This window comes from Streptomyces sp. WI03-4A (assembly GCF_033792105.1).
GTDB classification, from domain to species: Bacteria; Actinomycetota; Actinomycetes; order Streptomycetales; family Streptomycetaceae; genus Streptomyces; species Streptomyces collinus_A.
Map to the genome: position 1 here is coordinate 1 of NZ_JARAUO010000013.1, position 110,441 is coordinate 110,441.

Annotated in this window: 110 protein-coding genes, 1 tRNA gene and 5 pseudogenes (1 of these 116 running past the window's edge); 52 read left to right on the forward strand and 64 right to left on the reverse strand. The window is 72.3% G+C overall.

All coding sequences use genetic code 11. From position 1 onward, the window contains the following. The first annotated feature begins 415 nt into the window (after positions 1–415). Positions 416–841: a DUF6003 family protein gene (locus PV343_RS15870; protein WP_319147549.1), complete on the forward strand. Its 426-nt coding sequence runs from the start codon at positions 416–418 to the stop codon at positions 839–841. 61 nt (positions 842–902) lie between these two features. On the opposite strand, the gene PV343_RS15875 is transcribed toward PV343_RS15870, so the two are convergent. Both PV343_RS15875 and PV343_RS15880 read right to left on the reverse strand, forming a co-directional pair. Continuing rightward, entirely contained in the window at positions 903–1,295 is a 393-nt protein-coding gene (locus PV343_RS15875) for a DUF2267 domain-containing protein (RefSeq protein WP_319147550.1), read from the reverse strand. Positions 1,296–1,375: 80 nt separating this feature from the next. Continuing rightward, on the reverse strand, positions 1,376–1,873 hold the full coding sequence (locus PV343_RS15880) for a hemerythrin domain-containing protein (RefSeq protein ID WP_319147551.1): 498 nt from the start codon (positions 1,871–1,873) through the stop codon (positions 1,376–1,378). A gap of 260 nt (positions 1,874–2,133) precedes the next feature. On the opposite strand from PV343_RS15880, the gene PV343_RS15885 reads away from it, so the two are divergent. Together PV343_RS15885 and PV343_RS15890 are read left to right on the forward strand one after the other, a co-directional pair. After that, complete coding sequence (locus PV343_RS15885) at positions 2,134–2,379, forward strand: DUF5133 domain-containing protein (RefSeq protein WP_319147552.1); 246 nt, start codon at positions 2,134–2,136, stop codon at positions 2,377–2,379. A gap of 241 nt (positions 2,380–2,620) precedes the next feature. Beyond that, positions 2,621–3,088 carry a tectonin domain-containing protein gene (locus PV343_RS15890; RefSeq protein ID WP_319147553.1) on the forward strand — a complete coding sequence of 156 codons (468 nt, stop codon included), beginning with the start codon at positions 2,621–2,623 and terminating at the stop codon, positions 3,086–3,088. Between the two features lie 148 nt (positions 3,089–3,236). Here PV343_RS15890 and PV343_RS15895 read toward each other — a convergent pair whose 3' ends face one another. From PV343_RS15895 to PV343_RS15920, 6 genes are all read right to left on the reverse strand, one after another. Next, a complete protein-coding gene (locus PV343_RS15895; protein ID WP_319147554.1) occupies positions 3,237–3,638 on the reverse strand; it encodes a PPOX class F420-dependent oxidoreductase in 402 nt (133 codons plus the stop codon). Between the two features lie 153 nt (positions 3,639–3,791). Then, positions 3,792–4,538 carry an alpha/beta hydrolase gene (locus tag PV343_RS15900; RefSeq protein WP_319147555.1) on the reverse strand — a complete coding sequence of 249 codons (747 nt, stop codon included), beginning with the start codon at positions 4,536–4,538 and terminating at the stop codon, positions 3,792–3,794. A gap of 115 nt (positions 4,539–4,653) precedes the next feature. Beyond that, positions 4,654–5,067 carry a cytidine deaminase gene (locus PV343_RS15905; RefSeq protein ID WP_319147556.1) on the reverse strand — a complete coding sequence of 138 codons (414 nt, stop codon included), beginning with the start codon at positions 5,065–5,067 and terminating at the stop codon, positions 4,654–4,656. 158 nt (positions 5,068–5,225) lie between these two features. Next, positions 5,226–6,869: a M4 family metallopeptidase gene (locus PV343_RS15910; RefSeq protein WP_319147557.1), complete on the reverse strand. Its 1,644-nt coding sequence runs from the start codon at positions 6,867–6,869 to the stop codon at positions 5,226–5,228. Between the two features lie 584 nt (positions 6,870–7,453). Next, a complete protein-coding gene (locus PV343_RS15915; protein ID WP_319147558.1) occupies positions 7,454–8,224 on the reverse strand; it encodes a L,D-transpeptidase family protein in 771 nt (256 codons plus the stop codon). A 222-nt stretch (positions 8,225–8,446) separates the two neighbouring features. Beyond that, positions 8,447–9,187 carry a VOC family protein gene (locus tag PV343_RS15920; protein ID WP_319147559.1) on the reverse strand — a complete coding sequence of 247 codons (741 nt, stop codon included), beginning with the start codon at positions 9,185–9,187 and terminating at the stop codon, positions 8,447–8,449. Positions 9,188–9,304: 117 nt separating this feature from the next. On the opposite strand from PV343_RS15920, the gene PV343_RS15925 reads away from it, so the two are divergent. The 4 genes from PV343_RS15925 (at position 9,305) to PV343_RS15940 (ending at position 12,436) form a co-directional block, all read left to right on the forward strand. Continuing rightward, a complete protein-coding gene (locus PV343_RS15925) occupies positions 9,305–10,210 on the forward strand; it encodes an arginase family protein (RefSeq protein ID WP_319147560.1) in 906 nt (301 codons plus the stop codon). A 297-nt stretch (positions 10,211–10,507) separates the two neighbouring features. Next, on the forward strand, positions 10,508–10,945 hold the full coding sequence (locus PV343_RS15930) for a subtilase-type protease inhibitor (protein ID WP_319147561.1): 438 nt from the start codon (positions 10,508–10,510) through the stop codon (positions 10,943–10,945). A gap of 153 nt (positions 10,946–11,098) precedes the next feature. Then, on the forward strand, positions 11,099–11,743 hold the full coding sequence (locus tag PV343_RS15935; protein WP_319147687.1) for a TetR/AcrR family transcriptional regulator: 645 nt from the start codon (positions 11,099–11,101) through the stop codon (positions 11,741–11,743). 75 nt (positions 11,744–11,818) lie between these two features. Next, complete coding sequence (locus tag PV343_RS15940) at positions 11,819–12,436, forward strand: TIGR03086 family metal-binding protein (RefSeq protein WP_319147562.1); 618 nt, start codon at positions 11,819–11,821, stop codon at positions 12,434–12,436. Positions 12,437–12,658: 222 nt separating this feature from the next. Here the strand turns inward: PV343_RS15940 and PV343_RS15945 are convergent, their stop codons facing one another. After that, entirely contained in the window at positions 12,659–14,965 is a 2,307-nt protein-coding gene (locus PV343_RS15945; RefSeq protein WP_319147563.1) for a helix-turn-helix domain-containing protein, read from the reverse strand. 356 nt (positions 14,966–15,321) lie between these two features. On the opposite strand from PV343_RS15945, the gene PV343_RS15950 reads away from it, so the two are divergent. Next, positions 15,322–16,014, forward strand: a complete 693-nt coding sequence (locus PV343_RS15950; protein ID WP_319147564.1) for a DUF4232 domain-containing protein — start codon at positions 15,322–15,324, stop codon at positions 16,012–16,014. A gap of 31 nt (positions 16,015–16,045) precedes the next feature. Here PV343_RS15950 and PV343_RS15955 read toward each other — a convergent pair whose 3' ends face one another. Next, complete coding sequence (locus PV343_RS15955) at positions 16,046–17,293, reverse strand: MFS transporter (RefSeq protein WP_319147565.1); 1,248 nt, start codon at positions 17,291–17,293, stop codon at positions 16,046–16,048. A 100-nt stretch (positions 17,294–17,393) separates the two neighbouring features. On the opposite strand from PV343_RS15955, the gene PV343_RS15960 reads away from it, so the two are divergent. Further along, positions 17,394–18,479 carry a helix-turn-helix domain-containing protein gene (locus PV343_RS15960; RefSeq protein WP_319147566.1) on the forward strand — a complete coding sequence of 362 codons (1,086 nt, stop codon included), beginning with the start codon at positions 17,394–17,396 and terminating at the stop codon, positions 18,477–18,479. Between the two features lie 54 nt (positions 18,480–18,533). On the opposite strand, the gene PV343_RS15965 is transcribed toward PV343_RS15960, so the two are convergent. Beyond that, positions 18,534–18,608, reverse strand: a tRNA-Trp gene (locus tag PV343_RS15965). A 103-nt stretch (positions 18,609–18,711) separates the two neighbouring features. Here PV343_RS15965 and PV343_RS15970 point away from each other — a divergent pair. Continuing rightward, entirely contained in the window at positions 18,712–19,260 is a 549-nt protein-coding gene (locus PV343_RS15970) for a putative immunity protein (RefSeq protein WP_319147567.1), read from the forward strand. A gap of 128 nt (positions 19,261–19,388) precedes the next feature. After that, positions 19,389–21,488 (forward strand): HelD family protein, encoded by a 2,100-nt coding sequence (locus PV343_RS15975; RefSeq protein WP_319147568.1) that lies wholly within the window; start codon positions 19,389–19,391, stop codon positions 21,486–21,488. A gap of 30 nt (positions 21,489–21,518) precedes the next feature. On the opposite strand, the gene PV343_RS15980 is transcribed toward PV343_RS15975, so the two are convergent. From PV343_RS15980 to PV343_RS15990, 3 genes are read right to left on the reverse strand one after another with little or no spacing between them, the layout of a single operon-like run. Further along, on the reverse strand, positions 21,519–22,439 hold the full coding sequence (locus tag PV343_RS15980) for an aminoglycoside phosphotransferase family protein (RefSeq protein ID WP_319147569.1): 921 nt from the start codon (positions 22,437–22,439) through the stop codon (positions 21,519–21,521). Positions 22,440–22,449: 10 nt separating this feature from the next. Further along, positions 22,450–23,571, reverse strand: a complete 1,122-nt coding sequence (locus PV343_RS15985; protein WP_319147570.1) for a MerR family transcriptional regulator — start codon at positions 23,569–23,571, stop codon at positions 22,450–22,452. Next, positions 23,565–24,308, reverse strand: a complete 744-nt coding sequence (locus PV343_RS15990; RefSeq protein ID WP_319147688.1) for a HEAT repeat domain-containing protein — start codon at positions 24,306–24,308, stop codon at positions 23,565–23,567. Before PV343_RS15990 ends, PV343_RS15985 begins: the two co-directional genes overlap by 7 nt. Before the next feature lie 195 nt (positions 24,309–24,503). On the opposite strand from PV343_RS15990, the gene PV343_RS15995 reads away from it, so the two are divergent. Further along, the gene (locus PV343_RS15995; protein ID WP_319147571.1) at positions 24,504–26,672 is read left to right on the forward strand and encodes a SpoIIE family protein phosphatase; all 2,169 of its coding nucleotides are present in this window, start codon (positions 24,504–24,506) and stop codon (positions 26,670–26,672) included. 33 nt (positions 26,673–26,705) lie between these two features. Here the strand turns inward: PV343_RS15995 and PV343_RS16000 are convergent, their stop codons facing one another. Next, a complete protein-coding gene (locus tag PV343_RS16000) occupies positions 26,706–27,890 on the reverse strand; it encodes a type III polyketide synthase (RefSeq protein ID WP_319147572.1) in 1,185 nt (394 codons plus the stop codon). 432 nt (positions 27,891–28,322) lie between these two features. Here PV343_RS16000 and PV343_RS16005 point away from each other — a divergent pair, with 432 nt between their 5' ends. Both PV343_RS16005 and PV343_RS16010 read left to right on the forward strand, forming a co-directional pair. Further along, positions 28,323–28,898, forward strand: coding sequence for a TetR/AcrR family transcriptional regulator (locus PV343_RS16005; RefSeq protein WP_319147573.1), 576 nt, complete (start codon positions 28,323–28,325; stop codon positions 28,896–28,898). 92 nt (positions 28,899–28,990) lie between these two features. After that, the gene (locus PV343_RS16010) at positions 28,991–29,785 is read left to right on the forward strand and encodes an oxidoreductase (RefSeq protein WP_319147574.1); all 795 of its coding nucleotides are present in this window, start codon (positions 28,991–28,993) and stop codon (positions 29,783–29,785) included. A 66-nt stretch (positions 29,786–29,851) separates the two neighbouring features. Here the strand turns inward: PV343_RS16010 and PV343_RS16015 are convergent, their stop codons facing one another. From PV343_RS16015 to PV343_RS16030, 4 genes are all read right to left on the reverse strand, one after another. Then, positions 29,852–30,022, reverse strand: coding sequence for a hypothetical protein (locus PV343_RS16015; RefSeq protein ID WP_319147575.1), 171 nt, complete (start codon positions 30,020–30,022; stop codon positions 29,852–29,854). A gap of 80 nt (positions 30,023–30,102) precedes the next feature. Beyond that, complete coding sequence (locus PV343_RS16020) at positions 30,103–31,095, reverse strand: LLM class flavin-dependent oxidoreductase (RefSeq protein WP_319147576.1); 993 nt, start codon at positions 31,093–31,095, stop codon at positions 30,103–30,105. Positions 31,096–31,214: 119 nt separating this feature from the next. Next, the gene (locus PV343_RS16025; protein WP_319147577.1) at positions 31,215–32,432 is read right to left on the reverse strand and encodes an MFS transporter; all 1,218 of its coding nucleotides are present in this window, start codon (positions 32,430–32,432) and stop codon (positions 31,215–31,217) included. Positions 32,433–32,577: 145 nt separating this feature from the next. Next, the gene (locus tag PV343_RS16030) at positions 32,578–33,714 is read right to left on the reverse strand and encodes a S8 family peptidase (RefSeq protein ID WP_319147578.1); all 1,137 of its coding nucleotides are present in this window, start codon (positions 33,712–33,714) and stop codon (positions 32,578–32,580) included. A gap of 234 nt (positions 33,715–33,948) precedes the next feature. Here PV343_RS16030 and PV343_RS16035 point away from each other — a divergent pair, with 234 nt between their 5' ends. The 3 genes from PV343_RS16035 (at position 33,949) to PV343_RS16045 (ending at position 36,046) form a co-directional block, all read left to right on the forward strand. Then, positions 33,949–34,581 (forward strand): RNA polymerase sigma factor, encoded by a 633-nt coding sequence (locus tag PV343_RS16035; protein ID WP_319147579.1) that lies wholly within the window; start codon positions 33,949–33,951, stop codon positions 34,579–34,581. Next, positions 34,578–35,708: a CU044_5270 family protein gene (locus PV343_RS16040; protein ID WP_319147580.1), complete on the forward strand. Its 1,131-nt coding sequence runs from the start codon at positions 34,578–34,580 to the stop codon at positions 35,706–35,708. The genes PV343_RS16035 and PV343_RS16040 overlap by 4 nt, the downstream gene beginning before the upstream one ends. Positions 35,709–35,836: 128 nt before the next feature. Further along, positions 35,837–36,046, forward strand: coding sequence for a hypothetical protein (locus PV343_RS16045; RefSeq protein ID WP_319147581.1), 210 nt, complete (start codon positions 35,837–35,839; stop codon positions 36,044–36,046). A 49-nt stretch (positions 36,047–36,095) separates the two neighbouring features. Here the strand turns inward: PV343_RS16045 and PV343_RS16050 are convergent, their stop codons facing one another. The 5 genes from PV343_RS16050 to PV343_RS16070 form a co-directional block, all read right to left on the reverse strand. After that, complete coding sequence (locus PV343_RS16050) at positions 36,096–36,335, reverse strand: hypothetical protein (protein ID WP_319147582.1); 240 nt, start codon at positions 36,333–36,335, stop codon at positions 36,096–36,098. A 57-nt stretch (positions 36,336–36,392) separates the two neighbouring features. Continuing rightward, a complete protein-coding gene (locus tag PV343_RS16055; RefSeq protein WP_319147583.1) occupies positions 36,393–37,484 on the reverse strand; it encodes a Ku protein in 1,092 nt (363 codons plus the stop codon). Between the two features lie 166 nt (positions 37,485–37,650). Beyond that, a complete protein-coding gene (locus PV343_RS16060) occupies positions 37,651–38,550 on the reverse strand; it encodes a hypothetical protein (RefSeq protein WP_319147584.1) in 900 nt (299 codons plus the stop codon). A 35-nt stretch (positions 38,551–38,585) separates the two neighbouring features. Beyond that, positions 38,586–40,352 carry a RecQ family ATP-dependent DNA helicase gene (locus PV343_RS16065; RefSeq protein ID WP_319147585.1) on the reverse strand — a complete coding sequence of 589 codons (1,767 nt, stop codon included), beginning with the start codon at positions 40,350–40,352 and terminating at the stop codon, positions 38,586–38,588. A gap of 142 nt (positions 40,353–40,494) precedes the next feature. Next, the gene (locus PV343_RS16070) at positions 40,495–40,617 is read right to left on the reverse strand and encodes a hypothetical protein (protein WP_319147586.1); all 123 of its coding nucleotides are present in this window, start codon (positions 40,615–40,617) and stop codon (positions 40,495–40,497) included. Between the two features lie 275 nt (positions 40,618–40,892). Between PV343_RS16070 and PV343_RS16075 the strand changes: the two genes are divergently transcribed. The 6 genes and pseudogenes from PV343_RS16075 (at position 40,893) to PV343_RS16100 (ending at position 46,409) form a co-directional block, all read left to right on the forward strand. Beyond that, positions 40,893–42,854, forward strand: a complete 1,962-nt coding sequence (locus PV343_RS16075; protein ID WP_365019023.1) for an ABC transporter ATP-binding protein — start codon at positions 40,893–40,895, stop codon at positions 42,852–42,854. A 33-nt stretch (positions 42,855–42,887) separates the two neighbouring features. After that, positions 42,888–43,466, forward strand: a complete 579-nt coding sequence (locus PV343_RS16080) for a class I SAM-dependent methyltransferase (protein ID WP_319147588.1) — start codon at positions 42,888–42,890, stop codon at positions 43,464–43,466. Positions 43,467–43,521: 55 nt separating this feature from the next. Continuing rightward, positions 43,522–43,772: pseudogene (locus tag PV343_RS16085) on the forward strand (NUDIX hydrolase); the annotation flags it as partial. 102 nt (positions 43,773–43,874) lie between these two features. Then, positions 43,875–44,797, forward strand: a pseudogene (locus PV343_RS16090) (LLM class F420-dependent oxidoreductase). A gap of 55 nt (positions 44,798–44,852) precedes the next feature. Beyond that, complete coding sequence (locus tag PV343_RS16095; protein ID WP_319147589.1) at positions 44,853–45,677, forward strand: DUF1684 domain-containing protein; 825 nt, start codon at positions 44,853–44,855, stop codon at positions 45,675–45,677. A gap of 345 nt (positions 45,678–46,022) precedes the next feature. Next, positions 46,023–46,409: a hypothetical protein gene (locus PV343_RS16100; RefSeq protein ID WP_319147590.1), complete on the forward strand. Its 387-nt coding sequence runs from the start codon at positions 46,023–46,025 to the stop codon at positions 46,407–46,409. Between the two features lie 106 nt (positions 46,410–46,515). On the opposite strand, the gene PV343_RS16105 is transcribed toward PV343_RS16100, so the two are convergent. The 6 genes from PV343_RS16105 to PV343_RS16130 form a co-directional block, all read right to left on the reverse strand. Continuing rightward, positions 46,516–46,707 (reverse strand): hypothetical protein, encoded by a 192-nt coding sequence (locus tag PV343_RS16105; RefSeq protein ID WP_319147591.1) that lies wholly within the window; start codon positions 46,705–46,707, stop codon positions 46,516–46,518. A gap of 155 nt (positions 46,708–46,862) precedes the next feature. Further along, a complete protein-coding gene (locus tag PV343_RS16110) occupies positions 46,863–47,990 on the reverse strand; it encodes an MsnO8 family LLM class oxidoreductase (protein ID WP_319147592.1) in 1,128 nt (375 codons plus the stop codon). A 47-nt stretch (positions 47,991–48,037) separates the two neighbouring features. Then, positions 48,038–48,184, reverse strand: a complete 147-nt coding sequence (locus PV343_RS16115; protein WP_319147593.1) for a hypothetical protein — start codon at positions 48,182–48,184, stop codon at positions 48,038–48,040. Then, positions 48,181–49,560: an NtaA/DmoA family FMN-dependent monooxygenase gene (locus tag PV343_RS16120; protein WP_319147689.1), complete on the reverse strand. Its 1,380-nt coding sequence runs from the start codon at positions 49,558–49,560 to the stop codon at positions 48,181–48,183. The genes PV343_RS16115 and PV343_RS16120 overlap by 4 nt, the downstream gene beginning before the upstream one ends. Positions 49,561–49,697: 137 nt before the next feature. Then, positions 49,698–50,900 (reverse strand): LLM class flavin-dependent oxidoreductase, encoded by a 1,203-nt coding sequence (locus tag PV343_RS16125; RefSeq protein WP_319147594.1) that lies wholly within the window; start codon positions 50,898–50,900, stop codon positions 49,698–49,700. Positions 50,901–51,018: 118 nt separating this feature from the next. Then, positions 51,019–51,216 carry a putative leader peptide gene (locus tag PV343_RS16130; RefSeq protein WP_319147595.1) on the reverse strand — a complete coding sequence of 66 codons (198 nt, stop codon included), beginning with the start codon at positions 51,214–51,216 and terminating at the stop codon, positions 51,019–51,021. Between the two features lie 218 nt (positions 51,217–51,434). Between PV343_RS16130 and PV343_RS16135 the strand changes: the two genes are divergently transcribed. The 6 genes from PV343_RS16135 (at position 51,435) to PV343_RS16160 (ending at position 58,286) form a co-directional block, all read left to right on the forward strand. Then, positions 51,435–52,226 carry a GntR family transcriptional regulator gene (locus tag PV343_RS16135; RefSeq protein ID WP_319147596.1) on the forward strand — a complete coding sequence of 264 codons (792 nt, stop codon included), beginning with the start codon at positions 51,435–51,437 and terminating at the stop codon, positions 52,224–52,226. Between the two features lie 61 nt (positions 52,227–52,287). Beyond that, on the forward strand, positions 52,288–52,515 hold the full coding sequence (locus PV343_RS16140) for a ferredoxin family protein (protein WP_055491243.1): 228 nt from the start codon (positions 52,288–52,290) through the stop codon (positions 52,513–52,515). A gap of 15 nt (positions 52,516–52,530) precedes the next feature. Continuing rightward, on the forward strand, positions 52,531–53,874 hold the full coding sequence (locus PV343_RS16145; protein ID WP_319147597.1) for an ABC transporter substrate-binding protein: 1,344 nt from the start codon (positions 52,531–52,533) through the stop codon (positions 53,872–53,874). Beyond that, positions 53,871–54,758, forward strand: coding sequence for an ABC transporter permease (locus PV343_RS16150; protein ID WP_319147598.1), 888 nt, complete (start codon positions 53,871–53,873; stop codon positions 54,756–54,758). Before PV343_RS16145 ends, PV343_RS16150 begins: the two co-directional genes overlap by 4 nt. Continuing rightward, positions 54,742–55,530, forward strand: coding sequence for an ABC transporter ATP-binding protein (locus tag PV343_RS16155; RefSeq protein ID WP_319147599.1), 789 nt, complete (start codon positions 54,742–54,744; stop codon positions 55,528–55,530). Before PV343_RS16150 ends, PV343_RS16155 begins: the two co-directional genes overlap by 17 nt. Before the next feature lie 11 nt (positions 55,531–55,541). Beyond that, complete coding sequence (locus PV343_RS16160; protein WP_388241161.1) at positions 55,542–58,286, forward strand: fumarate reductase/succinate dehydrogenase flavoprotein subunit; 2,745 nt, start codon at positions 55,542–55,544, stop codon at positions 58,284–58,286. A 73-nt stretch (positions 58,287–58,359) separates the two neighbouring features. On the opposite strand, the gene ssuE is transcribed toward PV343_RS16160, so the two are convergent. From ssuE to PV343_RS16195, 7 genes are all read right to left on the reverse strand, one after another. Further along, positions 58,360–58,920: an NADPH-dependent FMN reductase gene (gene ssuE, locus PV343_RS16165; protein WP_319147600.1), complete on the reverse strand. Its 561-nt coding sequence runs from the start codon at positions 58,918–58,920 to the stop codon at positions 58,360–58,362. An 89-nt stretch (positions 58,921–59,009) separates the two neighbouring features. Continuing rightward, positions 59,010–60,032 (reverse strand): ABC transporter substrate-binding protein, encoded by a 1,023-nt coding sequence (locus PV343_RS16170; RefSeq protein WP_319147601.1) that lies wholly within the window; start codon positions 60,030–60,032, stop codon positions 59,010–59,012. An 88-nt stretch (positions 60,033–60,120) separates the two neighbouring features. After that, positions 60,121–60,888, reverse strand: coding sequence for an amino acid ABC transporter ATP-binding protein (locus PV343_RS16175; protein WP_319147602.1), 768 nt, complete (start codon positions 60,886–60,888; stop codon positions 60,121–60,123). After that, positions 60,885–61,952: an amino acid ABC transporter permease gene (locus tag PV343_RS16180; RefSeq protein WP_319147603.1), complete on the reverse strand. Its 1,068-nt coding sequence runs from the start codon at positions 61,950–61,952 to the stop codon at positions 60,885–60,887. Before PV343_RS16180 ends, PV343_RS16175 begins: the two co-directional genes overlap by 4 nt. A 24-nt stretch (positions 61,953–61,976) precedes the next feature. Next, the gene (locus PV343_RS16185; protein WP_319147604.1) at positions 61,977–62,933 is read right to left on the reverse strand and encodes an ABC transporter substrate-binding protein; all 957 of its coding nucleotides are present in this window, start codon (positions 62,931–62,933) and stop codon (positions 61,977–61,979) included. Further along, positions 62,930–63,475 carry a GNAT family N-acetyltransferase gene (locus tag PV343_RS16190; RefSeq protein ID WP_319147605.1) on the reverse strand — a complete coding sequence of 182 codons (546 nt, stop codon included), beginning with the start codon at positions 63,473–63,475 and terminating at the stop codon, positions 62,930–62,932. The genes PV343_RS16185 and PV343_RS16190 overlap by 4 nt, the downstream gene beginning before the upstream one ends. Further along, positions 63,472–64,614 (reverse strand): LLM class flavin-dependent oxidoreductase, encoded by a 1,143-nt coding sequence (locus PV343_RS16195; protein WP_319147606.1) that lies wholly within the window; start codon positions 64,612–64,614, stop codon positions 63,472–63,474. Before PV343_RS16195 ends, PV343_RS16190 begins: the two co-directional genes overlap by 4 nt. 808 nt (positions 64,615–65,422) lie before the next feature. Here PV343_RS16195 and PV343_RS16200 point away from each other — a divergent pair. From PV343_RS16200 to PV343_RS16215, 5 genes are all read left to right on the forward strand, one after another. Then, positions 65,423–66,454 carry an amino acid ABC transporter permease gene (locus tag PV343_RS16200; protein WP_319147607.1) on the forward strand — a complete coding sequence of 344 codons (1,032 nt, stop codon included), beginning with the start codon at positions 65,423–65,425 and terminating at the stop codon, positions 66,452–66,454. A gap of 292 nt (positions 66,455–66,746) precedes the next feature. Further along, positions 66,747–67,334 carry a winged helix-turn-helix domain-containing protein gene (locus PV343_RS16205; RefSeq protein ID WP_319147608.1) on the forward strand — a complete coding sequence of 196 codons (588 nt, stop codon included), beginning with the start codon at positions 66,747–66,749 and terminating at the stop codon, positions 67,332–67,334. Positions 67,335–67,353: 19 nt separating this feature from the next. Next, the gene (locus PV343_RS16210; protein ID WP_319147609.1) at positions 67,354–68,583 is read left to right on the forward strand and encodes an acyl-CoA dehydrogenase family protein; all 1,230 of its coding nucleotides are present in this window, start codon (positions 67,354–67,356) and stop codon (positions 68,581–68,583) included. A 163-nt stretch (positions 68,584–68,746) separates the two neighbouring features. Beyond that, complete coding sequence (locus PV343_RS40415) at positions 68,747–68,851, forward strand: putative leader peptide (RefSeq protein WP_388241620.1); 105 nt, start codon at positions 68,747–68,749, stop codon at positions 68,849–68,851. A 304-nt stretch (positions 68,852–69,155) separates the two neighbouring features. Further along, complete coding sequence (locus tag PV343_RS16215; RefSeq protein ID WP_319147610.1) at positions 69,156–70,262, forward strand: aliphatic sulfonate ABC transporter substrate-binding protein; 1,107 nt, start codon at positions 69,156–69,158, stop codon at positions 70,260–70,262. Positions 70,263–70,334: 72 nt separating this feature from the next. On the opposite strand, the gene PV343_RS16220 is transcribed toward PV343_RS16215, so the two are convergent. From PV343_RS16220 to PV343_RS16230, 3 genes are all read right to left on the reverse strand, one after another. Then, complete coding sequence (locus PV343_RS16220; protein ID WP_319147611.1) at positions 70,335–71,411, reverse strand: fatty acid desaturase family protein; 1,077 nt, start codon at positions 71,409–71,411, stop codon at positions 70,335–70,337. 132 nt (positions 71,412–71,543) lie between these two features. Further along, the gene (locus PV343_RS16225; RefSeq protein ID WP_319147612.1) at positions 71,544–71,945 is read right to left on the reverse strand and encodes a DUF6234 family protein; all 402 of its coding nucleotides are present in this window, start codon (positions 71,943–71,945) and stop codon (positions 71,544–71,546) included. Positions 71,946–72,033: 88 nt separating this feature from the next. Beyond that, entirely contained in the window at positions 72,034–72,303 is a 270-nt protein-coding gene (locus PV343_RS16230) for an alpha-amylase (protein ID WP_319147613.1), read from the reverse strand. 448 nt (positions 72,304–72,751) lie between these two features. Between PV343_RS16230 and PV343_RS16235 the strand changes: the two genes are divergently transcribed. After that, entirely contained in the window at positions 72,752–74,410 is a 1,659-nt protein-coding gene (locus PV343_RS16235; protein ID WP_319147614.1) for a penicillin-binding transpeptidase domain-containing protein, read from the forward strand. A gap of 68 nt (positions 74,411–74,478) precedes the next feature. Here PV343_RS16235 and PV343_RS16240 read toward each other — a convergent pair whose 3' ends face one another. From PV343_RS16240 to PV343_RS16255, 4 genes are all read right to left on the reverse strand, one after another. Then, positions 74,479–74,808, reverse strand: coding sequence for an ANTAR domain-containing protein (locus PV343_RS16240; RefSeq protein ID WP_319147615.1), 330 nt, complete (start codon positions 74,806–74,808; stop codon positions 74,479–74,481). 144 nt (positions 74,809–74,952) lie between these two features. Then, on the reverse strand, positions 74,953–75,726 hold the full coding sequence (locus tag PV343_RS16245) for a phosphatase PAP2 family protein (RefSeq protein WP_319147616.1): 774 nt from the start codon (positions 75,724–75,726) through the stop codon (positions 74,953–74,955). Continuing rightward, positions 75,727–76,680, reverse strand: a complete 954-nt coding sequence (locus PV343_RS16250; protein ID WP_319147617.1) for a YihY/virulence factor BrkB family protein — start codon at positions 76,678–76,680, stop codon at positions 75,727–75,729. Further along, entirely contained in the window at positions 76,681–78,456 is a 1,776-nt protein-coding gene (locus PV343_RS16255; protein ID WP_319147618.1) for a diacylglycerol kinase family protein, read from the reverse strand. Positions 78,457–78,732: 276 nt separating this feature from the next. On the opposite strand from PV343_RS16255, the gene PV343_RS16260 reads away from it, so the two are divergent. Beyond that, positions 78,733–79,941, forward strand: a complete 1,209-nt coding sequence (locus PV343_RS16260; RefSeq protein WP_319147619.1) for a phospholipase D-like domain-containing protein — start codon at positions 78,733–78,735, stop codon at positions 79,939–79,941. A gap of 10 nt (positions 79,942–79,951) precedes the next feature. Here PV343_RS16260 and PV343_RS16265 read toward each other — a convergent pair. Continuing rightward, a pseudogene (locus PV343_RS16265) lies at positions 79,952–80,177 on the reverse strand (hypothetical protein); the annotation flags it as partial. Between the two features lie 110 nt (positions 80,178–80,287). Between PV343_RS16265 and PV343_RS16270 the strand changes: the two are divergent. From PV343_RS16270 to PV343_RS16290, 5 genes are all read left to right on the forward strand, one after another. After that, the gene (locus PV343_RS16270) at positions 80,288–80,626 is read left to right on the forward strand and encodes an ANTAR domain-containing protein (RefSeq protein WP_319147620.1); all 339 of its coding nucleotides are present in this window, start codon (positions 80,288–80,290) and stop codon (positions 80,624–80,626) included. A gap of 146 nt (positions 80,627–80,772) precedes the next feature. Continuing rightward, a complete protein-coding gene (locus PV343_RS16275; protein WP_319147621.1) occupies positions 80,773–81,438 on the forward strand; it encodes a hypothetical protein in 666 nt (221 codons plus the stop codon). Positions 81,439–81,732: 294 nt separating this feature from the next. Beyond that, the gene (locus tag PV343_RS16280) at positions 81,733–83,130 is read left to right on the forward strand and encodes a phosphatase PAP2 family protein (RefSeq protein WP_415923495.1); all 1,398 of its coding nucleotides are present in this window, start codon (positions 81,733–81,735) and stop codon (positions 83,128–83,130) included. A gap of 112 nt (positions 83,131–83,242) precedes the next feature. Beyond that, complete coding sequence (gene fabV, locus PV343_RS16285; protein ID WP_319147622.1) at positions 83,243–84,442, forward strand: enoyl-[acyl-carrier-protein] reductase FabV; 1,200 nt, start codon at positions 83,243–83,245, stop codon at positions 84,440–84,442. Positions 84,443–84,610: 168 nt separating this feature from the next. Next, a complete protein-coding gene (locus tag PV343_RS16290) occupies positions 84,611–85,141 on the forward strand; it encodes a MarR family winged helix-turn-helix transcriptional regulator (protein ID WP_319147623.1) in 531 nt (176 codons plus the stop codon). A gap of 34 nt (positions 85,142–85,175) precedes the next feature. Here PV343_RS16290 and PV343_RS16295 read toward each other — a convergent pair whose 3' ends face one another. The 7 genes from PV343_RS16295 to PV343_RS16325 form a co-directional block, all read right to left on the reverse strand. After that, a complete protein-coding gene (locus PV343_RS16295) occupies positions 85,176–86,363 on the reverse strand; it encodes a PP2C family protein-serine/threonine phosphatase (RefSeq protein WP_319147624.1) in 1,188 nt (395 codons plus the stop codon). A gap of 34 nt (positions 86,364–86,397) precedes the next feature. Further along, entirely contained in the window at positions 86,398–88,146 is a 1,749-nt protein-coding gene (locus PV343_RS16300; protein ID WP_319147625.1) for a PP2C family protein-serine/threonine phosphatase, read from the reverse strand. Next, positions 88,143–88,457 (reverse strand): hypothetical protein, encoded by a 315-nt coding sequence (locus PV343_RS16305; RefSeq protein ID WP_319147626.1) that lies wholly within the window; start codon positions 88,455–88,457, stop codon positions 88,143–88,145. The genes PV343_RS16300 and PV343_RS16305 overlap by 4 nt, the downstream gene beginning before the upstream one ends. Further along, positions 88,454–88,915 carry an anti-sigma regulatory factor gene (locus PV343_RS16310; RefSeq protein WP_319147627.1) on the reverse strand — a complete coding sequence of 154 codons (462 nt, stop codon included), beginning with the start codon at positions 88,913–88,915 and terminating at the stop codon, positions 88,454–88,456. Before PV343_RS16310 ends, PV343_RS16305 begins: the two co-directional genes overlap by 4 nt. Further along, positions 88,912–89,322 (reverse strand): STAS domain-containing protein, encoded by a 411-nt coding sequence (locus PV343_RS16315; RefSeq protein ID WP_319147628.1) that lies wholly within the window; start codon positions 89,320–89,322, stop codon positions 88,912–88,914. Before PV343_RS16315 ends, PV343_RS16310 begins: the two co-directional genes overlap by 4 nt. Beyond that, the gene (locus tag PV343_RS16320) at positions 89,319–90,212 is read right to left on the reverse strand and encodes an STAS domain-containing protein (RefSeq protein ID WP_319147629.1); all 894 of its coding nucleotides are present in this window, start codon (positions 90,210–90,212) and stop codon (positions 89,319–89,321) included. The genes PV343_RS16315 and PV343_RS16320 overlap by 4 nt, the downstream gene beginning before the upstream one ends. Positions 90,213–90,347: 135 nt before the next feature. Next, the gene (locus PV343_RS16325; RefSeq protein WP_319147692.1) at positions 90,348–91,478 is read right to left on the reverse strand and encodes a PP2C family protein-serine/threonine phosphatase; all 1,131 of its coding nucleotides are present in this window, start codon (positions 91,476–91,478) and stop codon (positions 90,348–90,350) included. Positions 91,479–91,657: 179 nt separating this feature from the next. On the opposite strand from PV343_RS16325, the gene PV343_RS16330 reads away from it, so the two are divergent. Continuing rightward, positions 91,658–92,143: a MarR family winged helix-turn-helix transcriptional regulator gene (locus PV343_RS16330; RefSeq protein ID WP_319147630.1), complete on the forward strand. Its 486-nt coding sequence runs from the start codon at positions 91,658–91,660 to the stop codon at positions 92,141–92,143. A 494-nt stretch (positions 92,144–92,637) separates the two neighbouring features. Beyond that, the gene (locus tag PV343_RS16335) at positions 92,638–93,759 is read left to right on the forward strand and encodes a hypothetical protein (RefSeq protein ID WP_319147631.1); all 1,122 of its coding nucleotides are present in this window, start codon (positions 92,638–92,640) and stop codon (positions 93,757–93,759) included. A 160-nt stretch (positions 93,760–93,919) separates the two neighbouring features. Here the strand turns inward: PV343_RS16335 and PV343_RS16340 are convergent, their stop codons facing one another. Further along, entirely contained in the window at positions 93,920–94,519 is a 600-nt protein-coding gene (locus PV343_RS16340) for a lytic transglycosylase domain-containing protein (protein WP_319147632.1), read from the reverse strand. A gap of 162 nt (positions 94,520–94,681) precedes the next feature. Between PV343_RS16340 and PV343_RS16345 the strand changes: the two genes are divergently transcribed. Then, positions 94,682–94,984 (forward strand): hypothetical protein, encoded by a 303-nt coding sequence (locus tag PV343_RS16345; protein WP_319147633.1) that lies wholly within the window; start codon positions 94,682–94,684, stop codon positions 94,982–94,984. A gap of 222 nt (positions 94,985–95,206) precedes the next feature. After that, positions 95,207–96,163 (forward strand): NAD-dependent protein deacetylase, encoded by a 957-nt coding sequence (locus PV343_RS16350; RefSeq protein WP_319147634.1) that lies wholly within the window; start codon positions 95,207–95,209, stop codon positions 96,161–96,163. A gap of 114 nt (positions 96,164–96,277) precedes the next feature. Here PV343_RS16350 and PV343_RS16355 read toward each other — a convergent pair whose 3' ends face one another. From PV343_RS16355 to PV343_RS16370, 4 genes and pseudogenes are all read right to left on the reverse strand, one after another. Continuing rightward, the gene (locus PV343_RS16355) at positions 96,278–96,835 is read right to left on the reverse strand and encodes a dihydrofolate reductase family protein (protein ID WP_319147635.1); all 558 of its coding nucleotides are present in this window, start codon (positions 96,833–96,835) and stop codon (positions 96,278–96,280) included. A 59-nt stretch (positions 96,836–96,894) separates the two neighbouring features. Beyond that, positions 96,895–97,839, reverse strand: a pseudogene (locus PV343_RS16360) (sigma-70 family RNA polymerase sigma factor); the annotation flags it as partial. Between the two features lie 109 nt (positions 97,840–97,948). Next, entirely contained in the window at positions 97,949–99,691 is a 1,743-nt protein-coding gene (locus PV343_RS16365; protein ID WP_319147636.1) for a glycoside hydrolase family 15 protein, read from the reverse strand. Positions 99,692–99,801: 110 nt separating this feature from the next. Further along, a pseudogene (locus PV343_RS16370) lies at positions 99,802–99,970 on the reverse strand (GNAT family N-acetyltransferase); the annotation flags it as partial. Between the two features lie 141 nt (positions 99,971–100,111). Here PV343_RS16370 and PV343_RS16375 point away from each other — a divergent pair. Continuing rightward, the gene (locus PV343_RS16375) at positions 100,112–100,354 is read left to right on the forward strand and encodes a hypothetical protein (RefSeq protein WP_319147637.1); all 243 of its coding nucleotides are present in this window, start codon (positions 100,112–100,114) and stop codon (positions 100,352–100,354) included. 65 nt (positions 100,355–100,419) lie between these two features. On the opposite strand, the gene PV343_RS16380 is transcribed toward PV343_RS16375, so the two are convergent. Both PV343_RS16380 and PV343_RS16385 read right to left on the reverse strand, forming a co-directional pair. Continuing rightward, complete coding sequence (locus PV343_RS16380) at positions 100,420–100,929, reverse strand: transglycosylase SLT domain-containing protein (RefSeq protein WP_319147638.1); 510 nt, start codon at positions 100,927–100,929, stop codon at positions 100,420–100,422. A 476-nt stretch (positions 100,930–101,405) separates the two neighbouring features. After that, positions 101,406–101,576, reverse strand: a complete 171-nt coding sequence (locus tag PV343_RS16385) for a DUF5670 family protein (RefSeq protein ID WP_086727732.1) — start codon at positions 101,574–101,576, stop codon at positions 101,406–101,408. Positions 101,577–101,779: 203 nt separating this feature from the next. Here PV343_RS16385 and PV343_RS16390 point away from each other — a divergent pair, with 203 nt between their 5' ends. Together PV343_RS16390 and PV343_RS16395 are read left to right on the forward strand one after the other, a co-directional pair. After that, entirely contained in the window at positions 101,780–101,953 is a 174-nt protein-coding gene (locus PV343_RS16390; protein ID WP_319147639.1) for a CsbD family protein, read from the forward strand. Positions 101,954–102,265: 312 nt separating this feature from the next. Further along, positions 102,266–102,718, forward strand: a complete 453-nt coding sequence (locus PV343_RS16395) for an ATP-binding protein (RefSeq protein WP_319147640.1) — start codon at positions 102,266–102,268, stop codon at positions 102,716–102,718. Positions 102,719–102,822: 104 nt separating this feature from the next. Here PV343_RS16395 and PV343_RS16400 read toward each other — a convergent pair whose 3' ends face one another. The 4 genes from PV343_RS16400 to PV343_RS16415 all read right to left on the reverse strand — a co-directional run bounded on the left by PV343_RS16400 (position 102,823) and on the right by PV343_RS16415 (position 106,147). Beyond that, positions 102,823–103,668, reverse strand: coding sequence for an RNA polymerase sigma factor SigF (locus PV343_RS16400; protein ID WP_319147641.1), 846 nt, complete (start codon positions 103,666–103,668; stop codon positions 102,823–102,825). Between the two features lie 133 nt (positions 103,669–103,801). After that, on the reverse strand, positions 103,802–104,947 hold the full coding sequence (locus PV343_RS16405; protein ID WP_319147642.1) for an RNA polymerase sigma factor: 1,146 nt from the start codon (positions 104,945–104,947) through the stop codon (positions 103,802–103,804). After that, complete coding sequence (locus PV343_RS16410) at positions 104,944–105,363, reverse strand: YciI family protein (RefSeq protein WP_319147643.1); 420 nt, start codon at positions 105,361–105,363, stop codon at positions 104,944–104,946. The genes PV343_RS16405 and PV343_RS16410 overlap by 4 nt, the downstream gene beginning before the upstream one ends. Before the next feature lie 142 nt (positions 105,364–105,505). Next, positions 105,506–106,147 carry a hypothetical protein gene (locus PV343_RS16415; RefSeq protein ID WP_319147644.1) on the reverse strand — a complete coding sequence of 214 codons (642 nt, stop codon included), beginning with the start codon at positions 106,145–106,147 and terminating at the stop codon, positions 105,506–105,508. A 274-nt stretch (positions 106,148–106,421) separates the two neighbouring features. Between PV343_RS16415 and PV343_RS16420 the strand changes: the two genes are divergently transcribed. The 3 genes from PV343_RS16420 to PV343_RS16430 all read left to right on the forward strand — a co-directional run bounded on the left by PV343_RS16420 (position 106,422) and on the right by PV343_RS16430 (position 109,071). Continuing rightward, a complete protein-coding gene (locus PV343_RS16420) occupies positions 106,422–107,591 on the forward strand; it encodes a sensor histidine kinase (protein ID WP_319147645.1) in 1,170 nt (389 codons plus the stop codon). A gap of 138 nt (positions 107,592–107,729) precedes the next feature. Then, on the forward strand, positions 107,730–108,350 hold the full coding sequence (locus PV343_RS16425) for a response regulator transcription factor (RefSeq protein ID WP_319147646.1): 621 nt from the start codon (positions 107,730–107,732) through the stop codon (positions 108,348–108,350). Positions 108,351–108,354: 4 nt separating this feature from the next. After that, positions 108,355–109,071: a YoaK family protein gene (locus PV343_RS16430; RefSeq protein ID WP_319147647.1), complete on the forward strand. Its 717-nt coding sequence runs from the start codon at positions 108,355–108,357 to the stop codon at positions 109,069–109,071. A gap of 3 nt (positions 109,072–109,074) precedes the next feature. Here PV343_RS16430 and PV343_RS16435 read toward each other — a convergent pair whose 3' ends face one another. Beyond that, complete coding sequence (locus tag PV343_RS16435; protein WP_319147648.1) at positions 109,075–109,884, reverse strand: YoaK family protein; 810 nt, start codon at positions 109,882–109,884, stop codon at positions 109,075–109,077. Positions 109,885–110,064: 180 nt separating this feature from the next. Here PV343_RS16435 and PV343_RS16440 point away from each other — a divergent pair, with 180 nt between their 5' ends. Then, on the forward strand, positions 110,065–110,441 hold the 5' portion of the coding sequence (locus tag PV343_RS16440; protein WP_319147649.1) for a universal stress protein. The gene runs 118 nt beyond the window's last position; only the first 377 of its 495 coding nucleotides appear in the window; it begins with the start codon at positions 110,065–110,067; the stop codon falls past the right edge of the window.

The window sequence follows — 110,441 nt, forward strand, 5'->3', positions numbered from 1 at the left end:
AACAAGGACGGCCCCGGCGATCCCGCCCGGCCCGACCCGCTGCTTGCGGCGACGAGAGACATGGTTAGCGACCGCGGAAACCCCACGCAAGAATGTGACCTACTACCCAAGGGCGTAGAAATGGCCTAAATCGGTCATTCCGTGGCTTTCTCGTGCGCCGACCCGCCATGCCGCTCTACGATCCCGCTTAGGACGTGACCTGCCTCTCGTGGGTGGCGTCACGCGGAGAGCCGGAAATCCTCCCGGCCGGGCTTGCTCCACCGGGATCGGGGCAGAGTGCAGCTCGGAAACGCGTACACGCGATCGATCCAGCCCTCTCCGGGGTGACTGCGAGATGCTGATGCGGGCTCGGCGAGCCCGGAGGCGGTAGTCATGGGACCCCTGTCCGGCTTTGTGAGAAAGGGGTGTCCTGGCGATGGCCGACGACGCCTTGTTGTTCGTGCTCCCCGAGCGCCATCCGCTGCTCGGCGCGGCACTGTCCGCGGTCGGCGAGCTGGAGTGCGCCGAGAGCCCCGCGGTGCTGGGCTGGCTCCACGCCCACGGCATCCCCAGCTCTTCCGAGCGGGTCAGGATCGTCCCCGCCGGCGCCGAGGTGCTCGTCCCCGAGGAGGCCGAACGACTGCCGGTACCGCTCAGCGAGGAGGAGACACTGCGGGTGCAGCGCGCCTGCGCGCCCAGGTCGGTGACCGACATGGAGGCCGAGCTGATCAGCTTCCGGGACACCACCCAGGACTGGCAGTCGCTGGTCCACCGTGCGCTGACCGCCGGCATCCCCGCACCGCGGATCGCGCAGCTCACCGGCCTCGACCCGCTGGACATCGTCCAGGCCGTCGGCGACTGACGGCCGGAGCCCCACGCCGGCCGCACGGCGTGGGGCTCCGGTTCCGTGCACCCCTCCGCCGTCACCCGGGGTCGGTGCAGCCGAACAGACCGGCGTGCCCGGGCGGCAGCTGGGTGAGCAGACGGCGCAGCAGTGCGTCGTCGGCGGCCTTGGCGAGCGTGGGGAGTACGGCGTCGATCTCGCGCCTGGCCTCGACGAGGTCGGTGTCGCTGCGGTCGGCCACGGCCTCGACGAACATGGCGGGCGTCAGCGGTTCACTGGCCGGCCTGGCCGCCGTCAGCAGGACCTTGCACCCGTCGGGCAGCAGCGCGGCCAGGTCCGTGCGGTCGTCGCCCACCAGGTGGGCGCCGAGGACTTCCAGCACGTCCCGCACGGCTCTGGCTCCTTGTTGCGGTCTGTCGTAGCCCGCGCGTTCGGTGACCTGGGTGAGGAAGGTGCCCAGACTCCAGTCCATGACAGCTCCTAGTCGTCGGATCTCGCTTCTGCGGTGGCCCGTTCGGCCGCGTTCCGGGGATATCGCGGTGGACGCGGGCGTCACACGGGTGCGGCGGCGCACACCAGGCGGTGCACGTTGGCGAGGCTGCCGCACCGTGCCGCGAGCAGGTCGGCCCTCGTCCTGACGTAACCGGCGCCGAGTTCCTCCCGGCAGGGCCGACTGAGGCTCTCCCGCACGCGGTTGACGAGGGTGCGCTCCTCCTCGTCGGTGTGGCGGCCGGTGACGCCGGCCAACTGCTGGAGCCTCCACTCCCATTCGACGGAGCTGACCTCGCGCACCTGGAGGAGCGCGAAGAGGACCTTGACGGCCTCCTGGTGCGCGGCCTCGATGTGTTCGACGGTGTCGGCGTTCCCGAAGGAGGTGAGGACCGGGTGCACCGAGGCCCGTTCGGCCTCGCCGTGGGCGATCATCAGGTGCGCGAAGTCGTGGAGCGCGCCCGGACGGTCGGCGTCCGTGCTGCGCATCAGGCGGAGCAGTTCCTCCATCGTCCGGTGGTCCTCCAGGATCACCTCGACGACATCCTGGGTCGGTGTCATGGATGCGCCTCCCTACGTGAGTGGGTTTCACCTCCGCTACCCACACTCCTGTCACAAATTCCCAACTATGCCCCTTTTGCCTAGCCTTCCCTGGTCACAGGGGCGTCGCGGATGCGATGCATAGGGTGATCCAACGGGGGCACATGGTCCAGCGGAGCACGCGCTTGCTCCGCTTCAACCGTGGTGCCGCCTTGGAGGCGTGCGCTCCGGGGAGATCACGGGCCTGACATCGCGGCCCGCCGCACGAGAGGGGTTTCGCCGTGTTGCTGCCGGCGGAGAAGGAACTGCGCGCAGTGCTGGCCCGCTTCGCGGAGGCCCGCTTCCGGCACGACCTGCAGCCCACCGGCCGGTCGAGCCGGGACCTCGAGGAAACCTCCACCCGGCTGTGCACCATGACCGGCACCGAGTCGGTGGACCAGGCCCTCGCCGCGGCCGACGACCTTCTGGAACGGCTCCGGGCGGACCGCGGCGCGGACATCAAGGCGTCCCGGGTCCTGGCGGCGTGACCCGTCGGGCGGACGCCCGTCAACATGCCACCGCCGGGAGAGCCGTGTAGGTGACAGCGATTCACGCCTGGTTGATGATGCGTCCTCTCGCCACGCCCCCATCGGCGAGCGCCGACAGCCTGCGCAAACGTGAGCTTTTAGGACAAACCGTCCGGTCGACCGCCTTGCTGGTCGACGAATCATTCATTCCGCCCGGGGATCGTTCCCTCGCACGATCCTCTGAGCGGAAGGAACGAACGGCATGGCCGACTGGAAGCAGATCAGCGGCGGACTGACGCGCATCGCGGTGGGGTCCAGGACCAACGTCTGGGGCGTCAACTCCGCGGGCAACATCTACCGCTACACCAACAACGACGCCAACCCGTGGGTCCAGATCCCCGGCGGACTGACCGACATCGGCGCCGGCGCCGACGGCACCGTCTGGGGCGTCAACTCCGCGGGCAACATCTACCGCTACACCGGCGACCAGGAAAGCGGCCACTGGAAGCAGATCAACGGCGGCCTCAAGTCGATCGCGGCGGGCTCCCGCACCACGGTGTGGGGCACGAACGCGGGTGGGAACGTCTACCACTACACCAACAACGACGCGAGTCCCTGGATCCAGATCCCCGGCGGACTGACCGACATCGGCGCCGGCGCCGACGGCACCGTCTGGGGCGTCAACGCCAACGGCAACATCTACCGCTACACCGGCGACTTCCCCGGCTGACCTGCTCACCCACGCAGCGCCTGGTGCGCCGCGGCGACGTCCCGGACGTCGTCGCGGTGCACCGCGCTGCGAGACACGGGGCTCCTACCGGAACGGGCCGAGGGCGCGGCCGAAGCACCCCGCTGCCCTGCCCTGCCCTGCCGAACGACTATCCACGCGGGCTGCTGATCCGGTCCGGTTCGATCACGTAGATGACGCGGACCTGGTCCCGGCCGCCGAACCACGGGTACGGGCGACCGAGATACCTCTGGGAGAGCGACTCGATGTGCTCGACGGCCCCCTCCGTCCGCACCTCGACCACCCGGCCCCGGATCTGGACGTACGACGCCGGTTCCGCGGGATCCGCCACGGCCACCGCGATCCGCGGATCACGGGCGAGGTTCCTGGTCTTCTGGTTCCCGTCGACACTGTTGATCAGCACATGCCGCCCGTCGGTGTCCACCCACGTCTGCGTGACCTGAGGCGAACCGTCCGGCATGACGGTGGCGACGTAACAGGTGGCCGGACGGCGCAACAGCGCCACGAGATCCTCACCGAGCAGCACGGTCACAGGTTCCTCCGTCGCACGATCACCCAACCGGGCTGCCACGGTAGCCCGCAGGCCACGCCCGGGGAGGCGTGCCACGCCCCGGGGGGAGCGCCGGACCGCTCGCCGACAGCGGGGCCACGATCCGAGTGACGGTCTAGCCCCCGCACCGGCGGCCTACCGTGCAGGCCGGATTCCAGCGGCAGCAGCCAGTGCAAGGGCAGTTCTCTTTCCGGCCGCGACGGCGTGGTTGGCGGTGCTGGGCAGGCAGCGGTCCTGCTCGGGGACGAACTCCGTCATGATGACGCCGGCGTGATCGGTCGCGACCTCGTCGAGCGAGACCGGCCAGTTCTCCTTCTCCAGAGCCGTGCGCAACTCGCGTGAGCGCTCGACGTCCACCACTGGATCGGCAGTGCCGTGCACCAGCCACACCGGTGCTGGTGGCGCCTGGCTGCGACTCCGCCGGAGGTCGTCGAGCGGGGCGGTACCGGTGCTCGGCGCCACCGTTCCGTACGCGCCGGCGATGCCCACGACGGCTCGCGGCCTCCAGTCGTCGAACGCGGCAGGATTCGCGGCGACGCCCACCGCGGCCTTGCCGCCCAGTGACCAACCGGCGAGCACGATCCGCTCGGGGTCACCGCCGAAGTCGTCCGCGTGCTGCCGCGCGAAGAGCGCCGAGTCCAGCAGGTGCGTTCGTCCGCCGTCCGCGGCGTCGGGTCGCCAGTCGGGCACCAGGGCGATGACGCCGAGCTCCGCGGTGGCGCGGGCGACCGGCGCGAGGACATCCCGTTCGTCAGGGCCCCGGCCGTGCCAGAGCAGCACCGTCGGGGACGGCCCCGAAGCACCCGCAGGTCGATACACGTCCATGAGTTTGCCGCCAGACCCGTACGTGAGCCCCGTCCTGACGACGACTTCTGTGGTCATGACGACTCCCCCGACTCGTATGGCACGAACGGTGTCACCCTATCCGCGCGCGTTCACCGGCCTGGCACGGCGCCAGGGAGTCCGCCCGCGAGCCGATCCGGGCCCGCAAAAGCCGTTACTCGGCGTCGAGTTGGTGGTCGGCCCAGACGTAGCTCTCCGGTAGCAGGTCGGTGATCGGGACGGTTCGGAGGCGGTCGCCGTGGCCGACGATGACGTCGAGGGTGGGGAAGTAGTCGAGGAGGACCTGGCGGCATCGGCCGCACGGGGGGACGACGCCCCGGTCTCGGTCGCCGACGGCGACGATCGTGTGGAGGTCGTAGGCACCCTGCGCGGCCGCCGCGCCGATGACGACCAGTTCGGCGCAGGGACCGCCGGTGAAGTGGTAGGCGTTGACCGCGGTGACGATCCGGCCGTCCCGGGCGCGGGCCGCGGCGGCCATGGTGTGGTTGTCGCCCCGGCAGCGCGTGCGGGCGACGTGCGCCGCGGCCGCGATGAGTTCGTGGTCGACGGGGGTTGGCTGCGTGGTCATCGTCTCCGCCTTCGTCAGGTGTCAGGTGACGTTGGCCCGCGTGCCGAGGGGTGTGCAAGCGAATATCGGTGCCACCGCTGCGAAGACACACGTGCCGAGGGCGGCAGCAGGGGGTCGTTCGTCCCTGGTGCCGCCCTCGGCGTCATGCGGGTGCGGGCTCAGCTGACGTTGACCGCGGTCCAGGCCGCGGCGACCGTCTTCGCCTCGGTGCTGTCGGCGCCGTACAGGTCCGTCGCCGCCTTGACGGTGCCTTCGCGGGCCGCCTTGTAGTTGGTCGTCGAGGTGAAGTACGTGGTCAGCGCCTTGTACCAGATCTGCAGCGCCTTGTCGCGCCCGATCCCGGTGACCTTGGAGCCGTCCTGGGTGGGCGAGTCGTAGTTCACACCGTTGATCGTCTTCGCGCCGCTGCCCTCGGACAGCAGGTAGAAGAAGTGGTTCGCGACGCCGGACGAGTAGTGCACGTCCTTGTTGCCCACGTCGGCGGACCAGTAGTCGGCGGACCCGCCGTCCTTGCTGGGCTTGTCCATGTAGCGCAGCGGGGTGCCGTCCCCGTTGATGTCGATCTTCTCGCCGATGAGGTAGTCGCCGACGTCGGTGGAGTTGTTCGCGTAGAACTCCACGCCGGTGCCGAAGATGTCGGACGTGGCCTCGTTCAGGCCGCCGGACTCACCGGAGTACTCCAGCCCCGCGGTGTTGGACGTGACGCCGTGGCTCATCTCGTGGCCCGCGACGTCCAGCGAGGTCAGGGGGTCGGCGTCCTTGGCGCCGTCGCCGTACGTCATGCAGAAGCAGCTGTCGTCCCAGAAGGCGTTCACGTAGGCGTTGCCGTAGTGCACGCGCGAGTAGGCGCCGACACCGTCGTTCTTGATGCCGCTGCGGCTGAAGGTCTTCTTGTAGAAGTCCCAGGTCTCCTGCGCGCCGTAGGCGGCGTCGGCCGCGGCGGTGCCCGCGTTGGAGACCTTTCCGTCGCCCCAGGTGTCGTTGTCCTGGGTGAACAGCTTGCCGGTGCCGTCCGAGCCGTGGTCGAGGTTGTAGGTCTTGTGGCCGCCGCGAGTGCCGTCGGTGAGGGTGTACGACGACCCGGACTGGGTGCTCGTCAGGTCCACCTTGCCGCTGTACTGGGTGTTGCCGACGCCGGTCTCGATGCCCTGGTACTGGAAGAGCTTCTTGCCGGTAGCCGCGTCGGTGATGACGTGCAGCTGGTTGGGCGTGCCGTCGTCCTGGAGACCGCCGACGACCGTCTCGTAGGCGAGCACGGGCTTGCCGGAGCCGGCCCAGATCACCTTGCGCGCGCCGTCCGCCGAGGACTTGGCCGAGCCGAGGGTCTTCGCCGCGGACACCGCCTGCTCCTCCGCATGGGCGGCGGAGACGCGCGGCGAGAGCGAGGTCACCTTGATGGCCGACTTGTTCGCCCGGGTGACGCCCTCGGTCTTGCCCGACTCAGCGGTGTGCACGATCAGGTCACCGCCGAGTACGGGCAGACCCGCGTAAGTGCGCTCGTAGCGGGTGTGCACGGTGCCGTCGGCGTCCTTCACGACGTCCTTGACGACCAGCTTCTCCTCGGCACCGAGACCTATTCGCCGCGCGGTGGCGGCGGCGCCGTCCCGCGCCTGCCGGACCAGCGTGGTGCGGGCGGCGGCCGACAGCGTGACCGGGGCCGCGAGCGGCTTCGAGGACGCGGAACCGGCCGGGATCTGCGCCGAGGCGGTGGTGGCCAGACCGGTGGACAGGAGAGCTCCGGCCGCCACCGCGGTAGCGATGGCCAGAGTGCTGCGCTTGTGGCGCGTGTTGAGGAAGCTCACGAGAAGGGGCTCCTTGCTGTGGGGGGAACGCCGCCCGCCCGGGATGGGGCCGGCCGGAACGGCTGGTGGGAACAGGTCGTGCTCGTGCAGCGGGTGAACAGAGACTGACATCTATGTCGTGTACATGTCACTACCCGCCGAGTGATGTTGGTCGAGAATCGGCCGACCGCCCTGAACTGGGAAAACGGCACGTCGAGTCGCCGCCACGCGCATCGAGGGCGCGTTCGGCAGCGGTCGGCTCTCGGTGGGCCGGTCGGAGGGCTCAGCTCATACGGGTGACGAGCGAGGCCAGCCACCGATCGGGCGTGAAACGGTCGCGGGCAGGCCGAGAACGGCGCGGCGCATGAAGTCTCCAAATGCTGTGGGGGGTTGGAGAGGTGCACACGAGAAAACCGCAGCCGTTGCGTCTCCGCTATGCGCGACGATCAAATACGACAACTCCCCCACGTGACCTTCACTGGGCGGTCATCGCCGCCACACACTCCGCCCGGGGGCATACGGCGGCCCGGGTGCCGGTGACAGCACCCGGGCCGCATGCGAAGACCGGACGTCCCGCACAGGGGCGGCGGGCGGTCCTGCGGTGGTCAGGAGGCGAGGCGGTCGCGGTCCCCCATGACCACGACGGGGTGCTGCGCGGGGTCCAGGGTGTGCAGGAGCGTCTTCATCCCGGACTCGGGGACGGTGACACATGCCGAGGTGCCGTCACCGTGGTCCATGTGCAGCCAGATCCCGCCGCCCTTCTCCACACCGTCGGGTCGGCTCCAGTCGAACGGCGGGGCGTCCCTGAGCCGGTTGTAGTCGATGGCGATGACGTAGTCGAAGTCGTGAAGGTGGGCCGGCTCGGGGTTCAGCATGGTCGCGTAGGCGTTGTCGTCGTACCAGTACCTGAGCCGGCTCCCGGGGTCGGCGAGCGAGCCTCCCGCGTCGGTGAGCGTGAAGACACCGACAGGACTGTGCTCGTCGTCGATGTGGTGGTCCGTCGTCCAGCCCTGCTTGCCGTTGTGGCCGGACCAGCTGTCCGTCCGGTGCCAGGTCGAGTCCCGCTTCTGGTACAGGACGACGAGACTGTCGGCCGAGTCGCGACCCTCGCCGTAGACGACCACGACCTGTCCGGTGTCGGCCGGGACCTGACTCCACATCCGGTCGCCGACACCCGGAAGACGCGTGCCCACGCCCTGGCCGGGACGGGCCGAGGCGCCGCCGCGCGCGCCGGGGGTCGTCCGGTCGGTCTCCTGACCGCACGCCGTGGCACCGGCCAGCAGGACGCCACAGGCGACGGCGACGGATATGGCATGGCGCGCACCGCCGCGTCGCACCGGCCGACGACAGGACGGGGTCACCTCGAAGTTCCGCATGGTCCAGATCCTGCGGCGACGCGGACGCGAGGCGCATCCGGACGCGGCATCCGGCCCAACTGCTCCTTTCGGCGCAGGCGCCTGCGCGGTGGGAGCACCCCTCTCGGGCCGGTGACCCGCGGCGGTGAACGACTCTCGGCCGGTTGGTCGAGGGCGGGCGGGTGAGGGCCGGGAGGGTGGCGGCCGGGAGGGTGAGGCCTGGCCGGCCCTCGTGGCTCCGTGTCAGGACGGGGCGAGGACGCAGAACTCGTGCCCCTCCGGATCGGTCAGACACGTCCACGGGACGTCGCCCTGGCCGACGTCCAGGTCGGTGGCGCCGAGCGCCCGCAGCCGCTCCACCTCCGCCGCCTTGTCGTCCCCGGCATACGGCAGCAGGTCGAGATGGACGCGGTCCGGCACGGTCTTCCCGCCGGGCGTACGGAGGAACTCCAGATACGGGCCGACGTCCTGGGCCGAGCGCAGCACCGCGTGGTCGTCGGACACCTCGCGCAGGGTCCAGTCCAGGGCTTCACCCCAGAAGCGGGCCATGAGCCGTGGGTCCACACAGTCGACCACCAGCGCGGCGATCGGGCCGGTGTCCCGGTAGACCTCCCGGGGCTCCAGCACGCAGAACTCGTTGCCCTCCGGGTCGGCGAGGACCGTCCAGGGCACCTCGCCCTGGCCCACGTCGGCGGGCCTCGCGCCGAGGGCCTGGAGCCGTGCGACCAACTCCGCCTGGTGGTCGGCGGAGGTGGTGGCGAGATCGAGGTGCACGCGGTTCTTCGCCGGTGTCTTCGGATCCGGGACGGGCACGACGTCGACGCCGACGGCGACCGGGTGCGGCCAGACCAGGCCGCCGTGGGGTCCGACGTACGTGGTCAGGCCGGGGCTGTAAGCACTCCAGCCGAGCGCCTCGGCCCAGAACCGGCCGACCGCCGAGGCGTCGAGCGCCTTCATGATCACGTGAACGGGTCGCAGCGCCATGCGGTGATCCTATGCACGCCGGGTCACACGGCGCGCCGACCACAGGCTCCGGCCCGCCAACTGCGCTCAGCACATGATCCGTTGCCCGGGAGCCGGGGCCCGGCGAGGATGATCCGTATGCGGAACATCGTGATCATCGACGCCCCCTCCAACCTCGGCCTGAGGCCACCCGTCCCCGGCACCGTGCCCGGCTGCCACAAACTCGCCGGGGCGCTGCGCGAGAACGGGATCGCCCGGCGCCTGGGCGCGGTGGAGGGCGGTGTCGTCGTACCACCCCGCTACGACCGGGGCGACTGGCGGGAGGGCGACGGTGTCTTCAACGCAGCCGCCATCGCCGCCTACACGGTCCGGCTCGCCGACCGTGTCGAACGGCATGTGTCGGCCGGGGACTTCGCGCTCGTCCTCGGCGGCGACTGCTCCATCCAGCTGGGCGCCTCCCTGGCACTTCGCCGCCTGGGCCGCTACGGACTCGTGTCGATCGACGCCTCCCCCGACTTCCGCAGCCCGGACAACTCCGACCGGATCGGCGCCGCGGGTGGCGAGGAACTCGCCCTGGCCACCGGGCGCGGCCAGTCCGACCTGACCGACCTCGAAGGGCGCCGGCCCTACCTGAGGGACGAGGACATCCGCGCCTTCGGTATCCGGGACGCCTACGCGGACGACCTGGAGATCCGTCAACTGCGCGCGCTGGAGGTCCCCGTGCTGACCGTCTCGGAGCTGCGGCGGTCGGACCCCGGCGGAGTCGGTACGGCGACCGCGCACAGCCTGGAGAACACGGAACTCGACGGCTTCTGGGTCCACCTGGACGCCGACGTACTGGATCCGACCGTCATGCCGGCGGTCGACAGCCCCGACCCGGACGGTCTGCTGCCGGAGGAGGTGGCCGTCCTGCTGCGCCCCCTGGTCCGCTCCCCGCGCTGCGTCGGACTCAACGTCACCATCTACGACCCCGACCTCGACCCGGACGGGACCGCCGGCGCGCTCCTCACCGACCTCGTCGTAGCGGCTTTCGAGGAGGACTGACGGGCGGCTCGCGTTGGGCGCGGAGGGTAGGCAGGTCGTCACTTCCAGCCATTCTGCGCGTGTGATGACCATGGCGACCTGGGCTTTTCCCCTACCAAGACTAGTCAGATTCACACCTATCCGAACTGAATAATGACTTACGCGGTGTCCACCGCGCCCGTGACCAGCCCACACGGCATTCACATCTCGCGCACAGGTGCGGCACGTCTCAAACACGGTTGGTCAACTGGCCTTGCCCCGTTGCTCAGGCGAAGCTGCTCCCGGCCCACAAGGCCCCGACCCTCAGAAGGAGCATTCATGCGCACGAACCTGCGCTTCGCCGTCACCGCCGCAGCCGCCACCGCACTGATCGGTGGAGCGCTCGCCGTCACCTCGGCCACCGCCACCGCGGCACCGGCAAGCCTGTACGCGCCCTCGGCACTGGTCCTCACCGTGTCCTACCCCGGCGGGACGACCGACACCGCAGCTCGCGCAGTCACCCTGAGCTGTATGCCCGGCGCGAGCGGCACCCATCCCGACCCCGCCGGGGCGTGCGCGGACCTGCGCTCCGCCGACGGCAAGCTCGACTCGCTGCTGTCCACGGCGCCCGGCCAGGCCTGCACGCGACTGTGGTCCCCGGTCACCGTCACCGTCGACGGTGTCTGGCAGGGCACGCGCACCTCCTGGAAACACACCTTTGCGAACTCCTGCGAAATGGCCAACGCCGTCCAGCAGAACAGTCTCCTCAACTTCTGACCCCGCCGACGGTCGACGGGTCCGGCCTACGGCCGTCAGGGGCGGGGGACCCGCGCCCGTGACCCGACCCCGGCCGCCGCGGGCGTGAGCCCACGCCGACGAGACGAACCTTGCCTGCCACGCGCTACTGTTCCCAGCGTGGCAGGCAAGGGCATATCCACGACTCGGCCGGACGGGCGAGTCGAGCGGGGGAACCGGACACGGCAGCTCGTGCTGGGCCGGACCGTCGAGATCGCGTCCATCGAGGGCCTCGACGCCCTCTCCGTCGGCCGGCTGGCGACGGAACTCGGGCTCAGCAAGAGCGGGGTGTTCGCGCTCTTCGGCTCCAAGGAGGGACTGCAGCTCGCCACCGTGCGCGAAGCGGGACGCGTCTTCGCCGAGCGGGTGCTGCGTCCGGTGACGGCCCAGCCCGCCGGGGTCCTGCGGGTGTGGCGGCTGTGCGAGGCATGGCTGGAGTACTCACGGACCCGCGTCTTCCCCGGCGGCTGCTTCTTCTACGAGATCATCGCCGAGTTCGACGCCCGCTCGGGGCCTGTGCACGACGCCGTGGTCCGTGCCCAGCGCGACTGGTCGGCCCATGTGGAGGAGATTGTCGCCGAGGCGCGTGACGCGGGCGAACTGCACTCCGACATCGATGTCTCGCAGCTCGTCTTCGAGTTGCTGGCGCTGATGGAGACGGCCAACGGCATAGCGGTCCTGCACGGCGAGGAGACGGCCTACCGGCGGGCCCGCACGGGGATCGCCGCACGCCTGGGGGCGGCCGCGGTCGACCCGCACCTGGTGCCCCAAGTCGACTGAACCCGGGCTGGGTTGCTTCGGGTCTCGCCTGAAAAACAAGTAGCACGACCGTTCGCACAGTTCTAGCCTCGGTCCATGACACCCAGTGAAGCGGACCTCGTCGAGTTGGACCGGATCGCCGTGCGCGAGGCGGTCCGTGTGGTGGACCTGGCCGGGGAGGGCGACTGGGAGCGCGACTCCCCCTGCGCGGGGTGGACGCTGCGCCGGCTCGTGGCGCACATGACGGCTCAGCACCACGGTTTCGCGGCCGCCGCGCGGGGCGAGGGGCGGGACGCCGCCCACTGGCGGGAGCCGCGTGACATGAGCGAACCGGCGAAGACCCACCGCGCGGCCGCCGCGGCCGTACTCGACGCGTTCGCCGAACCGGGCGTGTCGGAAAAGGAGTTCGCACTGCCCGAGGTGGGCGGCGGCTTCGCCGGCCGCAGAGCCGTCGGCTTCCATCTCGTCGACTACGTGACGCATGCGTGGGACGTCGCCGCCACCCTCGGTCTGCGCGTGCGGCTGCCGGAAGACGTGCTCGGCGCCGCACTCGCCGTCGCCCGGCGCGTCCCCGCCGACCCGGCGCTGCGGGGCCCCGGCTTCGCCTTCGCCCCGGTGGTGCGGGCGCCCGAGGAGGCCGCGGGGTCCGGGCCACTGGAGGAGACGCTGCGACTGCTCGGGCGGCGGCCGGAGCGGTGGCCGGTACGGGAGTGAGTACGGTGCCGGGTCTCGCACGCACGTGAGCACAGCGCTGGGGTCCGACGCGCCCGAGGGCGGCGCCGAGGCCCGCACGCACGTGAGTGGGAGCCGGGACCCGCACGCGCGTGAGCCCGGTGGGTGCTGGGCCGCCGCAGGCCAGGTCGGCTCACCGGAGTTCGCCAGCCCGTACCGGCGGGCGGCCGGGTCGCGGAGGTCCGGGCGGAGTTCGCGGGACGGTCACATGCCCGCGGGATCCTGGTCGAGTGCGGCGAGTGCGGTGGCGGCCTCGTCCTGTCGTGGGCTTCTCAGCCCGGCGAGGGCGTCGCGGGCGGCGACCAGTGTCTCCCTGGCCTCGGGGTGGCGCAGGGCGCCGAGCACCTGGCCGAGGTCGAGCCGGGCCTGTTCGGCCCAGGCCGGCATCTGCGCGGTCTCGAATGCTTCGAGCGCCTGCCGGAGCGGCGGCTCCGCCTCCTGCCAGCGTTCAAGGGCCGCCAGGTCGTTGCCGATCTGCTGCCGGGCGACCGCGTGGTACAACGCGATCAGTTCATCCGTACGGCCCGGGACGCCCGCCCGGCAGATCTGCTCGCTGCGGCGGTGGATGTCCAGGGCCTCCGTCGCCCGGCCGATCTGGCGCAGCAGGGTGCCGAGGGTGTTGAGGATCGTCAGTTCGGCCAGCCTCGCCTGGGGTGAGCTCTGCGAGGAGAGACAGTGGGCCGCTTCGCGGAGTCGCGTCTGGGCCTCGTCGGTGCGGTCCAGTCGGTGCAGGGCTCCCGCGGCGTAGCCGAGTGCCCAGCCTTCCTGGAGTCCGTCACCGCTGTCGCGGGCCGCCACGATCGCGGCGTCGGCGGCCACCAGGGCCGACCTGGGGTCGTGGACGCAGAGGTTGTGGGCCCAGGCGAGGTAGTTGAGATGGGCCGCCTCCTCGCGCCTGCTGCCCAGTGCGCGGGCGGAGTCGGAGGAGCGCTGGAAGACCTCGACCCACTGCTCCCAGTGCTGGTTGAGGTCGGAGAACCAGTGCATCGCCTCCGCCGTGTCCAGCACCTGCCGGTGCCGCCCGGTGTCGTGGGCGCGGCGCAGTGCGGCGAGCCACTGGGCCCGCTCGGCCTCCAGCCAGGCCCGCGCCTCCTCCCGGCCGGTGGGCGCCCCCTCCGGGTCCGGGTCGGCGGACGGCGTCGTGTGGTCGTGGTCGACGTCGAAGCGCAGCGCGGCGGCGGTGGCCCGGGACAGCATCCACTGAGTGGTGCGGTCGAGGGCCGCGTCGCGCACGGCGGGGCCGTCCTCGGCCTCGACCTGCTCGGCCGCGTAGAGCCTGAGGAGGTCGTGGAACCGGTAACGCTCGGCGACGGGATCGCTCTGGAGGAGTCCGGCGTCGGTGAGTTCCTCGGCGCAGGCGACCGCTTCGTCGTAGGGCAGCCCGGCCAGGAGCGCGCCGGTCTCCGGGCTGAAGTCCGCGCCCGCGGCCAGTGCGGCGCGGCGCAGGAACGTCCGTGACTCCTCGCGCAGTTGGCGGTAGGAGAGCGCGAAGGCGGCGCGCACCCGCAGGCTGCCGGCCTGGAGGCCGTCCAGTCGTCGGCCCTCGGCGGCGAGTCGGGCGACGAGCTTGCCCAGGCGTTCGTGGGGGCGGCTCAGGAGGCGCTGTCCGGCGATCCGGACGGCGAGGGGCAGGTGCCCGCACAGATCGGCGAGGTCGCGCGCGGCCTGCGCTTCGGCCCGCACCCGTTCGGGGCCGACGATACGGCTCAGCAGTTCCACCGCTTCCTCGCGCCGCAGCAGGGCCAGGTCGCAGCGGTGGACGGAGGTCAGGCCCGCCAGGGCCTGACGGCTGGTGACGAGGGTCAGTGACGGGCCGGTGCCAGGCAGCAGCGGGCTGACCTGGGCCTCGTCGGTGGCGTTGTCCAGCAGCAGGAGCAGCCGGCGCTCGGCGGCCAGGGAGCGCCACAGGCTCGCGCGCTCGTCGGTGCCGGCCGGCATCGCGGCGTCGGCGATGCCCATGGCGCCGAGCAGCCGGGCCAGCGCGTCACGGGGAGTGGTCGGCTCCGCGTCCATGCCGTGCAGGTCCAGGGCGAGTTGCCCGTCGGGGAAGTGCGGGGCGAGACGGTGGGCGGCGTGCACGGCGAACGCGGTCTTGCCCAGTCCCGGCTGTCCGGCGGCCACGGCGACCAGCGGCCGGTCCGGGCCGGCGTGCTGCGCCAGGTCCCGCAGGCGGGCGAGGGCCGCGTCGCGTGCGGTGAAGTCCTGGATGTCGCGCGGCAGGGCCAACGTGACGGGCGCGGCCGGGCCTTCGGCCGTCCGAGGGCGTGGGCGCCCCAGCGCGGCGGACGCCTCCAGGCCCGCCGCCTCGTCGTCGTCCAGTCCCAGTGCTTCGGCCAGCGCCTGGACCGTACGGCGCTGCGGCCCTCGGGTGCGGCCGCGCTCCATGTCGGCCAGAGCCCTGACGCTCACCCCGGCGGAGTGCGACAGCGCCTCCTGGCTCATTCCGGCACGAGTCCGCAGCAGGCGCAGCCGCTGCCCGAAGTCCTCGGTGGAAGGCGTGCCACCACGCACGTCGATGTCCCCCAATCATCCGGCTCGTCCGGACGCGAGCCCCCCGGCAGAAGTATGACGGACGGTAGTTCTGCTGGTGGAACCGCCTGGGACGCGAATCCGGCCGGTGGTCGACTGAGGGCAGGCGCGGGACCTCTCCTCCCGGACGGACGGAGCCCGGACGACCGGTCCGCCACGGACGGTGCCGCCGGACCGGACCTCGTCCGGACCGGGGACGGGCACCGACCGGCTCGCCGCCCGTCGACCACCGCGTACGCGCGACGGGCGCGAAACGGGGAGACACCGCACCACCCAGTCAGAACGATCCCGGCCGCCGGCACCAGCCGCGGCCCCGCACCACTCACGGGGAACTTTCCATGAACCTTCCGCGTCACCACTCCATGCTGCTCGCCACGGCCGGCGCGGCCCTCGCGCTGACCCTCACCGCCTGCCAGAGCGACGCATCCACCAAGTCGGCTCCCGCGGCGACCTCTTCGACGGCCGGGAAGGCGGCCGGCGGCGAACAGAGCGGCGCGTCCGGCACGAAGGACTCGACCGGTCAGGCGCAGGCGACGGCGTCACAGGGCTCGACGGACCGCGCCGACGAGGGCGGCTCCACGGGCTCGACCGGTGAGCCGGCGTCCGCCGCCACCCGGGTCTGCACCGCGCGGGACGTCAGGGTCACCGCCGCCACCCAGGGCGGCCCGCCCACCACGCACATCGTCCTCACGGCGAAGAACACCTCCGGCCACTCCTGCCGGCTGGCGGGCGCGCCGCACATCCAGTTCCTGGAGAGCCACAAGCAGGACGTCCCGGCCGTCGCCAAGAGCAAGCCGGCCTCGCCGGTCGTGCTCACCGCGGGGGCTCCCGCCTACGCCCTGGTGAAGCTGTCGGACGGCGGCGTCGACGAGGACGACGAGCCCGTGTCGGCGTTCTCCGTCGTGCTGGAGGGCGACTCCACCGTCATCGCTGTCAACGCACCCGGCAGTGGCGGTGTCGCCGTCGACCCGGCCAAGGCGCTCACCGGCTACTGGACCCCCGAACTCCGCAACGGCGCCGACGACTTCTGAGCCGCGCGCTTGCGTGTGGAGCGGCCCTGCGTCACGAGCACTCCGGTCCGGGCACAGGCCCGGGCCGGGGTGCTCGCGGCTGCCGGGCCCCTTCGTCCGTGGCGACGACGGAGGCGGACAGGAGTGTCGCGGCGGCGAGGCTGCCCCACAGGGCGGCCGGGCCGTGGGGCGCGAGGGCGGTGATGACCGCCGGGGAGACCGCCAGGCCGAAGCCGGTGGAGAGCTCGAGGCGGGCGAGGGTGCGCCCCAGGGCATGGGCGGGGGCGAGACGGGTGACCAGCGCGGTGGCGCTGCCCGCGTAGACGATCTCGCCGAGGGTGCACACCACGGACACGACGGCGACGGCCGGTGCACCCCAGCCCCGGCCCAGTGAGGTGGCCACCAGGAAGCCGAGGTAGGAGGCGGTGAGTACCACCCCGGCCAGCGCGAGCGCCGTACCCCGGGAGAACCGGGACATCAGGATGGTGACCGGCACCTGCAACGTGACCACCAGCACCGTGTTGGCCACGAAGATCGCCGCCGACCACACCGGGGAGGCGTGCAGCTGGACGACCAGGACGAGGGGCAGCGCGATCTCGGGGACGTTGAGGCAGAAGACGTAGACGACGTTGGCGGCGAGCAGGGCGCGCAGCCGGGGCGCGGGCCCTGCGCCGGACTCCCTGCCCGGGGTTGCGGCCGGGCGCGCGTGCAGGTGGACCGACCAGGCCAGGGCCGCGGCGGCGAGGTACGCGAGTCCGGTGACGGCGGCCAGCGCCCGCAGCGCGGTGGTGCCGCCCGTCAGGGTCACGGTGGCGATGAGCGCGCCGACGCCCAGAGCGGCGTTGCGCAGGGCACGGCCCGCGGCGAGCGCCGTGTCGCGTTCCCGGCCGTGGGCGACCGTGGCGACGAGCGCCGCGTGGGCGACCGGCCAGGACTGGTTGCCGATGCCGAGGAAGAGCGCCGCCGCGGCGAACGGCCACACGTGCCCCGCGGGGGTGGCCAGCAGCAGCGCCACGCCGAGCACCCGTACCAGCATCGACGCCGCCACGACCGTGCTGCGTGCGCCCCGGTCGAGCCATCGGCCCACGGCGGGTACGCACACGAGACCCGCGACGACGCCTGCCGTCATGGCGGCCCCGGTGACCGGCGCGGACAGTCCCAGTACCGTCACCCCGTACAGGAGCAGGAACGGCCGCAGCAGTCCGGTGCCGAGCGCGTCCACGGCCAGGGCGACGGCGTAGCGGGGGCCTCCGGAGGCGCGGACGAGATTGCGGGGCCTGATCTTGGTGGTGGTTGCCATGACGTCAGACGGTGCGGGCGCCTGATCGGCCGGGCACGTGGGTTGACGGGAACCGTCAACCCACCTCGCCGACGGCTGTCGAGGCGGTGATGATGGCGGGATGACGTTGAGGATCGACATCGGCGGTCAGCCGGCCGACGGGGTGCGGTTCGCTGCCTCGCCGCTGGCCGAGCTGACCGCGATGCTGCATGTCCTGGCCGAACCCGGTCACCATCCGCAGCTCGCCGGGTGGGCCGCGGACGTCTGGGCCGGGCTGTCGCCGGAGCTGGCCGAGCGGCTCAGGGAGGCGGAGTTCCTCTGGCGGTCCTCGCAGGCCGACTTCATGATCCCCGGCCGGCCCCGGCCGACCCTCGCCGAGGAACTGGACGACGTGGACCGGATCGAGGACGAGCGGTACGTGACCGCCGCGCTCGTCACCACGTGCGGCAGCAACCGGGTCCACTTCGCCGGGAGGTCGCCGCTGACCGACGCGACGGCCCGCGAGCGCGCCCTGGACGTGGCCCAGGCGCGCGGCGCGCTGCAGGAGGCCTTCGCGGAGCGGTTGCTGGCCGACCCGGCAGCGGTGCGGGCGCGGGTACGGGACACCCTGGAGCGGTGCGCCGCCGCGTTCTTCGACACCGCCTGGACGGGCGTCGCCGTCCGGCTCGCCACCGATCTCCGCCTGAAGAAGGACCTGTTGAGGCGTCAGGGCATCGGCGCGGCGCTCGCCTCGGTCTCCGGCGCGGTCACCCTGGCACCGGACGGCGACTGCATCGTCGTCGACAAGGTGCAGGACAAGGCGACCAGCGCCCGCGAGAGCGGGGTCACCTTCATCCCGAGCGTCTACGGCCGCCCGCACCTGGTGGCCGTCCACGCGCCGGGGTGGCATCCGGTCGTGCAGTACCCCGTGGCCGAGCCGACTCCGTCGGAGCCGGTACCGCTGGAGACGGTGACGCTGCGCCTCGACGCGCTCGCGCATCCCGTACGGCTGCGGCTGCTGCGCACCCTGGCTCGCGGCCCCCACACCACCGGCGAGCTGGCGCACGCCTGGGAGCTCTCGGCGCCGGAGGTCTCCCGCCATCTGGCCGTCCTGCGCCGCGCGGGCCTGCTCACGGCCCGCCGAGAGGGCCGCTACGTCCGCCACAGCCTCAACGTGCCGGACCTGACGGCACTCGGCACGGACCTGCTGGCGGCCGTACTGCGCTGAGCCGAATCATCGCCGGTGTGCCGCCGTGTGCGCGTCTCACACGGCTGAAGTGGGCGGAGCCGGCCGGAATCGAACCGGCGTCCTCGCGATTTTGGAGACCGCGCGCGACGACCTCTGCGCTACGACTCCGCTTGCCTCGCATCGTATGCGTTCCGACGGCCGAAGGGCGCCGGTCCGGAACATCGCGATCGGGGGAAGCGAACCCACGACAACGAACCCTGACAATGGACCCATGACAGAGGGCGCGGGCGAGATCGTTCTGAGCAAGCGGGACCTTCGGGAGGTCGCGGCGTTCGCCGCCGCGTGCGCGGAGACGGTGCTCGACGTGTTCGAGGCCGACCGACCGGACGACGCGCGGCCCCGGGAGGCCGTCGATGCCGCGTGGGAGTTCGCCCGGGGCGGCGAACGCGGGAAGGCGCTGCGCGACACGGCGTCGGCGGCCCTCAAGGCGGCCAGGAGCGCGGGGACCCCGGCTGCGCGGGAGGCCGCGTGGGCGGCGATGTCGGCGGCGGGCTCCGCCTACCTGCATCCGCTGGCCAAGCCCACCCAGGTCAAGCACATCCTCGGAGCCGGCGCGTACGCGGCCAGGGCCGCCGAACTCGTCGCCGGCGACGAACGGGACGTCGGCGCCGCGAGCCTCGAGCGGACGGTGCGCCGCGCGACACCGGTCGTCGTCGACGTGCTCAAGCGGTTCCCGGCGGCGCCGGGCGGCGGCGGACGGGTCGGTGAGCTGATCCGCGTCCTCGACGGCGAGCTCCGTTCGCTGACCCCCGGTACCTGAACCGCCTGCGGGCGCGCTACCGCGCCGGAGGACACGTTCCACCCGGTTTGGTCAATATTTACTTTCCCGGAAAGCCTCTGCATAGTGGCGCCTCGACAGATGGCCGGTCGAGCCGAGAGGGCTTTTTCTTGACTCAGATCAACGACGTCACCGCGCGCGAGGTGGAGCTCGAGCGGGCTCAAGTCTCGTTCATCGGCGAGCTGTTCGACGAGCGGCTGACCGGGACGCGGGAGGAGCTGGCGGCCGTGCTCGCGTCGCCGGCCGACGGCGCGGGGGAGGTGTACGAGCGGGAGGTGGCGGCCGGGCGGCTGGCGCGAGAGGTACGCCGTCTTGAGGGGGCCGAGGAGGGGCTGGTCTTCGGCCGGATCGACCGGGCGGACGGAACCGTCCTGCGGATCGGGCGGCTGGGACTGTACAGGGAGTCGGACGAGCTGCCCGTCCTGGTGGACTGGCGGGCGGAGGCCGCGCGGCCCTTCTACGAGGCCACGCCGGTGCACCCCATGGAGCTGCGGCGGCGCCGCCATCTGCGCCTGGCGGGCCGCTCGGTGGTGGGTGTGAGCGACGAGCTGCTCGACGGCTCGGCGCCGACCGGGCAGGACGTGGTCGGCGACGACCCGTTGACGGCGGCGCTCCAGGAGCGGCGAACGGGCCGTATGGGTACGGCCGTCGCCACGCTCCAGGCCGAGCAGGACGCCATCGTGCGCTCGCCGCACCGCGGGGTGACGGTGGTGCAGGGCGGTCCGGGCACCGGCAAGACGGTGGTGGCGCTGCACCGTGCCGCGTACGTGCTGTACGCGTTCCCGAAGGCGTCCGAGCGCGGCGTGCTGGTGCTGGGCCCGAACGCACGGTTCCTCGAATACATCGGCCAGGTCCTGCCCTCGCTCGGCGAGAACGACGTCGTCCTGGCGACCTGCGAGGAACTGGCCGGCGTCACGCCGAGCGCCTCGGACCCCGTCGAGGTGGCCCGCCTGAAGGGCGGTGCAGCGCTGGCCGACGGGCTGGCTGCCGCGCTCCGCTCGCGGCAGGCCCCGGGCGGCCGCTTCGAGATCGCGGTCGGACAGGAGTGGATCCGCCTGCCGGACCGGGACGTCGTCCACGCGCGGGAGTCGGCGCGGACCAGCGGTCTCGCGCACAACCGGGCCCGTCGGCACTTCAAGGAGCTGTTGGTCGACGCCCTCGTCCGGGAGCTCGCCCGCAGCGGCGCCGAGGCGCTCGAACGCATCGACGCCGAGGTGGCCCAGCTGACCGGCCTCGACCTCGACCGGGCCGCGGCAACGGACCTGCGCAGCCTCGGCATCGAGGACGCGCCCTCCACCGGTGCCGACGAGTTCGACGCCGACACCGTGCGCGCCGACCTGCTGGACGACGCCCTGCTCGATCGGGCCGTCGAGGACCTGTGGCCGCGGCTGACGCCCGCCGGCGTGGTCGAGGCCCTGCTGACGGATGCCGACGCGCTGGCCGCCTTCCTGCCGCGGCTCACCGCCGGCGAGCGGGCGCTGCTGCGGCGTGCACCCGGAGCGCCCTGGACGGACGCCGACGTGGCGCTCCTGGACGAGGCGGCGAGCCTGGTGGACGGCCCGCCCGAGCACGTCTTCGGCCACGTCGTCGTCGACGAGGCCCAGGAACTCACCGTCATGCAGTGGCGGATGATCGTGCGGCGTTGCCCGGGCAGGTCGATGACGCTGGTCGGGGACTTCGCCCAGGCGGGACCGACGACGGTGGCCCGCGACTGGAAGGAGGCGCTGGGCCCGGAGCTCGGTCGCCGCTTCGACCTGCGCACCCTGACCGTCAGCTACCGGACCACGCAGGAAATCCTCGCCGTCACAGACGAGTTGCTCGCCCGCATCGCCCCCGGCCGGCCCACGATCCGGTCGATCCGGCACGGCGAGGTGCCCCGGAACCTCGCCACCACCCCGGACGCACTCGTCACCGCGCTCCTGCGCGAGCTGCGGGACCAAGCCGCCGCGCACCCGGGCGAGTTGGCCGGGGTGATCTGCGCCGACGAGAGAACGGAGCAGCTCATGGCCGCCGGCATCGAGCACCACGCCCGACTGGTGCCGGCCTCCCAGGCCCGGGGCCTGGAGTTCGACGCCACCGTGGTGGTCGACCCGGACGGGATCACCGCCGCCCGCCCGGGAGGCGAGCGCGACCTCTACGTCGCCCTCACCCGCGCCACCAAGCGCCTGTGCACCCTCACCGTCACGCCTGCCGGGAAAGCGACGAGCTGAGACCGGTCCCCCAGCGGTGTCGCCCCCGTCTCAGCCGAGGCGGGCCGCCTCGGTGAGGCGTCGCATGGCGATGCGGGCGGGTGGCCCCCAGGTGGGCTTCCCGCCCGGGCCGCCGTGGACGCCCGCCTCGCCGATGAGGAGGCCGCCCAGGGCGCGCAGTACCGCCCAGCCTCGGGCGCGGCGCAGGGTCGCGGCGTCCGGGGCCGGCCGGTACGCGGCGTGGAAGCGGTCGGTGGCGCCGTCCGGCAGCAGGATCCAGGCGGCGGCGAGGTCACAGGCCGGATCACCGGCGCAGAGGTCGCCGAAGTCGATCACACCGCAGAAAGTGCCGTCCAGGGTCAGGATGTTGGCCGGGTGGAGGTCGCCGTGGAGCCACACGGCGGGGCCCGTCCAGCACGGCGCGGCGACGGCGTCCTCCCAGACCGCGCGGACGGCGTCCGGGTCGGGGACCAGCCGCAGTTCGGTGGCCGAGGCGAGCCCGCCCGCGAAGTGCCCGGCGAGGTCGGCCAACGGCCCCCCGCGGTCACGGCCGAGGGGCGCCCCGTCGGGCGCCGGCCGGTGGAGGGCCGTCAGGAAGGCGGCCAGGCTGTCGGCCGCGTCCGCGGCGCGTGTGGCGGGGGCGCGGTCGGCCGGTTCGCCCGGAACCCACGTGGTCACGGTCCAAGGCCGCGGGAACCGGGCGGAGGGCTCCCCGAGCCGCTGCGGGACGGGAACCGGCAGCGGAAGGCGCGGCGCGAGGCCGGGCAGCCACGCGTGCTCCTTGCGCAGCAGCTCATCGGCGTCCTGTGTCGCCCAGGGCAGCCGTACGGCCAAGTCGTCGCCGAGGCGCCACAGTTGGTTGTCCCAGCCCCGCGCGCCGAGCTCCAGGGGGCGGTCGGCCAGGTCGGGGTGCTGCTCGCGGAGGATGTCCCGGACCAGCTCCGCCGTGATCTCGATCTCCGTGCGGGTCATGCGGAGCAACCTAGGCTCCGGGGCCACCTCGTGTCTCCTGAGGCACCCGCTCGTCGAGGACTGCGGAGAAGGCCGAGGCGATGAGGGCGACAGCGGGGTCGTCGTCGCGGGCCAGGTGGGCCAGGGTGTCCCGCGCGGTGGTTCCCGGCAGTTCGAGCAGTGCCTGAGTGAGGCGGATACGGGTCGCGGAGTCCGCTGTGGGGCGGGCGAGTTCGTCGGCCAGCGCGGTCAGGATCCGGTCCGCCCGCGCCGGGGCCCGGCCGTGGTCCTGGTCGTGGTCGCCGTCGCTCTGCTCCTGGCCCGGGTCCTGGTCCTGATCACCGTCCTGGCCCTGGTCCTGGGCCAGCGTTCCCAGGACCTCCGCCGCGTCGACGTCGTTCCGCCCCTCGACCACCATGCGGACGAGTGCCGGCACGGCCGCGTGCACGCCGCGCCTGCCCAGTGCAAGAGCGGCGTGCCCACGCACCGTCGCGTCCGGGTCCCCGAGCGCGCCCGTGAGCGCGGCGGCCGCCCCCGGTGCCTCGGGCATCGCCGCGACGGCCTGCACCGCGCGCCGACGCACCGCGACGTCCTCCGCGCGCACGCCCGCTGTCAGTGTCGCCACGGCGCCGGCTCCCGACCGGGCGAGCGCCCAGCGCAGGGCGCCGGCGACGACGGGGTCCGGTTCGCTGAGGACCGCGCCGGCCAGCAGCTCGGCGGGGACCGCTCCGGCGTCCGGCCCGGCCAGGACCGTCTGCTGCCTGCGCGCGGCACTGGCCGAGTCGAGCCCCTGCATGAGTTCGACGACGCGCAGGACGTCCTGCCAGCCGGCGGGTGCCGACGCGTCGATCGCGCGGAGCCGCTCGAGCAGCTCGCGTTCCCGCTCCAGGCGGTCCTCCGTCCACCGGATCAGGTCGCTCACGAGGGCGGACGGTGTGAAGACCGGGTCCTGAAGCGCGCGCCCGATCTGTTTGAGCGAGAGCCCGAGGGACCGCAGGCTCTCCACGTGGAAGATCCTGCGGACGTCCTCGGCGGAGTACTCGCGGTAGCCGCCGGTGGTGCGGCCGGTCGGGCGCACCAGCCCCAGGGCGTCGTAGTGCCGGAGCATCCTCGCGCTCACCCCGGAGTGGCGGGCCACTTCACCGATCAGCACCGCACGGTCTCCCCGGGTTCCCCGGCGCTCGGGATCCCGGCGGTCCCCGACGCGACCGTGTCGGCCGCGGCCGCTCGCTCCGGGCCGAGCATGACGACGCGCATCGCCTCGTCGCGACCGGCCTCCGGGTTGCGCCGGAGCCAGGCGGTGGCGCGGGCGTGCGCGGCCACCGCGGCGTCGGGATGCTCGGCGGCCTTCGCGAGGACCGCCTCGGTCTCGTGTCCCAGGTCGACGAGGGCGCGGCTCAGGCTCAGCCGCACGCCGCGGTCACCGCGGCCGAGCTGGGTGACGAGTTCGGCGGCCAGGTCCTTCTTCTCATCCTGGGGCACGAGGGCGACCGCGACGCGCCACGCCGTCCGTGCGACCTCCTCGTCCGCGTCGTGCAGCGTGTCACGCGTGATCCAGGGCCACGCGCTCCCGTCGCCGATCTTGGAGAGGGTGTGCAGGGCCTGGCTGCGGGCCTGGGCGTGCTCGGAGTCGAGCTCCTGGCGGATCCGGGGCAGGGCGAACTCCGGTGGGAGCCGGGTCAGTGCCCAGGACAGCATGTCGCGCACGAAGAAGTCGGGCTCGGTCGCGCACCGCTCGACGAGCGGTTCCAGGAAGCCGGGATCGGCGGACGAGCCGGCGGCCAGGGCTGCCCGGAGCCGGACCGACGCGTTGTCGGCGCTCAGTGCGTCGGCGACGCGGGTGTGCTGCGGTGTTCCGTTGGTCACGTTGATCGGGACCACCTCCTGCAGCCAGGGCACACCTTACCAACGTGTCAAGGTCAAGCCCGGTCCCTCACTGTGCGCGGTCGGCGCGTGATCCGCTGGTGTGGGCGAAGCGACTTCCGGTGTTATTCAATGAGGTGTGCGGTCAGGGATCTCGGGGCTCCGGTCGCACGGGTCCGAGTACGGTCCCGGCGTAGCGCCGGGGATTGCCGAGAGAGCCGCATGGACTCCACACCCTCCCCTTCGTCTTCGTCCTCTTCGCCGTTCGGCCTGGTCAGCAGTGCCCTGAGCCGCTACATCCCGGGTGGCGGGGCGGCGGCGGAGGGCGGTCCCGCCGACGCGCAGGGTGAGCGCGCCACCGGGGGGCGCGCACCGGACAACGGGACGGCCGGCCGTCAGGACCAGATTCTCGGCGCGATCAATCTCGACCGGGACCTGCGGATCACCCGCTGCAACCTGGACGCCCCCGTGTTCGCGGGCGTCGACGCCGTGACCGGGAGTCCCTTCGTCGATCTGCTGCCGCCGGGGGACGTACCGACGGTCACCCGGCGGCTGCGGCAGGTCCTGGAGACCGGTGAGGCGCATGTCGCGCGGATCCAGCGGCTGCGGCGTGCCGACGGCTCGGAGCTGGTGGTGTCGCTGAGCATCCTGCCCGCCGCGCTGCCTGAGGAGAGCCTGACCGTCTCCGTCATCGCCATGGCCAGGAGGCTGCACCTGTACGCCGCCGAGACCGCGATCGGTACCTCGCTGGACATCGGCGAGACCGCGCAGTCGCTGGCTCAGTCGCTGCTGGCCTGGGGAGACGTGGCGGCCATCGACCTCGATTTCGCGGTGTGGACGGGCGAGGGGGTCTCCGAGAAGACGCGGGGGCGCATCCGGCTGCGGCGGGCGGCCCTGGTGCCGGACCGGGCGTGGCCCGAGGGTTACGTGACTCCGGGCGACGACCTTCCGAGCGACGCGAGCCGAATGCTGGCGCAGGCGGTGCAGCGGGACGACGCGCCGCAGGCCATCGTCATTCCCGACCGGGAGGCCGTCGAGCGGGTGCTGGGCAGTCCGCGCGTGATGCGTGCGCTGGTGCCCGGTGACCGGTCGGCCGGTGTGGCGTGCATCCCGCTGGTCCTGGACGGCGAGCCGCCGGTCGTGCTGGGCGTGGCGGAGGTGTGGCGGCGGGCCGACCGCCCCTTCCGCGACAGCGAGCTGTTCGAACTGCAGGAACTGGTGGCCAGGACCGCCCATCACGTGGATCTGGCCCGCCAGCACCAGCGCGAGCACACGCAGGTGCTGGCGTTGCAGCGCCGGCTGCTGCCCCGGACCGGCGGCGACACGGTCGAGATCGCGAGCGTCTACCAGCCGGCCACCCCCGACAGCGCGGGCGTCGGCGGCGACTGGGTGAACAGCTTCCCGCTGCCGGACGGCCGTACCGCGCTGGTGGTCGGTGACGTCGTCGGGCACGGTCTGGGCGCCGCGGCGACCATGGGCCAGCTGAGCATGGAGGCCCGCGCGCTGCTGTCGGCGGGACTGGCGCCCGACGAGGTGCTGGAGCACCTGGACAAGACCGTGACGATGCTGGACGACGCGGAGTCCGGTCTTGCGGCCGGCTACAGCGCGCTCGGGTCGACGTGCTGCATCGCCCTCTACGACCCGGTCAGCCGCCGTGTGTCGCTGTCCAGCGCCGGGCACCTGCCCCCGGTCCTGGTGACGCCGGACGGGCACGCGGGTCCGCTCGCGGTCCGTCCTCATCCCGGCCTGGGCGCCGAGTTCGCACTGCGCGAGCCCTTTGACGTGCACACGTTTGACGCGCCTCCGGGTTCCCTGCTCGCCCTCTACACCGACGGGCTGGTGGAGGATCCGGCCCTGTCGATCGACGAGGGGATCGGCAGGCTGACGGAAGCCGTGTCCACGGTGCACCCCTGGGACGCCCTGCCCAAGGCCGCACGGCACGTCGTGTCCACGCTGGCGCCGCCGCGGCAGCGCGACGACGTGACACTGCTGCTCGCGCGCATGATCGGCTACCGCCAGGGGGACACCGCGACCTGGCGGCTGCCCGCCCGCTACGACGCGCCCGCCCGGGCCCGCGGGTACGTCTCGGTGCTGCTGCGGCAGTGGCAGATCAGGGACGACACCCGGGACAGCGTCCTGCTGCTGGTCAGCGAGCTGGTGACGAACTCGGTGCGGTTCGCCACCGGCCCGATCACCGTACGGCTGATCAGGGCCGGTCACGGGCTGCTGTGCGAGGTGGGCGACACCGGCAACGGCAGGCCACGTCTCGGCCGGGGCGCCCCCTACGACGACGGCGGCCGCGGCCTGCGCGTCGTGCACCGGCTCACCACCCGGTGGGGGGTGCGGTGGACGGACACCGGCAAGGTGATCTGGGCGGAGGTCGCGAGGTGACGCGGCCGTAGGGCGAGGGCCGGGGCCGGTCCCCTACAGCCACTCCCCCGCCAGGGCGGTGGCGCTGAGGCCGGGTGCGGCCGCGTACAGGACGGCGCGGCTGCCCGGCTCCTGGCCGGCGTCGTACGCCCGCCGCATGATGTCGAACACGGCGGCGCCGCCGCGGTTGCCGGTGGTGTAGCTGGCCCGGCTGTGGTCCAGCAGGCCGGACGGCCACGTGTCGGGCATCGTCTGCTCCATGTACTCCAGCACCCGGGTGCCGCCGGGGTGGGCGAGCAGCACGTCGGGGTGCCAGGATCCGGGCTCGTCCTGGTAGCGGACGCGCAGCCACTCCCACATGGCGGTGACCGTCTCCTGCACGGCCCGCGGTCCGCGCCGGTCCATCACGAAGTGGGTGCCGTCGGACCGGGTCTCCAGGCGGTGCAGGTCCTGGGTGCCGGGCAGGGTGTGGTTCCAGGAGGCGTCCAGCCGCAGGACCGACTCGCGCCGCTGTCGGCCCGTGACCACCACGGCGGTGGCGGTGTCCGCGAACAGCAGCCGGACGATCAGGGACTCCAGGGTGTCGTCCGCGGGCTGGTAGGTCGTGCTCAGCGCCTCGGCGATCACGACCAGGACCACCCGGTCGGGGTCAGCGGCCACGAGCTCGGCCGCCAGTGCCAGGGAACGGGTCCCGGCGACGCAGGCCCACTGCGAGGCCGGCAGCAGCATGGCGTCGTCGCGGAGGGAGAGCCGGTTGGCCAGGGCGACGTCCAGACCCGGCAGCGCCGGGGTGGTGGAGTTGCTGGTGATCAGGCAGTCGACGTCCGCGACGTCCAGCCCGGCGATCTGCAGGGCCCCACGCGCGGCGCGCTCACCGTAGGACTGCACGGCTTCCCAGGCAGGTGCGGTGCGTTCCTGGACGGTCTGCGGAGCGGGTACCGCCTCGAGGGCGGCTATCGCGCGGTCCACGTCCTGCGGGCTGAACCCGTCGCGGGCCAGGGCCTCTTGGGCCGCGTCGACACCGAGGGACCGCAGGCCGCTGCCGTTGCCCGGCGCGACGGCGGTCTCCAGGGGCAGCATCCACCCGCGGGTCTCGATACCGGTGCTGGCCGCGATGCCGTCGATCCGCGGCTCCCAGGCCGCGTTGGGGTGACGGTCGCGCACCTCGGCCACGATCTGGCTGGTCTTCACCGCGTGCTCGCCGTGGATCACGGCAGGAGGACAGACGTAAGCGGCCATGGTGGGGCACCTTTCCTGGGGATCGAGGAGGAACGTCGCGAGTGCTGCGTCATGGGCCTCTTGAGAACTTCGTGCCCAAGAGCTGGCCGATGGGCTCCACTTCGGAAGTCGGTAGCCATGAAGAGAATGGACGCTAAAGGGACATTTACGCTGTGATGCACACAACTTGGGCGCCACTTTGAATGCGTGACACCGGACACACCGCCGAGGCGGCCCGATGAGGCGCGTCTCACATCGAGGGCGGGACGGTATGCGCGCGCCGCCTTCGACTGCGCACGGAAACAACCGATTTCGGCGGCCATGCCTGTGAAGTGGGCCCTTGCGCAGCCGACTTGAGGGGCGGCCCCGAAAAGGTGGTCACTCCGACCTCGCCGGCCAATCGGGCCCGTAATAGTTGATTGACTATTCCAGAAAGCGCGCTAGTCTGGCCGTATGGCACGCACCAGGGAGTTCGACATCGATCAGGCGGTGGACCGCGCCATGGACCTGTTCTGGCGCCGGGGCTACGCCGAGACGTCCCTGCAGGACCTGCTGAAGGAGCTGTCGATAGGCAGTGGCAGCTTCTACGCGGCCTTCGGCTCGAAGGAGCGGCTCTACCTCCGCGCCCTCGAGCGCTACACCTCCCTTCAGGGCAGCGATCTGGAGCGGATCCTCGACGAGGAGACCGAGATCCGGACCGCCGTCCGCAAGGTGCTCGCATCCCTGGTGGAGGCGGACCTGGCCGACCCCACGCGCGGCTGCCTGGTGGTCAACGCGGCCACCCAGTGCGCCGACCGGCCCACGGCGGCGGACCGCGTCAGCAGCGCGATCCGGCAGGTGGAGTCCCTGCTCGCCGGAGCCCTCGAGCGGGCCCAGGCGCGGGGGGAACTGGCACCCGAGAAGGACCCGAGGGAGCTGGCCAGGTTCCTGACCACGTTCATCCAGGGAGTCCGAATCGCCGGCCGGGCACAGCTGGGGAGGGAGTTCATGGAGGACGCCCTGTCCACGGCGCTGCGCGCGCTGGACTGACAGCCCGGGAACCGCTCGCCCCCGCCACCGCGCACGCTTCCCCGGTTCCCCCTACCATTGTTATGTATCGATCATTCCAGAAAGAGACCGTCATGGAACTGCACCTCAAGGACAAGGTCGCCGTCGTCACCGGAGCCAGCAAGGGCATCGGCCTGGCCGTCGTCGACAGGCTCGCCCGCGAGGGTGTCAAGGTCGTCGCGGGCAGCCGCACCGCCTCACCCGAGCTGGAGACCCTCGCAGCCGAGCACGACGTCACGATCGTGGCCGTGGACCTGTCCACGACGGAGGGGGCCGAGACGCTGGTCCAGCAGGCCGTGGAGCGTCACCGGCGGCTGGACATCCTCGTCAACAACGTCGGGGCCGCCGAGCCCCGCGAGTCGTTCCTCAAGGTCAGTGACGCCGACTGGCAGCGCATCTTCGAGCTGACCTTCTTCAGCGCCGTGCGCGCCAGCCGCGCGGCCCTCCCCCATCTGGTCGCGGCCGACGGCGCGTCCATCGTGAACATCAGCTCGATCAACGCCCGGCTGCCCTTCCCGATGGTCGTGGACTACTCGGCGGCCAAGGCCGCGCTGACCAACCTCAACAAGTCCCTGTCCGAGGAGTTCGCCCCGCAGGGCGTCCGCGTCAACGCGATCGCCCCGGGGCCGGTCCGCACCCCGTTCTGGACCGCGCCGGGCGGCTTCGCCGACGCCACCGCCGCGGCCGCCGGCACCACCGCGCAGGAAGCGCTCGACAGTGTCGTGCCGCAGAGCATGGGCATCAGCTCGGGCCGGATCACCGAGCCGCAGGAGATCGCCGACCTCGTCCTGTTCCTCGCCTCGCCCCTCGCCGCCAACATCACGGGAACGGAGACCGTCATCGACGGCGGCCAGATCAAGACGCTCTGACGCGCCCGGAACCGCCCCGCGCGGACCTCGCGCCCAGCCCCCGCCTGGCCGGTGTCAGGTGCCCGTTCAGTACGTCCAGTGGCGCAGCGAACTGAAGTCGATCGCGCGTTCCGTCTCCCGCAGCAGGTGGGCGGCCGCCCTGCTGACCTCGGCGGGCACGTCGCCCATCTCCGCCACCAGCCTGTCGTAGACCGGTATGTCTCCCCACGCCAGGCGATGGCCGTCCTGCTGTGTCACGGTGATGACCTTCCCCCCTGTCGTGCGATGTTCCCCGGTGAGTCTACGGGGCCGTTGCCGTGACCGGCGCCGGTAGGCCGTCAGGGGCGCTGGTCGAGAGCGCGGGCGAGCGAGTCGAGGGATGCCAGGGCGTCGGGACCGGTGGGGGCGAGGACGACGCTGGTCGCACCGGCGGCGTGGCGGGCGTCGATAGCCGCGCGGGCCTGGCTCGGAGTGCCGGCGACGCTCAGTTCGCGGACCCAGGCCGCGGGCATGGTCCGGGCGAAGTGCCGGGCGTCGGGGCAGGCCGCGCGGTGCGCGCGCAGCTCGGCGGCGAAGGGCAGCGGGTCGATGTGTGCGGCCCAGTCCGGCTCGCCGATCGCCTCCAGACCGGTGCGGACGCGGGCCAGGGCGGCTTCCTCGTCGTCGTCCACGGCGGCCGCGTCGTAGGTGACGACCTCCGGAGCGGCCGTGGTGGCGGCGGTGCCGAGGTGTTGCAGGGACGCGGTGATGTAGGCGGGGGCGGCGGGCTCGGCCAGGAGGAGTCCGTCGGCGACCTCGCCCGCCGCCTTCTGTGACCGGGGGCCGCGGACGCCCAGGACGACCGGCGGGACGACGTCGGGCGTCTCCGTGAGGACGACGCCCTCGCAGCGCACATAGCGGCCGTTCGCGGGGCCGGGCTCGCCCCGCAGCAGCCGGCGCAGTGCGGTGGTGTACTCCTTGATCAGCGTCAGTGGGCTGTCGGGCCAGGATCCGGCCCGGCGCATCCAGTCGGGCATGCCGTGGCCGATACCGGCGAGGACGCGGCCGGGATGGAGCTGGGCGAGGGTGGCCAGTTCCATCGCGGCGAAGCACACGTTGCGGGCGCCGGCGGGCAGGATGCCGATTCCGACGGTGACGTTCGTGGTGTCGGCCAGGACGGAGGCGGCCTGGGCGATGCCGCCCCGCCAGCCGAGGTCCTCCACCACCCAGATCTGGTCGAAGCCCAGCTCTTCGGCTCGCCGCGCGTACGGCAGCACCTCGGCGACGGGGAGGTCACGGGGCAGCACGACACCGACACGGCCGCGGGCGGGCAGGGCGTGGGGCACGGGCACGGGGGCTCCTTCGGTCGGCGCGTCCGTCGATCGGCTGCGGTCTTCCGTACCCGGACGACGGCGGCCGGGCAGGGGGAGGCTTGTGCGGCACGGGGGTCAGGACCGTGCCGCACAAGCGGTCAGGGACCGACGCCCGCCATCTCGCTCCGTGGCGTGCGGCCGGATTCCGTACGCAGGACCCGCGCACCCACGGCGGTGGTCGCACACAGCAGGGTCAGCAGGACGAAGGCGTGGTTGAGGGTGACGAGGTGGGTCAGCCAGCCGATGACGGCGGGGCCGGCGAGCATGCCGACGTAGCCGAGCCCGGCGACGCGGGAGACGTTGGCGCCCGCGGCGGCGGGGTCGGCGTGCCCGGCCGCGCTGAACAACTGCGGGACACACCCGGACAGGCCGAGGCCGAACAGCGCCCAGCCCACGAACGCGGCCCACATCCACGGCCCGAGGGCCACGAGCGTGATGCCGACGGCGGCCGTGGCGGCGCCGTGACGCAGGATCGCCAAGGAGCCGAACCGGGCGACGAAACGGTCGGCCAGCAGACGGCCGGTGGTCATGGCCGCCGCGAAGGTGCCGTAGGCGAAGGCGGCGGTGCCGGCGGGCGCACCGAGGACGTCCTCCAGGTGCAGGGCGCTCCAGTCGTTGGCGGCGCCCTCGCACAGCATGACCATCAGTGCCAGGACGGCGAGAAGCCAGACGCGCCCCGCGGTGCCGCGGCGGGCGGCGGCCGGTGACGCGTGCGTCTCCTCCACCGTGTCGGTGCTGCCGTTGCTGGCGGCGGCGGAGGCGGCCGGCATCAAGGCACGGGCGGAGGCCAGGGCGATGACGATGCCCACCGCTCCGACGGCGGCCAAGGTCGCGGCCGGGTGCAGACCGGCGCTCGTGGCACCCGCCGCGACGAGCGCGGCGAGGACTCCGCCGACGGAGAACGTGGCGTGGAAGCCCGACATGACGGGGCGGCCGTACGCCTTCTCCACGTGCACGGCGTGGGCGTTCATGCTCACGTCCAGGCAGCCGTTGCAGAAGCCGAAGACCAGCAGGGAACCGGCAAGCGTCCACGGATCGCGGGAGAGACCGGGCAGCACCAAGGTCGCGCCGCACAGCACGCCGCCGGCCGGCACCACGACGCGCGCGCCGAGGCGGTCGGTCAGCGGGCCGGCCACCTGCATCCCGACGAAGGCGCCCAGCCCGAGGGGCACCAGCAGGCCGCCCAGCGTCGCGTGGCTGATGTCCACGCGCTCCTCGACGGCCGGGATGTGCACGACCCAGGCGCCCATCAGGGTGCCGCAGAGGACGAAGTAGACATAGGTCGCCACGCGGGCGCCCCGAAGCGAGCGTTCCATGCCACCCACCGTAACGAACACAGTTGATGTTTGGAAGCGGCGCTATCGAACATCTACGCTGTTCACTCGCCCGGGATCGCGCCCGCTGGCGAGCAGTCCGCGCTCGAAGGGGCCGGCACCGGCGTCAAGTCCGTCCGACAGCCGGTCAGAGCCCGCCCGTGTTGAGGAGCCGGTTCGGGGTGTCGGGGCGGATGCCGTGCAGGACACCGCGGGTGGCCGTGTGGTCGAGCCAGACGTGGACCTGGGAGGCCGTGGCGTGGGGGTGCGCAGACAGGTACAGCGCGATCACGCCGGTCGCGTGCGGTGCGGCCCAGGACGTCGCGCCGTCGGTCTCCGTGGTCGTGCCGCCTCCGGCGAGGGCGGCGGTCACCTTCTGGCCGGGGGCGTACAGGTCGACGCAGCGCCCGTAGTCCGATCCGTAGGAGCCGCCGTCGTTCCACGCGCGGTCGGTCGGGGTGGAGGCCGCGACGACGATCGTGCCGGGGACGCCGGCCGGGGAGTGCTTGCAGGCGTCGTCGTGGAAGTTGCCGGCCGACACCACCGTGGGGATTCCGGCGTCGACCATCTTCTTCACGGCGGACTCCAGGGCGGAGGACCGGTGGTCGAGGTTGAGCGACATGTTCACCACGGCGGGCTTCTGCGCGTGCGCGGTGACCCACTTGACCGACTTCACGAGGGCCGCCTCTGCGGCGCCCGGGGAGCCGCCGCCCTCGCTTTCGCACAGGATGCCCTGGACCCTGACGAGTTCGGCCTTGGGCGCCACCCCGTACTTCGTCCCGCCGATGATGCCCGAGACGAACGTGCCGTGACCGGTGCCCGCCTCGCTGAAGCAGTCGCCCGAGTCCTTCGGGCCCACGAAGTCGGCGCCGAGGTGCGCGCGTCCGCCGAACTCCTTGTGGGCGATGTCCATCCCGGTGTCGATCACGTAGACGTGCACGCCCTTGCCGGTGGCGGTGGCGGTGAACTTCCCGTTCAGCGGCCGGGACCGCTGGTCCAGGATGTCCAGGTTCCACGGCACGTTCCGGGTGAGGGGCGACACCCCGGACCGCGCGACCCCGGACAGCTTCTCCACACCGGCGGCGGACGCCCGCGCCGGGCCGGACGGCTTCCCGGCCTCGGAGCCCGCCGCGGACGGCCCCTTCCCGCGCGCGGGAAGTGTCGCCCCGCTCCCACCGGCGGCGGCGCCGGCCTTCCCGCCGCAGGCCGAGGCCGCGAGCACCGTCGCCATGGCGGCCACCACGAGGCCGGCCTTCGTCACGTTCCGCGTCACAACGTCCCCCACGTCCCCGCTCCGTTCACAGTCAGCGCACAAGACGACCGCGGGAGGCGGGCGGTTCCAGGCTGTGAACAGCACCCGCACGGGACCGTTTCGGACACTCGTCGGGAACGGGGAGGACAATCAGGCGTCGCGGTGCCGCCGGCCGGGACACCCAGGGGCAGGCCGCCCGTACGGAAGTTGTGACCTGAGTCACCCGTGAACCCGGGAACCTGGTGCCGCGCACGGACAGGATCAGATGTGGAACTCTCCTTGCGCGCCCGGCTGCGCTCCGGTGATCCGGAGGCCTTCGGGTCGATATTCGACGAACATGCCCGGACGGTGCACCGCTACGCCGTCCGGGTCACCGGGAACTGGGCGACGGCCGAGGACGTGGTGTCGCTGACCTTCCTGGAGGCGTGGCGGCTGCGCGGGACGGTACGGCCCGACGGCGACGACCTGTTGCCGTGGCTGCTCGGCATCGCGACCAACGTGCTGCGCAACACGACGCGCGCCGCACGCCGTTACCAGGCCGCGCTCAGCCGGGTCCCCGCCGACGACACCGCGCCGGACTTCGCGGACGAGGTCGTCGAACGGATGGAGGACGCCGGACGCCTGGCCGCGGCACAGCGGGCCCTGGGGCGGCTGCGCCGCGGCGAGCGTGAGGTGTTCGCCCTGTGCGTGTGGGCCGGCCTCGACTACGCGGCGGCGGCCGAGGCCCTCGACGTGCCGATCGGCACGGTCCGCTCCCGCCTCTCCCGCGCCCGGCGCCGACTGCGGCAACTGACCGACGAGGAACTCGCCGGCGAAAGCACGGAACCCGCCCCCCGTTCCGGACAGCAACAGGGTGGCCGCCCCCTCGCGGCCCGGTCGATCCAGGAGCAGACCCGATGAACGCCAAGACGCCCCACGACGACGGCTTCGACGCGGCACAGTCCGCGGAGCGCGCGGAGGCGGCCCGGCTGCTGCCGGCCCCGGCCGCCCGGGATCTGCCCGACGACCGGCTGCGCGTCCTCAAGGAGCACCTGATGAGCGAGATCCGCCAGTCCGCGCCCGCGGCAGCCCCCGAGACCGCCGCCGCCCCGGGCACGGCGCCGCGACGCCCGAGGAGACGCTGGGTGCCGGTCGTCGCCCCGCTCGCCGCGGCCGCCGTGGCGGCCGCGGTCCTCACCGCCGGCCCCGGCCACGGCGGCCGGCCCGCCGACGCCGCCCGGCCGGACCCGTCCAAGGCGTCGGTGCTGCTGGAGAACGCCGCCGCCGAGGTCTCCCGCGCGCCCGCCGTAGAGGTCGGTCACCACCAGTACGTGTTCGTACGCAGCGTGTCCGCCGGACGGGACAACCCGCTCAGGGCGCAGTGGACCGACAAGCACGGCAAGGTGCACAGGGAGTACTCCAAGACCCCGACGAAGCTCTCACGGTTGGAGACGCTCCGGGAGTGGATCCCCTGGTCGCGGAGCCAGGACGCCGCCCAGGCCTACGGCGACGAGGCTCCCCAGCGCCTCGAACTCCCCGGCCCCGGGCAGGGGACGGCGGGAGGCCCGGGGCACACGCAGAGCGCCTTCGAGGACCTGGCCGCCCTCCCCCGCGACCCGGGCGCGGCGCTCCGAGCGATCGAGGCCGACCTGCACCGGCAGATGGACAACGCGGAGAACACCAAGGGAAACAGGCGCCCCTCCGTGAACAAGCCGTGGCTCTTCGCGTACCTCGGCGGCATGCTCCAGGAGTCCGTGGACCCGCGGACCACGGCCTTCCTCTACCGGGTCGCCGCCCGGATCCCGGGCACAGAGGTGGTCCCCGACGCGGTGGACGCCACGGGCCGGCACGGTGTCGCGATCGCCCTGGACGGCGGGGCGGCCGACCGCCAGGAGTGGATCTTCGACAAGAAGACGTACGCCTTCCTCGGCTTCCGCGACGTCACCCGGGAGGACACCGCGATCGGCAAGGCGGGCAGCGTCATACAGACCACCGCGGTGCTCCAGCGCGCCGTGGTCGACCGGGTGGGCGAAGACCCCCGGGGATAGCGGGGCACCGGCCCAGGCGACGGTGGATCTGTGGCTGGCAGTTGCTTTTCGATTATGCAAGGTCACGGTCCGATGCCGGCCCGCCCCACCACCGAAACCCGGCGCTCCCGGCCGCCGTTGGCAGGCACATGGACGACGACGCCCCGCTCCCGACCACCGCCCGGCTCCTGGGTTCCTACTGGCTGGACTCCTCCTACTGGCATCCGTCGAAGCCCTGTTGCTGCTTCGCGCCGCCCCCGCCCCGGCGGGGGCGGGGCGGGCGCCTGGCACGGACCGTCCTGACCGTCGCCGCCTACGGCCTCATCCTCACCGCGCTCGCCCTCACCGCGGCCAACTGAGCCCCCGGCCCGTCGCACCGACGCCACTCCCCGCACACCATCCGGGGGCTCAGGGCTGATCGGGCCAGGCGGCCAGCACAGCGCCGGTCTCCTCGTCGGTCAGGGTGACACGGGCGTCCGGCATACCTCCGTACTCGCCGACCCAGCGCCGGAACTTGTCCCGTGCCACCTCCTCGCTCCCCCACCAGCCGTGCTGCACCAGCCGGCCACCGGAAACGAGCAGCAGGTGGTACCGGTCGGGTCCGCTCACGCGGTGGGAACGCGGGTCGTCGGCGGGAACTCCGGTCATGCGGCGGGAACTCCTGTCAGGCGGCTCGCACGCCGGTCATGCGACGCGAACTTCCGGTCATGCGACGCTCTTCTTGCGGCGGCGCCCGCCGCCCGCGAGCGCGTCGACGAGTTCCTCACGGCTCATCTTCGAGCGGCCCGCGACATCCTGGTCGGCCGCGCGCTGGTACAGCTCCGCCTTGCTCAGCTTCCGCAGCTCGCTCCTGCCCTCGCCACCACCGCCGCGCGAACGGGCCGACGCCGTCCGGGACTTACTCGGCGGTGCCTTCCGCGACCGCGGCTTCGCCGTCTTCGCATCCGCGGCGGTTCGAGCCGGCTCGCCCTGTGCCGACCCGGTCTTCCGCTCGGCGGTCTCCTTGCCACCGCGGCCGGAACGGGCCGCCTCCAGACTGCCTTCGAGGACCTGCATGAGGTCGATGACGTTCGTCGCCTCGGGCGGTGCCTCGGCCACCGCGACCTCCTGGCCCTCCGCCTTGGCCTTGACCAGCTCCCGCACCTTCTCCTGATAGGTGTCGTGGTACCGCTCGGGCTGCCATTCCCCGCTGAGGGCGTCCACCAGCTGCAGGGCCATCCGCAGTTCCTTGCCGCTCCCGGCCCGGCCCGAGGGCAGCTCGGGCAGTTCGCTGCCCGGGTCGCGCACCTCGTCCGCCCAGTGCAGTGTCTGCAGCACCAGCACCTTGTCCTCCGCGCGCAACGCGGTCAGGTACTGCTTGTTGCGCATGACGAACGTGGCGATGCCGGCCTTGTTCCCCTCGGCGAGCGCCGCGCGCAGCAGCTCGTAGACCTTGGTGTACTCCTTGCCGCGCGGGGCGACGTAGTAGGTGCGGTCGAAGTACACCGGCTCGATGGCCTCCAGCTCGACGAAGTCGCTGATGTCGATGGTCTGCGAGCGGCCCGGCGCGATCTCGTCCAGTTCGTCGGGCTCGACCACGACGTACTCGCCCTCGCCGACCGGGAAGCCCTTGACGATGTCGCCGGTGTCGACCTCGTCGCCGGTGCGCTCGTTCACCCGCCGGTTGCGGATCCGGTCGGAGGTGCCGCGCTGCAGCTGGTGGAAGTGGACCGTATGGTCCTCGGTCGCCGTGTAGAGCCCCACGGGGACGCTGACGAGCCCGAAGGTGATCACTCCGCTCCAGATGGCCCGCGCCATGGCCCTGCTCCGTTCCGTCCTGCCGGCGACGGCCGGTACCGTCCGCCTGACTTCACGCTCGCACCACCGGCTCCCCCGCGCGCGCCGGGCCGGACGCGCACACACCCGGTTGGCCTCCGCCGCGCTCACCGAACGAGTGCCGGGCAGACAGCGCGCCCACGGTGACTCAGGTCGGGCCCGGGCTCTTTTCGGCGAGCTTCTGGGCGCGTGCCTCGGTGTCCCCGGCCAGGCGCCGAGCCTCGCGCGCGGCCCGGTCCGCCGCCCGGGCGCCGTCGCGGGCCGTGCGCGCCGCCTCGCGCGCCTGCCGCTGCTCACGCTCGGCGTCCCGCAGCTGCCGGGACAGGTCCGCGACGCGCTGTCCGGCCTGCCGCTCGGCTTCGTCCGCCCGGCTCTGCTCCTTCTCGGCGGCGGCCAGCTCCTCCTCACAGGCACGGAGCTCCTGCTGGGCCTCCGTGGCCAGTCGCCGGGCATGCTGGAGGCGCTTGCGCGCGTCGTCGCGGCGAGCGCGCGCCTCCTCCAGATCGGTCACGCTGGCAGCGGCCCGGGCGGCACGCCCGGGGGTCGGTGCCCGGGAGGCCGGCTGCCGGGTGGCGGCGGGGAAACCGACCGGGACACTCAGGGGCTTCGTCAGCCGTCCAGCGGCCCACTCCTCGGCCGCCTCGGGGTCGGCCAGCGCGGCCTGCAGGGTGTCCTGGACGTCCTGCCGTGCGGCCTCTCCGATGCTCCGTCCGGCCCGGGCGGTGAGCTCGGCGGCCTGCCGGGCCAGGGCGAACGTGAGCTGGTGCTGCCGCACCGACAGCTCGCGCAGCCGCTCACCGTCCAGGTCCTGGTGGGCCTGCCGCAGTCCTTCACCGAGCTGGAGCAGGTTCCGCACCTCCGTCGGCCGCTCGCGCACCAGCAGGTTGCTCGCCCAGGCCGCGAGCGTGGGGCGGCGCAGACGCCGGATCTCGCCGGCCAGCTCGCGGTTCCCGGCGGCGCGTGCGGCCTTCGCCCGCGTGTCGCGGGCCGTGGTGAAGTCATCCGGCGCCAGGCCGTAGAGCTCGTCGGCGACCGCGTCCAGATCCACTCCTCGCTCCTCCCCTGACCTCGGAGAACGTCGGATCAGGCGTCCGGGGGGTCCGTTCGGTCCTTGGGGTCCGTGGGGTCCGTCAGCAGGTCGTGGTCCCGTCGCAGGGCCGCCAGGGACAGCGTCTTGTAGCCCACCTGCTCGAAGAGTACGACGATGCGGTCGTCCTCCACGCTCATCACCGTGCCCCGGCCCCATTCGGCGTGGCGGACCGTGTCGTTCGGCTCGTAGGGCGCGCGGTGCCCGGACGCGGGGGACGCGGCGGATCGCCGGGGCCCGGTCTCCGTGCGGTGGTCGACGTCTCCATCGGGGTCACGGTCCCGGACTTGGCCCCGGCCCTGATCCCGGCCCTGCTCGCGGTCGCAGGAGTCGCACATGCCGCACGATTCGTCCGTCCGGTCGCCGAAGTAGCCGAGCAGGTACCGGCGCCGGCAGGACCGGGTCTCCGCGTAGCCGCGCATCATCTCGATCCGTGACCGGTCCGTCCGACGCCGGCGCTCGAACACCTCGCGCGCCGCGTCGACGGCCTGGGCCGCCGTGCGGTCCGGGACGGCACGGATGGCGCGGCGCCGGCCCTCCACGGTCACGGCGCCGGCCTCTTCGAGGAGGTTGACCAGGTCGGTGGCCTTCTGACGCGACAGCCCGCAGAGCTGTGCCACATGGCTGCGGCTCCGCGGGGCGTCCTCGCCCAGCAGTGTGGTCATGATCCTGTGCAGGCCGTCGGTGTCCAGCGCTCGGGCGGTGAGGAACTTCTGCAGCCCGAGGTCCTCCGGGCGGTAGAACAGCTCGGCCCGGGCGGGCTCCCCGTCCCGGCCGGCGCGCCCGATCTCCTGGTAGTAGGAGTCCGGGGCGTCGGGGACGGACGCGTGGGCGACGAACCGTACGTCGGGTTTGTCGATGCCCATCCCGAACGCCGAGGTGGCCACGACCACGGAGGGAGCCCCGGCCATGAAGCCGTCCTGGATGCGGCGCCGGTCCGCTGCCCTCATCCCCGCGTGGTACGCCGCCGCGTCGACGCCCTGCTCCCCTAGCCGCTCCGCGTACGTCTCGGCGTCCTTGCGGGTGGCGGTGTAGAGGATGCCCGGGGACCGCGCCGCCGCGGTCCATCCGGAGACCGCGTCGCGTTTCGCGTGGTCGTCGGTGAAGGTGTGCACCGCCAGATGGACGTTGGGCCGATCGGTACCGGTCGTCACTACCACGGCGTCGCGCAGGTGCAGGTGCTCGGCGATGTCGGCCCTGACCGGGGCGGCGGCCGTCGCCGTCAGGGCGAGCACGGGTGGGCGGCCCAGCCGCTCGGCGGCCTCTCCGAGGTTGAGGTAGTCGGGGCGGAAGTCGTGGCCCCAGGCGGAGACACAGTGGGCCTCGTCCACGACGAACAGCGAGGGGCGCAGCGCGCGCAGCCGCTCCAGCGCGCTGTCCTTGGCCAGTTGCTCCGGTGACAGGAACAGGTACTCGGCTTCGCCGTCCCGGACCGCCTGCCAGCCCCGGTCGGTGACGGATTCCGGCTGTGCGGAGTTCACGGCCACGGCGTCCGGCACGTTCCTGCTCCGCAGTCCGGCGACCTGGTCACGTTGCAGGGCGATCAACGGTGACACGACGACGGCGGGGCCACCGAGCACGACGGTCGGCACCTGGTAGATGGCCGACTTGCCGGACCCCGTGGGCATGACCACCAGCACGTCGCGGCCGTCCAGCAGGGCCTCCATCGCCTCCGTCTGCTCGGGAGTCAGGTCGCTCCAGCCGAAACGTTCCCTGGCGACATGGCGCAACCGCTCGATCCGGTCCCGCGTTCCCTCGGGCATCGCGTATCTCAACTCGCCGCTCGGATGATCATGGCGTTCCGAGTACCCGTCCACGGGTGTCGTGACTCGCCTTCGGCGACGTTTACGTACCGGCCGTCTTTCTGATGCCGCACGTCGGCCCCGCTCTGCCGGTTTCGCCCGGTCAGCCGCGGAGGACGAAACCCTTCTCGGCGTTGAACCGCTTCACGGTACCGCCGGCCATACGGATGATCGCGCGGCACCGCCTCGACAGCGTGCTCGGCGTTTCGGCCATCGCCGCTTCCACGTCGACCCCTTGCCCGACAAGGATCCGTGCACCCCGCAAGCTCCGACACGCGCACGACCTCGGGGTTGCCGGTACGACCGAAACACATGTGTTCGAAATTCTGGCTGGTTCGTTGAGCCACACGAATCAGCCGCACAACCGTCTAGGGGGACCGCGTTGAATTCGGCGCACACACCGGCACCACCGACTACACCGACTCCACCGACTCCACCGACTCCCGCCGGCCTCGCACGAGACGGAGGCGCCCTGTGAAGCGCTTCTTCGGACGCGTGCGGATGGCCGAGCCCGAGGTCTCCGACGCCGAGCGGGAACTGTTCGGCGGCCCGCTGCGCTACGACCTCGGCTGGTCGGAGCACGAGGGCGCGCAGCTCGACCTGTCGATGACGTCGGCGCTGCGATCCATGCCCCGGCTGGTCGGAGCGGCCCTGCGGATGGCGTGGCAGGCGGACCGCCGCGCTCTGCTCACGGTCGCGATCAGCGAGGTCGGCCAGGGTGCCGCCGCGGCCGTCGGCCTGCTCGCGGTCAACGCCGTCATGCACGCGCTGCTCGGCTCGGGCGCCCCTGAGCAGCGGCTGCACGCGGTGCTGCCGGGACTGCTCGCCGCGGCCGGGGCGGCCGTCGTCAACTCGGGCCTGGCCGGATGGTCCACCTCGCGGGCGGGCCGGCTGGAGCCGCTGGTCGAGCGGACGGCCACGACCCAGTATCTGGCCGCGGCCGCTTCGGTGGAACTGGAGGCCATCGAGGATCCGGCGTTCCGGCGGCTGATCGATGTCGCCCAGTACGGCGCCGCGTCCGCCCGCCGCATGATCAGTGCCTGCGTGGCCGCGCTGAACGGGACCATCTCGCTGATCTCCACGGCCGGCGTCCTCACCATCCTCCACCCCGTCCTGCTGCCGATGCTCATCCTGATCGCGACGCCGCGCGGCTGGGGCGCGATGCGGGTGGCGCAGGAGCGGTACGTGTCGGTGATGAGCTGGATCGAGCACGTGCGGGCCGGCCGGCTCATCGGCAACCTGCTCACGGAGCGGACCGCCGCACAGGAGGTGCGCATCCACGCCGTCGGGCCGTTCCTGCTCAGCCGTTACGAGCGCATGGCCGAGAGCGCCGAGGCGGAACAGGAGCGGCTGGCCGCCGGCAAGGCCGTCACCGAGTGGGTGGCCGCAGCGCTCTCTGGCCTCGCCTTGGCGGCGACCTACGCGGCCATGTTCCTGCTGATCATGAGCGGGCACATGAGCCTGGCCGTGGCCGGTACCGCCGTCATCGCCGTCCGGTCCGGCTCGGCGAGCCTGGGCGCACTGGTGATGAACGTGAACCAGTTGCACGAGGAGTCCCTGTACGTCCGCGACCACGCCCGATTCCTCGACGAGGCGGCACGGCGCACGATTCCCGGCGGGGGCGATCCCGTGCCCGCGCGGGTACGGCAGGTCGTGCTCGACCAGGTCGGCTACCGCTACCCCGACCGGGAGACGCCCGCCCTCGACGGGGTCTGCCTCACCCTGCCGATGGGCTCGGTCACCGCCGTGGTCGGTGAGAACGGCTCCGGCAAGAGCACCCTGATGAAGGTGCTGTCGGGCCTGCTCCTGCCGCAGAGCGGGACCGTCCTGTGGGGCGACGCCGACCTCGCGACCCTCGACCGCGCCCAGGTCTTCGACCGCGTGGCACTGCTGACTCAGGACTTCCAACGCTGGCCCGTGACCGCCGCGTTGAACATCAGAATCGGCCGCCCCGCCCAGGAGGCCGATCCCGAGGACCTGCAGCCGTCCGTCGACTACGCGGATGCCGGACCGGTGATCGCGAAACTTCCCGACGGCCTTCGCAGCCTGCTCGCCCGGATGTTCCGCGGCGCCAGCGAACTCTCCGGCGGCGAATGGCAGAAGATCGGGCTCGCCCGCACCCACTGGCGCAGCTCCACCTCGGACGCCGACGGCGTACTCCTCGTGGACGAGCCCACCTCCGCCCTCGACCCGGAGGCCGAGATCGCCGCGTTCGACCGCATCCGCCGGCTCGCGGCACCGAACCGGGCCGTCGTCCTCGTCACCCACCGCATGTCCGGCGTCCGCCACGCCGACCACATCTACGTCCTGCACCACGGCCGGCTCGCCGAGCACGGCAGCCACGACGAACTCATGTCCGCCCAGGGCCGCTACGCGTCGATGTTCGCCGCCCAGGCCGCCCAGTACGCCCCCACCGGCAGCATCCCCCACCCGACGTCCCCCACGGTCCCGGACCCTGCCTGAACCATCCGACCGCTCACATCTGAAGGGACCCCGATGACGACCACCACCAGCGCCACCTACTGGGAGCCGGTCTGGGCCGGCGGACGCCGGTACCGGCAGGTCGCCGACACGGAGGTCGCCCTGCTCGCCGACCATGTCGGGCCAGGCCGTGGACGCCCGGCACTCGACATCGGCACCGGCGACGGGGCCCTCGCCCGCCACCTCCACCGACTCGGCTACCGGACCACCGGGATCGACGTCGCCCCCAGCGCCATCGCCGTAGCCCGCGACAGCCGGGCCGACCAGCACGACGATGAGCCGACCTGGCACGTCATGGACTTCGCCCAGGGAGACCTACGCTCCCTGCCCGATTCCGCGTACGCGGTCGTCGCCTGCCGCCTGGTCTACCGGTGGATGGACGACAAGCCGGCCTTTCTCGACCGCGTCCGACAACTCCTCGCACCCGGCGGTACGTTCTGGGTCGTCACCGAGATCGCCGGCCGCCGCGACGCCGGAGACCCCCGCCAGCATCTCGGAATCACCTCCGCGGAAGCCGAGATCCTCACCGCCTGCTGGTCCGTCGTACGAACCGCCGACCTAGACGTGCTGCGGTGCTACGCACTCCGGCCCTGACCCGGGAGTCAATGCGTTGGACGAAACGGAACAGCAGAACCTTCTCGCCTGGAAGCCCTCCGGCGCCTTGGAGCCGGGCGAGTCCCTGCGGGAGACGGCCGTGCGCGAACTTGCCGAGGAGACCGGCCCGTACGCCGACCCCGACGACGTCCGCCTTCTCGGCATGTTCCTCGACCGGGTCGGTGACGTCGTCCGGCGCAGATTCTCACCGCCTGGCGCCCCGACCTGCCGATCGACCACGCACCCGCGCACTTCACCCCGCTCACCGACCCCGACACGACCGCGCCAGGCCGGCCCGGAACCTGAACCAGCCACCCGCGACCGGCACGGCTCCCGTACACATGACTGACAAGAAGCTGTCACACGAAGTCCGGAATGCGGGTCCGGCGGGCACCCGTTCTGACTGGCATGACTGTAGGAGTAGCACTCGACGCGTCCAGCGCGCCTAACCAGGTCGACGCCACCGTCCGGCTGGCCCAGGAGGCCGCGGCCGCCGGTCTGCGGTCGGCCTGGTTCGGCCAGACCTTCGGCGCGGACTCGCCCCAGCTCGCCGCCATCGTCGGGCGCGAGGTGCCGGGACTACAGGTCGGGACCTCCGCGATCCCCGTCTTCGGCCGGCACCCCCTGCTCGTCTCCAGCCAGGCACAGACCGCACAGGCCGCGACGCACGGCCGCTACCACCTCGGCCTGGCCCTGGGCACCAAGCTGCTGACGGAGACCGGCTTCGGCCTGCCCTTCGAGCGCCCCATCGCCCGCCTGCGTGAATTCCTCACCGCGCTGCGGCAGTTGACTCAGAACGGCACTGCCGACTTCCACGTGAACTGCTCACCGCCTCCACACCGATCCCGGCCCGGGTGCCGGGCGCCGAGGCGGGGGTGCCCGTGCTGGTCGCCGCGATGGGGCCGCAGGCGCTACGGGTCAGCGGTGAGCTGGCGGACGGCATCCTGCCGTATCTGGCGGGCCCGCGCGCCCTGGCCGAGCACATCGTCCCGACGCTCACCGCCGCCGCCGAGGCCGCCGGCCGTCCCGCGCCCAGGATCGTGGCCCTGGTGCCCGGCGTGGTGACGGACGACGTCGAGGCGGTACGGGCCCGGGCCACCGAACGCCTCGCCTTCTACGAGCAGATCCCGTCCTACGCGCGGGTCATCGAACTCTCCGGCGGACGCCGGGCCGCCGACGTGGCCGTGATCGGCGACGAGAAGGCGGTCGAAGCCGAAGTGCGGCGCTACCGGGACGCAGGCGCCACCGAGGTCGTGTTCTCGGGCACCGAGATCGCGGGCGAGGCCGACCGCCGTCGCACGTGGGCGCTCCTCGGCGAACTGGCCCATTGACCCCTTCCGTTGCCCCCCGTCCCGCTGATCGCGCTCATCCCATCAAGGAGAACTCATGACCACTGAGGTCACCACGAACGACCTCCAGGCGTTCACCGAGAGCTGGCTGGACTGGTACCGCGCCCAGGAGGCCCGGCTCGCCGACCCGCACGGGTTCCTGGCCATCACCGGTCTGCACTGGCTCGACGACCGGCCGCGACGCTTCCCCGACGCGCCCGGCGCGTGGCGCACCGGCCCCGACGGAGTCGTCGTCCACCTCGACGACGCGGACGAACTGGTCATCGACGGAGAGCCCGTCCGGGGTGAACACCGCTTCGGTGTGCTTCCCGAACGCGGCGGCGTCGACGTGGTCTGGGGAGACGCCGTCCTGGAGGTCGCCAGGCGCGGCGGCCAGGACATCCTGCGCCCCCGGCACCCGAACGCCCCGCTGCGCACCGCCTTCACCGGAACACCTGCCTACGCCCCCGACCCTCGCTGGGCCGTGACGGGCCGGTACGTCCCGTTCGACGAGCCGCGGCCGACCACGGTGGGCGCGGCCGTCGAGGGACTTGAGCACGTGTACGACGCTCCGGGCAGGATCGAGTTCGAGCTGAACGGGCGTCGGCTGTCGCTGACCGCGTTCCCCGGGCACGGTCCCGGCCGGCTGATGGTGCTGTTCACCGACGCGACCTCCGGGGTCACCACGTACGCGGCCAACCGGGCCCTGTCCATCGAGCCGCCCACCGCCGACGGCACGGTCGTCCTGGACTTCAACCGCGCGACCAACCTGCCGTGCGCCTACACGGACCTGGCCACCTGCCCACTGCCGCCGGCCGAGAACCGCCTGCCGGTGGCGATCGAGGCGGGCCAGAAGATTCCCCACGAGCGCGGGGGCGCATGAGCGGACCCTGCCCGTGTCGTGCACGCAAGCTCCGGATAATGAACGACAGAAGGAGAGCGCGAGTGGACGAGTGGGTCCCCGTTGACTTGATACATCTGTCTTACGGGCGAGACGTCTCCCTCGTCCTGCGCACGGTTGAGCGCCACGAAGCTCGACGCGCCCAGAAGCAGCCTGACCAGGTGGTTGTACTCTGCCGACCAGACGAAGGAAAGCCGGCACGACCAGGGGGCAGGGGGGCACGTGAGCGCAGGCATGGTTCGTCCGCTCGGGCCGAGCGGCCCGTCGCAACGACCTCGCCGTCAGGTCGCACGTCACCTCGGGGCCATGCATCTGAGTGGTGTGATCTTGCTGCTCACCTACGCGATGCCTCCGGCCTGGGCTCTCGATGCCTACGGCGCGGCGCCCGTCGGCGACCCCTCGGCAGACATCCCGCCGTTCGTGATCGTCGCCGCCTTGCTCAGCCACTGCGTGGGCTTTCACATGCTCGTGCAGATCCCGTCCGGGCTTCTGGGTACGAGGCTGGCCCTCAGCCGTGGTGGCCTGACCACCTACGCTGCGAGCCTGGCGATCGCGGGTGCCCTCACAGCCTCGGCCTTGCCGGTGGCCCTGCGCATGGAGAGCCTCGGTGACCTCATGGGGTTGTGGGCTGACTTCATGATCCGTGGCTCGCTGGGGCTGGCCGGCTACGTGTGGATGGCTCGGCGGTCGCGAGTGATCGCGACGGAGTCATAGTCAAGACCTGTGGATCAAGCCATCGTCAGCCGTGGCTCGGTCGTCGTGAGCCCAGCACCTCTGACGGCGGGCCTCGGAAGATGTCCTCGGCAGATCCCCTCGCGCGCTACGGCATGGCAACCACGACGTACGCCATGCCGATAACGACCGCCACGCAGACGACAACGACGGCGATCACGCCGATGCTCAGCAGACCCGTCAAACCCGCGATCGCTCCCCAACCGACCCGGGTCATCCGCTCGGCCCGATCTACCGCGTCCTCGTAGTCCTTGTCGTCGTACCAGTCCCGGTCAGTCATGACGTCCAGCCTCCAAGCACCGAGGCACAGCCGATCCACTTCTTCCGCCCACCACGCATCCTGCTCCCGTCCCGGCCGCCGCCGCTCCACACACATGTGGAGCCGGCGTGGTTCAGGGCCGTCAGGGAAGCATGCCACTGCACGAACGACCCGGCTCAGCGGCGGTGCCACTCCTCGGCCAGGAGCCGGTAGGAGTGGACCCGGTCCGCGTGGTCGTGGGTGATGGTGGTGATGATCAACTCGTCGGCACCGGTGGCTTCCTGGAGTTGTTCGAGCTGGTCGGCGACACGGGCCGGGGTGCCGACGAACTGGGCGTCGACCCGGTCGGCCACCAGGGCCCGGTCCGCCTCGGTCCAATGGTGCCGGCGGGCCTCTTCGGGGGTCGGGAAGGGGATGGCTCCCTCGGCGGTGCGGATGCTGCGGACCCATGGGGCGTAGCCGGTGGCCAGTTCGCGCGCGGTCGCGTCGTCCTCGGCGACGACCACGTCGGCGGAGACGCTGACGTAGGGCTTGTCGAGATGGTCGGACGGCTGGAACGCGGCCCGGTAGCCCTCGGCGGCCTCCAGCACCGTGGCGGGGCTCACGTGGTAATTGGCCGCGAAGCGCAGGCCGTTGCGGCCCGCGACGTCGGCGCTCTGGCCACCGCTGCTGCCCAGGATCCATATCTCCAGCCGGGCACCCTCGCCCGGTACGGCGTGCGCCTCGATGCCGTCCGCCGAGCGGTAGTCGCCGCGCAGCAGGGCGAGGATGTCCTCGACCTGCTCGCCGTAGTCCTGCGACTCGGCGCCGGGCTGGTGCAGCAGCCTCTGCTGGAGCTGGAAGCGGGGTGAGCGGACCAGGTGCTCCGGGGAGAACCGCGGCGGGATCTTCAGTCCGTTCGGGGTGCGCCCGTCGACGACGGGGGTGGTGGTGGGCCGGGAGCCTGCCGTCCCGCTCGGTGAGCGGCCGCCCGAGCGGCCCAGGCCCAGGTCGAGGCGCCCGGGGTGCAGCGCGTCGATCAGCCCGAACTCCTCGACGGTGGACAGGGCCGTGCGGTGCCCGAGTTGTACGGCTCCGGAGCCGATCCTGATCGTGGACGTCGCCGATGCGGTCAGGGCGAGCACGACGGCGGGCGAGGTTCCGGCGACGCCCGGGTTGAGGTGGTGCTCGGCGAACCAGTAGCGGCTGTAGCCGAACCGTTCGGTCTGCCGGGCGAGGTCGATGGTGTTGCGCAGGGCGTCGGCGGCGGTGGAGCCGGACGAGACCGGGACGAGGTCGAGGACCCCCAGCGGGATACCGGACATGATCGGATGCTCCTAGCGGTCAGCGGTCAGCGGACAGCGGTCGGTGGTCAATGGGCGGTGGCCGTGGGTGCGGGGGCGGACGCGTACTCGGGTGTGGGCTCGGCCGTGGGCCCGCCGGGGACGGCACGGGGCGGTAGGACGCCGGTCACCGGGTCCGGGGCGTGCGCGATGAGCGTGATGGCGGGGAACTTCACGAGGCCGACCGCCGGTTGCGCTGCCGGTCGTCGGGGTGGGTCAGGCCGAGGTGGTCCCGGAGTGTGGTTCCGGTGTAGTCGTGGCGGAACACACCGCGTTCCTGGAGCAGCGGGACGACCGTGTCGGCGAACTCGTCGAGGCCGCCGGGGGTGAGGTGCGGGACCAGGATGAATCCGTCCGCGGCGTCCGTCTGGACGAAGGTGTCGATGGTCTCGGCGACGGTCGCCGGGGAGCCGACGAACGACTGGCGTCCGGTGGTCTCGATGACCAGCTCGCGGATGGAGAGGTTCTCGGCCGCGGCGCGTTCGCGCCATTGCCTGGCGACCGTGACCGGGTCGCGGAACATCCGGACGCTCGCCCTGCCGCGGGCGATGGTGTGCTCGCCGGGGTCCGGGTCGATGTCGGGGAGCGGGCCGTCCGGGTCGTAGCCGGACAGGTCCCGGTTCCAGACGTGCTCCAGGTACTTGATCGCGGTCTGCCCGCTGACCTGCTGGCGCCGTACCTCATGCGCCCGCTCTCGCGCCTCGGCGTCCGTGTCGCCCAGGACGAAGGTCGCCGCGGGGAGGATCAGCAGCTGGTCGTGGGTACGCCCGTGGCCCGCCAGGCGTCGTTTGACGTCGGTGTAGAAGTCCCGTCCGGCGTCCAGGGTACTGTGCCGGCTGAAGATGGCGTCGGCGCTCGACGCGGCGAACTCGCGGCCCTCCTCGGAGTCGCCGGCCTGGAAGATCACGGGGCGGCCCTGGGGGCTGCGGGGTACGTCGAACTGCCCGGCGATGTCGAAGTGCCGGCCCCGGTGGACGAAGGCTCCGGCTCGCGCGTCCTTGAGGAAGATCCCGGAGTCGCGGTCGGCGACGATCTCGTCACCGTGCCAGGAGTCGAACAGTTCGGTGGCGGTGGCGAGGAACTCCTCGGCCCTGGAGTATCGCTGGTCCTGGGGGAGGAAGCCGCCGCGGCGGAAGTTCTCGCCGGTGAAGGCATCCCAGGAGGTGACGACGTTCCAGGCGGCGCGTCCGCCCGACAGGTGGTCGAGACTGGCGAACTGGCGGGCCACCTCGTAGGGCTCGTTGAAGGTGGAGTTGATGGTGCCGGTCAGGCCGAGCCGTTCGGTGACGGCGGCGAGAGCGGACAGGACGGTGAAGGTGTCCGGACGACCCACTACGTCCAAGTCGTATATCTGACCGTTCTGTTCACGCAGTCGCAGTCCCTCGGCGAGGAACAGGAAGTCGAACTTGGCGCGTTCGGCGGTCCGCGCGAAGTGCGCGAACGAGCTGAACTCGATATGGCTGCCGGCCCGTGGGTCGCTCCACACCGTGGTGTTGTTGACGCCCGGGAAGTGGGCGGCGAGGTGGATCTGCTTCAGGGGCTTGCCCGTGATCGGGTCGCTGGGGGCGGCGAGGCTCGTGCGGGTGGCGTTGGTACGGGTGGCCGTCGTGCGGGTGGCGTTCGTGGGGCTGGCGTCCGTGCGGGCGGCGTTCGCGTCGGTGCGGCTCATGGTCGTGTGGTTCCTCCGGCTCAGGCGGCCGCGTAACGGTTGGCGGGGCGCGCCAGTCCGAGCAGGCCGCGCAGGGTGTTCGCCTCGTAGGCGCGCCGGAAGGCTCCTCGGCGCTGGAGTTCCGGCACCAGGGCGCGGGTGATGCGCTCCAGGTCGTGCCCGACGACGCCGGGGCGCAGCCTGAAGCCGCTCAGTCCGGCCGCGCGCAGTTCCAGCAGCAGGTCCGCGAGTTGGGCGGGCGTGCCGGTGAACACCTGGGCGTCGGAGGTGAAGGCGTGTCCCGCGAGGTCGTCCAGGCGGCTTCTGCGGTCGCTCGCCGCCGTGGGGTCGTCGTCCAGGAACACGACCAGGTCGCCGAAGACGTGGAGCGCGTCCCCGGCCCGGCCGGCCTCGGCCTGGGCGGCGCGGATCTCGGCGACGGCGGCGCGGGCCTGGCCGGTGTCGTGCGGGGTGACGTAGCCGATGTCGGCGGTGCGGCCCACCAGCCGGTACGGCGTGCTGTGGTGCGCGAGGGCGCTGACGACGGGCTGGCCCTGCGGTGGCCTGGGTGTGATGGAGGGCCCCTTGACGCTGAAGTGGCGGCCCTCGAAGTCGATGTAGTGCAGTTTGTCGCGGTCGATGAAGCGGCCGGTGGCGGCGTCGCGGATCTCCGCGTCGTCCTCCCAGCTGTCCCACAGGCGGCGCACCACCTCGACGTAGTCGGCGGCCTCATCGAAGAGCTCGTCGATGAGGGCGCTGCCCTCCGGTGTGCCGTGGTCCCCGGGGCCGAGGCGGGGGAACGTGCGGCGGCCGAAGTGCGCCGCCTCGTCCTGCCGTGCCGACACCTTCAGGCGCAGCCCCGCGCGGCCGCCGCTGACGTAGTCGAGGGTGGCGATCGCCTTGGACAGGTGGAACGGCTCGGTGTGGGTGGCGACCACGGTCGGCACGAGCCCGATGTGCCGGGTCAGCGGTGCGGTCCGGGCGGCGACGAGTACCGCGTCGAGCCGTCCGCGCACCTGGTCGGTGCGGCCGTCCGGGTCCGTGGGGTGCGAGGACTGGAGAGCGAGCGCGTCCTCGAAGGTGACGAAGTCGAGCAGGCCGCGTTCGGCCTCGGTCACGAGGCCGGCCCAGTAGCCGGCGGTGAGCAGGTCGTGGGGGCGGGCGCCGGGCTCGCGCCAGGCGGCGGGGTGCCAGCCGGTGCCGTCGAGGGCGACGGCGAGGTGGAGCGGGGATGCTGCGGACACGGAGTGCTGCCTTCCTTGGCGGCCGTTCGTCGATCGGTACCGGCGCTCGCGCGGAGGGGTGGGCGGCGGGCGCGCGCGGGTGGGGCAGGGGTCTGGCCTGTGGGATCCGGGGCGGAGGTCAGGGGCGACAGAGCGCGCCGGCCACCCGCCCCAGGTCGATGTGGGTCCGGGCGTACAGGCGGACGCCGCCGGGTGCGGCGGGGACCCCGGGGATCGCCCCTGCCGCACCGGCCGCCGTGGTCCCGGCGGCCGGGGGCGTGCCGGTCGGCGCCACCGTCAGCGGGTGGTGGTCGCGCTCCGACGTGCTGGGCCTCATGTCATCGCACGTTAGGCGGTGCGGGGCGGCGGGAGGTGGAGGGCGTGTTGCAGTCACGTGAAACCGTCCGGGCTCGCCCGGGCGCGGGCCGGCAGAGCCTGGCGGATGCTTCCTCCGTCGGGCCGAACACCCAGGTCAGCGACGTATCCGGCGGGCCGTCAGGTGGCGCAACAATCCAGCAACACCACTATCCCTACCGGGTGGCTAGGGTTCGAGCCATGCCGCCCACCGACCGCATCCGAGACCACGCCGGCCAAGGCGCCGCGACCACGGTCGCCGCCCACCGCAGCCGGCGCAGGCTGCGCGCCGACCGGGCCAGGCAACTCGCCGACCTGCTGCGCCGCCAGCTCCTCACCGGCGCCTTCCCCGACGGGGCGCTCCCCCACGAGTCGACCCTCGCCGGCGACTACGGCGCCTCGCGCAACACCGTCCGCCAGGCCCTCGACCTGCTGCGCGGCGAGGGGCTCGTGGAGCGTCTGCCCGGGGTCGGCACCCTGGTCGTGGCCGAGAAGTACCCGCACGGCCTCGACCGTCTGATGGGCCTCGCGGAGACCCTCCGCGAACACGGCCGGGTCACCAACGAGGTCCGTACCATGGGCCCCGTGCCGGCCCCCGCGCCGGTCGCCGACCGCCTCGACGTGCCGCCGGGCGCCGACGTCCTGTACATCGAGCGGCTGCGCCGGCTCAACGGCCTGCCCCTCTCCCTCGACCTCACCTACATCCCGCTCGACGTCGGCACCGCGCTGCTCTCGGCGGACCTGGAGAACACCGATGTCTTCCGGCTGCTGGAGGCGGCCTGCGGGCTGCCGCTCGGGCACGCCGAGATCACCCTGGAGGCGGTCAACGCGGACGCCCACTCCGCCGCCGTACTGCAGGCACCGCAGGGCGCGGCCGTCCTGATGCTGGAACGCCTCACCCATCTGGCCGACGGGCGGCCCGTCGACCTCGAGTTCATCCGCTTCCGCGGCGACCGCATCACGATGAGCGGTCTGCTGCGCCGCTCCGTCTGACGCCGGCCGTCAGCAGCCGGCCGAGAAGCACAACCTTCCCTTGAGGACACTGGAGACAGCCATGCCCTTGGCGCCCCAGCGGGCCGACGTGCCCGTGACCATCGACGAGTCGAAGTGCATCGACGGCTGCACGCTCTGCGTGGACATGTGCCCACTCGACTCCCTCGCCATCGACGTCAGCAGCGGCAAGGCGTACATGCACGTCGACGAGTGCTGGTACTGCGGCCCCTGCGCGGCCCGCTGTCCCACCGGAGCCGTCACGGTCAACATGCCCTATCTGCTCCGTTGAGAGGCCCCCACTCCCATGAAACGCACGGCAGTCGCACTCGCCGCCGCCACTCTGCTGCTCCCGCTGTCCGCCTGCGGCGGCAGCGCCGAGGCGGGCGACGGCTCCACGGTCACCGTCACCGTCGGATACCAGTCCAAAACCATCAACACGGTCACCGCCGGCACCCTGCTGCGCTCCCTCGGCTACTTCGAGAAGCAGCTGAACGCCCTCCACGACGGAAGGACGTACAAGGTCGTCTGGCAGGACTACGCGACCGGCGCCCCCATCACCGCCCAGATGACCGCCGGGAAGATCGACATCGGCTCGATGGGCGACTTCCCGCTGCTCATCAACGCGGCCCGCGGGCAGCAGCTGGGCAAGCCCACCCGACTGGTCTCGGTCACCGGCTACAACCTCAAGGGCGGTCTGAACACGGTCGTCGTCGCACCGGGCTCCCGGCTCACCTCCCTGAGCGGGCTGAAGGGCAAGAAGGTCTCCACGAGCGTCGGTTCGGCCGCCGACGGCACCCTCGTACGGGCCCTGCAGCGAGCCGGCATCGACCCCGACACCGGCATACAGAAGCTCAACCAGCAGCCGGCGGTGGGCGCTTCGGCCCTCTCGGCGGGCAGCGCGGACGCGCTGTCCCAGTTCGTGGCCTGGCCGGGGCTGCTCGCCTACCAGGGCAAGGCCAAGGCGCTGTACGACGGAGCGCAGCTGAACCTCCCGACCTTCCACGGGGTCACCGCCCGTGCGGACTTCGCCGAGCGGCGCCCGGCGGTACTGGAGGCGTTCCTGAAGGCGCAGGCGGAGGCGACGGACTACCTCGACGCCCGTCCGGTGCGCGCGGCCGAGAAGGTCGCCGGGGCCACCGGCCTGCCCGCCGAGGTCGTCTACCTCTACAACGGCGCCCACGGCATCTCCACCTTCGACCCGGCCGTCAAGCCGAAGCTCGTCGCCGCGCTCCGGCAGGACGTGTCCGTCCTGAAGGCGGCCAAGCTGACCGGTGACATCGACGTGGACTCGTTCGTCGACGACCGGTACGTCAGGAAGGCCCTCGGTGCCGGCTACGCCGAGCGGCTGGCCGCCGGGCCGCCCGCCACCGCGAGCGAGGTCTGGCCCAAGGGCGCCGCGAAGACGCGGAGTTTCGCCTCCCCCGCCCAGCTTCTCGCCTATGTCGCCCGCCACCGGAGCGGCGTCCGCGGCGCGTACGTACCCGACGCCACCACCGGCACCCTCTGGTTCGCCGACAAGGCCGTCTGGGTGGCGGACGGCGAGCGGCTGCTGCCGTTCGTCGCCCCGGCCACCGCGCGGGCCTACACGGCCGGGCACCGCGGCGCCCGGGTGGTCACGTACGCGGACGCCCTGGGCCGGGCGTCGTGAGCCGCTACCCCGGGAGGGCGGGCCGGCTCGCGCTGCGGGCCGGCTCGCTGGCCGCCGCGCTCGGCCTGTGGCAGCTGCTGACCACCCTCGACGTGAACCTGTGGCTGCGCTTCGCGCAGTTCCCGACCGTGACGGACGTGGCCCGGACCTTCGCCGGCCGGCTCTCCGGGCCCGACTACTGGACCGACCTCACCGACAGCCTCACCCGTATCGTGACCGGCTTCCTGCTCGCCGCCGTGCTGGGCGTGGCCACCGGCGTGCTCGTGGCACGCTCGCGGCTCGCCGAGGACCTGCTCGGCCCGGTCGTCGAGGTGGTGCGGCCCGTCCCGGCCATCGCCATGGTCCCCGTGGCCATCCTCCTGTTCCCCTCCAACGAGCAGGGCATCGTCTTCATCACCTGCACGGCCGCCTTCTTCCCCGTGCTGGTCTCCACCCGGCACGCGGTGCGCGCCCTGGCGCCGGTCTGGGAGGAGGCGGTGCGCACGATGGGCGGCGGCCGGTGGCGGATCCTGTGGTCCGTCGTCCTGCCGGGCGCGCTGCCCGGCATCTTCGGCGGCCTGTCCGTCGGCATCGGCGTGTCCTGGATCTGCGTGATCTCCGCCGAGATGATCTCCGGCCAGTACGGCGTCGGTTACCGCACCTGGCAGGACTACACGATCGTCGACTACCCGGGCGTCTTCGTCGGCATGGTCACCATCGGCCTGCTCGGCTGGCTCACGTCCACCTCCGTCGAACTGATCGGCCGCCGCCTCACCCGCTGGCTGCCGCGTACCTCCTACGTCCCCGGCGCCCGGCCCCGGCCCGCCCGGGCCCGTGTCACCACGACCGCCACCCCACCCGCCGGGCCCGAGGCCGAGGAGGCACGCGATGAGCACTTCGTCTGAGACCGTGCGGGCCGGGACGAAGGCCGTGCCGGCGGGCGCGCGCGGCACCCGCCTCACCCTGCGCGGCGCCCTGCTCGGCCGGCCGGACGCCCCGGCGGTGTCCGACGTCCGGCTGGAGGTCGACGCGGGCGAGATCCTCACCGTCGTCGGCCCCTCCGGCTGCGGCAAGTCGACGCTGCTGCGCACCTGGGCCGGGTTGCTGCCCGTGCTGGACGGTGCGGTGGAGCAGGACGGCCGGCCGCTGACCGGCCCGGGCGCGGACCGGGCGCTGGTCTTCCAGGAGGACGCCCTGCTGCCCTGGCGCACCCTGCGCGCCAACGTCGAACTGCCCCTCGCCATCCGGGGCCTGCCCCGCGCCCAGCGCAGGGACCAGGCCGAAGAGTGGCTGACCCGGGTCGGACTCGCCGATCGTGTACGGCAGTTGCCGCACCGTGTCTCGGGCGGGCAGCGCCAGCGTGCCCAGTTGGCCCGCGCCCTCGCCGGACGCCCCCGTGCCCTGCTGATGGACGAGCCCTTCGGCGGGCTCGACGCCCAGACCCGCGCCGGCATGCAGGACCTGCTGGTCGAGGTGTTGCGCGGCACCGGCGCGACCGTCGTCTTCGTCACCCACGACGTGGACGAGGCCCTGTTCCTCGGCGACCGCGTGGCCGTGCTCGGCGCGGGCCGCCTCCTCGCCGTACGGGACGTACCGCGCCCGCGCGAGCGCGCCGCCCACGACGATCCGGCGCGCACCGCCCTGCGCCGCGACCTGCTCACGTCACTCGGTTCTTGAAAGGCACCCTGGTGGACACCCCTCTGGAGATCCCGGCCCGCACCGACGCCGAGGAGCTGACCTGCGACGTCCTCGTCATCGGCGGAGGCACGGCCGGCACCATGGCGGCGCTGACCGCCGCCGAGCACGGCGCGGACGTCCTGCTGCTGGAGAAGGCCCACGTACGGCACTCCGGCGCCCTCGCCATGGGCATGGACGGCGTCAACAACGCGGTCATCCCGGGCCGGGCCGAACCCGACGACTACGTCGCCGAGATCACCCGCGCCAACGACGGCATCGTCGACCAGTCCACCGTCCGCCAGACCGCGACCCGCGGCTTCGCGATGGTGCGGCGGCTGGAGTCGTACGGGGTGAAGTTCGAGAAGGACGAGCACGGCGAGTACGCCGTCCGGCAGGTGCACCGGTCCGGCTCGTACGTCCTGCCGATGCCGGAGGGCAAGGACGTCAAGAAGGTTCTCTACCGGCAGTTGCGCCGGCGTGAGATGCGGGAGCGGATCCGGATCGAGAACCGGGTGATGCCGGTCCGCGTGCTGACAGTGGCGGGGCGGGCGGTGGGCGCGGTCGGGTTCAACACCCGCACGGGCGCGTTCGTCACCGTCCGCGCGGGCGCGGTCATCCTCGCGACCGGCGCCTGCGGACGGCTGGGCCTGCCCGCCTCCGGCTATCTGTACGGCACGTACGAGAACCCGACCAACGCGGGTGACGGCTACGCGATGGCGTACCACGCGGGGGCCGAACTGACCGGCATCGAGTGCTTCCAGATCAACCCGCTGATCAAGGACTACAACGGCCCTGCCTGCGCGTACGTCGCCAACCCCTTCGGCGGTTACCAGGTCAACCGGCACGGCGAGCGCTTCGTCGACTCCGACTACTGGTCGGGACAGATGATGGCGGAGTTCGCGGCGGAGGTCGCCTCGGACCGCGGCCCGGTGTACCTGAAGCTGAGCCACCTGCCGGAGGAGTCGATCTCGGCGCTGGAGTCGATCCTGCACTCGACCGAGCGCCCCACCCGCGGCACGTTCCACGCCGGACGCGGCCACGACTACCGCACCCACGACGTCGAGATGCACATCTCCGAGATCGGCCTGTGCGGCGGGCACTCGGCCTCGGGGGTACGGGTCGACGACCACGCCCGTACGACCGTCCCGCGCCTGTACGCGGCCGGCGACCTGGCGTGCGTGCCGCACAACTACATGATCGGCGCGTTCGTCTTCGGCGAGCTCGCGGGAGTGGACGCCGCGCGGTACACGCCGTACGAAGGACCGCTCCCGGCCCACCAGTTGGACGAGGCGCACGAACTGATCTACCGTCCGCTGCGCAACCCCGACGGCCCGCCGCAGCCGCAGGTCGAGTACAAGCTGCGCCGCTTCGTGAACGACTACGTGGCGCCGCCCAAGACGGGCGCGCGGCTGTCCCTCGCCCTGGAGGCGTTCGAGCGGATGCGCGCCGACATCGCCGGGATGGGCGCGCGGACCCCGCACGAGCTGATGCGCTGCGCGGAGGTCACCTTCATCCGCGACTGCGCGGAGATGGCGGCGCGCGCCTCGCTGGCCCGCACGGAGTCGCGGTGGGGCTTGTACCACGACCGCCTCGACCACCCCCACCGCGACGACGCGTCCTGGTTCCACCACCTCGATCTGCGGAAGTCGCCGTCCGGCGCGATGGAGTTCACGGCGCGTCCCGTGGCGCCCTATCTGGTGCCGGTCCCGGGGTACACGCCGGCCGGCGGGCCCTCCCGCCCGCTCGGTCAGGTTCATCCGGACCAGGTGGCGACGGCGGGTGCCCGGGAGGCGGCCCCGGTGACGACGCGGATCGAGCCCGCCGCCGCCACCACCGCTCACCCCGGCACCGACGCGGGGACACCCGCCACACCACGGCTCCTGGAGCTCCTCGCGCTCACCGAGGAACAGCCCGAACTGGACGCGCTCGCACCCTACTTGGGCGACCCGGAACCCGCTGTCCGCCGTACCGCCATCGCGGTGCTGACGGAGACCACCCCGGCCGGGACCGGAGCGGCCCTGGCCGCGGCGCTCACCGACACCGACGCGAGCGTCCGCGCCGCCGCGGCCGCCTCGCTGCGTGAGCTGGCCGAGACGCTGGCAGCGGACCCGCTCCTGCGTGACCGCCTCGTCGGCGCGCTCTCCGGGACCGATCCCGTCGTCCGCGCGGCAGCGCTCGACATCCTGCGCGGGCTGCGCGCCGGCGACGAGGACCTGTTCGCGGCCCTGCTGTCGGACCCCGACGGCGGCGTCCGTGGCGCGGCGGTACGGGCGCTCGTGTCGGTGGACGCCACGGCGGCGGTGGCCCGCGCGGCGGCCGCCGAACCGTCCCGCGAGGTCCGCGTCACGATCGCCAAGGCCCTGGCGGGCACCGGTCCCGCGGCCGACCCGGAGGTGCTCCTGCCGGCCCTCACCGGACTGGCCGGCGATCCGGACGCGCTGGTGCGCGCGGCCGCCTACGAGGCCCTGGGCGCGACCGGCTGCCCCGGCCCGCTGGCCGCGCACGCCGAGGCGGCCCTGTCCGACCCCGCCTGGCAGGTGCGGGCCGGTGCCGCGACCGCCCTGGCCGCCGCGGACCCCGGCGTGGCCGTTCCCGCCCTCGCCAAGGCCGTGTCCGACCCCAACGCAGACGTCCGCAAGGCCGCCGTACTGGCCCTGACCCGGCACCGCGGATCCGATGACGCCCGCGCGGCGCTGGCCACGGCCACGGCGGACTCGGACGCGGACGTCAGGGCCTACGCGGGGCGGGCCCTGTAGGGCCGGGGCGCCGACGAGGCGGGGGAGGCGCGCGCCTCCCCCGCCTCGTCGGCGCCGGTGCCGCCGCGGGTGTTCACCCGGCGGCCGCCAGCAGGCCGGCGGTACGGCTGCCCAGCGCCTCGGCGAACTGGTCGACGACCTGTGCGAGCGCCGTGGCCGTCCCCGGCGCGACGGTCAGCGTGCCGTCGTCACCGACCACGATGTCCCGGTCGAGGGTGAACCAGCCCTGGACGATGTGCCCGGCGCCCATGGAACTGAGCACCGGCCGGAGGGCGTAGTCGATCGCCAGGACGTGCGCGGTGCTCCCGCCGGTGGCGAGCGGCAGTACGGTCTTGCCGGCCAGACCGTACTGCGGCAGCAGGTCGAGCAGGGCCTTGAGCAGCCCGGAGTAGGCGGCCTTGTAGACGGGAGTACCGATGACGACCCCGTCGGCGCGGTCGAACAGCGCGGTCGCCTCGACGATCGCCGGGTGCTGGAAGTCGGCGCCGAGGAGCGCCTCGGCGGGAAGGGTGCGGACGTCCAGCGGGATCACCTCGTGTCCCTGGGCGGTGAGCCGGCTGTCCAGGTGGCGCAGCAGCCGGGCGGTGCGTGAGGTGGCGGAGGGGCTTCCGGAGACGGACAGGACAGTGGCCATGGCGGACCCTTCGGGGCGTGGGACGGTCGTGGGGACGGCGCGGGGCCGCGGGCTGCGGCCCCGCGCCCGTGGGCGGCCTGAACCGGCGGCTACTTGTTGGTCCTGGGCAGGCCGGGCGGGTTGACCCGGGACTTCGTCACCGCTTCGGCGGACAGCCCCCAGCGCTTGAGGACCTTGGCGTACGTGCCGTTGTCGATGATCTCGTTGAGGGCGTCGGCCAGGGCCTTGACCAGTCCGTTGTCCTTCTTGGTCGTGGCCGCGATCAGGCCCTGGAGGCCGGCGCCGGCGCCCGAGTAGGTACCGACGACCTCCGACCTCCCGGTGGTGGCCGCGTGGTAGGCGGCGGTCGGGTTCGGGCCGAGGTAGAGGTCGATCCGGCCGGACTGGAGGGCGAGGTGGGTGTCGCTGTCGTTCTGGTAGTACTTGATGTCCACCGGCTTGAGGCCGGCCTTCACGTCCTCCTTGCTCCACTCGATGAGCAGCTTCTCCTGGTTGGTGCCGCTGCCCACGGCGACCGTCTTCCCCGCGACGTCCTTGGGCCCGGTGACCTTGAGGCCGCTGCCCTTCTTCGCCTCGAAGCCGAGGTTGTCCTCGCGGTAGGAGGCGAAGTCGTACTTCTCCTTGCGCTCCTCGGTGTCGGTGATGTTGCTGAAGCCGACGTCGTACTTGCCGCTGTCGAGGCCGACGAAGATGTTCTCCCAGGAGACGGTGTTGAGGTGCGGCTTCAGGCCGAGGACGTCGGCGACCAGGTAGGCGATGTCGGGCTCGACGCCGATGACGGTCTTGTTGTCGGTGGCGTAGTAGGTGAGCGGCGCGGCGGACCCGGAGGACTCGACGATCTCCAGCGTGCCTCTCTTGCGGATCGCTTCCGGGACCTCGGCGGCGATGGAGTCGACCTTGTCCGTGGTGAATCGGTTCTGGTCGGGGCTGTTGTCGATCCGCGTCGAGGTGCCCTTCGTGGCCGCGACCGCGGTGGTGCCGCCGTCCGAGGGGTTGGCGCAGGCGGCGAGGAAGAGGGCGGAGGTGACGCCGAGTGCGACGGCGGCGGAGCGGCGGGCGGTGGCGGCGCCCCCTGTTCGAGCGGAGCCGGGAACCTGGGGGAGGGTGGACACGGTGGTTCTCCTTGCGTGGGCGTGCGTGGGCGTGCGTGGGTGCGCGGGACGGAGCGAGGGGTTGGGTGAGTGGGGCGGAGGAGTGTGGTCAGAGGACCTTGGCGAGGAAGGCGCGGGTGCGTTCCTGGCGCGGGTCGTCCAGGACGGCCCCGGGCGGCCCCTGTTCCACGACGACTCCGCCGTCCATGAACACCACGGTGTCGGCGACCTCGCGGGCGAAGCCGATCTCATGGGTGACGACGATCATGGTGGTGCCGGTGCGGGCCAGGTCCTTGATGACGTCGAGGACTTCGCCGACCAGTTCGGGGTCGAGCGCCGAGGTCGGCTCGTCGAAGAGCAGTACCTTGGGCTCCAGGGCCAGCGCGCGGGCGATGGCGACGCGCTGCTGCTGGCCGCCGGAGAGCCGGCGCGGATAGGCGTCGGCCTTGTCGGCGAGTCCGACCAGGTCCAGCAGGCGGCGAGCGGTCTCCGCCGCTTCTTTGCGCGGGCGGCGCAGTGCGGAGACGGGGGCCTCGACGAGATTGTCCAGCACGGTCAGGTGCGGGAAGAGGTTGAAGTCCTGGAAGACGAACCCGATCCGGGTGCGCTGCCTCAGTACGTCCTTCTCCTTCAGCTCGTGCAGCTTTCCGCCGGCCCGGCGGTAGCCGATGAGCTCACCGTCGATGCTGATCCAGCCCCGGTCGACCTTCTCCAGGTGGTTGATGGTGCGCAGCAGCGTGGACTTCCCGGAACCGGACGGGCCGAGGATCACGGTGACCTCGCCGGTGCGGACCTCCAGGTCGACACCGCGGAGCACGTCCAGCGGGCCGAAGCTCTTGTGGACGCCGTGGACGCCTACCATCACCTCACTGCTCATCGGCCGTCTCCCACGGGTGCGGTCTCCAGGGACTTCAGGGGTTTCAACGGCTTCAGGGGTACGACGGGCCGGCCGCCCCGGGCCGCCTCGGCGCGCAGGTCACGCAGGAAGCGGCGGGCCCGCTGGAGCGGGGTGGGCGGCGGGGTACGGTCGGCGCCCCGGGCGTAGCGGCGCTCCACGTAGTACTGGGCCACCGAGAGGACGGAGGTCAGCACCACGTACCAGGCGGTGGCGACCAGCAGCATCGGGATCACCCGGCCGGTGCGGCCGTAGATCACCTGGGCCTGGTAGAACAGCTCGCCGATGGACATCACGTAGACCACCGAGGTGCCCTTGAGCAGGCCGATGATCTCGTTGCCCGCCGTGGGCAGGATGGCGCGCATGGCCTGGGGCAGGACGATGCGGCGGATCTGGCGCAGCCGGGGGATGCCCAGCGCGGCGGCGGCCTCGAGCTGGCCCTGGTCGAGGGAGATGACGCCGCCGCGGACGATCTCGGCCGCGTAGGCGGCCTGGTGCAGCGTCAGTCCGATGACGGCGGCGCCGATGGTGCCGATGAGGCTGTTGCTGTCGACGGACCAGAACACCGGCCCGAAGGGGATGCCGACGCCCAACTCCTTGTACAGGGCGCTCAGGTTGAACCAGAACACGAGCTGGACGATCATCGGGATGGACCGGAAGATCCAGATGTAGGTCCAGGCGACGGTCTGGAGCACCGGGCTGCGCGAGAGGCGCATGAAGGCCAGGACGGTACCGAGGAGGAAGCCCAGCACGGTGGCGTAGGCGGTGAGTTGGAGGGTCACCCACACCGCTTGGACGATCGTCTCGGACAGGACGTAGTCACGGAAGACGCCCCACTCCCAGACCGGGTTGGTGGCCAGCCCGTGCGCGAACTGGGCGAGCAGCACGAGCACGGCGACGGCGGCCGCCCAGCGGGCGTAGTGGCGGGCGGGGACGACCTTGAGGGCGGCCGTGGAGTCGGGGGCGGTGTCCGCGGAGGTCGCGCCCGGCGCGGCGGTGTCGGGTGGGTTCGCGCCGGGTGGGGCGGTGTCGGTGGTGGTTGTCATCGTGTCGTCGTTCCTGCTCGACTCTTACGGGTGCTCGGGCGGGTTGATCCGCGATGCCTTGATCGCGGAGGCGGAGGTGTTCCATTTCCTGAGGATCCGGGCGTAGGCGCCGTCGTCGATCAGCTCGTTGACGGCGGCCTGGAACGCCTTGGTCAGCGGGGAGCCCTTCTTGAAGGCGAAGCCGACGTCGAGACGGTGGTACTCGCCGAGGAAGGTGGTCCGCGCCGCCGGCTGCGCGGCCTGGTAGCGCAGGCCGTTGATGGTCGACATGATCACGTCGATGCGGCCCTGCTGGAGTGCGGTGAGGGTCGCCGCGTTCTCCGAGTAGACCTTCACGTCGTACGGCTTCTTGCCCGCCTTCGCGCACACGTCCTTCTGCGCGGCGAGGGTCGCCTCGAAGGTGGTGCCGGCTCCGGTGCCGATGGTCAGGCCGCACAGCTGGGTGAGGTCGGTGACCTTCGTCCTGAGCGCGGTGCTGCCCTTCTTCACCGCGAAGCCCTGGCCGTCGTCGATGTAGGTGACGAAGTCGATGGTCTTCAGGCGCTCGGTGGTGACGCCGAAGTTGCCCGTGCCGACGTCGTACTTGCCGCTGCCGAGGGCGGGCAGGATCGTCTCGAACGAGGCGTCCTGGCGTTCCAGCCTGACCCCGAGGACCTTGGCCACCGCGTCGGCGAGGTCGATGTCCTGGCCGGCGGGCGCCTGGTCCGGGCCGTTCGGGTAGTACGCGCCGGGCGGGAACCCCACCGAAGTGCCGACGCGCAGGACGCCCGCCCTGCGCACGTCGGCGGGCAGCAGGGCGGCGACGGAGTCGACCGTGCGCACCGCGGCGACCGGGTCGTCGGTCGGGGCCGGGGACGGCCGCGCACCCACCGCCGTGCTGCCGGTGGCGTCTCCGGAGCCGCAGGCGGTCAGCGTCAGTACGGGCAGCAGCGCGATGCCGGCGGCGAGGCGCGCGCGGATCCTGGCCGTTCGGGGGCTCACAGGGCGGCTGCCTCTCCCGTGCGGGCCGCACGTGTACCGGCCGGAAGGTGCTTCTCGAAGGGCAGCGGGCCGACGGTCTCCGGGTCGGCCTCCGTGTCGAACAGCGGGGTGTAGCCGGTGGCGAGGTACAGACCACGGGCCTCGGGCTGGCGGGGTCCGGTGGTCAGGTGGATGCGCCGGTAGCCACGCGCACCGGCCTCGCGTTCCAGTTCGGCGACGACACGGCGGGCCAGGCCGCGCCGCCGGTGGGCGGAGTGCGTCCAGATCCGCTTGAGTTCGGCCGTGTTCGCGTCGTGGCGGCGGAAGGCACCGCCGGCGACGGGCCGGCCGTGCTCGAGCAGCAGCAGGAGCAGCCCTCCGTACGGCGGGGTGAACTCCTCGTCGGGGTGGCGGGCGATCTCGGCGTGGGCGTCCTTGCCGTACCTGGTGGAGTACTCGTGGCCGAGTTCGCGCAGCAGGTCTCCGACCCGTGGGTCGGAGACCGGGACGTGGACGACGTCCAAGTCACCAATTCTCGGCGGTGGTTGGGTCACGGAGGTCATTCGCCCACCGCCGCGAGGGTCTGCGTCCCGCGGGCCGCCCGCTCGGCGTCGCGCCGGGCGACCTCCTCGCGGACGGTGGGGATCACGTACCGGCCGAAGTCGATGGCGTCGCCGAGCAGGTCGTAGCCGCGGGCGGAGAGGATGTCGACGCCGAGGTCGTAGTAGTCGAGCAGGGCCTGGGCGACCGTCTCGGGGGTGCCGACCAGGGCGTTGGAGTTGCCCGCGCCACCGGTGGCGGCGGCGGTCGGGGTCCACAGGGCCCGGTCGTAGCGCTCCCCCGCCTCCGCGATGGCGATCAGCCGCTGCGAGCCGGTGTTCTGCGGGGCCGACGCGTCGGGCCCGCCCCTGCGATGGTGCCGTACGAGGCCGTCCTCACGCCGCTGCCGGATGGCACCGACCGTGCGGTGGGCCTTCTCCCAGGCCAGTTCCTCGGTCGGGGCGATGATGGGCCGGAACGCCACCTGGATGCGCGGGACGTCGGTGCGGCCCGCCGCCCTCGCGGCGGCCTTCACGTTCTCGATCTGCTCGGCGGTCTTCTCCAGGGGCTCGCCCCACAGGCAGTAGATGTCGGCCTCGGCACCCCCGGCGGCGTACGCGGCGGGTGACGAACCGCCGAACGACACCTTCGGGCGCGGCTGTTGGACGGGGAAGACGTCGCTGACGAAGTCGTGGAAGCGGTAGTGGTCGCCCTCGTGGTCGAAGGGCTCGCGCGTGGTCCAGATCTTCTTGACGAGGCGGATGTACTCGCGGGTGCGGGCGTAACGCTCGTCCTTGGTCAGGGTGTCGCCCTCACGGCCCTGTTCGTGGTCGTTGCCGCCGGTGATGAAGTGCACGGCCAGACGGCCGTCGCTGATCTGGTCGAGGGTGGCGAAGGTCTTCGCGGCGAAGGTCGGGTAGGAGACGTTCGGGCGGTGGGCGAGGAGGATCTGGAGCCGGTCGAGCCTGCTCGCGACGAACGCGGCGGCCGGTGCCGGATCAGGTGATCCGGAGCCGTAGGCGAACAGCACCCGGTCCCATCCGTGCTCCTCGTGCGCACGGGCGAGCCGGAGCGTGTACTCCTTGTCGAAGGCGGCGCCGGAGCGCGCGGTGGTCTCGGAGCCGTCGTTGGTGGCGGCGATGCCGAGGAACTCCACTGGCATGGGAGATGGCCTTTCCTCAAGTACGTGTTCCGTGCCGGGGGTTGGCGGGGGTGCGTGCGGGCACGCCGGGGCAGCCCTCGGCGCGGCACGGCAGGGTGTGACGGTGCGCGCGGGGTGCCGGGGAGCCGGAGTGAACAGGTGTGATGACGCCGGGGCCGGGGGCCTTGACGGGGTGGGGCGGCGGCAGCGCGCGGTCCGGCCGCGGAACCGTCCGCCGACCGCACGGGGCGGTCAGCGCGTGTCGGTGCGCGTCAGCGCGTGCGTACGACGGTTCCGCGAAGGGAGGAAATCGGCCCGCGTCGGAGTGACCGAGGGAGGGAAGGGCCGGTCAGACGGCCCGCTGCCGCTTCAGGCGCAACACGCGGCGGACCACACCCGACCGAAGTCGATGTGGCCACGGGTGACCAGACGCTGTGCGGCATTCATGCGGACCATTGAGCAGTACATCTCGCGTCCCGTCAACTACGGCCCGGATGCCGGACGGACGAGGGGAGGGACGAAGGGAGGGACGGAGGAAGGACCGGGGGACGGACGAGGAACGGGCGAGGAACGGACGTGAGACGAGTTCGGGACGGCTTCGGCGCGGTTGACACGCGCGCGCCGTGTCGCCCTACGATCGAGGACGGACCGGCTGCGCCGCGCGCGGCAGCCGCGCCGGCCGCGTTGAGGGACGCGGCGACCGTGATGACACCGGAACCGGGCCGCCCGCCCCCCCCCTGCCCGCGCCGTCTTCGCGCGGGGCCCGTGAACGCGTCCGCCGCCGTGTGGTCTCCGGCGTGCCCGCGTCCCTCCCCTGGAGAGAATCCTGATGGTTACGCCGTCCGACCTCGCCGATCCCTCCCGTCTCCCGGTGCCCGGACCACCCGCGGTACGCCCGAAGCCCTCCGGCCAGGACCCGGCCGACGGGCTGCCGCGTATCGTGCCGCGCCGGCACCTCGGCCGACGGCTGACGGCGGGCGTGGCACTGCTGCTGCTCGCCATGGCCGTCAACTCCGTGATCCGCAACCGTGCCTTCCAGTGGGACGTGGTCGGCCGGTATCTCACCACCGCCGCCGTGTTCGACGGGCTGCTGCTCACCCTCTGGCTCACCGGAGCGGTGATGGTGCTCGGCTTCCTGCTCGGGATCCCCTTGGCGGTGATGCGGCTGTCCGCCAACCCCGTCCTGCGCGCGTTGAGTTGGGGCTACGTCTGGATCTTCCGGTCCGCCCCGCTGCTGGTGCAGCTGCTGTTCTGGTTCAACATCGGCGCCCTCTACCCGACGCTCGGCGTCGGCATCCCCTTCGGCCCCCAGGCCGTCACCGTCAAGACGGTCAACCTGCTCGGCCCCACCCTCACCGCGGTCGTCGGGCTCACCCTGCACGAGGCCGCCTACGCCGCCGAGGTGGTCCGCGGCGGCATCCTCTCGGTGGAGGCCGGGCAGACGGAGGCCGCCCAGGCCCTCGGCATCGGCAGACTGCGCACGCTGCGCCGGATCGTCATCCCGCAGGCGATGCGCTCCATCGTGCCGGCCGCCGGGAACATGCTGATCGGCACGCTCAAGGGCACCAGCATCGTCAGCGTGCTCGCCGTGCACGACCTGCTGTACTCGGTCCAACTGGTCTACAACCAGACCTACCAGGTGATCCCGCTGCTGATGGTCGCGACGCTCTGGTACGTCGCCGTCACGACCGTGCTCAGCGTGGGGCAGTTCTACATCGAACGCCACTATGCGCGCGGTGCGGCCCGCGCCCTGCCACCCACGCCCCTGCGCAGGCTCAGGGTGCGCGGGGCCGAGCTGCGCTCCCGGCTGGAGCGGGCGACCGCGCCGGAGGCCCGCCCACCGGTCGACGCGGACCGGTGAGGCCGGCCGGCCCGTGACCTTCCCTACATTTCCTATCGATTTACTAGGGAAGCGTTGACGTTCCCGGTGCGTGGTGCGCAGGATGATGCACATGTCCCCCGCGCAGCTACGACTCGTTCGTCGTCGGCATGTCGACTTTGGTCACGTCGCCAGCGCCGCCTGCTGTCGCGCGTAAGGCACACGGCTGACACCCAGCACGCGCCGCTCCGCTCCTTCTCTCTCCTCCCGGGAACCAAGCGCGCCCATCTCCGCCGCGCCGGCTTCCCGACGTACCTCTCGAAGGACGACCGCCATGACCACGGCACTTCCGGCCCAGGCCGCCACCCCGCACGGCTCGCCGCTCACCGACACACCCCGTCTCCGCCTCGTCGGGGACGCCCCACGGGCCGGCGGTGAGGGGCAGGACGCCACTCCGCTCGTCGCCTACCTCGTTCTCGTCCCCGAGGGCACCGACCCCGCCGAACTCTTCGCCAAGGACGTGGCCCCACCCGAGATCCGGGCGGTCTCCGCCCCCGCGGACCCGCGTCCCGTGCGAGAGACGGCGGGGCTGCGGGAGACGTCAGGCGACGGCATCCGCATCGACCACGCACGCCACGTCGCGGAACTGGACGGGCGCGAACTCGACCTCACCTACCTGGAGTTCGGGCTACTGGCGCATCTCGTCGCGCATCCGCACCAGACGCACAGCCGTGAGCAGTTGATGGTCGGCATCTGGGGCTACGACCACATCGGCGACGGCCGCACCGTCGACGTCCACGTGGCCCGGCTGCGCCGCAAGCTGGGTGCCGCGCACCGGCAGCGGATCGTCACCGTGCGGCGCGTGGGTTACAAGTACGTGCCCGCCCAGCAGCACAACGCTGCCTCCACACACTGCCGTTGACCCTGAGGAGACCTCCGCCATGGGCCTTGCCACCGCGCCGTCCGACACCCTTTCGGAGCCCGACCGGACCGGGCCCGGCCGCGCGCACTGGCTGCGCGTGGCCCGCGAGACCGCGGACGACCTGGCCACGGACGCGGTGGCCCGGGAACAGGCCGGCAAGACCCCGTTCGACGAGGTGTCCCGGCTGCGCGAGGCGGGACTGCTGACGCTCCTCGTGCCGGCGGGGTCGGGGGGAGGCGGCGCCGACTGGCCCACGGCCTACGCGGTCGTCCGGGAGATCGCCGCGGCCGACGGCGCGATCGGTCAACTGCTGGGCTCCCACTGCTTCTTGTCGTGGAGCGCCCGGTTCTTCACCGAGCCCTCCCGCGCGGCCCGCCTCGAACGCCGGTACGCGGCGGAGCAGTGGTGCTGGGGCGGCGGTCTGGCCCGTCAGGAGAGTCCGCTGACGCTGACCAGGAGCCGCGGCGGCCAGGTGCTCGACGGACGGCAGAGCTACGCCACCGGAGTCCTGGTCGCCGACCGCCTCGCCGTGTGTGCGGTACGGGCCGACACCGGAGAGCCCCTTGCCGTCGTCGTCGACCCCGCCCACCCCGGTGTCCGCATCGAGGCCGACACCGACACCTTCGGGCAACGCCTGTCGGCCGGCGGGAGCGTGGAGTTCGACTCCGTGCCGGTCGCCGCCGACGACGTGCTCGGCCCGCTCTCCGCGGACGAGGACTTCCTCTCGCCGCTGGCCGCCCTGGCCTCGCCGGTGGGCCGCCTCCTCTCCGTCCAGCTGCGCCTGGGCATGGCGGAGGGGGTGCTCGCCGAGGCGCGGGAGTACAGCAGGGTGGGCCGCTCCCCCTGGCAGCCCCCGGGGTCGGCCGAATCTCCCCAGGACGCGCAGACGCTGGCCGTCTTCGGGGAACTGACCGTCCTCACCCGCTCCGCGTCCGCGCTCACCGACCAGGCGTTGCAAGCCGTGCACGCAGCGCTGACACGTGCCGACGACCTCACCTACGACGAGTACGCGGAGGTCTCCGTCCTCGTCGCCATGGCCGAAGCCGCCTCCTCCCGGGCCGCCCAGGAGTCCACCGCCCGCGCCCTCGACATCGTCGGCGCCCGCTCCACGTCCTCACGCCTGGGCTTCGACCGCTTCTGGCGCAACGCCAGGACCCACACCCTGTACGAGCCCGTCGCCCACCGGCTCCGCGATGTCGGGGACTACTTCCTGAACGGCACGCATCCGCCGTTCGTCCTGCCCGGCTGACGTGCCGGGCGAACGCCCCACGGGGTGAGCCCAGACTCCCTCGTCCCAGAAAATGAGATGCGCTCGTCCGCCATACGAACACCCTCTTGGGCTGGGCGCCGGCTTCTGCCACGATCCCTATCAGCCAGGTAGGAAAGCTAGGGATCACGGGGGTGGGCGAGTCATGAGGTCACTCGGCCGTACGCTCCTCCTTCTGCTCCCCCGGCTGACCTCGCGTCGCCACATCGACCTCGGCCGCACGTCGAGTGCCATCTGTCGGTCCGTCTGAGCCGTCCGCTCACCCCATCGGCACCGACACGAACCGCTGCACTCCCTGCCCGTACCGCGACTTCGGCGGACGGGCGGGTCACCGCCGGCCGAGAGCACCGCGCGCATGCACCGCCCGCGGACTCGAGGCACGTCACGGCTGTGACCGAGCGCGGTGCCCGCTCCCCACGCCCCGCCCCGCCCGTCGGCCCGGAACCGTGTTCCGTCCGCCGCGGGTCGGCGGCTGCCGCGCCGGTGCCCCCTCCCCCACGCCCGCTCCGCCGTGCCCGTCTCATCGATCGTCCATCCCCTGAGAGGACCCCTCCGTGTCTACCGCGAGACCGTTCACCACCCTGCGCACCATCGCCGTCATAGCGACCCTGCCCGTTCTGCTGACCGCCTGCGGGTACGGTTCGGACTCCACCGACGACGGCAAGAAGACCGCGGTCGCGGCAGGCGCGAAGAAGCTCTCGGCCGACGAGGTCAAGATCGGCTACTTCCCCAACCTCACGCACGCCACCGCTCTCGTCGGCGTTCAGGAAGGTCTGTTCCAGAAGGAACTCGGCGGCACCACGATCAAGACCTCCACCTTCAACGCCGGCCCCTCCGAGATCGAGGCGCTCAACGCCGGGTCCATCGACATCGGCTGGATCGGCCCCTCCCCCGCCATCAACGGCTACACGAAGTCCCAGGGGAAGAACCTGCGGATCATCGGCGGTTCGGCCTCCGGCGGGGTGAAGCTGGTCGTCGACCCGAAGAAGATCAAGTCCCTGAAGGACGTCAAGGGCAAGAAGATCGCGACGCCCCAGCTCGGCAACACCCAGGACGTCGCGTTCCTCAACTGGGTGGCCCAGCAGGGCTGGAAGGTCGACGCGCTGAGCGGCAAGGGTGACGTCTCCGTCGTCCGCACCGACAACAAGATCACGCCGGACGCCTACAAGTCCGGCTCCATCGACGGCGCCTGGGTGCCCGAGCCGACCGCCTCCAAGCTGGTCGCCGAGGGCGCGAAGGTCCTGCTCGACGAGTCGACGCTGTGGCCCGACAAGAAGTTCGTGATCACGAACATCATCGTGTCGCAGAAGTTCCTGAAGGCTCACCCGGACGTCGTCGAGGCCGTGCTGCGCGGCTCGGTGAAGACGAACGAGTGGATCAACGCCAACCCCGACAAGGCGAAGGCGTCCGCCAACGCGGCGCTGAAGGACCTGTCGGGCAAGGCGCTGCCCGCCGACGTCCTCGACCCGGCCTGGAAGTCCATCGGCTTCATCGACGACCCGCTGGCCTCGACCCTCCACACCGAGGCCCAGCACGCGGTGACGGCCGGTCTGCTGGACAAGCCCGACCTGAAGGGCATCTACGACCTCACCCTGCTCGACAAGGTCCTCAAGGCCGAGGGCAAGGACGAGGTCGACGACGCCGGACTGGGCACCCGGTAGGCGCACCGCGTCCCCTCCCCGCGCCCTCGCGGGGAGGGGACGTCTCCGTCGTCGGCCCCCTGCGGGCCGGTGTCACCGGGTCCTGCGCTGCCGCCTGATCGGCTCCCCCACCCGGTGCAGGTGCGTCAGCGCCTCGCGGTAGGAGCGGAGCAGCCCCGTCTCGTGGTACGGCACGCCGGCCTCGGCGCAGTACTGCCGCACGACGACCTGGGCACGGCGCAGATGGGGTGTCGGCATGCTCGGGAACAGGTGGTGCTCGATCTGGTAGTTGAGGCCGCCCAGCATCACATCGGTGAGCGGGCCGCCGCGCACGTTGCGGGAGGTCAGCACCTGGCGGCGCAGGAAGTCGGGCCGCTCGTCACCGGTGAAGGTGGGCATGCCCTTGTGGTTCGGGGCGAAGGTGCAGCCGAGATAGACACCGAACAGGCACTGGTTGACCGCGAGGAACGCCAGCGCCCTGCCCGGCGAGAGGACGAGGAAGAGGGCGGACAGCAGGCCCGCGATGTGCAGCAGGAGCAGGGTGCCCTCCAGGGCCCGCTTCTTCATGTACGGCGAGCGCAGCGCCCGCAGGCTCGACACGTGCAGGTTGAAGCCCTCTAGCGTCAGCAACGGGAAGAACAGCAACGCCTGATGGCCGCCGATCAGCCGTGCCACGCCACGGCTGGCACGCGCCTGCTCGGTGGACCACACCAGGATGTCCGGGGCGACGTCGGGGTCGAGGTCCTCGTGGTTGGGGTTGGCGTGGTGGCGCGTGTGCTTGTTCATCCACCAGCCGTAGCTCATACCGACGCCCAGGTTCCCGAACAGCCGGCCCATGACCTCGCTCGGCCCGCGCCGCCGGAAGACCTGCCGGTGGGCCAGGTCGTGCGCCAGCAGGGCGACCTGCCCGAACACGAACGCCAGGAAGGCCGCCACGGCCAGCTGCCCCCAGCTGTCGCCCAGGGCGAAGAAGGCGCCCCACCCTGCCGCGTACAGCGCGACCACCAGGCCGATGCGTGCCGCGTAGTAGCCGGGACGCCGATGCAACAGGCCGGCCGCGGCTATCCGTTGGGAGAGCCGCGCGAAGTCGCTGCCGCCGTCGGCACGGGGCCTTTCGGCGAGGGCGGCAGCGGACTGGGGCGTCACGGAGACACCGGGGGAAGTCGTCATGCGGAGAGTCTGCTGTCGGCCCCACGCCCGGCAGAAGCCTGCCAGCCACCCACCGCGCGCGAGGTTCTCCCCCCGCTCACAGGGGGGTTATCCCCCGTGCGGGCGCCCGGGCGCGGTCCGCGTCCGGCCGCCTCAGCAGCCCGCTCGGTAGCGGACGCACCCGGCGGGCGGGGCGTGGTGCTCGTTCCACTCCTGGTGCGAGGCCGTGAGCACTCCGCCTGCCAGCAGGGCGACCAACAGGTGGACGACCACGGTCCAGCGCGCGCGGAAGAGGGCCGCGAGGACCGCGAGGACGACGACCGCGACCAGCATCGTCCGTACCCGCCCCATGTGCGCGAGGTCGGCCGCGTCGATCCGGGCCCTGTCGCCCTGCGCCGCCCACACCTCGAGGCCGGCGCCGTAGATCCAGTCCAGGGCGAGCCACGCGGTCTCCAGCAGGAACAGCGGGACCGCGAAGGCGAGGTCCACGCCCAGGGGGGTCCTGCGCGACCAGGGGCGCCGGCGAACCGGGTCCGCCGAGAGGGTGTCCGTCATGGGTACAGGATGCTGCGGCCCGCAGGGGCACGCATGAGCATCCGTACTCAAGGCGACCTGGTCGCACGGCGGTTGCCGGACGGCGTGCTCACTCGCAGGCGGCGAGGTGGTCGGGGTGACCGTGTTGGCCGAGGTACCCCTCGCCGACCGTGGCGGCGGCCCCCGCGGGCAGCGTGTAGCACAGTCCGGTCGCGCCGTCCTGGTAGACGACCATGACGGAGACCGCGTCGGCGCAGTTGTTGGCGGCATCGGTGTACCGCCAGCTCTGGTACATGGCGACGCAGGCGGGGGCCGGCTCGGGGTTCCCGGACCCCGCGAAGGCCGGCTCCGCCAGGGCGAACGGCAGAGTCAAAGACATGACCAGACTCGCCATCCGGATGGACCCTCTCACCCTGTTATGCACTGACTCGACTCCCTGACTCTTGAAGAAGCAGGCTCGTACAGCCCGCTGTGTGTTCAGGTGTTGAAGGAATCAGGAGGCCGGAGCAGACGCAACACAGGCGGTACAGCTTCAGACATCTGGGTGGTTGCACGGCTCGGACAGCCGCCGCCCTGCGGCGACACCTCCGGCCCGTGTCCCTGCCACACCCGACCTTTCAACCTTTTCAACGCCGCCCGGCGCGCGCACCGTGTTCCTCCAGGCAGCGCGCTTCACGGCCGACCGGACCACTGGGCCCCTGCAAGCAGCGTGCGGCCGGGATGCCTCGGCGTTCGGCCGGAAGAGGCTCGCGTCGCGGTACACGGTCCGGTAACGATCTCTCGATGCCCGTCACACCCGTACATGGAACATACATACGATCCAGCTCATGAACAGAGCTGTGAAGATCGGCCTCGCCGGTACGTGCACCGCGCTGCTCGTCGTCGGGGGAATCGGTACGTACAACCTCGTCCACGGCCTCACCTCAGGATCGGCGGGTGACCGCCCGCCGAGAGCCGAAGGCACGTTGGACGCGGCAACGTTGTCCGACTCACCGCCGTCGAACGCCGAAGCGGTCAAGCTGACCCGCGCGTTCCTGGACAGCTGGTCGCGCCGGCATCTCGACGGTGCGGCGAGCGACACGGACCAGCCGGACACCGCGACGCAGGCCCTGCGGGGGTACGCGAGCGGACTGCACCTCAAGAAGCTGACGTTCGGTCATGTGAGCTCCACCGGCCCCTCCGAAGTCACCCACGGCGCCACCAAGGTCGATTTCGAGGTCACCGCGCACGTCGCGGGTGGCACCTGGACCTACCCGAGCGCGGTGGCGGTGCTGAAGGGCGCGGACGGCACGCTGGCGGTCCACTGGAACAACTCGGTGCTGTACCCCGGACTGGGCGAGGGCCAGTCGCTGACCGCGGGCAAGCTGCCGGTCGGCGCGGGCACGGCGAAGGTGGTCGCGCGCGACGGGAAGACGAAGCTGTCCTCTTTCCCGTCGCTCCGGGAGATCGCGACGACCATAGGCCAGAACGCGCATGCCACCGGCGGCAGTTCGAGCCGGGGCGTGGGCGTGGTCGACGGTGACGGCACCGTGGTGGAGAGGCTCAAGGTCTTCGCCAAGGGGCGGGCGCCGGTCGTCAGGACGACCATCGACGCCGGTATGCAGGCCGTGGCCGAGAAGGCGGTGAAGGACGCCCACCTCCAGGGCAAGCCGGCCGGCACGGTGGCGCTCGACTGGCGCAACGGTCACATCCTGGCGATCGCACACACGGGCGACGACGGGAACATCGCCATCAACGGCATCAAGTCGCCCGGCTCGACGATGAAGATCGTCACCGCGGCAGCCCTCTTCGACCGTGCGGGCATGACGGCGGGCAGCCCTGCACCGTGCACCGACTCGGTGGTGGCCAACAGCCAGGTGTTCCACAACGACCCGGGTGTGCGGGTCAACACCTCCGCCTCCCTCGCCCAGGCGTTCGCCGTGTCGTGCAACACCTCCTTCATCAAGGCAGGGTTCCACCACCTGGTGCACGACGGTGACGCCTCCGCCCTGCACGACGAGGCGGTGAACGTCTTCGGCATGGGCAGCTGGTCCATCGGCGGCGGGGTCGCCACGACCGATCCGAGCATCCCGGCGGACGTCGAGGGCGGTGACCAGGCGGCCCAGTTCATCGGCCAGGGCAAGGTCACGGCCACTCCCCTGTTCATGGCGTCCGTGGCGGCGACCGTGCGCAACGGCGGCTTCGAGCAGCCGGTCATCCTTCCCGGGCAGCACCAGGCCACCGCCCCACGGCCCATCTCCCCGCGAACCGCCGGTTACCTGCAGTCGATGATGCGTGGCGTCGCCACGAGCGGTACCGCGGCCCCCCGCCTGGGCGGCCTCGTGGGCGTCGGGGCCAAGACGGGCACCGCCGAAGAGGGGGACCACACCAACGGCTGGCTGACCGCCTACGACTCCCGTGTCTCGGTCGCGGCTCTCGTCGAGGGCGGCCGTTCCGGTGTGGACTCGGCCGGCTACGTCGTACGGCAACTGCTGTCGGGGGGCTGAGTCCGGCACCGGTACCGGCCGGTCATCGCCCCGTCGAGGACGAGCGACGGGGCGCGCGGCCGACGGGCTCACTCCGGGAGCCGGTCGGCCACGTCCCTCCCGTCGGGCCTGTACTCCTCCAGCACTCGGTGGAGTTCGCCGTACACGGCGTCTGGTACAGCGATTCCCTGCACCAGGTTCAGCACGTGTTCCGCCACGAGGTGGGCGTCGACGTGCAGACGACGGGCCACGTCCGTCAGGACGAGGCCCGCCTCCCCGATCGGCAGGCGCCCCAGCACGGCCAGCGCGCCTTCCGCCATGTTGATCGTGCCCCGTGCGGCGAGGGCGCGACGGAGCCGGGCGTGCTCCGACCGTTCCAGCTCGTCCGTGACGGGGCCGGTGGCCGAAGAGAGCTTCACGAAGCGGGGCTCCGGTGTGGACGAGCGCATAGGACCGCCTCGTAGAAGGGAAGAGGAGGCGCCCCTACCCCCCTTCGGCGGACCTACGCCGGCAGCGGGAAAGAGGACATGCGTGCGACGGGCGTCCGAGCCCGGGACCTGCTGTCAGGCCGGGGGCTCGGGGGTGGCCTCGGTGAGTTCGGGTTCGAGTCCCTGGCTCACCGGGGTACGGCCGCGCCCGGTGTCCGCGCGCCATGCCTCGAAGGGCCAGGCGGTGAGCGCGACGACGGTGAGGCCGAGCAGCCAGCCGCCGAGGACGTCGCTGAACCAGTGCACGCCGAGGGCGACCCTGGTGAAGCCGACCCCGACGACGGAGAGCACGGCGACGCACCAGCAGGCGATCCGCCAGGCCCGCGGCAGCAGGGGTGCCAGCACCAGCATGAGGATGGCGAAGGACGTGGTCGCCGTCATCGCGTGACCGGACGGGAAGGAGTAGCCGGGGGCGTGGGCCACGGGGTCGGGCAGCGCGGGCCTGGCCCGCTCCACCACGGCCTTGGTCAGCAGCCCGACGAGCCCTCCGGTCACCGCGGTCACCGCCGCCCAGGCGGCGAGGCGCCAGGCCCGGCGGTACAGCAGCCACGCGGTCAGCACCGCGACGGCCGCGCGCAACGTCACGGGGTCCCAGATCCGGTCGGACAACAGGTGCAGGACGGCCGTCCACTCGTGGTGGCTCAGGGCGAAGACGTGCAGGCGCCGCGCGGCGGAGGCGTCCAGGCGCGACAGTGGCGGCCATCCGCTCTCGACCAGGATCAGGAGCAGCGCGAAGCCGACCACGGCGACGGCGGCGAGTGCCGCGGCGGCCAGCAGCCGCGTCCCGTACCTGCGGTCGGCCTGCCGGCGGCGTTCACGCGCGCGCCGCCGGGTCGTTCGGTCGAGCATTCAGACTCCCGGATCGGCTTGGATCGGGCCCGGACGGCGACCGCGCGCCGCTTCCAGCTGTGCGGCGAACGCGAGCCCGAGGAAGAGGGCGATGGACGTCAGGTAGGCCCACAGCAGCAGGGACATGAAAGCGCTCAGTGGCCCGTAGATGGTGTCGAAGGAGCCGCTGAGGTCCAGATAGAGGCTGAGCAGCCAGGTCAGTGTCATCCACAGCACCAGGTAGACGGCCGCGCCGAAGGCCAGCCAGGTGTAGCCGGGCTGGATGCGGCGCGGTGAGCGGCGGAAGACGACACTCGCGGAGAGCAGCGCGAGCAGCAGCCCGAACGGCCAGCGCAGGAGGTCCCAGGCCGTGCGGGCGCTGCCGTCGAGGTGGTAGACGGTCACGGCGGCGGACGCGAGGTCGTCGCCGGCGATCATGACGACGAATCCGAGGCCGAGCGGGAGGCCCGCGCTGACGGACATCAGCAGTCCGCGCAGGTACTTGGGGAGGAAGGGGCGGTCGCGTTCGTTGCCGTAGATCCGGTTGGCGCCCCGCTCGATCTGGCACATGGCGGTGGTGACGTTGACCAGCGAGAAGGCGGCGCCGAGCCAGAGGGCCACGGCGGCACCGTCACCCGCGGTGCGCCGGCCGCGGTCGAGGGCGTCGTCGACGACGTCGGCGCTGGGGCCCTGGGCGATCCGGTGGATCGTCAGTTCGGCCAGTCGGCCGACGCTCTCGGTGTGCAGGCTGGTCGACAGGCCGACAAAGGCGATGGCCAGGGGTATGACGGCCAGTACGGTCTGCAGGGCGAGGGCCCGGGAGTGGCTGAAGCCGTCGGCGTACCGGAAGCGGACGAAGGCGTCGCGCAGCAGGGACCAGCCGCCGTAGCGGCGCAGCGCCGCCCACGCCTCGTCGCCGGACAGTTCCTCGCCGGTCATGTCGCGCGTCTCAGGGACGGTCGTGGCGGTGCCCATTCACTTCTCCCGGGTCGGCAGCAGCATGGTCAGCGCTCCCGGCCTGACCTCGGCGGTGAGTCGCCGGCCCGCGGTCACCGGGTCGCCGTCCAGTTCGCGGGGCTGGGGGGCGTCGAAGGTGATCTCGGCGCGCCGGAAGGTGAAGAACTCCACGGGTGCACCGCCCTCGTGGCCCGCGTCGTCCTGCCGCTCGCCGGCGGTGGGGGCGGACGGCGGTGGTGACGCCGTCGTGCCGGGGCGCAGCAGCGTCCGCAGGGCGGCGAGCCAGCCGCCGATGCCGCGCGGGTCCAGGATGAGCAGGTCGAGGCGGCCGTCGTCGGGCTCCGCGCTCGGCAGCAGGGTCAGGCCGCCCTGGACGGTGCCGATGTTGCCGACCAGGACCATGCGGGCCGTGCGGCGCAGGACGGGTGCGCCGTCCAGCCGGACGCTCAGTGCGGTGCGCGGGGTGCGCAGCACCTGGAGGACGGCGATGGCGTAGGCGGGCCAGCCGAGCAGGGACTTGGTCCGGTCGTTGGCGTTGGCCCGCTGCACCATCGCGGCGTCGAGACCGGCACCGGACATGGCGGCGAAGTGGGTGGGGCGCAGGCCGTCGCCCTCGATGTGGCCGAGGTCGACGCGGTGGGGGGTGCCGCGCAGCGCGGCGTCGAGGGCGTCGGCCGGGGCGAGGGGCAGGCCGAGGTTGCGGGCGAGGAGGTTGCCGGTCCCACAAGGGACCAGGGCGAGCGGGACGTCGCTGCCCGCGAGGGCGTCGGCTGCCGCGCGGACCGTGCCGTCGCCGCCGCAGACGACCACGAGGGCCGCGCCGTCGCGGGCCGCGCCGGCCGCCTGGCCGCCTCCCGGGTCGTCGGCGGTCGTCTCCATGAACACCGGTGCGTGGTGGCCGTGGTGCTCCAGGACCCGGCGCAGGGCGTCGCGGTCGGTGCGGCCGGTGACCGTGGGGTTGAGGATCACGGCGGTGTGGCCGGGCGTCCGCTCCGGCCGGCCTGTCGCGTGCGCCGGTGCGGGGACGGGGGCGGCGAGGCGGGCGGTCACTCGGCCGTCCATGAGCAGGGCGCGGCCGACGATCAGCAGCGACAGGCTTCCGTTGACGAGGCCGCCCACCACGTCGGTGGGGTGGTGCATGCCGCGGTAGAGCCGGGCGACGGCGACCAGCAGGGGCAGGGCGCAGAGCAGGCAGCCCACGACGGCCCGCCACGGTCCGCGCAGCCTGGACAGCGCCAGCACCGCGAGGCCGCCGTAGAGCGCGGTGGCCGCGCCGGTGTGACCGGAGGTGTAACTCGACGTGGGCAGCGAGCCGTCGAGCCGGTGCACGTGAGGGCGGTGCCGGTCGACCGCCACCGTGATGACGAGGAAGACCAGGGACTGCAGGGACACCGCGAGGGCGAGGAACGCGGCCTGCCGCCACCTGGGCAGCCGCGGTACGAGGAGCAGGCACAGGCAGCTCACCAGGGTGACCGCGATCACCGTCAGGGTGTTGCCCGCCTCGGACGCGATCGAGGACAGGGTGGTCAGGGTGCCGGTGCGCAGCCGCACGAAGGACTCGTTCACCCTGTCCTCGGCCGTCAGCGGCCACAGGGTGCGGGCCGGGCCGGTGATCAGCAGTCCGAGGCCGACCATGAGGGCCGCCTGACAGACGGTCAGTGCGGCGATCCGCCCGGCGGACCGGCCGAGCCCGCGCGGCAGCGCCGGCCGGCTGGGCTCTATGGCCGCCACGGCCGCCCCCGTGTCTCTTTCACCCGGTAGCCCGGCGGGTCTCCCCGGCACAGCAGTCGACATGGCCCACCCCTCTGGTTCAGTGCTTGCGACGAGACGCATCGGGGCTGTTCCTCCCCGGTGCATCGCCGTATGCCCGCTGTGCCGAAGAGCAGACGGCGCGCACCCGGCCGATCCGCGGCGAGCGCGCGGGCGGGGTTGTGCCGCGGGTCACGGTCGGTGCGGCGCCGGGAGTGAGACGTCGGGCACCGGGCATCCGCTCCCTGGGCTCGTCGCCGGCCTCCTGCGAAGGCCCGCGACCACTCCGTACCCCTTGCATTGGCACACCTGGAGACACGCGTGATCCTCGACGGCATACCGGCACCCGCGGCTCGCAGTACCGAGCGCGATGCGGAGGCACGCAAACAGCGTCTTCGCCGTCGTCTCGAACGGCTGATCGGCGTGGCCGCCACGGAGGGCAACGAGCTGGTGCCCCTGCACAACGGCGACGAGATCTTCCCCGCGATGCTCGGTGCGATCCGCTCGGCCGAGCACACGATCGACATGATGACGTTCGTGTACTGGCGCGGTCAGATCGCCCGGGACTTCGCCGCCGCGCTCGCCGACCGCGCCCGTGCCGGGGTCCGGGTGCGGCTGCTGCTCGACGGTTTCGGCGCCAAGGAGATCGAGCGGGACCTGCTGGACCTCATGGACGACGCCGGTGTGCAGGTGGCCTGGTTCCGCAAGCCCGTCTGGCTGTCACCGTTCAAGCAGAACCACCGCTGCCACCGCAAGGCGCTCATCGTGGACGAGCGGACCGCGTACACCGGCGGGGTCGGCATCGCCGAGGAATGGTGCGGTGATGCCCGCAATCCCGGCGAATGGCGCGACACCCATGTCCAGGTGCGCGGTCCGGCCGTGGACGGCATCGCCGCCGCGTTCGCGCAGAACTGGGCGGAGTGCCACCACGAGCTCTTCGACGACCGCGACCGGTTCGTCGAGCACGAGCAGGCCGGTTCGGCCGTCGTCCAGGTCGTCCGGGGCTCGGCCAGCATCGGCTGGCAGGACATGCAGACCCTCATCCGGGTCATGCTCGACTCCGCCGAGGAGCGGTTCCGCCTGGCCACCGCCTACTTCGCGCCCGACACCTACTTCGTCGACCTGCTGTGCCGTACCGCCCGCCGCGGTGTACGCGTGGAGATCCTGCTGCCCGGCCCGCACACCGACCAGCGTGCCTGCCAGCTGGCCGGCCAGAACCACTACACGCGGCTGCTGGAGGCGGGTGTGCGCATCCGTCAGTACCAGCCGACGATGATGCACGCCAAGATCATCACGGTGGACTCGGTCGCCTCGCTGATCGGATCCACCAACTTCAACCGCCGGTCCATGGAGCACGACGAGGAGGTCATGCTCGCCGTCCTGGACGAGACGTTCACCGCCACGCTCGACCGCGACTACGACGCGGACCTGGAGCACAGCGTGGACATCGACCTCGGCCGCTGGAGAAGACGGGCGTTCGTCCAGCGCGTCAGGGAGGCCGCCGTCACCCCGATCCGGCGCTTCCTCTGAGCCGGTCCGCTCACGCGGGGCGCGAGAGCTGTTCACGCACCCGGGCGGGATCGGGGTCGGTGTGCGGCAGGGTCGCGCCAGATGTCGACCCGGTGCAACTGCCGGGCGCTGCGGCCCAGCCGCATGCGCAGCCGCAGACAGCAGGTGCAGCCCGGCCGCCAGTAGACCCCCGGCCTGCCGTCGACAGCGCCGCGCTCCCGCGCCTCCAGCGCACCGACCGACCTGAGGAAGGCTACTCGCCCAACCGACTGTGACCCGGATCGTGTTGTGCGGGTTCGTGAACCGGGGCAAACGGACTCAAGGCAGTGCTGTGCCGTCCGAGGCGTGTGCGAGGAGGGACCTCGTGATGGGGTGTGATGATCAGGAGCGGGAGATCGCCGCTCTGCGGGCGCAGGCCGAGCAGTTGAAGCGGGCGCTCGGGAAGAACGCCGTCGTCGATCAGGCGATCGGGGTGGTGATCACCTATGGCGGCGTGGACGCCGAGACGGGCCGGGAGGTCCTGGCGGAGGTCTCGCGGCAGACGGGCACCGCGCCGGCGCAGGTGGCGGAGCACCTGGTGCGGTGGCCGCGCCGCACGTGGCTGCCGGCCACGCTCCACCAGGTGCTGGACGCGGCGCTGGAGCGCGCCAGGTCCGCTTCCCCAGCGGACACCCGGAACCGGCCGAGGCCCGCTTCGGCTCCCTGAGGGAACAGGGTGTCGTCAGGCCCCCTGCCCGTTCGGGGGTCCAGGCCCAGCGACGCGCGCTGCCGGGAGCGGCAGCATGGGCGTAGTCGGTCAGCGGCCGACGAGGAACCACGACACGGGCACGGACGACCACCCGGGGGGACCCCATGAACGAAACCGTCGCCAGGCACCTGACCGGCATCGCGGGCATCGCCACCGCGGCCGCTCTCATCGTCGAAGTACCCCTGTACTTCGTCTACTCCGGGCCGCCGCCGGACTGGAACGTCTTGGCCCGGCTCCTGATCGGCATCTTCGCGCTGGCGTTCCTGATCGTGTTCGTGACGGCGTTCCGCGAACTCGTCAGGGCGGCGGACCCCGCCCACGAATGGGTCGGCACGACGGCCTTCGCCGCCGGGCTGGTCTACACGACGGTCACCCTCGTCTCCAGCGGGCTCGAGGCGGGTGCGGTCATCGCCGCCGACCACCCCGTCGACCCGACCGTCACGGTCAGCGGCACGTACATCCTCTACGGCTCGATCGGCCGTCTCATGCTGGCGCTCTTCCTGAGCGCCGTGGGTTACGGCATCTCCCGCGCGCACCTGCTGCCCCGCTGGACCGGCCGTTCCGCGTTCGTCCTCGCCGGGGTCAACCTGCTGTTCGTACCGTCCCTGTTCTTCGGCAACACCCCCGCGCACTTCTACGCGGCGAACGGCTGGGGCAGCACCGCCTTGATGGGCGCGATCCTCAGCTACTGGCTGCTCGCCCTCGGCATCAGCATCTGCCGCAGCGCCGCACGGGGCGTGCCCGCCGGCTCACCTGCCCCACGGCACTGACGCCGCCCGCGCCTCGGGGATCGAGGACGTGTTTCGGACAGGGCCGCGCCCGCCACCGGTTGGCGGGCGCGGCCCGCCGCGCGGGGACGGCATCGCGCGCCTCCACCGAGGCCGCACCACCCGTGACGGCAGGAGTCCGCCGGCCCCGTGCCGGGCAGGCTGGGAGGCGAAGGAAGAACAGGAACAAGCCGACCGAAGTCCCCGACTCCTGTGCCTGTAGGCGCCACGGGACCGCTCCGATAACATGTTCGATCTCGCGTTGATTACAGTCCTCGCGTGGCTTTTATTCCACCCATGTCGAACAAATCGGCCCAACAATTGATATCTAGAGCGTCGCGATTGATTTCGCGCATTAACGACAGAGCTGAGTGGGCCGCATGGCGTGAACGGCGAACCCTCCTGTGGGCCGCGGCCGGTGTGGCCGCTCTCGGCGTCCTCACCGTTCTGGAGCTGTTCGCACGGCGTTACGGCGAACCGGGACCGATCACCACCCAGGTGGACGGGCTGATATTCGCCCCGAAACCGGGGCCGCTGTACGGCGGCCTGGCGCTGATGATGGTGGTGCTCACCTGGCGGCAACGGTTCATCGCCGCCGGCGTCGCCGTCGGCATCGACGTCACCCTCCTCGCGGTGCGGTGGGCTCTCGACGCCAGGATGGACGACGACCACTACTTCGGCACCGGCGCCCTGTGGGTGATGCTCGGCTGCGCGTTCATCGCCGTGACCCGCCGCTCCGGCGCCGAACGCGTCCTGCTGCTCAAGGGCGTCGGCCTCGGCATGCTGCTGGTGGCCGCCCGCAAGACCGGCGACACCTGGCTGCTCATCACCGCGAAGTCCCGGCCGACGGTGCTCGACCAGTACGTTGCGACCGCCGACCAGGCGCTCGGCAACCCGTCGTGGCTGGTGGGCCGGATCGTCAGGGCCACCGGCCCGGTCGGCACCCATCTCCTGGACCTGGTCTACGCACAGCTCGCGGTGGCCGCGATCGTCGTCGCGCTCTACCAGTTGCGCAACGTGGCGGCGGAACGCCGGTTCCCGCGCCACCATCTGGTGCGCACCTTCCTGCTGATCGGACTCCTCGGCCCCGGCATCTACATGCTCTTCCCGATGGTCGGACCGGTCTTCGCCTACGGCCCGGGTGCCTCCGGAACCGGGGGCGTGCACTGGGCGGTGGCCGATCTCTGGCCGGACACCCCGCCGCCGATCGACACCCCGCGCCCGATGCTCTACGACGGGATCACCCCGCGCAACTGCATGCCCAGCCTGCACACCGCCTGGGCGACCGCGATCTTCATCCACTCCCGCAAGGGCCCCCGACTCCTGCGGTTCGCGGGCACGTTCTGGCTCGTCGCCACCCTCACCGCGACGCTGGGATTCGGCTACCACTACGGTGCGGATCTGGTCGCCGGCGTGGTGTTCGCGCTCATGATCGAAACAGCCCTGCGCTCGCACGAGCGCGGCTGGGACCGGACCGGAGTCCGGCTGGTCCTCTATTCGGCCGCGGTCTTCGCCGCACTCCTGATGTCGTACCGTTACCTGCCGTTGGAAATGGCCAGAATTCCCTGGCTGTTCGGGCCGCTTCTCATTCTGGCGATGGCATCGGTGATCTACGGCTACGTCCGCACCACCAGACTGTGGGAACCCGCCACCGCGCCGACGCCGCTACCGGAGCCGCAACCCGAGCCCGTGTGAGTGCGGCACCGACAAGATTCCCGGGCCGACCCTGGAGCATGTCGTCACACCCCGGTCCCGGTTCGACCGGACAGGATGGAGACCTGACCGGCCCTGCGCACGAAGGAACTCCATGGCTCTCCGCGAGATCAAGCCCGGCAACCGAGGCTTCCTCTACGTCAACGCCCACCCCGCCGGCTGCGCCGCCGTCGTCGACGAGCTGTGGCAGCGCACCCCCGCACCCGCCGCCGCGGCCGACCCGGACGGACCGGTCGCCCTGGTCATCGGCTCCAGCGCCGGTTACGGCCTCGCCGCCACCGTCGCCGCGCTGCGCACCTACGGGATGCGCGGACTCGGCATCGCCTTCGAGGCCCCCGAGACCGAGCGCCGCACCGCCTCCGCCGGCTGGTACCGCACGGCCCGCACCGCGGCGCTCGCCGGACCGGACAGCGACTTCGCCTTCCTCAACACCGACGCCTTCTCCACCGCGGCCAAGGAGCAGGCCCTCGACCATCTCGCCGCCCGGTACGGCAAAATCGACTTCCTCGTCTACAGCGTCGCCGCGCCCCGCCGCACCGACCCCGTCACCGGCGAGATCCACCACTCGGTGATCAAGCCCCTGGGTTCCGCCTACCGCGCCAAGACGCTGCAGTTCGACGGCGACGACGCGCTCGTCGGCGCCCTGGAACTCGAGCCCGCCACCGAGGTGGAGTGCGACGCGACCGTGCGGGTCATGGGCGGCGCCGACTGGAAGCTGTGGATCGACGCCCTCGCGGACCGCGGCCTCGTCCGGCAGGGCTTCCACACCGTGGCGCTCTCCTACGTCGGCTCCGAGCTGACCGCACCGATCTACCGGGCGGGCACCATCGGCGCGGCCAAGCAGCACCTGGAGGACACCGCGCGCCGCCTCCAGCGGGACCTCGCCCCGCTCGGCGGACAGGCGCACACCGTGGTCGCCGGCGCGGCCGTCACCCAGGCGTCTACGGCCATCCCGTCCATCGCCCTGTACACCACGCTGCTCCGCGCCGTCCTCGGCGACGACTTCCAGAGCACCGACCAGCAGGCCGCCGCCCTGTGGCGGCAGCTCACCGGCGCGGCGCCGCTCGAGCTCGACGAGGAGCAGCGGATCCGCCTCGACGGCTGGGAGATGGACGAGAAGGTCCAGGCCGCCGTCCACGAGCGCTGGACCGCCGCGACCACCGGCACCCTGGCCGAACTGGCGGACACCGACTGGTTCAGGGCCGAGGTCGGCCGGCTCTACGGCTGGCACGTCGACGGGACCGACTACGACTCCCCCGCCCAGACCACCGTTTCCTGGCCGGCGGGCGGCTGAGCCGGCACGGTGCCGTCCGCACCGCGCGCCTCGTTGGGGGGCGCGGTGCGCGGACGCGGCAGGGGACCGGACGGGGGAACCGGGGCACGCCCGTCGGGGCGGGTGGGTCGCGGTCGGGTAGTCATCCCGCACAAACCCTGCTTGCGCTCCGAATCCTCGGGTAGGCCGATGGATTATGGGCTTGTACCCGCACCACCGGCTCTTACTGAAAGTGACGCGCTCGTGACTCTTCCCGGCGGCGCAGACGACCGTGCTGAGGGTTCGGGTGAGAATCCGACCGTCGACGCGTACGCGATCGCTGATGCCGTGGAACGTCTCGCGACCCTGTGGTCCGTGGCCGCTCAGGAGGCGGCCCTGCGGTTGTCCCTCCACCAACTGCGGGCGCTCAGGGCCCTCGAAGCGACACCGGAGCTGAACCTCACAGGGCTGGCGGAACGCCTCGACATAGGGCTTCCCACCGCCAGCCGCCTGTGCGACCGGCTGGAGGCGGCGGGGATGCTGGAACGGGTGCTGCACACGCGCGACCGCCGTGAGGTTCTGCTGACGCTCACGCCTCAGGGACGGCACGTGCTGGCCGACGTGGCCGGCAGACGGGCCCAGGCCCTGGCCGGGGTGCTGAGGGAGATGGAGCCCGGGGACCGTTCGGCGCTGATCCGTGGCATGAGGGCCTTCCTCAGCGCGCCGGACGAGAGGCCCTAGGCCGTGTCGGTGGGCGGGACTCCGCGGACACGGTCTAGGTTGCGCGGCCCTCGCGCCCGGTCCAGTCGAGGCAGACGACCGCGGCGTCCGAACCGAGCCCCTCTTCGCCGACGTGTTCCATCAGTCCCGCGACGACCGAGCGCGCCGCCTCGTGGGGCGAGCTCTGGCGGGTCGCGCCCATGATCTGCCGCAGGACGCCCTCACCGAACACCTCTCCGGTCGCCGACCGGGTGCCGTGCACGCCCGTGCTGATGACGACCAGGCGGTCGCCCGCCTCGACCTGGAAGGTCTGCTCCTCGTACTGGGTCTCCTCGAACATGCCGAGCGGCAGCTGGGCCTCCAGCTCGACGCGTTCGATCGCGGCACCGCGCTGACGGTAGATCTGCGGGGATCCGGCGTCCACGGCCACGACGGTGCCCGTGGCGAGGTCGAAGCGCAGCAGCAGCGTTGAGGCGTACCTCTTGCCCCCGTACTGGGCGAAGACGGCCTGGTCGGCGAGGCACGCCTGGTCCGCGAGGCCGATGCCGGCGCGGCGGGCGTTGCGCAGCGCGCCGACGGCGAGGCTGGTGAGCAGGGAGGCCTCGATGCCCTGGCCCATGCCGTCGGTGACCGTGAGGATGAGGTGGTCGGCACTGGTGGACCAGTCGAAGTTGTCGCCGCCGATGGCGTACGCGGGCTCCAGGTGGGCGCCGAGGACGTACTCGTCCCGGGCGCACCCCCGGCCCGGCAACAGCTGCCACTGCATCTCCGCGGCGAGGGTGAGGCGGCGGGTGCGGCGGGCCATGAGGTACAGGTCGGTGTCCCGGCCCGCGGTGACGACTTCGTGGCCCAGCGCGGAGGCGAACTCGCCGAGCCGGAGCACGGTGCGCGGGTCGGCCGAGGTGGTCGGCACCCGGACGGAGAGCACACCGAGCCGGTCGCCGCGGACGGACATGGGCAGGTGGACCTGCTGTGTGTCGGGGTCGGCGGTGACTTCCACCACCGGTGCCTGGGTGGTGAAGGCGGTTCCGGCGGGGCCGTCGTGCGCGGACACCGGATCGCCGGTGTGCGGCAGGCGGGTGACGGGTTGCAGGACCGTCAGGCCGTAGTCGGCGAGGAGGATCGTCGCCTCCCGGACGCCGAAGCGTTCCGTGAGCAGACGGGCGGCGGCGTCCACCAGGGCGTGCGGCGGGACCGCGCGCAGCTGGGCTTCCGCGGACGGGACCTGATCCGAGGCGTTCACGGCGTCTGCACCCTCTCCCCTTGGGGTCTCCACGCTATCGCGATCCGGTCCCGCTCCGGTGGGTCGGTGCGGCCGGAGCCGGCGGAGACGTACGGCACAGGAGGAGACAGACGTCGTCGTCCCGTTCGTGGTCGTGCAGGAGGGGCTTGAGCAACGCCTCGGCGCTTCCGTCGAGGTCGTCCAGTGCGGACTCGTCCAGTGCGGCCAGCGCGTGGCCGAGCAGTTCGATGCCCGGGTCGATGCCGTGCGCCCGCCGCTCCACCAGGCCGTCGGTGTAGAGGACGAGGGTGGATCCCGGCGGGAGTTCGGCCGTGTGTTCCTCGTACACGCAGTCGAGGGGCACGCCCAGCATGACGCCGGGCCGGGTGTCCAGGACCCGCACGGCGCCACCGGGTGCGCGGACGACGGCCGGAGGGTGCCCGGCGGCGGCCCACACGACGTGGGGGTCACCGGGCCGGAAGCGGGCGATCACGGCGGTCGCGTACAGGTGGGGCTGCTGGTGGCGCAGCATGCGGTGCAGGCGGGTGAGGATCCGGGCGGGACTGTGGTCCTCGATCGCGTAGGCGCGCAGGGCGGTGCGCAGCTGTCCCATGATGACGGCGGCGCGCAGGCCGTGTCCGGTGACGTCGCCCACCACGGCCAGCAGGCTGCCGTCGGGGTGCGGGAAGGCGTCGTACCAGTCACCGCCTATGTTGAGCCCGCGGGTGGCCGGCAGGTACCGGGCCGCCAGGCGCAGGCTCTCGGTGGCGGGCAGTTCGGTGAGCTGGGCGCGTTGCAGGGTCTCGGCGGTGTCCCGGTGCTGCTCGTAGCGGCGGGCGTTGTCCAGGGCGATGGCGGTGCGCTGGGCCAGTTCGACCAGCATCACGCTGGTGTCCGCGTCGAAGCGGTCGCCCGGGGCGGTCAGGGTCAGGACGCCCGAGGTGCGGCGGACGGTGAGGGGCAGGCACAGCAGGGGCCGGTCCGGGGACAGCGCGGAGGGCGGGAGGTCGTCGACGCCCGGGAGGCCGCCGGGGTGCGGCCCGGCGTGCTGCGGACGGTCGAGGCGGGCGGCCGTGACGGCCGCGGCGGAGTGCGCGCCGCTCGCGCCCGGCGGCTCGTCGAAGAGCCATACGTCGACCTGGCTCGCGTACTCGGGGACGAGCAGTCCGGGAAGGCATCGCAGGATGTCCTCCTGGTCGAGGGACGCGGTCACGACCGCGCTCGCGTCGCCGAGGAAGGTCAGCAGGCGCCTGGCCTTCTCGGCCGCGCCGCGCGCCGCCCGTTCGGCGTCCAGCAGGTCGTGCTGGATGCGCGCGGCCGCGTCCAGTTCGGCGTGCAGGGCCAGCACGCCCTGGTTGGTCTGGTGCAGTTCCTCGCGGTGCAGGCGGAGCTGCCGCTCCGCCTCGTCCAGCCGGCGCAGGACCGGCGCGATCTCCTCGTCCGCGGCCAGGACCGCCTCGGCGTGGGTGCTGTCGTCCGCGTCCGCCCACGGCAGGTCCTGCGGCGGGGGGCCGGGGCAGGCCACGGCGAGCTGCCAGGGCGGGGCGCCGTGCGGCTCGGGTGCGAGGGGCCTTCCCACCACCCTTACGAGCGTGGTCGCGCCGGACGCCGACGGCCGCACGGTGAAGGTGAGTTCCGCGCCTCCGGTGCCGAGGCACTCGCGCAGCCGGGCCGTGAGCGCCGTGAGGAAGCGGGCCCGTTCGACGGCGGGGACGCCGGGCGCGGAGGTGAGGTGCGCGGCGAGCGTCCGGGCGCGGACGGCCGCGGCGGCGGAGGTGACGTCACGGACGTCCAGCGGGGTCACGGGCGCCCGGCCGGGTGGTCGGCGGCCGGGACCGCCACACAGGTGTCGTCGCGCACCGGGCCGGCGGCACTGATGATGTCGCGCAGGACGGTCGCCGCGACCACGGCCGGGCCACGGGTGAGCACTTCGCCGAGGGACGCCTCGCCGGTGGTGCGGCCGTCGCGCGGGGCCGCGGCGACGTCCGGGACGCCGGGGCCGTGGCCGAGGGCGACGAACTGCACCCCGGGACCTCCGGCGGCCTCCTCGGTCGCCACGCTTACGGCCCGGACCCGGGTGGAGCCGTGCACCGGGATGTCCCGGACGCGGGTCATCGGAACACCCTACGGGCGTCGGGCGTGCCGGTGCCGGTGCCGGTGACCCAGGCGGTGACGGTGACGACGGTGCCCTCCCCGGGCCGGGTGTCGACGGCGAACTCGTCCATCAGCCGCTTGGCTCCGCTCAGGCCGAGCCCCAGGCCGTTGCCGGTCGTGTAGCCGTCGGTCATCGCGAGGTCGAGGTCGTGGATGCCGGGTCCGGTGTCCGCGAAGGCCAGCCGGAGACCCCGGGTGGGGCCGTCGGCCAGGGGGGTGATCTCCGCCTGTCCGCCACCGCCGTGGATCAGTGTGTTCCGGGCCAGCTCGCTTGCCGCGGTGACCAGCTTCGTCTGCTGGACGAGCCCGAAGCCCAGTTCGCCCGCCAGCCGCCGCACCTGGTGGCGGACCCATGCGAGATCCGCGTCCGAGCCGATGGGCAGGCTGGTCGGAGCGGCGGGGTGGGAGGTCAGGGTCACGTACCCCCCTCGGGACCGCCCGGGTCGGCGCCGGCGCCCTGCCGGAGCAGTTCGAGGCCCCGGTTCACGTCGAGCGTGGTCACCAGGCCGGGCAGGGTCAGGCCCAGCTCAACCAGGGTGATCGCCACGGCCGGCCGCATCCCGCACAGTACGGTACGGGCGGCCAGCAGGCGGGCGCCGGCGGCGATCTCGGCGAGGACGCGCCCCAGGAACGAGTCGACGATCTCGACGCCGGAGACGTCGATGACCACGCCGGTCACCGTGCTGCCCGCGAGGCGGTGGGCGATGTCCTGCTGGAGTTGCTCGGCCGCGCCGTCGTACAGCTCCCCCTGGAGGGTGACCAGCAGGACGCCCTCCAGGGCCAGGATCGGCACCGCGGCCGGGTGCCCCGGGTGGGGGATGGTCATCGCGGGGTCACACCGGCCGTACGGGGCGCGATCCCGGCGTCGCCCTGGTCGAGCGCGTAGGCCAGGGCGTCGGACAGTGAGCTGCGGGTGAGCACCGGGCTCAGGTCGATGCCCAGGTGCACGATGGTCTGCGCGATGGCCGGGCGGATGCCGGAGACGATGCACTCGGCGCCCATCAGGCGGGCCGCCGCGACCGTCTTCATCAGGTGCTGGGCGACGAGCGAGTCGACGGTGGGGACGCCGGTGATGTCGAGGATGGCGTAGCGGGCCCGCTGCTCCACGATGGCCTGCAGCAGCGTCTCCATGACCACTTGGCTGCGGGCGCTGTCCAGCGTGCCGATCAGCGGGACGGCGACGATGCCTTCCCAGAGGCTGATGACCGGGGTGGCCACTTCGAGGAGCTGCTGGCGCTGCCGGGCGATCAGTTCCTCGCCGGCGTCGACCGTCGTCTCCATGATCACCAGGCGCAGGGTCCCCAACAGCAGGGTCAGCGCGAGCTGGACGTCCCGCGCCTCGGGACCGTCCTGCCCGTGGGTCTCCGCGCGTAGCAGTTCGACGGCGGGCACGCGCAGGCCGGCGGCCTCGTTCGCGATCTGGGCCGGGGTGGATCCCCGGTGGGAGCGGGCGGCGGCCATGCGCCCGAGCTGCTCGCGCGCCGCGTCGAACCCCGGCGCCGCGATGTCCTCGAGCCGTCCGCTCCACGCCACGTCGGCCAGCGCGTCGACCACGGTCTTGCAGGCCTCGACGGCCTCGTCGCGGGACACGGTGAAGACCGTGCGGAAGAGGGGCGCGTCCGCCCAGCGCTGGGCGATCTGCTCGCGGCGGCTCTCCAGGAAGTCCCCCAGCCTCCGCGCCGCCGACTCGGCCGCTGGCTGCTCCGACACCCGCATCGTCTCCCTTGTGAACAGGTTGCCGCGCCACGACCGGCACAGGCTCCGCCAATTATTGCCACATGACAAGTATTGGCTCCGCATGCGCCGGGGAAACGACACAGCATCGACACATTCGGGCGCGTGGTCGGCGCCTCAGCGTCCGTGCCAGTCCAGACAGACCACGAGGGCGTCGTCCTTGGGGACGGGCTGGCCGCGATGGCCGGTCAGCTCACGCAGGATGGCGCGCGGCACCTCGGCGGCCGACAGCAGCCGCGTGGACAGGATCGCCCGGGCCAGGGCGGCATCGCCGTACGTCTCCCCCGCGGGCGAGGCGGCCTCGTACACACCGTCGCTGACGAACACGAGCCGGTCGCCGGGCTCCGCCTGGAACTCCTGGGTCACGTAGTCGGTCTCCTCGAACATCCCCAGCGGGAGCTGCGCCTCGAAGGTGACCCGCTCGACCACACCGTCGCGCAGCCGCAGCAGTTGCGGCGATCCCGCGTCCACGAGCTTCGCCCGGCCCGTCGCGAGGTCGAAGTCGAACATCAGCACCGAGAGGTAGCAGCGTCCCTGGTAGTGGGCGTAGACCGCCTGATCGGCCAGCGCGGCCTGGTCGTCGATGGCGATGCCGGCCCGCCGGGCGTTGCGGAGCGCGTTGATGGCGAGGTTCGTCAGCAGCGAGGCTTCTATGCCCTCCCCCATGCCGTTGGTGACGTAGAGCATGAGGCGGTCGGCGGTGGCGGACCAGTCGAAGTTGTCACCGTAGATCGCGTACGCCGGCTCCAGCTGCGCGCCGAGTTCGTACTCGGGCCGGGCGCAGGAGCGGCCGGGCAGGAGCTGCCACTGCATCTCGGCGGCCAGCGTCAGCCGGTCCCTGCGCCGCGCCCGGAGGTACACGTCCGTGTCACGCTCGGCCACGAGCACCTCGTGTCCGAGCACCTCCGCGATCTCGGCGAGCTCGCCGAGGAGGCCACGCGCCTCCTCCTCGTCCGCCAGGGCGACCGTCAGGACGCCGAGCCGGTCTCCGCGCACGGTGACCGGCAGGTGCGCGCGCACGCCACCGCCGCGGACCTGCTCCAGGAACGGCTCCTGCGCGCCGAAGGCCCGGCCGGCGGGGCTGTTGTGCACCGACACCGGATCCGCGGTCTCGGGCAGTACGGACACCGGCTGCAGGACGGTGAGACCGTAGTCGGCCAGGTACAGCTGGACGGTCAGCGCCGCGTACTCCTCCAGGAGGACCCGGCGCACCGCGTCGAGCACCTCGTGCGGGGCCGCCGTGCGCATGGCACGCTCAGCGGTCACAAATCTGTTCACGATCCTAAAAACACCAATCCTTCGAGGGACACACAGGAACGGGTTCAGACGACGGGGCCGCGCGGGTCGGGGCGCGCCGGTCGTCCCGACATCTCTTGCCGCTTCCCGCACCTAGTACGCTGGCAACCGTCCCAGGTGCCTGCGAGAGTGTGACGGTGACTGTCTTCCGCCCCCGCCCCGAGCCCGTCGAAGTCGCGCGCGTGACGCTGACGGCCGTGGAGTTGCTGGAAGTCCTGTGGGGTCGGGCCTCGACCGCACCGGCGTCACCGTCCCAGATGCGCGTCCTGCTGATGCTCGAGCACCAGGACGGGATCAACCTGCGCTCCCTCGCCGACTCCCTGGCCTCCACGCCGCCGTCCACCAGTCGCCTCTGCGACCGCTTGGTGGCCGCGGGCTTCGTCGAGCGGGCGATCAGTCCTTCGGACCGGCGGGAGGTGCGGCTGCACCTCAGCGACCGCGGCCGCGCCTTCCTCGACGACCTGCGCGCACGACGGGAGCAGGAGTTGCAGGCGGTGCTGGAACTGATGCCCGCCGCCAAGCGGATCCAGTTCCTCGCGGGTCTCGAGGCGTTCTGCGACGCGGCAGCGTCCCAGATACACGACAACGCCACGCACACCGGGGACAGGACGGCCTGAACCCGGGGCCGGGCCACCGGCCGCCACGCCGCAGCGGGGCCCGGACGCCCGGCGCACGGAGTCGTCTCCGCCCACCGGAACATTGCAGATCCTTCCCCATGCAGTATGACGCCGCTACTTTCTTGCCTCCCGACCATAATTGTCAAACGGCAATAGTTGCTCGCGCATAACATTGTCCTGTGGCCGGTCCTTGCCGCCGGCAAGCTTCCGGATACCCTGCCCGCCGACCGGCACTCCGGTGCCCGACCAGGACCCGGGTGACTTCGGGCACGCTCAGCGTTTCGGTCCTTCAGTGCTTCACGGCTTGAGTGCTTAAGTCGCTGTGTGCGCGAGCTCGGTGTGAGGAGACACCGGGACGATCGGGACGCGAGCCGGCATGTGAAGCCCCCTGCGGGCCCCGGCATACGGCCGACCGCGTGTCGCGTGCGATCATCACCCCCTACTCTTCGGCTGATCCGTACGCAGGCGGATTCAGGTCCAGGGCGGGGGCGCGCATGAGTTACCGACGTGCACTGATACCGGCGGTGGTCGGAAGTCTGCTGCTCACCGTGTTCCTGTGGTGGGCGGGGGCGAGTGACCTGGCCCTGCAACTGCGGGGCACCACACGCGTGTTCGACCCCCAGTCGGCGGGTGAAATCCGGCGGTGGCTCGTGCCCTGGTCGTACGATCCGCCGGCGGTGTCGCTGTCCGGCGGGGGCGGGGACCCGGCCCCCGGTGGTGACGGCCAGTACACCGGTCTCTACAGCACCGCGATGCAGATCAGGTACGTGGCGGTGTTCGTGTTCTTCCTGGCCGGAGCACTGCTGCTGGTGCGCAGGCTGCCGCCGGCGCGGGGCCGTACGCCGGCCACACTGCTCGCGCTGTGGGCCTGGGGGCCGGTGGCCGGGACGCTGGCCGTCACGGTCTCCGCGCCCTGGCTGATCGCGTCGCGGGGCCACGGCAGCTTCCGGGTCCTGCCACAACTGGCGTCCGTGGTCGCGTCGAGCGGTCCCGTGGTGGTGTTCGCGGCGCTGGTGACCGCCCCGATCACGGTACTGGTGGCCCATACCGCCCTCAAGGGGACGGAGCCGCCGCCACGGCGCGAAGTTCCGCCGCGGGCCGCCCGTCTGGCGGCGAGCGCCGGAACGGCCCTGGTCGCGCTGTCCCTGGTGGTGCTTTCGTACCAGTCGGTGGCGGCCCGGATCCAGACCTCGTTCGACGGCGGAGGACTGCTGTCCGAGCCCGGCGACCTGCTGCGCACCTGGCTGCTGCTCGGCGGCTGGTCGGGGCCGGGCACCGCCCCGCTCGGCGACTGGCTGCTGTACCGGGCCGCCGACGTGCTCGTGCTGGCCGTCGTGTGGTGGGCGCTGCGGCTGCTGCCGGGTCTGCTCACCCGGCCCACCGTGCCGGCGATGGCCGTGGGCGCGGTCTGCGCGACCGTGCTGGGACTGCTGGCCTCACAGGTGCTGCACATGGCCGTGGACGACACGCGCGCGGTGTGGGGGCCCGTGTACGTGTTCTCCCACCTCGGCGAGGGCGTCCCGGCGGCCCTCACCTTCGGCGTCCTGGCGGGGCTGGTGAGCCTGGCCACCCTGCGGCTGGCAGGGGGATCGGACTCCGGCACGCCCGCGCAGTGATGCCGGCCGTGGCACGGCCGGCACCGGCGCGCCGCCGGGCCCGGTGCGGGCGGCGGCACCCGCGCACCGAAGGCGGCGGCACGACCCGCCGATCGCCCGAACAGGAACGTCAACGGACTTGTGCGAACGGCGGGTTGATGAAGGACTCGGGGTGCCCGCCTCAGCCGGCCGGCTCCTCGCACGCTTCGTCGCGGTCCGCGAGGATCTCGGCGGCACGGGTCCGGTAGGCGCGGAACCGGCGCAGGTAGGACCGGGCCATGGGACCCGGCGGGACACCCCGGGCGAAGGCCCGCATGTTGCGGTCGCCCGTGTTGTAGCCCAGGGCGAGCAGTTCGTCGCGGGTGTAGCGGCGCACGTGCCGCTCCGGGAGGCTGCGGTCGAGGTCCTTCAGGTGCAGCGCTGCCGCCCGGATGGCGAAGGCGGGGTCGTCGCGCAGGTCCTCCCACCGTTCGGACAGGCCGTGCGCCCGCCGGACCCGTTCGAACGTGGCCCGGTGCATGTTGGCGAGGCCGAAGGACGCCCCGGGTTTCCACCACTGCCACAGCCGCTCCAGCAGCGGGTGGTGCGGCTTGTACCCCTCGTTGTGGAGCACGGTCATGACCAGCAGCGGCGTCACTCCGGCCTGTTCGGCTGCGCGCACCACGGCGGCGGTGTAGTCGGCCGGATCGTAGCGGCCCGGGCGCAGCGGTGGCGTGCGGACGTCACCGCCACCCGCCGGCCGGGCCTCTCGCCGTGACACGGCCGTCGATCGCTCCGCCATCCGTGGGTCGCCTCCCCGTCTCCGCCCGGCGCCGCGCGGGCCGCGGGGCCGTCATCGTCCTGGGGTGCGCGTGCCCGCGCGGCCACCGCTCATTCCCGCCACCGCTCCCCCGCCGCCGCGCGTCCGGACGGGCCGGTGGATCACCGGCCCGAGGTCACGGCCTTGAGCGCGTCGAAGGTGTCCCGGACGCCATGGGAGGCGCCGGCGGGGGCGACCCTGCACGCCGTCTCCGACGAGGGTATGACCCTGCGCGACATCGCCGAGGTCATCGGCCGTCACCTGGACGTTCCCACGGCCGCCGTCACGCCGGAGGAGGCGGCCGGGCACTTCGGCCGGCTGGCCCCCGTCCTCGCCGCCGACCAGGCCGCCTCCAGCGCGCTCTCCCGCGAGCTGACGGGCTGGGAGCCGGTCGAGCCGGGCCTCCTCGACGACCTCGACAAGGGTCACTACTTCCGCGAGGCCTGACGGGTCCGGGGTCGGGGACCGGCCCGCGTGGGCGACGGCGCACCTCGCTCCGCTGCCCACCGGCCCGGTCCCGTCGCGCCCGGCCTCCCGCCGGCCCGGGGGCCCGCCTACGCCCCGCTGCCCGCCGGTCCGGGCCCCGCCTCGCGCCGCTGCCCACCGGCCCGCGCTCTGTCTTCCGGCGCCAACCCGAGGTAGGGGCGGCGGATTCCGTACCCTGGCGGCATGCGCATGCGCCCCACTCTGAGCTGGACCCCAACCGAGGAGCTGCCGCCGGGCAGTACGGACCTGGAGCCGGTCGCCGACGCGCTGCGCGCCGGCGGGGTGCTGGTGCTCAGCGGTGCGGGCATCTCCACGGAGTCGGGCATCCCCGACTACCGGGGTGAGGGCGGAAGCCTGAGCCGGCACACCCCGATGACATACCAGGACTTCACGGCCACGGCACAGGCCCGGCGCCGGTACTGGGCACGCAGCCACCTGGGCTGGCGCACCTTCGGCCGCGCCCGCCCCAACGCGGGGCACCGGGCCGTGGCCGCGTTCGGGCGGCAGGGGCTGCTGTCCGGGGTGATCACCCAGAACGTCGACGGCCTGCACCAGGCCGGCGGCAGCGCGGGCGTCGTGGAGCTGCACGGAAGCCTGGACCGGGTGGTCTGCCTGTCCTGCGGCGCCTTCAGCCCACGTCGCGAGCTCGCCGAGCGGCTGGCCCTGGCCAACCCGGACTTCACGCCGACGGCCGCCGGCATCAACCCCGACGGCGACGCCGACCTCACCGACGAGCAGGTCGGCGACTTCCGGGTGGTGCCCTGCACCCGCTGCGGCGGCATCCTCAAGCCGGACGTGGTCTTCTTCGGCGAGACGGTTCCCCCGCAGCGGGTCGAGCACTGCCGTGAGCTGGTCCGGGAGGCGGCCTCGCTGCTGGTCCTGGGGTCCTCGCTGACGGTGATGTCCGGGCTGCGGTTCGTCCGGCAGGCGGCGCAGGCCGGGAAACCGGTGCTCATCGTCAACCGGGACCAGACCCGCGGTGACCGGCACGCGCTCACCCGGGTCGCCCTCCCCCTGGGAGCCGCCCTGACCACCGTGGCCGCCCGGCTGGGCGTGCCGGTCGGCGGTGAGACTGAGCACGGCCCGCGGTTCGCGCGGTCGGGCCGGGCCTTGCCCGGCGGGCCTTCGACGCGATCATGAAGGGCGAGCGGAAGAAGGTGACCGGCTCGGCCAAGACCATGGCGCAGGGCCTGGCGAGCACAAGGGGGCTGCGAGGGAGGCGAGGAGCGGCGCGGGCCTCCCCGCCTCCCCGCCTCAGCGCCGGGTGGTCCGGTACCGCGCGAGGACGGCGGCGCCGATCTGCTGGGCGGACCGGCACTCCAGGTCGGTGTGCGGGCCGCCGTCGGGGAAGAGCCGCTGTCCGGTGCCGAGGACGGTGGGGAACGTCAGCAGCCGGTACTCGTCGACCAGTTCCTCCGCCATCAGCGCGTGCACGACGCTCAGGCTGCCGGCGATGATCACGTCACGCGTCTCGTTCTTGACGGTGTCGACGAGGTCGCCGTCCATGAGCCGGGAGTTCGCCCACGCCGAGGAGTCGGTCAGGGTGCGGGAGGCGACCAGCTTCGGCACGGCGTTCAGCCGCCTGGCGAACGGGTCGTCCCGGCCGGGCCAGATGCGCGAGAAGAGCTGCCAGGTGGTCCGTCCCATCAGCATGACCCCGTTGTCGAGGGTGCTGCCGAGCCGGAACTTGTCCCCGGCGACCGCCTCGGGACCGTGCCGGAACGCCCAGCCGCCGGCCGGTGTTCCTCCGGAGCCGTCCGGGTCGGTCACGATCCCGTCCAGGGTGATGAACTGAATGACGATGACGCTCATGAGGGGTGTCCCTTCGATCGGTGCTCACCGGTACGTACCGGCGGCACCGGCCGGATTCATCAAGCCCGGCGGAAATCGTCGGAAGAAAGCTGCCGCGGCAGGCCGAACGCGTCGCCCACCAGGGGACCGGTGAACACGACGTTGTGGGCGACGCGCCCGCCGGTGACGGTCAGGATTTGCAGGCTGTGCAGCCGACGGACGCCGACGGGCTCCGGCGCGTAGGCGGCGAGCGCCGGCTGCCCGTTGGCGGCCAGGGGCGTCACGGCCCAGCCCGTGCCCCGCATCCGGAACACGCGCTCCATGAACAGGCCGTAGTCGCCGCTCCCCCGGTACCACAGCGGCACCGGCGGCATCTCCAGGACCGCGTCGTCCGTGAGCAGCCGCACCAGCGCGGGGACGTCGGCGGCTTCGAAGGCCCGGACATAGCGCTGGACCACCGCGCGCGTTCCGGGATCGTCCGGCTCGGTGACCTGCTCCATGCCGCTGACGCCGGCGAGGGCGGTCCGGGCCCGTTGCAGCGCGCTGTTGACAGCCGCGGACGAGGTCCCGAGCTGTTCGGCCACCTCGGCGGCCGTGAACTCCAGGACCTCGCGGAGCAGCAGCACGGCGCGCTGTCGCGGCGGCAGCGTCTGCACGGCCGCCACCAGCGCGAGACGCAGGTCGGTCCGCACCTCCGCGTCGAAGCGTGCGTCGGGGAAGGGCTGCAGCCAGGGGATGTCGAGGGCCGGGGTGAGCGGTGCCGCGGTGTCCTCGCTCGGTGCCCCGAGCCCGGACGGCAGCGGCCGCCGCGCGCGCCCCTCCAGCGCCGTCAGACACGCGTTGGTCGCGATCCGGTAGAGCCAGGTCCGCACCGAGGCGCGGCGGTGGTCGTACCGGTCCCGTGCCTTCCAGGCGCGCAGCATCGTCTCCTGCACCAGGTCCTCGGCCTCGTCGAAGGCGCCCAGCATCCGGTAGCAGTACGCCACCAGCTCACCGCGGTACGGCTCGAAGTCCACGGGCTCATCATGGCGTACGCCGGTGGCGCCGGGACGGGCCGGGCCGCGGGGCCGAGTCGACCGCCGGGGACGGCCGGCCCGGGCGCCGGTTCACGTCATGTGCCCGGATGCCGCCGGCTCAGCTCTCGGCGAGGCGGGCCGCGGTCTCCAGCAGCAGCGCGTGCACGAAGGCCTGCGGCAGGTTGCCGCGCAGCTGGCGCTGGGCGATGCCGAACTCCTCGGCGTACAGGCCCGACGCCCCGCAGGCGCCCCGGTTCCGCTCGAACCAGCGGTGGGCGTCGACGGTGTTGCCCTGCTGGTGCTCGGCCCGCGCCATGAGGAAGCCGCACAGCAGGAACGCGCCCTCGGCCTCTTGGAGGGGCCTGTCGTCGTGCCGGAAGCGGTAGAGGAAGTAGTCGTCGGCCAGGTGTGCGCGGCAGGCGCCGAGGGTGGCGCGGGTGCGCGGGTCGCCGGCGGGCAGTGCGCCTCGCAGCGCGGGCAGCAGCAGGGCGGCGTCGATCGCGCCGTCCCGCGGCGTGCGCTGCCAGTACCCGTCCGGGTGCACGCTGGTCCTCGCGGTCTCCTCGAACAGGGTGTCGGCGAGCTGCGCGCAGGTGCCCGCGAGCGGGCGGCCCGGTGCCGCGTCCGCCAGGGCACGCAGCCCGGCCACGCAGGTGAGCCGGCTGTGCGTCCAGTGGTGGTCGTCCAACTCCCAGATCCCCGCGTCGGGCTCCCGCCACCGCTCGGCGACGGCCCGCACGGCGGTCTCGGCGGCCTTCCAGCCGTCCGCGCCGAGCCGGTCCTGCCGCTCGGCGGCGGCGAACAGCAGCAGGGCCTCGCCGAAGCAGTCGAGCTGGAACTGCTTCTCGACGTGGTTGCCGATCCGGCTGAAGCCGCCCGGGTAGCCGGGCAGGTCCAGTTCGCACTGATCGGGGACGGGCGCGCCGTGCACGGTGTAGGCGGGTGCCAGTCGCGGGCCGTCGTCGAGCATCCGCTCGCTGACGAACCGGACGGCCGCGTCGAGGAGTTCCGGCGCGCCGACGGCGGCGGCCGCCTGCCCGGCATAGCTCTGGTCGCGGATCCACACGTAGCGGTAGTCGTAGTTGCGGCCCGCCTCGGCACGCTCGGGCAGGCTGGTGGTGGCCGCGGCGACCATGCCGCCGCCGCTGGTGGTCAGTCCGCGCAGCACGGCGTAGGCACGCCTCGCGTCCCCGGGCGCGATGGTGTTGTGTTCGAGCGAGGGCACGCTGCGCCGCCATGCCTGTTCGGTGGCCGCCCAGGACTGCTCGGCCCGGGGCGGCTGGTGCGGCAGGGACGCGTCGGAGCATTCCAGGACGAGGTCGTGGCTCTCGCCGGGCTCGAGCACCAGGTCGGTGGTCAGGCCCTCCGCGCCGGCCGTGGCCGACGGGGCGCCCTGCCAGCGCAGGCGGTGCCGGCCGGTACTCAGGTGCCAGACGCCGTCGTCGTCACGGTGTGCGGAGGCCCGGGGGGCGCGTCCGTAGTCGGCGCGCGGGTCGAGCACGACTCGGACATGGGCGGTGCCGTCGACGGCGATCAGCTGCCGGAGCAGGACAAGGCGGTCCCGCTCACCGGGGAAGCCCAGGGCCTCGCGGCACTCGACGACGCCGTGGGTGGTGACCCAGCGGCTGCGCCAGATCAGGGTGCCGTCCTCGTAGTAGCCGCCGGGGACCCAGGTGGCGCGCGGTGTCACGGCGTAGACGCCCCCGCCGCTGACGAGGGAGGCGAGGACCGCGTCGTCGTGCCAGGTGGGTGCGCACAGCCAGTTCACGGCCCCGTCGGGACCGATGAGGGCGCCACGCTCCCCGTCGGCCAGCAGCGCGTAGTCGTGCAGTGCGTGCGGCGGAAAGGAAGTACTGCTCATGGGGAATGCTGCCTCCTGCCGTCGGTCCGCGGGCCTGGGCGGCGCCGACACCGATCACCAGGTACCCGTCCCGGGCAGGGGCAAAGGTGCGTCGCCCTCGGCCGGAGCCGTCACGGGGTGCGGGAGCCGCGGAACGTGGCCCGTCGGCGGAGGGTGAAACCGAGCCGCTCGTAGAGTGCGATCGCCCTGGTGTTGGCTTCGGCGACGTGCAGGAAGGGGCGCTCGCTTCCGGGACAGGACGCGTGCGGCGAGTTCGGTGACGAGGCGGGTCGCGAGGCCGGTGGCCGTCCCCCTGATCATCGCACCCGGCCGTGCGATCGGTTACGGCCCGTCGGCCCCTGGCGGATCCGGGGCGGCTCCACCCGATCGGACGGTAGGCGGGATCGTCGACTCGGCCGTGGCGCGCCATAGGATCCGCCCGTGGCAGAGGTCCCCGATGAACTGATCAGACTGGAACGATCCGCCGAGGAGGAGCGCGCCAGGCTCGCCGGCCTCACCGGTGAGGCGTACGACGCCCAGTGGCGCCGCTGGCGCGAGGCGTCCGACAGGGTGAGCGCGGCGATCATCGCGCACGCGCGCGAATCCGGGGCCGATCGGCAGGAAGTGGAGGAGGCCACCAAGCGGGCCGTGCGGAACACCCAGGAGGACCCGGCCGTCGAATAGCGGCCGCGACCTCCTCGGCCCGGGGGCGGGCGGCTCGAAGCCGACTCGGTCACGCGTGAGGTGGCTCAGTACGCGGAGTTGACGTTGTCGATGGAGCCGTAGCGGTGGGCGGCGTAGTTGGCGGCGGCGGTGATGTTGGCGACCGGGTCGGTGGAGTTGTTGGCGGTGCCGGCGACGTGGAAGGCCTTGAACGTGGGGTCGATGACCTGCAGCAGCCCCTTGGAGGGGATGCCGTTCTTGGCGTTGACGTCGTAGTTGTTCTGGGCGTTGGGGTTGCCGCTGGACTCGCGCATGATGTTGCGGTGCAGGCCCTCGTAGGTGCCCGGGATGCCCTTGGCCTTCATGATGGCCAGGGACTGCTTGATCCAGCCGTCGAGGTTGTTCGCGCCGCCCTTGGCGCCGGCGGGGTCGGCGGCCTTGGTGGTGACGGCGGGGGCGGCCTTGGGGGCCTCGGCGGCGTGGGCGGTGGCCGGCATCAGCGTCAGGGCCGCGGCCGCGACGCCGGTGGTGGCCAGGCCGGTGACGGCCAGGTTGCGCAGACGGGCGAGGCGGGAAGCAGCGGTGATCGCGGTCATGGGGGTCTCCTACGGGACGTCTTTGAGGCGCCGGCCGGATGATCCGGTCGCGGCCTGTCGGGCGTCGGGGCGAGGCCCCGCACAGCGCGGCAAACAAGGACGGCCCCGGCGATCCCGCCCGGCCCGACCCGCTGCTTGCGGCGACGAGAGACATGGTTAGCGACCGCGGAAACCCCACGCAAGAATGTGACGTACTACCCAAGGGCGTATGAATGTCCTAAATCAGCCTTTTGGTCGCCTTCCGCCCTGATGGAGGGGTGAGCCCTTCTACGAAGCCCGATAGGACGTGACCTGCCTCTCGTGGGTGGCGTCACGCGCTCGGGGCCCCGAAGGGCTGGTTTTCGGCCCGGCGAGGGGCACGCGCCGAGGGTGCCGGCGCCGGGAGAAGGCCGCCCCCACACACGAGTGGGGCCCGGCCTGTCCCGGCCGGGCCCCACTCGACTCACGCTGCGTACCGCCGTACGGCCGCGCCCTGACTACCAGCGGTACCAGCGGCCCCGCCGGCCGCCGCTGTCCGCGGACCGGACCACGAAGCCGAGCAGCCAGACGACCAGCACGATCACCGCGATCCACCACAGCGCCTTGAGCGCGAAGCCCGCGCCGAAGAGGATCAGGGCCAGAAGAAGAACCAGAAGCAGGGGAACCATCGATATCAACCTCCTGACCACCGATTGCCCTTACATCAGCCATACAAGCCCACAAAAGTAGAGTTACTTTCACGTGTGTGCGGGCATGTTCGGCGCACGGTCCGGTTCCCCCATTCCTCCGCACCACGCGCCGTTTACGGGCATTGGCACGGGTCAAGCGCACAGCAGGCACTGATACCGGAAAACCGAGGACGGTGAGCGGCATGGCCGCCAGCGAGAAGGCCCGGGCAAAGATCGAACAGATGGTGGGCAAGGCCGCGCAGGCCGCCGGACGGGCCACCGGCAACCACACGCTGATCGCCAAGGGCCGCGCGGCGCAGGCCGCGGGCAAGGCCCGGGAGACGAAGGAATCGCTCAAGGACACGGGGCGGCGGTGAGAAGGGCAGGGCGTGCCGCAGCCGGCTCGGGGACCGACCACGGCACCGCCTCGGCCGGACCGCCGCTTGGAGGAGGACAGCGGCGCCCCGGCACACACCCCCGGATTTCCGGATCGCGGCCTCGCATGCGGGCCCGAACGGGTGATCCCGTCCCCCACGCCGCCGGCATGCCCGTCGCGGCGCCCTGGGCGCCGCGGCCGGCCGGAGACGCGTGGCGAGCGTCATTCCATAGGGGCGGCCGCAGTGGGTAAGCGGACAAGGTCAGCAAGCACGATCAGTCATCGGACCACCCGCAGCTCATAGGAAACATCCATGGTCATCCCGCTTAGGAATCAGGCGAAGGATGAGCACCACGAGGCAGCCGCCTTGCGCTACAGCGCCGTCTGGGACATCCAGGGCACATCCATCGCCGACAGTCGGCACGCGGTTCGCACCCTGCTCTCACGGGCGGGTCACCACACCGACCAGCAGCCCTGCCAGGACGCGCAGATCGTCGTCAGCGAGCTGGTCACCAACGCGCTGCGACACGCGCCGGGCCCCGGCGAACTCCTGCTGGAGCTCACGGCGGATCCCGCTCTGCTGCGGATCACCGTCCGCGACAGCTCGTCCCGACCACCCCGTCCGACGCCCCGCACCCCGGACCGCATCGGCGGGCACGGCCTGCACCTCATCGCTCGTCTCTGCGACCGCGTGCACACGGTCCTCGTGGACCAGGGCAAGCACGTCATAGCCGAACTCAGACTGCACGAGGCCCCGGCGCACTAGCCGCCGGCGCCGCAGCGCACGACCGTACCGCCCACCGCACACGACCGTGCTGCCCACCGCTGGAGCGGCGGGCAGCACGGGGCGGGGATGCGGGGGTGGCGGCGTCAGCCGGTGGCGAGCATGCCCTCACGCAGGCGGGCGAGAGTGCGCGACAGGAGCCGGGAGACATGCATCTGGGAGACGCCCAGGTGTTCACCGATCTGCGCCTGGGTGAGCTCCTCCACGAAGCGCATGTGGATGATCCGACGGTCACGCTCGTCCAGCTCGGCGATCAGCGGGGCCAGGGCGTGGAAGTCCTCGACCAGCTCGAGGGCCTGGTCCTCGGTGCCGATGAAGTCCTGCAGCACGGTCTCGCCGTCCTCGCTGCCGCTGATCGCCGCGTCGAGGGAGGAGGAGTTGTAGCCGTTGGCGGCCAGCCGGGCCTCCTGGACCTCTTCCTCGGGCAGGCTCATCAGCTCCGACAGCTCCTTGACCGTCGGGGTGCGGCCGAGCCGGCTGCGCAGCTCCTCGGTGGCGCGGGCCAGCTGCACGCGCGCCTCCTGCAGCCGGCGCGGAACGTGCACGGCCCAGGTGGTGTCACGGAAGAAACGCTTGATCTCGCCGACGATGTACGGAATGGCGAAGGAGGTGAACTCGGCCTCGCGGGACAGCTCGAACCGGTCGATCGCCTTGATCAGACCGATCATGCCGACCTGGACGATGTCCTCCATCTCCTCCGGACCGCGGCTGCGGAACCGGCCGGCCGCGTAGCGGACCAGGGACATGTTCATCTCGATCAGCGTGTTCCGCGCGTACTGGTACTCGGGCGTGCCCTCCTCCAGCACCGTGAGCTGCTGGAAGAACAGCCGCGACAGCTCACGGGCGTCCTTGGGGGCCACCTGGGAAGGGTCGGCCACCTCCGGCAACTCCACGACGCGCGTGTCAGTCGCCGTCATGTTCATGGTCGTCATGCTCTGTCCCCTCCCACAATCGGTGCCGCCGCTGCCGTCGCCGGTAGCGGCCGATGACGCAGCGGTTACCCCCTCATCCTGCACCCATGCCCGCGATGTGCACGAATTCTGCACAGGATGGCGATGACCCGACTCAGCCGCTCAGCCGTGTGTTGAGCCGGGCGGCCTGGCGGGTCAGATGGTCGCGCTCGGGCAGGTTGGGTGCCGTCCGGGCCGCCTGCGCGTACAGCCGCGCCGCCGTGGTCAGATCCCCGTCGCGCTCGTGCAGGTAGGCGGCGACCGCGGTGTGACGGGGCAGCGCGGCGTCCAGGGTTGTGAGGGCCGCCAGCCCGGCGCGGGGACCGTCGGCCTCGCCGACGGCGACCGCTCGGTTGAGCCGCACGACCGGGCTGTCGGTCAGGCGGATGAGCTCGTCGTACCACTCGACGATCTGCACCCAGTCCGTCTCCTCGGTGGTGGGCGCGTCGGCGTGCAGCGCCGCGACGGCGGCCTGGGCCTGGAACTCGCCCAGCCGGTCACGGGCGAGCGCCGCCTGCAGGATGCCGACGCCTTCGGCGATCGCCTCGGTGTCCCAGCGGCCGCGGTCCTGCTCGGCGAGCGGCACCAGGCTGCCGTCGGCGGCGGTGCGGGCGGCGCGTCGGGCGTGGTGGAGCAGCATCAGGGCGAGCAGCCCCGCGACCTCGGGGTGGTCGATCGCGGCCGCGAGCTGCCGGGTGAGCCGGATGGCCTCGGCGGCGAGGTCGACGTCGCCGGAATAGCCCTCGTTGAAGACCAGGTAGAGCACCCGCAGCACGGTGGAGACGTCGCCGGGCCGGTCGAAGCGCACGCCCGAGACGGTGCGCTTGGCCCGGCTGATGCGCTGCGCCATGGTCGCCTCGGGCACCAGATACGCCTGGGCGATCTGGCGGGTGGTGAGGCCGCCCACGGCGCGCAGCGTGAGCGCGACCGCGGACGCCGGGGTGAGCGAGGGGTGGGCGCACAGGAAGTAGAGCTGAAGCGTGTCGTCCACCGCGGGCGCGGGTCCGGGCGCCGGCTCCTCCTCCGTGCGGTCCTCCCGGCGCCGGCGGGCGGTGTCCGCCCGGGCCGCGTCGAGGAACCGGCGCCACGCCACGGTGACCAGCCAGCCCTTCGGGTCCCGCGGCTGCTCGTCGGGCCAGGCGCGGACCGCCTCGACCAGGGCGTCCTGTACGGCGTCCTCGGCCGCCGCGAAGTCGGCTCCGCGGCGGACGAGGACGGCCAGCACGCTCGGGACGAGGCTCCTGAGCAGAGCGTCGTTCATCGATGGGGGCAGTCCGTGACCGTGGGATGCGCGGCCAGGAAGGGCCGGACCTCCAGCCACTCGTGGATCGGCCTGCCGCCCGCGCCAGGGGCCGCCGAGAGTTCCCCGGCCAGTTCCACCGCGCGGTCGTGGCTATCGACGTCGATGACCATCCAGCCCGCGATGAGGTCCTTGGTCTCGGCGAACGGGCCGTCGGTGACCGGCGGGCGCCCCTCGCCGTCGTACCGGACCCACTGCCCCTCGGGGGCGAGCGCCTGGCCGTCGACGAACTCACCGGTCTTCTCGAGGCGGGCCGCGAACTCCTGCATGTACCGCACGTGCGCCGAGATCTCCTCGGGCGTCCACTGGTCCATCGGGATGTCGTTGACCGGAGCGGGAGCGCCTCGGTAGTGCTTGAGCAGCAGGTACTTGGCCATCGTCGGTCTCTCCTCGGTACTGGTGCGGCCCATTGTGGTCGCGTTCACCTCGGGGACGGAGCCGATCCCCGGTTCTCGACATCGACGTCCGAAGCCGGCACCTCGCGGAGGTCGTCTCCGCGAGGTGCCGGTGGGTCAGTCGTCAGCCCTGGGTACCGCCCTGGGTGTTGCCGTTGCCTCCGCCCTGCGTGCCACCCTGGGTGTTGCCATTGCCGCCACCCTGCGTACCGCCCTGAGTGTTGCCGTTACCGCCACCCTGCGTACCGCCCTGGGTGTTGCCATTGCCTCCACCCTGCGTGCCACCCTGCGTGTTCCCGTTACCTCCACCCTGGGTACCACCCTGCGTGTTGCCATTGCCTCCACCCTGCGTACCGCCCTGAGTGTTCCCATTGCCGGCACCCTGGGTACCACCCTGCGTGTTGCCGTTACCGGCACCCTGGGTACCACCCTGCGTGTTGCCGTTACCGGCACCCTGGGTACCACCCTGCGTGTTCCCGTTGCCGGCACCCTGCGTGCCGCCCTGCGTGTTGCGGTTACCGGCACCCTGCGTACCGCCCTGCGTGTTGCGGTTACCGGCACCCTGCGTACCGCCCTGCGTGTTGCCGCCCTTCCTCTGCATGTTGTTGTCGTTGTGGTGCCCGTGGTTGCTGCTCGCATGTGTGGCCGAGTGGTGGTTCATCATGGGCGCCGCTTCGGCGCTCGCGACACCGATGGTTCCGGCGGCAAGAGCCGCGATGCAGGAGATACCGGCGATACGGGCGGCCATGTGACGTCGAATGTTCATGGTGAGAATTCCTTCGTTTTGTTTCCGGAGGCTGGTTGGCCTTTCGTGATTTCATTTCAGCCCCTCCGGACGCCGCTGTACGTCCACCGGTCGGTGGAGCGACCGGTTGACCCGGTCGTAGGAGAAGCGCTCGCGGTGGCGGGCCACCCGGTTGCGCGGCCGTCGGGCACTCCAGACCATTTCAGTGAGGCTTCTGGAGGATCCGATGGCACTTCCCGACGCATCGCCGGCCGCTCAGGAAAGCGGCCGGCCCGGGCGCCCGGACGGAGCCGAGGTGTCCGCTCTCCACCTGCGGAGGGCATTCAGGTGGCAGGCGACGCTGCGCATCGCGGTGGTGGTCGCGTTCACGGTGGACCTGGCGGTGTTCCCGCCGTCGGAGCGGTTGCCGCTCTCGGTGGCGCTGGCCGTCGCCTACACCGTGTGGACCCTGGCGACACTCTGGGTGTCGTGGACGCCCCGCAAGCTGTTCCCGGACTGGGTGTATCCGCTGGCCGACCTGATACTGCTCACCGCGTTGATGGCGGTTTCGGGCAATTTCTCGGACCCGAACTGGAGCGCCTCTATATCCGCTGACATTTTCCTGTTCATTCCCGTGCTCGTGTCTTTTCAGATGCGCCCGGTGCTCACCGCCGTGTCCGGTGTGCTGGCGGCGGCGAGTTATGTCATCGGGACCTTCGTCGGCCATCTGCGGCAGCCGTACCTGCATTTCACGCTGCTGCACGGTCTGTTCATCCTGGTGGTCTGCGCGGGCTGCGTCCTGCTGTCGGACGTGCAGCAGCACCGCGTCCGGTCCATCAGGGAACTGGCGGAACACCGTCTGTGGCTGCTGGACCGCATCATGGCGGCGGAGGAACGGGAGCAGCGCAAGATCGCCGAGGTGCTGCACGACGGGGCGCTGCAGAACGTCCTGGCGGCGCGGCACTTCATCGACGAAGCCGCCTGCGGTCCCGAGGTGACCGAACCGCTGCACCGCGCCGACGACGCCCTGACCGCGGCCAGCAGGCAGCTCCGTTCGTCGGTGCGGACGCTGCATCCGGAGGTCCTGGTGTCAGGAGGACTGGTGCACGCGCTGGAACACCTGACGCAGCAGGCGTCCGAGCGGGGGAAGTTCCACGGCGAGGTCCGCTCGGGCATCACCACGGCGGGTTCCGCGGACCGGCCGCTGTACTGGCTCGCCCGGGAGATCCTGGAGAACGTGGTGAAGCACGCGCATGCGAAGAACGTCCTGGTGTCCCTGCAACCAGCGGATCCGGAGAGCGTCCGCCTTTCGATTTCCGACGACGGCGTCGGGATATCCGGCGACGCCATGGCCCGGAGTCTGTCGTCCGGCCATATCGGAATCGCCTCGCACCGGGCCCGGATCGAGGGCATGGGAGGGGTCTTCACTCTGCACAGCAACGAGTCGGGCGGTACGACGGTCGAAGCCGTCGTACCGGTGGGGTGAGCCCCCGCGCCTCCCGGTGGCCCGGGGGTTAGGGCTCACCTAGTCTTGTCGGGAGCCGCCGAGAGCGATCACGAAACAGCACGGTGCTGACGAAAGGCCGGGATTGCCGTGGCAACGCCGAATCCTGCCCGCATCAGAGTGGTAATCGCCGACGATCATCCTTTGTTCCGGGAAGGGATCTCACGCGCGCTGCAGCTCAGCGGGTCCATCGAGGTGGTGGCCGAGGCGGAGAACGGCCGGGACGCGCTGGAGATCATCCGCCGTGAGGTGCCGGAAGTCGCCGTGCTGGACCTGCGGATGCCGGAACTCGACGGGATCGCGGTGCTCCACGCCCTGGTCCGGGACCAGGTCGCCACGCGTGTCCTGTTGCTCTCCGCCTTCACCGACAGCGCTTCCGTCTACCGCGCCATCGAAGAGGGGGCCAGCGGCTTCCTGACCAAGGACAGCAAGCGCTCGGAGGTGGTGGAGGCGGTGCGGGCGATCTCCCGGGGCAAGACGGTGGTGCCGCCCGAGGTGACGGGAGGGCTGGCCGAGGAGATCCGGATGCGGCGGTCGCAGAACGCCCCGACGCTCAGCGAGCGGGAGCGGCAGGTCCTGGACGGCATGGCCAGGGGACTGAGCATCCCGCAGATCGCGCAGGAGCTTTTCCTCGGCACCAGTACGGTCAAGACCCACGCCCAGCGTCTCTACGAGAAGCTGAAGGTGTCGGACCGGGCCGCGGCGGTCGCCGAGGCCATGCGGCGCGGTCTGCTGGAGTGACCCCGTGGCGACGATTCACCGCCGGCCCGACACGCCGGCCGTCGGGGCGCTGCTGGCCATGGTGGGCGGATACCTCGACGCCTACACCTTCGTGCGGCACCGGGTGTTCGCCAACCTGCAGTCGGGCAACGTGCTGCTGTTCTGCGTGGAGGCCACGGCCCGGCACTGGCACCGTGCCGTCCTGCTGCTGATCCCCGTCGCGGCCTTCGGCGTCGGTGTGCTCCTCGTCGAGATCCTCGGCCTGCCGCGCCTGCTGCGGCTCGTCCGCCGGCCGCTACGGATGGTGCTGACGCTCCAGATCCTGCTGCTGGCGGGGGTCGCGGCCGTACCCGACGACGCCCCGTCCCAGGTGACCACGGTGACGGTGTCGTTCGTCGCCGCCCTGCAGTTCTCGACCTTCACGTCCCTGCGGGACGCGCCCTACACCACGCTCGCGGAGAGCGGGAACCTGCAGAAGGCTATCGCCGCCGCACATCGGTGGCTGTCGGCCAGGGAGCCGGCGGACGCGCGGCGTGCGGGACAGTACGCCCTGGTCATCGCGGCGTTCGTCGTCGGCGCCGTGCTCGGCGCCGTCATCACCCGGCTGGTCGGCCCTCCCGCGGTCGGCGTCGCCGCCGGACTGCTCGCCGCCGTTCTCGCCCTGCTGATCCGCGAGACCCGGCGGTTGCAGCGCCTCGAAGCCGCCGGGTCGGCGGCTTCCCCGCCGTCGGCCACGCCCTGACCGTCAGTCCGCCGCCCCGTCAGCCCTCCGCCCTGCGCGGTCTGCCCCGTCAGCCCCGGCCCCGCGCAGTCTGCGTGCCGCGCGTTCGTCGTGCACGAAGAGGGCGAGCCCGGCCGCGAGGACCACGCAGGCGGCCCACACCGCGCGCTCGCCCCAGACGAGGGTGAGCCAGCCGCCGCCGCACGCCCCCACCGTGAACGCGACGACGACGCTGGTGAACTGGCGGGAGCGGCGCCTGGCGTCCTCGTCGCCGTCGACCACCGCCTGGTACAGGTTCTGCATGGCCGCGCGGAGGTTTCCGGTGGTCATCGTGCTGTTGTAGGCGGTGTCCACGAGCGTGCGGAAGGTGGACATCTGCACCGACGCCATGAAGGCGATCGGGACGGTGACGAACGCGTCCGGGGCGTCGCCCGGGACGAGTCCGACCAGGGCGAGCACGAGCAGTTCCAGCACGATGGCCGCCCTGGCCGGTTTCCGCAGCACCGCCACCACCCTGGGCCGTTGCAGGGTCTCGGCGACGAGCACCCCGGCCACGAACGCGAGGATCGGGGGGACGTGGTCCAGTGCCTCCAGCCAGTGCTGCTGCGCGGTCGCGATGCCCAGCAGCACGACGTTGCCGGTCTGCGCGTTGGCGAACACCCCGCCCCGGCTGATGAAGGTGTAGGCGTCCAGGGCGCCGCCGACCGTCGCGAGCAGGACGCCCAGGCGAACCGACCGGTGCGTGGCCGGCGCGGGGGGCGTCCCGGTGGGTCCGCCCGCGGGTACGGGTCCCTGCCCTCCGCCGCCTTCCGGCCGTGGCGTGGCGTCCGGCATGCCTCCCACCTCCACGGCGTCGCGGTTCTCCGATCATCGCCCACCGTCCGCCTGCGCGCTTTCGGGGGACGCGGGAGTCATCCGGTCGGTCCCCCGATCGTCGGACACCCCGCGGCGGACCGCGGTCCTAGCGTCGTGAACACAAACGGTCAGACCCCCGGCAAGTGAAGCGAGAACGACATGCGTGACGAACGAATCGACCACAGGATCGACGAGCAGCGGCGTGTCGTCGTCGGCGTCGACAGTGACAGGAGCAGCGTCGTGGCGCTGCGGTGCGCGGCCGAGGAGGCCCGCCGGAGCGGCGCCGTCCTCGTCGTCGTGGCGGCATGGAGTCCGTTCGGCGGGGACGTCGCCGAACGCACCTATCCGTGCCCCGAACTGGACGCCTCTCAGCGGTCGGCGGCGCAGCGGCTGCTCGACAGCACCTGCCACCTGGCCGCGCTGCCCGACGAGGTCGTGGTGGAGCGCCGGGTGGAGCGGGGGCCGCTCGGGCCGGCCCTGGTGGCCCTGGCCGACGGCAAGGACGACCTGCTGGTGATCGGGCTGCGGTTCCGGCA

What these genes read in the sequence shown, in the direction of transcription:
- PV343_RS16200 (WP_319147607.1), top strand. Translation starts at nt 65,423, where the DNA reads ATGGTTACGCCGTCCGACCTCGCCGATCCCTCCCGTCTCCCGGTGCCC.
- PV343_RS16055 (WP_319147583.1), bottom strand. Translation starts at nt 37,484, where the DNA reads ATGGCGCGGGCCATCTGGAGCGGAGTGATCACCTTCGGGCTCGTCAGC.
- PV343_RS16320 (WP_319147629.1), bottom strand. Translation starts at nt 90,212, where the DNA reads ATGCGGGTGTCGGAGCAGCCAGCGGCCGAGTCGGCGGCGCGGAGGCTG.
- PV343_RS16280 (WP_415923495.1), top strand. Translation starts at nt 81,733, where the DNA reads ATGTCGAACAAATCGGCCCAACAATTGATATCTAGAGCGTCGCGATTG.
- PV343_RS16250 (WP_319147617.1), bottom strand. Translation starts at nt 76,680, where the DNA reads ATGGGCACCGCCACGACCGTCCCTGAGACGCGCGACATGACCGGCGAG.
- PV343_RS16050 (WP_319147582.1), bottom strand. Translation starts at nt 36,335, where the DNA reads ATGACCGGAGTTCCCGCCGACGACCCGCGTTCCCACCGCGTGAGCGGA.
- PV343_RS16155 (WP_319147599.1), top strand. Translation starts at nt 54,742, where the DNA reads ATGAGCACTTCGTCTGAGACCGTGCGGGCCGGGACGAAGGCCGTGCCG.
- PV343_RS16095 (WP_319147589.1), top strand. Translation starts at nt 44,853, where the DNA reads ATGACCACTGAGGTCACCACGAACGACCTCCAGGCGTTCACCGAGAGC.
- PV343_RS16000 (WP_319147572.1), bottom strand. Translation starts at nt 27,890, where the DNA reads ATGGCCGCTTACGTCTGTCCTCCTGCCGTGATCCACGGCGAGCACGCG.
- PV343_RS16040 (WP_319147580.1), top strand. Translation starts at nt 34,578, where the DNA reads ATGAACGCCAAGACGCCCCACGACGACGGCTTCGACGCGGCACAGTCC.
- PV343_RS16135 (WP_319147596.1), top strand. Translation starts at nt 51,435, where the DNA reads ATGCCGCCCACCGACCGCATCCGAGACCACGCCGGCCAAGGCGCCGCG.
- PV343_RS16365 (WP_319147636.1), bottom strand. Translation starts at nt 99,691, where the DNA reads ATGAGCAGTACTTCCTTTCCGCCGCACGCACTGCACGACTACGCGCTG.
- PV343_RS16405 (WP_319147642.1), bottom strand. Translation starts at nt 104,947, where the DNA reads ATGAACGACGCTCTGCTCAGGAGCCTCGTCCCGAGCGTGCTGGCCGTC.
- PV343_RS16400 (WP_319147641.1), bottom strand. Translation starts at nt 103,668, where the DNA reads ATGACGACCATGAACATGACGGCGACTGACACGCGCGTCGTGGAGTTG.
- PV343_RS16305 (WP_319147626.1), bottom strand. Translation starts at nt 88,457, where the DNA reads ATGACCCGCGTCCGGGACATCCCGGTGCACGGCTCCACCCGGGTCCGG.
- PV343_RS16145 (WP_319147597.1), top strand. Translation starts at nt 52,531, where the DNA reads ATGAAACGCACGGCAGTCGCACTCGCCGCCGCCACTCTGCTGCTCCCG.
- PV343_RS16110 (WP_319147592.1), bottom strand. Translation starts at nt 47,990, where the DNA reads ATGTCCGGTATCCCGCTGGGGGTCCTCGACCTCGTCCCGGTCTCGTCC.
- PV343_RS15970 (WP_319147567.1), top strand. Translation starts at nt 18,712, where the DNA reads ATGACAGAGGGCGCGGGCGAGATCGTTCTGAGCAAGCGGGACCTTCGG.
- PV343_RS16230 (WP_319147613.1), bottom strand. Translation starts at nt 72,303, where the DNA reads ATGTCTTTGACTCTGCCGTTCGCCCTGGCGGAGCCGGCCTTCGCGGGG.
- PV343_RS15980 (WP_319147569.1), bottom strand. Translation starts at nt 22,439, where the DNA reads ATGACCCGCACGGAGATCGAGATCACGGCGGAGCTGGTCCGGGACATC.
- PV343_RS16180 (WP_319147603.1), bottom strand. Translation starts at nt 61,952, where the DNA reads ATGACAACCACCACCGACACCGCCCCACCCGGCGCGAACCCACCCGAC.
- PV343_RS16315 (WP_319147628.1), bottom strand. Translation starts at nt 89,322, where the DNA reads ATGACCATCCCCCACCCGGGGCACCCGGCCGCGGTGCCGATCCTGGCC.
- PV343_RS16130 (WP_319147595.1), bottom strand. Translation starts at nt 51,216, where the DNA reads ATGAGGCCCAGCACGTCGGAGCGCGACCACCACCCGCTGACGGTGGCG.
- PV343_RS16195 (WP_319147606.1), bottom strand. Translation starts at nt 64,614, where the DNA reads ATGCCAGTGGAGTTCCTCGGCATCGCCGCCACCAACGACGGCTCCGAG.
- PV343_RS16410 (WP_319147643.1), bottom strand. Translation starts at nt 105,363, where the DNA reads ATGGCCAAGTACCTGCTGCTCAAGCACTACCGAGGCGCTCCCGCTCCG.
- PV343_RS15950 (WP_319147564.1), top strand. Translation starts at nt 15,322, where the DNA reads ATGAACCTTCCGCGTCACCACTCCATGCTGCTCGCCACGGCCGGCGCG.
- PV343_RS16435 (WP_319147648.1), bottom strand. Translation starts at nt 109,884, where the DNA reads ATGCCGGACGCCACGCCACGGCCGGAAGGCGGCGGAGGGCAGGGACCC.
- fabV (WP_319147622.1), top strand. Translation starts at nt 83,243, where the DNA reads ATGGCTCTCCGCGAGATCAAGCCCGGCAACCGAGGCTTCCTCTACGTC.
- PV343_RS15955 (WP_319147565.1), bottom strand. Translation starts at nt 17,293, where the DNA reads ATGGCAACCACCACCAAGATCAGGCCCCGCAATCTCGTCCGCGCCTCC.
- PV343_RS16415 (WP_319147644.1), bottom strand. Translation starts at nt 106,147, where the DNA reads ATGAACATTCGACGTCACATGGCCGCCCGTATCGCCGGTATCTCCTGC.
- ssuE (WP_319147600.1), bottom strand. Translation starts at nt 58,920, where the DNA reads ATGGCCACTGTCCTGTCCGTCTCCGGAAGCCCCTCCGCCACCTCACGC.
- PV343_RS16290 (WP_319147623.1), top strand. Translation starts at nt 84,611, where the DNA reads ATGGATTATGGGCTTGTACCCGCACCACCGGCTCTTACTGAAAGTGAC.
- PV343_RS16210 (WP_319147609.1), top strand. Translation starts at nt 67,354, where the DNA reads ATGGGCCTTGCCACCGCGCCGTCCGACACCCTTTCGGAGCCCGACCGG.
- PV343_RS16080 (WP_319147588.1), top strand. Translation starts at nt 42,888, where the DNA reads ATGACGACCACCACCAGCGCCACCTACTGGGAGCCGGTCTGGGCCGGC.
- PV343_RS15915 (WP_319147558.1), bottom strand. Translation starts at nt 8,224, where the DNA reads ATGCGGAACTTCGAGGTGACCCCGTCCTGTCGTCGGCCGGTGCGACGC.
- PV343_RS16340 (WP_319147632.1), bottom strand. Translation starts at nt 94,519, where the DNA reads ATGGCGGAGCGATCGACGGCCGTGTCACGGCGAGAGGCCCGGCCGGCG.
- PV343_RS16175 (WP_319147602.1), bottom strand. Translation starts at nt 60,888, where the DNA reads ATGAGCAGTGAGGTGATGGTAGGCGTCCACGGCGTCCACAAGAGCTTC.
- PV343_RS15900 (WP_319147555.1), bottom strand. Translation starts at nt 4,538, where the DNA reads ATGACCACAGAAGTCGTCGTCAGGACGGGGCTCACGTACGGGTCTGGC.
- PV343_RS15920 (WP_319147559.1), bottom strand. Translation starts at nt 9,187, where the DNA reads ATGGCGCTGCGACCCGTTCACGTGATCATGAAGGCGCTCGACGCCTCG.
- PV343_RS15870 (WP_319147549.1), top strand. Translation starts at nt 416, where the DNA reads ATGGCCGACGACGCCTTGTTGTTCGTGCTCCCCGAGCGCCATCCGCTG.
- PV343_RS16045 (WP_319147581.1), top strand. Translation starts at nt 35,837, where the DNA reads ATGGACGACGACGCCCCGCTCCCGACCACCGCCCGGCTCCTGGGTTCC.
- PV343_RS15880 (WP_319147551.1), bottom strand. Translation starts at nt 1,873, where the DNA reads ATGACACCGACCCAGGATGTCGTCGAGGTGATCCTGGAGGACCACCGG.
- PV343_RS16075 (WP_365019023.1), top strand. Translation starts at nt 40,893, where the DNA reads ATGGCCGAGCCCGAGGTCTCCGACGCCGAGCGGGAACTGTTCGGCGGC.
- PV343_RS16105 (WP_319147591.1), bottom strand. Translation starts at nt 46,707, where the DNA reads ATGACTGACCGGGACTGGTACGACGACAAGGACTACGAGGACGCGGTA.
- PV343_RS16255 (WP_319147618.1), bottom strand. Translation starts at nt 78,456, where the DNA reads ATGTCGACTGCTGTGCCGGGGAGACCCGCCGGGCTACCGGGTGAAAGA.
- PV343_RS16350 (WP_319147634.1), top strand. Translation starts at nt 95,207, where the DNA reads ATGCGCATGCGCCCCACTCTGAGCTGGACCCCAACCGAGGAGCTGCCG.
- PV343_RS16390 (WP_319147639.1), top strand. Translation starts at nt 101,780, where the DNA reads ATGGCCGCCAGCGAGAAGGCCCGGGCAAAGATCGAACAGATGGTGGGC.
- PV343_RS16220 (WP_319147611.1), bottom strand. Translation starts at nt 71,411, where the DNA reads ATGACGACTTCCCCCGGTGTCTCCGTGACGCCCCAGTCCGCTGCCGCC.
- PV343_RS15875 (WP_319147550.1), bottom strand. Translation starts at nt 1,295, where the DNA reads ATGGACTGGAGTCTGGGCACCTTCCTCACCCAGGTCACCGAACGCGCG.
- PV343_RS16325 (WP_319147692.1), bottom strand. Translation starts at nt 91,478, where the DNA reads ATGCGCACGGCGGCCCCGCACGAGGTGCTCGACGCGGTGCGCCGGGTC.
- PV343_RS16025 (WP_319147577.1), bottom strand. Translation starts at nt 32,432, where the DNA reads ATGGAACGCTCGCTTCGGGGCGCCCGCGTGGCGACCTATGTCTACTTC.
- PV343_RS16225 (WP_319147612.1), bottom strand. Translation starts at nt 71,945, where the DNA reads ATGACGGACACCCTCTCGGCGGACCCGGTTCGCCGGCGCCCCTGGTCG.
- PV343_RS16335 (WP_319147631.1), top strand. Translation starts at nt 92,638, where the DNA reads ATGAGTTACCGACGTGCACTGATACCGGCGGTGGTCGGAAGTCTGCTG.
- PV343_RS15905 (WP_319147556.1), bottom strand. Translation starts at nt 5,067, where the DNA reads ATGACCACGCAGCCAACCCCCGTCGACCACGAACTCATCGCGGCCGCG.
- PV343_RS15925 (WP_319147560.1), top strand. Translation starts at nt 9,305, where the DNA reads ATGCGGAACATCGTGATCATCGACGCCCCCTCCAACCTCGGCCTGAGG.
- PV343_RS15930 (WP_319147561.1), top strand. Translation starts at nt 10,508, where the DNA reads ATGCGCACGAACCTGCGCTTCGCCGTCACCGCCGCAGCCGCCACCGCA.
- PV343_RS15995 (WP_319147571.1), top strand. Translation starts at nt 24,504, where the DNA reads ATGGACTCCACACCCTCCCCTTCGTCTTCGTCCTCTTCGCCGTTCGGC.
- PV343_RS16140 (WP_055491243.1), top strand. Translation starts at nt 52,288, where the DNA reads ATGCCCTTGGCGCCCCAGCGGGCCGACGTGCCCGTGACCATCGACGAG.
- PV343_RS16005 (WP_319147573.1), top strand. Translation starts at nt 28,323, where the DNA reads ATGGCACGCACCAGGGAGTTCGACATCGATCAGGCGGTGGACCGCGCC.
- PV343_RS16380 (WP_319147638.1), bottom strand. Translation starts at nt 100,929, where the DNA reads ATGACCGCGATCACCGCTGCTTCCCGCCTCGCCCGTCTGCGCAACCTG.
- PV343_RS16385 (WP_086727732.1), bottom strand. Translation starts at nt 101,576, where the DNA reads ATGGTTCCCCTGCTTCTGGTTCTTCTTCTGGCCCTGATCCTCTTCGGC.
- PV343_RS16395 (WP_319147640.1), top strand. Translation starts at nt 102,266, where the DNA reads ATGGTCATCCCGCTTAGGAATCAGGCGAAGGATGAGCACCACGAGGCA.
- PV343_RS15940 (WP_319147562.1), top strand. Translation starts at nt 11,819, where the DNA reads ATGACACCCAGTGAAGCGGACCTCGTCGAGTTGGACCGGATCGCCGTG.
- PV343_RS16275 (WP_319147621.1), top strand. Translation starts at nt 80,773, where the DNA reads ATGAACGAAACCGTCGCCAGGCACCTGACCGGCATCGCGGGCATCGCC.
- PV343_RS16205 (WP_319147608.1), top strand. Translation starts at nt 66,747, where the DNA reads ATGACCACGGCACTTCCGGCCCAGGCCGCCACCCCGCACGGCTCGCCG.
- PV343_RS16245 (WP_319147616.1), bottom strand. Translation starts at nt 75,726, where the DNA reads ATGCTCGACCGAACGACCCGGCGGCGCGCGCGTGAACGCCGCCGGCAG.
- PV343_RS15890 (WP_319147553.1), top strand. Translation starts at nt 2,621, where the DNA reads ATGGCCGACTGGAAGCAGATCAGCGGCGGACTGACGCGCATCGCGGTG.
- PV343_RS16355 (WP_319147635.1), bottom strand. Translation starts at nt 96,835, where the DNA reads ATGAGCGTCATCGTCATTCAGTTCATCACCCTGGACGGGATCGTGACC.
- PV343_RS16235 (WP_319147614.1), top strand. Translation starts at nt 72,752, where the DNA reads ATGAACAGAGCTGTGAAGATCGGCCTCGCCGGTACGTGCACCGCGCTG.
- PV343_RS16270 (WP_319147620.1), top strand. Translation starts at nt 80,288, where the DNA reads ATGGGGTGTGATGATCAGGAGCGGGAGATCGCCGCTCTGCGGGCGCAG.
- PV343_RS15960 (WP_319147566.1), top strand. Translation starts at nt 17,394, where the DNA reads ATGACGTTGAGGATCGACATCGGCGGTCAGCCGGCCGACGGGGTGCGG.
- PV343_RS40415 (WP_388241620.1), top strand. Translation starts at nt 68,747, where the DNA reads ATGAGGTCACTCGGCCGTACGCTCCTCCTTCTGCTCCCCCGGCTGACC.
- PV343_RS16190 (WP_319147605.1), bottom strand. Translation starts at nt 63,475, where the DNA reads ATGACCTCCGTGACCCAACCACCGCCGAGAATTGGTGACTTGGACGTC.
- PV343_RS16010 (WP_319147574.1), top strand. Translation starts at nt 28,991, where the DNA reads ATGGAACTGCACCTCAAGGACAAGGTCGCCGTCGTCACCGGAGCCAGC.
- PV343_RS16065 (WP_319147585.1), bottom strand. Translation starts at nt 40,352, where the DNA reads ATGCCCGAGGGAACGCGGGACCGGATCGAGCGGTTGCGCCATGTCGCC.